Source organism: Synechococcus sp. LTW-G, assembly GCF_054459035.1.
Window position 1 is genome coordinate 1 of the sequence record NZ_JBTKYW010000003.1, and the last position, 104,190, is coordinate 104,190.

Below are 104,190 nucleotides of genomic sequence, written 5' to 3' on the forward strand. Positions count from 1 at the left end.
ATGCTGCTCTCTCTAGATGAGATGAGCCATGGGTTGAGACGAGAAAGCCACCCCAAAGGGTGGTTTTTTTGTGCCTGGAAATAATGGGCTTCCGCTGAACAAAGGCCGCCGTGGATCACTCCTCGGCGGCCTTGTTCTTGAAATGAACTCGCGATTAGACCTGATTTGATCAATCAGGAGCGGTGCACGTGCACTTGTTTCCAGCTGCCGCTGAGCTTTTGCCAGATCCGGGTTTCGCAGCAGCGGGCGGTGATCGGATCACCATTGACGAGTTTTTGCGTCAGGCGGGTGTAGCTCACTACCACTGATTCATCGCTCAGCCAGCGCAGATGTGGGCGCGTCAGCGTTTTTTCGCTCTCTTTCTTTGTTGACTCTCCAATAAAAAAGCCCGGTCAATGACCGGGCTAACTCTTCGAATCTGCGCCGCTTTAGACAGAAGCGAATTCAGGAATCGAGGGGGTAGCCGAGTCCTTGCGGATGACCACCTGCTTGTCGTCATCGACATCAACCAGGGCGGTGTCGCCTTCGCCGATCCGGCCAGAGAGGAACTCTTCGGCCAGGGAGTCTTCCAGCAGGCGCATGACCGCACGGCGCAGCGGGCGGGCGCCGTAGCTGGGGTTGTAGCCCTCGTCGACCAGGCGCTCCTTGAAGGCCTCGGTCACCGTCAAGGTGATGCCCTTCTCCTGCATCCGAGTGAAGACTTCCTTGAGCATGATCTCGGAAATCTCCTTCACCTCATCGCGGCTGAGCTGACGGAAGACAATGATCTCGTCCAGTCGGTTCAGGAACTCTGGACGGAAGTACTGCTTGAGTTCTTCGTTCACCAGAGAGCGAATTCGGTTGTAGTTGGTCTCTTCGGCATCGCCGCCAGAGAACTCGAAACCGAGGCCGCCGCCGCCCTTCTCGATCACCTTCGAGCCGATGTTCGAGGTCATGATGATCAGGGTGTTCTTGAAGTCGACCGTGCGTCCCTTGGAGTCGGTCAGGCGACCGTCTTCCAGAAGTTGCAGCAGCAGGTTGAACACATCGGGGTGTGCCTTTTCGATCTCGTCGAACAGCACCACGGTGTAGGGACGACGACGAACCGCTTCGGTGAGCTGGCCGCCTTCGTTGAAGCCCACATAGCCCGGAGGGGAGCCGATCAGCTTGCTGACCGTGTGGCGCTCCATGAACTCCGACATGTCGAGGCGGATCATTGCCTCTTCACTGCCGAAGAAGTAGGACGCCAGGGACTTGGTCAGCTCGGTCTTACCCACACCCGTTGGGCCGGAGAAGATGAAGCTGGCGATCGGCCGGTTGGGGTTCTTCAGGCCAACCCGAGCGCGGCGGATGGCGCGGGACACGGCCTTCACGGCTTCGTCCTGACCAATCAAGCGCTGGTGGAGGGTCTCCTCCATGTTCAGCAGTTTTGCGGATTCGCTCTCGGTGAGCTTCTGAACAGGAACGCCAGTCCAGGAGGCCACGATCTGGGCGATGTCCTCTTCGGTCACCATCGGACCGCTCTCGCTCACAGCCGCTAGGGGCGCCTCGGCCACGGCGACTGGGCTGTCCGCAGAGCCATCGCTGGATTCGGCAGCGGGCTTCTCCTCGTTGCGGTTCTGCAGGATCGAGCGGATCTGCTCGCGCAGTTCGACTTCTTTGTCGCGCAGCTCGCCGGCCTTGGTGAAGTCCTGCTCGCGCACGGCCTCATCCTTCTGCTTCTCGATCTCGCGCAGTTGCTTATCGACCTCCTTGGCCGCCGGGGGCAGCTTGGAGTTCATCAGGCGCACGCGGCTGCCGGCCTCATCGATCAAGTCGATGGCCTTGTCCGGCAGGAATCGATCGGAGATGTAGCGATCACCCAAGGTGGCGGCCGCCACCAGGGCCTCATCGGCAATGGTCAGGCGGTGGTGCGACTCGTAGCGCTCCTTCAGGCCGCGCAGAATCTCAATGGTGTCCTCGACGGAGGGCTCACCCACCTGCACCGGCTGGAAGCGACGCTCCAGGGCGGCATCACGCTCGATGTGTTTGCGGTACTCATCAAGGGTCGTCGCGCCGATGCACTGCAGCTCACCGCGAGCCAGGGCTGGCTTGAGAATGTTGGCGGCATCGATCGCGCCTTCAGCGGCACCGGCGCCAATCAGGGTGTGGACCTCGTCGATCACCAGGATCACGTTCCCGGCGCCACGGATCTCCTCCATGATTTTTTTGAGGCGCTCCTCGAATTCGCCCCGGTACTTGGTGCCGGCCACCAGCAAGCCGATGTCCAGGGTGAGGACCCGCTTGTCTTCCAGGATGTCGGGCACATCGCCGGAGTTGATGCGCTGGGCCAGGCCTTCGGCAATGGCTGTCTTGCCCACACCGGGTTCGCCGATGAGGACGGGGTTGTTCTTGGTGCGGCGACCCAGGATCTGGATCACGCGTTCGATTTCGTGCTGACGACCAACCACCGGGTCGAGCTTCCCGTCGGAGGCCTGCTGGGTCAGGTTGCTGCCGAACTCATCGAGGGTTGGTGTCTTGGTGGAACCCTTGCCACCACCGCCGCCACCGCCGGCGACCTCGGCGGTCTCGCCCAGCATGCGGATGACCTGGGTGCGCACCTTGGCCAGGTCCACCCCAAGGTTTTCCAGCACCCGTGCGGCAACACCTTCGCCCTCGCGAATCAGGCCCAGCAGCAGGTGCTCTGTACCGATGTAGTTGTGGCCGAGCTGACGCGCTTCCTCGAGGGACAGTTCCAGAACGCGCTTGGCTCTTGGCGTGAAGGGGATCTCGACGGCCACAAAGCCTGATCCGCGGCCGATGATCTTCTCGACCTCGACCCGAGCGTCCTTGAGGTTGACGCCCATGGACTTCAGGACCTTGGCGGCAACGCCGGTGCCTTCGCCGATCAGGCCCAGAAGGATCTGCTCGGTGCCCACGAAGTTGTGACCCAGGCGGCGGGCCTCTTCTTGGGCCAGCATGATCACCTTGATGGCCTTCTCGGTAAACCGCTCGAACATGGGGCGGGGCCTGGCTGCATGTTCCCCCAATTTATCAGGGTTGCTTGGGGGTGTGTGAGATCAATTTCAGAAGCGCCAAATCCCAATGCCCAAAAGGGATTGCCACGCGCGATCGTCACAGCGAAGCGGTTAAAAGTTTCCGGTTCTCGCTATCAGGAATGGGCGGCAATCCGTACCGCCTCTCAGTCGTGTAATTCAAACCATTGGATCAGGGCATCGCTTCCGTTGCGGTAGTAGCCGCGACGGATTCCAGCGGTGCTGAAGCCCAGGTCTGCGTAGAGCGCCCCTGCGGCGGTGTTGTCCGAGGCCACCTCCAAGGTCGCTCGCTGCGCTCCAGCCTCCCGGGCTCGCTCCAGGAACGCCTGAATTACGCGCCGTCCCAGGCCCTGCCTCCTGTGGCCTGGATCCACGGCCAGGGTTGTGATCTGCAGTTCATCCAGGACCAGCAGTCCGCAGGCGAAGGCCAGCAGCTTCTCCCCTTGCCAGAGCCCCAGCCCTGGCCTCTGTTCGTCGGCCAGTTCAGTGCTCCACTGGCTTTCGCTCCAGAGCCCGCCCAGGGCGGCTTTGTCCAGGGCAAGGCAAGCACTGAGGTGCTCGGGCCTGAGGGCCTCAAGGCGAATCGGGGGATCGGCGGTGTGCGTCGGCACAGGGGCCTGGAGGCGGCCTCTTTAGGATCACCCCATGACGACTTCGATGGCGACAGCCGATCTCCAAGTGAGCAACCGGCCCTTTGAGAGCAACCGCGATACCGCTAGTCCCAACCGCAATCTCACCCCCGTAACGACGGCCGTTGGCCCGAAGGGTGGATTGGAGGTGGGGGGCTGCGGCCTGAGTGATCTGGCTCGCCGCTACGGCACTCCCTTGTATGTGCTGGATGAGGCCACCCTTCGCGGCAATGCCCAGGCCTACCGCAAGGCGCTGGCGTCCCATTACCCCGGTTCGGCCCTGGCGCTTTACGCCTCGAAGGCCAACAGCAGCCTGGCTATCACCGCTGTGGTCGCCTCCGAGGGGCTCGGCCTCGATGCGGTTTCGGCGGGCGAGCTGCTGACGGCGGTTCAGGGGGGGATGCCTCCTGAGCGCATTGTCTTTCACGGCAACAACAAGAGCCTGGAAGAGCTGCAATTGGCGGCCGACTTGGGCGTCACCGTGGTGGCGGACAACTGGTCGGATCTCGAGCTACTGGCGTCCCTGGGCTTGAGCCAGCCGGTGCGCCTGATGCTGCGCTTTACCCCTGGGATCGAGTGCCACACCCACGAGTACATCCGCACCGGGCACCTCGACAGCAAATTCGGGTTTGATCCCGACCAGCTCGAGCCTGTACTGAGGCACCTTCAGGGCTGCAGCTGGGCGTTGGTCAGCGGCCTCCACGCCCATATCGGCTCTCAGATTTTTGAACTGCAGCCCCACCGCGATTTGGCAGCGGTGATGGCCGACGCCCTGAAGTTGGCGCGCGAACTTGGCCATCCCGTCTCGGACTTGAACGTCGGCGGTGGTCTTGGAATCCGTTATGTCGAATCCGATGATCCGCCGTCCATCGACGAATGGGTCCGCACCGTGGCCGAGGCCGTGGCTGGTGCTTGCCAGGAGCGGGGACTGGATCTGCCGCGGCTTCTCTGCGAGCCCGGTCGTTCCTTGGTGGCTACGGCTGGGGTGACCCTCTACAGCGTTGGCAGCCGCAAGGAGATCCCTGGGATTCGCACCTATCTCTCCGTTGATGGCGGGATGAGCGATAACCCTCGTCCGATCACCTATCAATCGCTCTACACCGCTGTTTTGGCTGACCGCCCTGAGGCGGAAGCCAGCGACACCGTCACCCTGGCGGGTAAGCACTGCGAATCCGGAGACGTGCTGCTGAAGGACTTGGCCCTTCCTCCGGCCCAGTCAGGTGATGTTTTGGCAGTCTTTGCCACCGGCGCTTACAACGCCTCGATGGCTTCGAACTACAACCGCATCCCTCGCCCTGCAGCGGTAATGGTGCATGACGGCATGGCGGAGCTGGTGCAACGCCGGGAGTTGCCAGAGGAACTGCTGCGCTACGACGTTCTGCCGGAACGCCTTCGGCCGGTAGTCTGATCCTCAGCGAATAGAGCAAGGGTGCTCGGGTTGATCGGGGGAATCCAGCTGGGCTTCGTGCTGGATCTCCTGTTGGCCACCGCCCTTGGCATGGTCATCCTGGCTCGGGTAAACGAGCCGCGGACCCTCTGGTTACTGCGGGGCTACCTCACCTTGGTGGCTCTGGCCTGGGTGGTTCAGCGCTACGCCAACCTGCCGCTCACCAGCAAGCTGGTGGATGCCCTGGTCATGGCCTGCAGTTTGGCCCTGGCGATCCTCTGGCAAGGGGAACTGCGGCGCCTGATGGAACTGCTGGGGACTGGTCGGCTGGATGTTCTCTTTGGCAGCCAACGGGCCGACAAGCTCGCCTCGAGTTCCGTTGGTGTGCTCAGTGAGGCCGCGGGTCGCCTCTCCCAGATCCGTCGTGGTGGATTGATCGTCCTTGATCTGGGCAGTGATCTGCGCCCAGAGGACTTCCTGAACCCCGGCATCGCCCTGGATGCTCAGCTCTCAGTCGATCTGCTCCTGAATCTCTTTGCGATCGACACCCCGCTCCATGACGGGGCGGTGCTGGTCAAAGGCAATCGGATCCTCTCGGCGGGGGTGATCCTGCCCCTCTCTCGCCAGGGAGTGAATCGCTATGGCACCCGCCATCTGGCGGCCCTAGGGATCACCGAGCGCTTCGATCGCTGCCTCTGCATCGTGGTGTCCGAGGAGACCGGCACGTTGTCGTTGGCGAAGCAGGGGCGCCTGGAGCGTCCGATTACCAGCTCGCGGCTTCAGGAATTGCTCAGCGAAGCGCTTGCGCAGGCCCCGAAATCCTCTGGGAAAGCTGCGGGTCGTAGCGTGTCCGTAGATTCGTCCGAGCCTCTCGCATGAGTCGTTCCCTGACGACTGCCTTAACTGTCGAAGGGAACAGGCCCTCGCGCTGCGCCCTCCCGCCCGGGCTGGAACCGGCCAGGCTGCCGGCCCATGTCGCGGTGATCATGGACGGCAATGGCCGTTGGGCCGGGCAGCGGAAACTTCCCCGGGTGATGGGGCACCGGGAAGGCGTGGAAGCCTTAAAGCGCACCCTGCGCCTCTGCAGTGATTGGGGCATTGGCTCGCTGACGGCCTACGCCTTCTCCACCGAGAACTGGAACCGCCCTGGTGAAGAGGTCAGCTTCTTGATGACCCTGTTTGAACGGGTCTTGGCTAATGAGCTCAAAGCGCTTGAACAGGAGCAGGTGCGCATTCGTTTTCTCGGCGACCTGGAGCAACTCCCGGAGGGTCTGCAGCAACTCATCCAGGACGCCACGCAGCGGACGGCCTCCAACACCGGTATTCGTTTCAATGTCTGCACCAACTACGGCGGTCGTCGCGAGTTGGTCAGGGCGGCGCGGCTGCTCGCGCAAGAGGTGGCCAGCGGTGAACGGGATCCTGAGTCGATTGATGAGCAGGCGTTTGCCTCCAAGCTCCTCACCGCTGGTGAGTCGGATCCAGACCTGTTGATCCGCACCAGCGGCGAGCAACGCATCAGCAATTTCCTGCTCTGGCAACTGGCCTATGCCGAGCTCCACATCACGGATGTCCTCTGGCCTGATTTCGATGAAACGGCCCTGGTGAGCGCCTTGATGGATTTCCAGAACCGCCAACGTCGCTTTGGTGGCGTGGCCTCCGTCTCCTCCTAATCGCGTGACCTCCTCCTCCGTTTCGGTGCGCCACGACTGGAGCACCTCTGAGATTCAGGCGCTCCTGGAGTTGCCCTTGATGGACCTGCTCTGGCAAGCCCAGGCTGTGCACCGCGAGGCCAATCCGGGGTATCGCGTCCAGCTGGCCTCCCTGTTGAGCGTCAAAACCGGCGGCTGCGAAGAGGACTGCGCCTACTGCCCGCAGTCGATGCACAACAGCAGCGATGTCACGGGGCAACCGGAGCTGGAGGTGGAGCCGGTCTTGGCCCGGGCTCGGGCGGCCAAGGAGGCCGGCGCCCATCGCTTCTGCATGGGTTGGGCCTGGAGAGATATCCGCGACGGCGCGCCCTTTGAGGCGATGTTGTCGATGGTGCGCGGCGTCCGCGAGTTGGGCATGGAGGCCTGCGTCACCGCCGGGATGCTGACGGACAGCCAGGCCGCCCGCCTGGCGGAGGCAGGCCTGACCTCCTACAACCACAACCTCGACACCAGCCCTGAGCACTACGACCGGATCATCACCACCCGCACCTACGAGGAGCGCCTTGAGACCTTGGCTCGGGTGCGCAAAGCGGGCATCTCGATGTGCTGCGGAGGCATCATCGGCATGGGCGAGAGCCTCACCGATCGTGCCTCGCTTCTGCAGGTGCTGGCTTCGATGAACCCCCATCCCGAAAGCGTGCCCATCAACGCCCTGGTGGCGGTGGAGGGAACTCCGCTGGAGGAGCAGCCCGCCGTCGATCCCCTTGATCTGGTTCGAATGGTGGCGGTGGCCCGGATCCTGATGCCCCACAGCCGTGTGCGCCTCAGTGCTGGCCGCGAAACCATGAGCCGCGAGGGGCAGGTGCTCTGCCTGCTGGCGGGTGCGGATTCGATCTTCTATGGCGAGACCCTGCTCACCACGGGGAATCCCGACGTGGAGGCCGACCAACAGTTGTTGGCCCTGGCCGGCGTGAATCCCTGGCAGGAGCAGGTGCCGGCGTGAGCGCCTTGGTGATGGCCTTCTATGGCTTCACCGCCATGGAGGACTTGCCTGGGTTGCAGCAGGAACTCAGGGCTTTGGCCCAGCAAGAGGGGGTCCTCGGCACGATCTTGCTGGCTGAAGAAGGGGTCAACGGCACCATCAGCGGTCCAGACGCAGGTGTTCAGGCCGTGCTGGAGCGGCTGCGCCAGTTGCCCGGGCTCGGGGGGCTGGAGGCCAAGTTCAGCCGCGCTGAGCAGCAAACCTTCCATCGGCTCAAGGTCCGTCTCAAGCGCGAGATCGTCACCATGGGCTGCCCCACGGTGAAGCCGGCGGAGCAGGTGGGGACCTATGTCCCGCCGGCGCAGTGGGATGCGCTGATTGCCGATCCAGAGACTTTGGTGGTGGACACCCGCAACCGCTACGAAGTGGAGGTGGGCAGCTTCACCGGAGCGATCGATCCCGGCACCGACAGCTTTCGCGAGTTCCCCGCCTGGGTGGAGGAGACCCTGCGGCCCCTGGTGGAGCAGAGGCAACCGAAGGCGATTGCCATGTTCTGCACCGGCGGGATTCGCTGCGAGAAGAGCACGGCCTATCTGCTGCAGCAGGGCTTTGAGAACGTGCATCACCTGCAGGGCGGGATCCTGCGTTACCTCGAGGAGATCCCCGAGGAGCGCAGCAGCTGGCAAGGGGAGTGCTACGTCTTTGACCAGCGGGTGAGCGTGAACCACCAGCTCGAGCCCGGCAGCTACAGCCTCTGCCACGCCTGCGGCCTACCGGTGTCCCCTGAGCAGCGCCTGCAGCCCAGCTACCGCGAGGGCATCAGCTGTCCCCACTGCATTGAGCGCTTTACGGAGACTGATCGCAAGCGCTTTGCTGAACGCCAGCGTCAGATGCAGCTGGCCCGCGACCGCGGACAGCGGCACCTCGGGTAGGGCGGATGGCTCCGGTTCTCTACAGCTTCCGCCGCTGCCCCTACGCAATGCGGGCTCGCCTGGCCCTGGCCGCGGCGGAGCTGGAGGTGGAGCTGCGGGAGGTGGCCTTAAAAGCCAAGGCCCCGGAGCTGCTGGAGGCTTCGCCGAAGGGGACCGTTCCGGTTTTGGTGCAAGCGGGCGGTCCGGTGCTCGATGAGAGCCTAGAGATCATGCGCTGGGCTCTGGAGCAGTGCGATCCCCTGGGTTGGTTGCAGGGGGATGGGGCCGAGACCGCGGCGTTGCTGGCGCAGAACGATGGGCCGTTCAAACGGCATCTGGATCGCTTCAAATACCCCGATCGCTACGGCGATGTCGACCTCCGTGAGCACCGCTCGGCATCCCTGGCGGTCCTGCGCGAGTGGCAGCAGCGCCTCCAGCCTGGGGGTTGGCTGCTTGGCGCGCAGGCGACGTTGGTGGACTGGGCCCTGCTGCCATTTGTGCGTCAATTCCGCTCCGCAGATCCAGAGGGCTTTGACGGGGAGCCAGGGCTAGATGCGGTCCGGGGCTGGCTGGCGCGCTTTGAGCAGTCCCCGCTCTTCCAGCAGGTCATGGAGTCCCCCTGGGCGGAGCGCCGCTGCTGGAGATCACCGCGCTGGCTCTATCACCTGACTTTGGCCTCGGACTGGCAGCAGGCCCGCCAGCAGGGGGAGTACAGGATCTCAACCCGGGGGCAGAGCCTCGATCAGGTGGGGTTCATCCACGCCAGCTATGCCCATCAGCTGGAGGCCACCCACCAACGTTTCTACGCCGATCTGGAGGACTTGCGGCTGTTGGTGATCGATCCGACGCGCCTGGCGGCCCATGGCCTCGAGGTTCGCCCCGAAGCAGCCCCCGGCAGCGAGGAGCTCTTCCCTCATGTCTACGGCGCCTTGCCTTTGGATGCGGTCTGTCTGGTGGAGCGTTGGTAGCGATGGCTGTCCCGTTGTCTTTGGCGGAGATCGAGCAGCGGGCCGCGGCGCGGGGGCTGTTGCTGCGGCTGCAGGTGAAGCAGGCCTTGGCGGTCAGGACCCTGAGGGTGGTGGTGGCCAGACCGCGGGAGGGGCAGGTGCCTGTGCTGCTCGGCGAACTCAAGGGCTGGGCGTTGCCCCTGCCGGATGGCCTGCAGCTCGACACGATGCGCGTTCAGGGCCAGGACACCCAGGGGGTTGGTGCCCTGATCTGGGCTGCCACCTTTGCTTGGGCCCTGGAGGCCACCCCCTGTCGTCGTGCCCGGTTGCTGGCGATCCGCGACAACGATCAGCAGCACCGCCGGCTGGTGCGTTATTTCCGCCAGCTGGGGTTTGAGCCCACTCGCGAGGTCGGGGCCGCGGCCTTGGATCTGCCCCTGCGCTTGGTCTGGGGTGGGGCGGGACTGCTGATGTCTGGGGATATCGCCCAGGGGCTGGAGCGGGTAAGCCGCCGGCTGTGATCGTCGCCGGCATTGATGTGGGCAGCGCCCGGAAGGGATTCCACGCGGTTTTGCTAGAGGGCAGCCGCGTGGTGGATCAGCTCAACACCTCTGATCCGGAGGCGTTGGCGCGCTGGTGTCTGAGGGCCGAGCGGATCGCGATTGACGCTCCCTGCGGTTGGGCCCTTCCTGGCGAGCGCTCGCGCCTGTGCGAACGGCAGCTCGCGGCCCAGGGGGTGCGTTGTTTTGCCACCCCGACCCGGGAGGCGGCTCTGGCGAGCCGCAGCAATTTCTATGGCTGGGTGCTGCGCGGGGAGGCGCTCTATCAAGCCCTGCAGCGGTACAGGGTTCCAATCGCCCGTGATGCCCAAGCCCTGCAGGGGCGCTGCTCTTTTGAGAGTTTTCCCCACGGCATCACCGTCGCCCTCTCGCCGCAGATCGAGGTGAAAGCGGCGTTCAAGCTGGAGCAACGTTCCGCGCTCCTGGAGCGCTTTGGCGTTTCGCTGAGTGGCTTGAGCAGCATCGACTGGATTGATGCGGCGGTCTGTGCCCTGGCTGCTCAGCACATCGCCAAGGGGGCCGAGGCAGAGATCTACGGCGAACCCGAGGGTGGGTTACTGGTGTTGCCCGGTCGCACGCGCCACACTGCCGGCAGCACCTAGGGATCTCAGGTGATGGATTTGCATGGGATGGAGCTCCTGCTGAATCATTCGGCCCAAGCGCTTCGCCAGTTGCTGGAGTTCCTCTCGCTGATTTCCGTCGCGATTGGTCTGGTGGCCGTTCTCAGTGGGGCGCGCAAGTTGCGGCTGCGGGAGATTCCGCCCCATCTGATCCAGCGGGGTCCCGTCACGATGGCCCGGGTGACCTTTGGCTCCTGGGTCGCCTTGGCGCTGGAGTTTCAGCTCGGGGCTGATGTGGTCTTGACCACGATTAGCCGTGAACCCAATGCCCTGATTCAGCTGGGGGCGGTGGCGTTGATCCGGACCTTCTTGAACTATTTCTTGGCCCTGGAATTGCGCCAGGAGGATCGCCATCAAGCCAGCTAGCCCTGGTCTCCAGCGTGATAGCTGCTGCGCACTAAGGGGCCGGAGCGCACGTCGCTGAAGCCCAGCGCCTTGGCGATGCTCCCGAGTTCCTCGAACTCCTCGAGCGTCCAGTAGCGATCCACCGGGAGATGGGCCAGGGAGGGCCTGAGGTATTGGCCGATGGTCAGCCGCTGGCAGTCCACCGCGCGGAGATCGCGCATCGCCTCGACCACCTCCTCGAACCCTTCACCCAGACCGAGCATCAGCCCGCTCTTGGTGGGGATCTGTGGCGCGAGTTCGCGGGCGGCTGCCAGAAGGCCCAGGGAGCGGCTGTAGGTGGCCCCGCGCCTGACCTCTCCCTGTAGACGCTCCACGGTTTCGAGGTTGTGGTTGAAGCAGACGGGTGCTGCCGAGAGGACCGTCTGCAGGCGTTGGCGTTGGGCCGTGATCGCCTCGGCTTCCTCGCGGTGGCCCCCCCAGAAGTCGGGGGTGAGCACCTCGATGGCGATCCGTTGATTGCGGGCCCGGATGGCGGCCATGGCCCGGGTGAAGAGCGCTGCGCCGTGGTCGCTCTGGTCATCCCTGGCCACCGAGGTCAGCACCACATAGCGGAGTCCCAGGGTTTCGACCGCTTCGGCCACCCGTTCGGCCTCCTGGTCATCGAGGGGCTCCGGCGCCTGTCCCTTGTCCACCTGGCAGAAGGCGCAGCTGCGGGTGCAGATCGATCCCCCCAGCAAGAACGTCGCGGTTCCGGAGGAGTAGCACTCGCCCCGATTGGGGCAACGGCCCTCCTCGCAGATGGTGTGGAGGCGTTGCTGCTTGACCACGGCCTGGACCGACTCCAGGGCGCTGGCCGCGCCGATGGGGGTGCGGATCCAGTCCGGTAGGCGTTCCTTGGGTGGGATCTGGCTGTAGCGGCTCATGCGCTCACTCCATCCGCCGCCGCCCCTCGAGGGCCCTCGCCAGGGTGACCTCATCGGCGTATTCCAGTTCGCTACCCACCGGCAGCCCGTAGGCGATGCGGCTGACCTGGGTGAACGGTTTGAGCAGGCGGGCCAGATAGAGGCTGGTGGTGTCCCCCTCCACGCTGGGGGTGAGGGCCAGGATCACTTCGCTGATGCCGTCCCGGTCCACCCGCTCCACCAGCGGCTGGATGTGCAGCAGCTCTGGGCCGATGCCATCCATGGGCGAGATCAGGCCGCCGAGCACGTGATAGCTCCCCTTGAACTCGCGGGTGCGCTCGAGGGCCAGCAGGTCACGGGAATCCGCGACCACGCAGAGCACCCCGGTGTTGCGTTCCTCATTGCGGCAGATCTCGCAGAGGGGGTCGGCCGAGAGGTGAAAGCAGCGCTGGCACTGGCCCACCTGGCTGCGGGCGGCCAGCAGCGCATCGGCGAAGGCCTGGATTTGCTCGCTGGGTTGGTTCAAGAGGTGCAGCGCCAGGCGCTGGGCCGTGCGCGGCCCGATGCCAGGAAGCCGCTCGAACTGATCAATCAGCCGTGCCAGGGGTCTGGTGAAGCCGCTCAGATCCCTTGAGGCAACTGGCGTAAATCTAAGAGGAACCGCAAGACCTGCGGCGGCGCGTGAGAATGGCTGCGCTGAAGCGCTGATCAATGGCCGTGCTGACCCGCTGGATCTCCCGAGGACTGCGTTCGTTCCTGGCCCTTGGCCTGGTGCTGGTACTGGTGAGCTGCAGTGCGGTCGCGGCCGGTCTCAATTCCTTCCAAAGCTCGGATGGGCGCTACGCCTTCCTCTATCCGACGGGCTGGACCCGGGTGCAGGTCACCGAGGGTCCCCAGGTGGTCTTCCACGACCTGATCAATGCCGATGAAACCCTCAGCCTGGTGGTCTCGGATGTGAATGAGACCAACAGCCTGGAGAACCTCGGTAGTGCCGTGGCGGTGGGCGAGAAGCTGCGCCGCGTGGTCATCGCTCCGGACGGCAGCGGCCGCGAGGCGGAACTGGTGGAGGCCTCTGAGCGTGAGGACGGCGGGCGCACCTTCTACGACCTGGAGTACGCCGTTCACCTTCCCGACCGTGATCGCCATGAGCTTGCGACGGTCGTTGTGGACCGCGGCCGGCTCTACACCTTTGCCGCCAGCACCAACGAGATGCGCTGGCCGAAGGTCAAGGGCCTGTTCCATCAGGTGATCACGTCCTTCACCCTGCGGATCTGATCGAGTGCTGATCGTTGGCGGTGGCCTGGCGGGTGGACTGCTGGCCCTCGCCCTGCGCGAGCGCGGCGTCGACGTCTGTTTGATCGCCGGCCAGCAGCCCTCCGCGACGGAGTGGAGCTATGGGGTGATCCCGGGTTGGCCGCTGGGCACCTCAGCCTTGGCGATCCGCTCTGCCAAGGCCGCTGGCCTCTGGCGTGATCTGCAACGGCGTTATGGCGATCTCGGCTGGTCCAGCGCGCGCATCCATCTCCACGGCGGCAAGCCCTGGGCGCGGCTTTTGCCGTTGCCGGGATCTCAGGTGGACACAGCGCGTTTTCATGCGCGCCTTCCTGAGCTGCTCAAGCAGGCCGGGGTTCATTACGTCGCCGCCGAGGCGCTGAGCCTTGAGCGTCAGCAGGGGGAGTGGCTGGTGCGTTGTAGCGATGGCTCGGCCCACTCCTGTCCTCAGCTGGTGCTGGCCGCCGGTGCGGGTTGCCGCCGCCTTTGGCCGGCCTGGCCTGAGGCGCTGCGCAGCAGCTGGGCGGGAGTGCTGGAGTTGCCCGAAGCGCCGACCCATGGTCTGCGGCTGCCAGCCCAGTTCCAGCGCCCGGCGCTGGAGCGATCCAGCGCGGAACTCCAGGCCCCTCGGACCGTTGTGGATGCCGGGCTCGTGCCCCGCGGCGCTGGGGCGCTCTTGGGGCAGGTCAGCAGCTTTGCTCCCGGCTTGTCCCTCCACGACCCCCCGCCTGCCATGGAGCAGGAGCTGAGGCAGGCCATCGCTGCATCCGGGTTGCACAAGGTCCTCGCTGAGGCGCCCGGCCGTTGGCATCAGGTCCCCGTGGCCTTCAGCCGCACGGGGATCCCCTTGGCTGGCCCACTGGCAGATGCGCCAGGACTGTTTGGCTTCAGCGGCTTCAGCGGCGGCTTCGCCCAGGTGCCGGTGCTTGCGCCGCTGCTGGCGGAGGTGCTGGCGGCGGGCAGCGCTACGGCGCAGGGGAAGTTGGAGCAGCTGCAGGTGTGGCAGCACTCCAGGTGAGCTCCGGTGTGAGTGGCGCGGCGGGATCGCGCGGCACGGGCAGCAGCTCGCGCAGCAACTGGGCGTAGGTGATGTTGACCCCGACGGTGGCGTTGAGCCGTTGCACGAGGGAACTGATCAGGCGCTCCTGGGTGATCGAGAGATCCACCTCGCTGGAGAGTCCCGTTTGGTAGCGCAGCCGTACGTCGCGGAAGGCTTCGAGGGCCGCGGCGACCCCGCGCCGAGCTGAGGCCAATTTGGCCAGGCTCGCCTCGTGGTTGAAGAAGGCCGCCTCCAGCCGCAACCGAATGGCATTGCGCCGGGCCGCATAGTCCTGTCCGGCGGCTTCGACGCGGCGCTGCAGGGCCCGGGTCTCGCCGCTGGTGGTGCCGGCATCAAACAGCAGCCAGCGGACGCTAAGGCCCAGGGACCAGTCGTAGCCACTGGTGTTCAGGGTGGGGATCACGGTGGAGCCGCAGCAGCCCCCATTGCTGGTGGTGATATTGAACTGATTGACGTTCTGGCCGTAGCTGCCGCCGCCGGCAAACAGGGCCAGTCGCGGCAGCAGTTGGGCGGCGGTCGCATCTTTTTGGCGTGCCAGGGCGGTGCGCGTCGCCAGGATTGCCTCGAGTTCGGGGTTGCCGCGGTAGGCCGCCAGCAGGCTCTGCTCAAGGTCCAGGGGCCAGTGGGGCATCACAGCGATCGGATCGCTGGCACTGGGGGTGACAGTGGCGGGAAGGTTCAGGACCAGGGCCAAGCGGCGCCGGGCGATGGCGCGATCGGCCAGGGCCTGGATCAGGGCCTCTTGGTCACTGGCCTCAATGGCGCGGCGGCGCAGGACATCGACCCGGGGCACCAGACCCGCCAATTTCAGATCGAGGGAGTCCTGCAGGATCAGCAGGTCATCGCGCACCGCGGCGTCCTGAATGCGGACGTTCTGATCGGCCTGCTGCAGCTGGTAGTAGGCCTCACTGATGTTCAGCTGCAGTTGCCTGAGCTGGTTGCCATAGAGCTGCCGCTCCCGCTCCAGCACGGCCCGTGCGGCCTGCACCCGGGGCGTGCGGGCGAAGTCCAAGAGGGCGTAGTCCAGTTGCAGCCCGGCGGCGCCGACGTTGCTGGATTGGTTGAGGTAAGCCCCCCCGTCCGTGGGGACATAGAAGGCTCCCCCCGGCTCAAACAGGGGCCCCAGGTTCAGGTTGCCGTTGCCGACGGAGGCGGTGTTGTTCGAACTGATTTGGCCGGTGCTGCCGCCGGCGACCGCACTGATCCGCGGCCAGTAGGTGCCAAGGGCCGCCTGCAGTTCATCGAGGGAGGCCGCGACCCTCTCCCGTTGGGCGAGGAGCTCCGGGTTGTTTTTGAAGCCCAGGGCAAGGGCCTCGAGCAGGCTCAGGCGCTCAACGACTCCTTTTTGGAGCTGTTGGGGCGTCGGAAGGCTCAGGGGTGCGGGGGCTGCGGCTTGCCCCGGCTGCAGCTGTTGGCTGGGTGCCCGATTGGGCTGCAGCAGGCTGCTTGGAATGGGGGCCGTGACGGCTTCCCGTGGCGGAATCCCCTGGGGGTCGGGAGGGATCAGGGCATCAAGGACGCGCAGCTGCTGATCCAGGGCCCGCCAGCTGCGCTCGAGCTTCTCCACCTCGGGGGAGCTGGCTTCGATGTTGGGTTGCCCGAGTGCCAGCGGGCTGCACAGGCTCGCCAACGCCAGGCCGCCGGCCAGGCTCAAGATTCGGCTTGCCGCAGCGAGGCGCAACGTCCGGGGGAAGTTGTGATGCAGTCTGCCGAATCTGGCCAGAATCGCCTTTGCCCAGCATCCTGTCGCTATGTGGCAGCAACGGCGGCAACAGCTCCAGCAGGGTTGGGTTGGTCTGAGCGACCACAACCAAGTCGGCGTCTGCCTGGCGGGGGTCGGCGGGGTCCTGGCGCTCTGGGCGTTGTTCTGGCCGGTGCCGACCGAGGTGAGCGGTCAGGGCGTGTTCCTCTATCCCGATAACGCTGGGGTGCTCAATGCCCGCTCCGGAGGGCAGGTCCTCGACGTCAAGGTCAAGGTTGGCGAACCGGTGCGCAAGGGACAGGTGTTGATGACCCTCTACCTGCCGGTTCTGGAGAAACAACTGGCGCAGCAGCGGGGCAACCTGGCGCAGCTGGAGCGGATCAACGCCGATCTGGACCAGCGCGATTTGCGGCGGCTCGAGACCGAAAAGCGTGCCGTGGAGGTCGCCCTGGCGAAGTTGACGGACGACAGTGCCCGCTACGCCTCACTCCAGTCCACCTACAGCACGAAGCTCAGCAACCTCGACTGGCTGGCTCGCCGGGAAGTGGTGGCACCGCTCTCCCGCGAGGTGGTAGCCGTTCAGCAGGGCTTCACCAACACCAGCGTGGACCTCGATGCGGTGAAGATCCAGCGTAAGAAGGTCCTGACCGACTACGAGCAGGTGAAGCTCACGATCGAGACCGAGGCGCTGAATCGCCGCTACCAGATTGACGACCTCAAGCGGCAGATTCGCGTCACCGAAGCGCAGATCGCCTACGACGGGGAGGTGTTGGCGGGCCGGGACGGCAGCCTGCTCGACATCCAGGTGATCTCCGGGCAAACCGTCTCCACCGGCCAGCGCCTGGGCACCATTGGACGCCCCCAGAAACCCGGTGCCAAGGCTCCGCCCCTGCGTGCCGTGGCCTATTTCTCCCCGGCTGATGCCCGCCGCCTTCCCTTGGGACTGCGGATGGAATTGGTGCCGCAGTGGAAACAACGGGGGCGCTTTGGCGGGATCGTGGGCCAGGTCAGCCAGGTCCTGACCCTGCCGGCCACCGAGGACGACGTCTCCACCACCACAGGCAACCCCCAGTTGGCAAAGGCCCTGACCAAGGAGGGGCCGGTGATGCGCGCCGAGATCGAACTGGGCCGCGATCGCTGGAGCAATGACGGCTACCGCTGGACCCTCTCGGGCGGTAGCGGTGTGTTCCCTGTGCGCGATGGCCTGACCCTCAACGCCTATGGCTATGTGGAATGGCGCTCCCCCTTGAGTTATGTGCTCCCGGGGCTGCGCTCCCTCACCGGTGGCTATCGCACCCTCAGAATTGACGCCCTATGGAACCGTCCTTTCCTCAGGCAGCCCGGAACCTTGGAGTGAAGCTCAAGGCCTGGCGCTTGCCTCCCCTCCGCAATCCCTTGCTGCGCAAGGAGTTGCCCTGGTTGGTGGCGGAGGTGGTTCTGCTGTTGATCCTGTTCAACGCCAACGCCCCCGAGCTCTGGTTCTGGCTCGTGGTTTTGCTCGTGGTCCTGGGCTATCGCGTGGAGCGCTGGTGGGCGTCGAGGCCTGAGTCCTAGCGGGGCAGCACGCTCGCCCAGGTCCGCTCGGCATCCTGCATGGCCTGTTCGGCCTGCCTGCAGAGCAGCAGCCGAGCGGCGATGCGCTCCAAGCGCTCAAGAGGGATGCGGTTGAGGTTGGGGTCCGCGAGTTCGCGGTTGAGATCAAGCCAGGCCTGGGGCAAGGCCAGCGCAGAGCTGGGTGGTTGCGGCAGGGTTCGCCGCCGGCCGCTGAACCGCTGCTCCCATTGTTCGAGCCGTTGGCCCAGAACTTGCAGCAAGGCCGCTTCGCCCTGATGCAGCCGCTCGATCATGGCGCTGTCGTTGAGGGTCGGGGCCCGGCGCACCATGCCGCCAACCATCATGACTAGACGGGAGCAGGCGTCATCGAGGCACTGCACCAGCTGAACGCTGGGATGGCGGCTCGCCCCTTCCCCAAGTTCCAGGCTGAGGGCCGGGCGCAGGGCCCGCAGGCTGATTAGGCGAGCGCGCAGGCGCTTGTAGTCCTCAATGCCTGGCCCTTGCGCTTCGCTGTTCAGCAGGCGCTGGGCCAGCTCCTGGTAGGTCTGCCTCAGGTCGCTGAACAGCTCGCCGTACTGCTGCAGGACGGTATCGAGGCTGCGGGTTGGCCAGAACAAGCGCAGGCTCAGGAGCCCCACCAGCACGCCAAAGGCCGTCCAGAAAAAGCGCAGGGGAATCCATGTGCCGAGGTTGGCGGAGTGGGAGAGCCAGCCCATCACCACAATCAGGCCGCCGACCTTGTAGCCGACCAACAGCTTGAGCCACCCTCCCAGGAGCCGTAGGGCCGCCAGGGTGATGGCGATGGCGATGGGCATTGGCACATCGCGCAGACCCCAGTAGCCCACCAGCAGCAGAACTGAGCCCAGCACGGTGCCGAGTAGCCGCTGACGGCCCAATTCGATCGCCCCGCCGTAACTGCCCGTTCCAACGGACACCACCGCCAGAGGGGAATAGAAGCCATAGGTCAAGCCGGTCATGGCGGCGAAGCCATTGCTCAGTCCGGCGGCAACCGCCAACCGCAATTCGGCGCGGCTGATCAGCATGGCCGCCGGGCCAAGCTGCCCAGGCTGGCGTGAAGGGGCCTGGTCTCTTCCTCGAGTGCCAGCAACTGCAACAGCGGGAGTCGTTGGCTCTGGGCGAGCTGTTGCCAGCGCTGCGGCTCACGCCGCGGTGTGGCCTGGGCGCCCCCTTGGAGTTGTCGATGCAGGCCGGCGATGCTCTGATGCAGCGGCGTCGCCTGGGCGATGTTGAGTGGGGGTAGGCCGTCGATCAGGCGCTCCCAGGCAATCCAGTGGAACTGGACGATCTGCCAGAGCCGTAGGCGTTGCTGCCAGCGGCTGGAGCGCAGCCGCTTCTGGCGGGGGCCCCGGCGTTCCCGCTCCACCAGATCCGTCATCCGCATCAGGTTTCCGGTCAGGGGTGCTGTGTTCAGTGGAGTCGGTCGCTCGTGTTGACCATCCAGCCAGGCCTGGTAGCGCTCGAGTTGCCCTTGCAGATCAGCTAGTAGGTGCTGGTCGAGGCTTTGCAACTCCCGGTAGCTGTTGCGCGGCCAGAACAGCAGTCCCACCCCCAAGGCCACTAGACAGCCGACCACGGTGTCGAGGCCGCGGTTGAACACGTAGTCCCAATCGAGGGCCTCGTAGCGGGGAATCATCAAGAACATCACGCTCAAGGTGGCGGCGGTGCTCAGGCCCGATTGCCAGCCGAACAGGCGCAGGACCGGGATCATCAAGAGGATCGAGACCAGCACCCCCATCCAGCCGCTGAGGATCGTGTGGACCACAAAGGTCACCAGTCCACCGATCACCGTGCCCATCACCCGGGCGGTTGCGGCCTTGACGGTGTGGTCATCGTTGTCATCAACAACAATCACCACCGCCATCAGCGGATACCAAACAAACTCAATGCGCTCAAACCACAGGGCAATCGCTGCCGTGAGGAACACCGCCGTGAACATCTTCAGGGTGTTGCGCACCAGCAGTGCGTCCACGGGCCGCGGCGTTCTGGGTCTGCGGGGAGCTTATGGAGGTCTGCGCTGATGGGCTCAATCTTGTTGGCGAACTCCTGGTCCTCGACCCTGGACGTCGACCTGACGGTGCTGTTGCGTCTGGGGTTATCGGTCTTGTGTGGTCTGGCGGTGGGCTACAACCGCGCCCAGCACTTCGCTCAGCCCCAGACGAACCGGCTGCGGGTGCACGTGCTGGTCGGTCTCAGTGCCTGCTTATTGGTTCTGGCGGCGGGGGACCAACCCGATGCGCGCAGCCGGGCGATTCAAGGGATCGCCACGGGAGTGGGTTTCCTGGGGGCCGGCGAGATCCTGGTGGATCGCGGCGGGGAGTCGTTTGCAGGGCAGCATCCGCGGGTGCACGGCCTCACCAGTGCCGCATCGATCTGGTTCACAGCCGCCCTCGGGGTGACGGTGGCCGCATCAACGCCGGTGCTGGCGATCACTGCTTTGCTCCTGGCCCTCGTGGTGCTCTCACAACACGCCAAGAGGCCCCATGTCTGAGACCAAGCCCGCGTTCTGGAGTCTCAAGCCCTGGTGGTGTCAGCCCTGGTCGATCCTCCTGACCGGTGTTCTGGTGATCGCCGGTAGCTGGCTGCTGTTGCACCGCTGGTGGATCAGCGCACCGGTGGCTGTGGCTGTGTTGGCCTGGTGGGGCCTGTTTCTGGTGCTCGTTCCCGCGGCCTACCGGGATGAGGAAGGCCAGCCTTAAAAGAGGCCCTAGAAGAGAAATTTGAAGCGCTCAGAGCTGCCGGCGGCGGCGGCCCCAGCGGCGGTGGCTTCGGGCCATTCGGCCTTCCAGTAGCTGATGCCCTCATGCATGAAGGGGCGGCCGCCGAGGCGCTCGGCGTTCAGCTCGGTGCTGCCCATGGCACTGATCAGGCCTCCAATCTCCATCGGCCCGAGGTCCGTGCGCAGGTCCTTGCCGGCGACAGCGAGCAGAGCGGGGAGCCGCACCAGGCTCTCTGGGCGGGTGATCTGTTTGAACAGGGCCTTGAGCACCAGGCGCTGGCGATCCAGGCGGCCGATGTCCCCCATCTCGTCGTGGCGGAACCGCAGGAAGCCCTCGAGGTCTCGGCCCTTGAGGACCTGGCGGCCTGGCTGCAGATCGATGTGCAGGCCTTGGGTGTTGTCGTGATACCACATGCGCTTGGGCACGTTGACCTCAAGGCCGCCCAGGGCATCCCCCAGGCGCCGGATCACCGCCAGGTTCACCAGGATGTGGTGACGCACCGGACGTCCCAGGTGCTTGGAGAGCTCCGCCTTGACCGCATCGGGGCCGCCATAGGCGTAGAGCGCGTTGGCCTTAACCGGGCCAAAGCTGCTGGAGTTGATGTAAGTGTCCCGGGGTACCTGCAGCAGCTTGGTGACGCCGTTTTGCACACGCATCGTGTACATCACGTCGGTATTCCCGCCGCCGACGTCGGTTCCCAGGATCACCACATCGGCGTCACTGAGGCTGTTCCAGCTGCTGAAGGGATTGACCAGCTGGTGGCGCTCGCTCACCTGGGGACTGCTGAGGTAGTCCGCGACGGGAGAGGCCAGCAGGAGTCCACCACCCAGCCCAAAGCCAATGGCCGTCAGCATCGCTGCGCGCTCATCGCGGCGGCGGGGCATCGGGCTGGCGGGGGCTGTTTTCAGGGTGGGACTCTTCATTCTCACAATTTATTTCTTTTTCTGCCGCCCATCTTGTGGTAACCCCTGCATTGGTGCCACTTCCTTGGCTGGTTAGAGAGCCAGGACCTCGTCCTGCCGTAGTCCCGCCTGGACCCGCCAGAGATTGACGTAGGCCCCACCGGCGGCGATCAGTTCCTCGTGGCTGCCGCTCTCGACGATTCGTCCCTGGTCCATCACCACGATCCGATCGGCATGGCGCACGGTGGACAGGCGGTGCGCAATCACCAGGGTGGTGCGCTCGGCGGTGATTCGATCGAGGGAGCGCTGAATCGCCGCCTCGGTCTCGTTGTCCACCGCCGCCGTTGCTTCATCGAGGATCAAGACGGGTGGATTTTTGAGGATGGCCCGGGCCAGGGCAATCCGTTGGCGCTGTCCACCGGAGAGGCGCTGGCCCCGCTCGCCCACCACCGTGTCGTAGCCCTGCGGCAGCTCCTCAATGAAGCGGGAGGCCTCCGCCAGCTGTGCGGCCTGCTCGATCTCGCCCCGCGTGGCCTCGAAGCTGCCATAGGCAATGTTCTCGGCCACGGTTCCGTGGAAAAGGAAGACCTCCTGGCTCACCAGGCCGATCGCCTTGCGTAGATCCCCCAGTTCCAGCGCTTCGATCGGTTGGCCATCCAGGCGGATCGTTCCGCCCTGCAGCCCATAGAGACGCAGCAGCAATTTGACGATGGTGCTTTTGCCTGAGCCCGTGGCCCCGACGATCCCCAAGGTGCTGCCGGCGGGAATCTCCAGGTCAAAGTTGCGGAGCAGCCGCTCCCTGCCGCTGTAGCCAAAGCTCACCTGCTCAAAATGGATCTGCCCGCGCACCCTCTGGCTGGGCAGGGGGCGATGGCCGCTGGGGATCGCGATCGGTGTGTCCACCAGATCCAGCACTCGCTGGGTGGAGGCCATGGCCCGCTGGTAGTCATCGAGGGTGCGGCCCAGGCTGGTCAAGGGCCAGAGCAGGCGCTGGGTGATGAAGACCAAGAAGGAATAGGTGCCGACATCGATCACCCCGCGCCAGGCCTGGAGGCCGCCAATGACCAGGATTGCCAGGAAGGCAAACAGGATCGCGAAGCGAATCAGGGGAATAAAGGCCGCCGAGAGTCGAATCGCCCGGCCGTTGCTGCTCTGGTAGGCACGGCTCTGGCTGCAGAGACGATCGGTCTCCCACTGCTCAGCGGCGTAGCTCTTGATGGTGAGCATGCCTCCGAGGTTGTTGGCCAGTCGGCTGGCCAGGTCTCCGGCCCGCTCGCGCACCTCGCGGTAGCGCGGTTGCAGGCGCTTCTGGAAATGCAGGGAGCCCCAGAGAATCAAGGGGATGGGCAGGAAGGAGACCCCAGCCACCGCAGGTGAGAGCCAGACCATGGCGCCCCCCACCGCCAACACGGTCGTGATCAGTTGCAGAACCTCGTTCGCGCCGTGGTCAAGAAAGCGCTCGAGCTGGTTGATGTCGTCGTTCAGGATCGCCAGCAGGCGGCCGCTGGAGCTCGATTCAAAAAAGCCCATCTCCAATCGTTGGAGATGGTCGTAGGCCTCCAGCCTGAGCTCGTGCTGCACCGTCTGGGCCAGGTTGCGCCAGAGCAGGGCGTAGAGGTACTCGAACAGCGACTCCGCGCTCCAGATCACAAAGGACAGTCCGGCCAGGACGCCCAGTTGCCCTGGGATAGTCGTCACCCCCCAGCTGGCCAGCCATGAGGTGTCCTGCTGCACCACCACATTGACCGCCAGGGCGATCAGCACTGGAGGAGCCAAGTCGAACAGCTTGTTCAGGACTGAGCAGAGTGCTGCGAGCCGGACCAAGCGGCGATGGGGCCTTAGGGCACGCAGGAGGCGGCGCAGTGGGGGTTGGGCTGGGGTCATGGCGCCATTCAAAGGCGCCGGGCTGAATTCAATATGAAGCTGCTCACTGGGAACTGATTTCTGGGTTTCACCAGCGTTAGAACCGTGGTGTCTCCAACAGGAGGGTGTCTATGACCCGTTCGAGATCGTTCCATCGCTTCCATCGCTGGACAGCCAAGCTGAGAAGGCGTTCCCTGCGCAGCGCCTTACCTGAGCCCAGGGAAGGCGAACTGCAGCCGATCCATCCCGTCTCCGAAGTCCGTTGCCGCGAGTGGCAACGAGATCAGCTGCTGGATCTGATCGAGAACGAGGACGTCGAAGTCGCCGTCTGACCAGCAAAAAATCCCTGGATGTGAGCCCATTCCGGGCTCCATCCAGGGATTTTTCTATGGGCTTGGGGAGGAGTGGCGCCCTGGCATGCAGGGCGCGGCTCAATCACCAGCGGTTGTCGCCACCGCCGCCGTAGCCGCCGCCGCCACCACCGCCGTAGCCACCGCCGCCACCGCCGCCGTAGCCACCACGGCCGCCGCCGCCGCCGCCGTAGCCGCCGCCACCGCCACGGTTACCGCCGCCGCCGTAGCCGCCGCGACCGCCGCCACCGCCGCCGCCTTCACGGGGGGTTGCTTTGTTGACGCGGATCATGCGACCCATCCACTCGACGTTCTGAAGATCGTCGATGGCTTTCTGTTCGTCAGCATCGTTCGCCATTTCGACGAAAGCGAAGCCGCGCTTGCGGCCAGTCTCACGATCGAGAGGCAGGCTGCACTTGCTGACCTCGCCGTACTGGCTGAACAGGTCAAGCAAATCCTCTTGTTCAGCTTGGAACGAGAGGTTTCCAACGTAAATGGTCATTCCTTAGACGGAACCTGAAAACTGATTCGTTGATGCTGTGGGGTTCCGTGTGGAGCCTGGAAGCTTTGGGAATCAGGGTTAGCCTACAGCTCCGAGGTCCCAGTGATTTCTTTGGGTCTGGGCGGTAACGAGGCTTAAAGCAAGACCGAAGGGAATCAAAAGAAACGGGTTGATCCCCGATTAATGTCCCATTGTCAGCAAATGAACACCCGCTATCGGGAGCGCCTGATGACGGCACCTGTGCCCTGGAGTTTGGCTTGGAGCAAGACCGGGGAGCTCGCCCCCCAGGATCGCTTTGATCTGTTTCAGACCCTTGTGGCGATCGAAACCGAAGAGGTGCAGCCGTCTTTGGTCGTTGCCGTGGAGAGCATGGGCCTGGCTGAACTGACCGCGCTCTCCACTGAATCGGTGACGGGCCTCTGTGCCTGAGGCCCGCCTGCGGGCTTGAACTAGCCCTGAACGCGAGAGATCTGAAGTTCGCGATTCAAGACTTTTAGACGCTTCAGGTTGTGGAAAACGTCCTCGGGCATGCCCTTGGGCAGGTCCACCAGGCTGTGGCTGTCAAAGATTTGAATCCGGCCAATGCTGCGGCCGTTTAGGCCGGACTCGTTGGCAATGGCGCCGACGATGTTTCCGGGCTTGATCCGGTCGCGCCAGCCCACCTCAATCCGGAAGCGATCCATGTGATCTTCCGGAGGACCCGATTGCTCGCGGGGGCCGCGGCGGGCTCCGGGGGCGTTGCGGGGACCGCGGTCACGATCGCCGAAGCGGTCGTTGCGGCGTCCATCACGGGACTGGGGCTGCTGGCGGATCCAGTTCTCATCGTCATGGACCAGCAGGGGCTGATCGCCGACTGCCATCTGCAGGGCTGCCAAGGCCAGTTGCTCTGGGGCGACCTCGCTTTCCTGGCCGACCCGCTTGATGATTTCTGAGAGCAGGGCCTGCTGTTCGCTGAGGTTGCTGGTCTCTTCGCTGTTGAGCCCCTTCACGGTTTCGCTCAGGCGCTCGCGCAGGCGATCCAGGCGGCTCTGGTTGATGCTCGCGTTGGTGGGGATTTCCATCGGTTCGATGGGGCGACCCACGGCGCGCTCAAGCCCGGTGATGAAGCGGCGCTCGCGCGGCGTCACGAACAGGATCGCGTTGCCGGTGCGGCCAGCACGGCCGGTGCGCCCGATGCGGTGGACGTAGGCCTCGGAGTCGAAGGGGATGTCGTAGTTAATGACCAGGCTGATCCGGTCCACATCCAGGCCGCGGGCCGCCACATCGGTTGCTACCAGCACATCCACGGTGCCGTTCTTCAGGCGCTCAATCGTGCGCTCCCGTTGGCTCTGGGCCACATCACCGTTGAGGACCGCGACGCCATAGCCCTTGGCTTCCAAGGCTTCGGCCACGGTGACCGTGATCGCCTTGGTGCGGGCAAAGATGATCACGCCTTCTTTGGTCTCGGCCTCGAGCACCCGGCTCAGGGCCTCGAGCTTCATCGGACCGTTGACGGTGATGAAGCGCTGCTGAATGCGGCTGGAATCCGACCCTTTGGTCTTGATCGTGATCTCAGCGGGGCTGTTGAGGTACTGATGGGAGATCCGGCGGATCTCGCTGGGCATCGTGGCCGAGAAGAGGACGACCTGACGCTTCTCAGGCAGTTGGCTCAGGACCCACTCGACGTCGTCGATGAAGCCCATGCGCAGCATCTCGTCGGCCTCGTCCAGCACCAGGCTGCGCAGCCCGGAGACATCGAGGGTGCCCTGGCGCATGTGATCCATCACCCGGCCAGGGGTGCCCACCACGACCTGAACCCCGCGCTTGAGCTTGTGGATTTGATCGCGGAAGTCCGATCCGCCATAAACCGGCAGTACCCGCAGATGGGGCAGCTTCGTGGCGTAGCTCTTAAAAGAGTCAGCCACCTGGATGGCCAGCTCGCGGGTGGGAGTCAGCACCAGCACCTGGGGGGTGCGTTGGGTCTCATCCAGGGCCGCCAGCATCGGCAGGGCGAAGGCGGCGGTTTTGCCCGTACCGGTCTGGGCTTGGCCCACCAGGTCGCGGCCGAGCATCAGCTCGGGGATGGCGGCCGCTTGGATCGGGGAGGGTTCGCTGTAGCCGATCTCCTCGAGGGCCTCGAGGATTTCGGGAGAGAAGCCAAATGCTGCAAATCCAGTCTTCTGACTGGGTTCTGCCGTGGTGATTTCGATGCTTTCGCTCGGGGCGCTGTCCTGGCTGCTAGCCAAATCGAGCGCACTGAGATCCACAGAGCTGGTAGCGCTCTCGAGAGAGGTATTGGTCAAAGTTGGTCTGGGCCTGAATCCTTCGTCGACAGGCCGGCAGACACCCGTTGAAGAAACTGCCTTGCCCTTCACAAAGGGTGAGGAATCAACCTAACACTTGACCCTTTGGTAATCGTCAGCGAGGCGCTCAATGTCCTCCTCGCTGAGGTGTTCGCCCCGCTGGACTTCAACGATCAGCAGGTTCTCATCCGTTGCGGCAGCCCGGTGCACCGCACCGCAGGGCACCAGCAGGGTGGTGCCGGCCTCCGCCTCAATTGAGGTTCCATCGCATTCCAGCTGACCGGAACCACTGACCACGATCCAGTGCTCCAGCCGGTGTTGGTGGCGCTGCAGGCTGAGGCGGTGGCCGGCCTGGATGCAGAGCCGTTTCACCAGGTATCCCTCACCGGAACCGATGGTTTCGAACCAGCCCCAAGGCCGCTGAACGATGCCTGGCTCCGCCATGGGCGCAGGCTAGGTCGGTTTCTTGGCTGCGCCCACCGGTGTGATCAAGGTGGCCTGCCGTTGCGCGCGGGTCAGGCCGGTGTAGATCAGGCGCGGATCCAGAGCTCGGTTCGCCGGCAGCAGGAACAGCACATTTCTGTATTGGCTGCCCTGGGACTTATGCACCGTCAGCGCAAAGGCCGGCTCCGCTCCACTGAGCTGCGCCGGGTGCAGGAGCCGCTGGCCCGGCATCAAGACCCGGCGCTCGCAGTGGTGTTGAACGACGACGCCGATGTCGCCATTGGCGAGGCCTTGGTCGGCGCGGTTGAGGCGATTGAGGACTGGGGTGCCGGGGGGCCAGTGCAGGGGACCGCTTTTGACGAGGTCGCCCAGCAGGGCGCGGTGCACCGCCTCCACCCCCCAGGGCCCGAGGCGGAGGGGACTGAGCACCACCAGTTCCTCCAGTTGGGCCAGCAGGGCGTCGCTTTGTTCGTTGCTGGGTCTTCCCCCTTGCCACTCCAGGGCTTGGCAGCGTTGACGTAGGGCGGCGGCGTGCTGTTGCAGCGCCTCCAGCAGGGGTGTTGGCAGGCTGCGGCTGGAGGCCTCGAGCCACCTCACGTTGTCGCTGGCGGTCAGGGCCTGGAGGCTGGGTTGCAGGGCGGCGAGCAGGTCCCCTTGAAATGCATTCGGCTGTTGCCGGAGTTGCTCGGCCAGCTCGGCGATCGCGCCATCGTTGCGGTAAGTGGTGCGCAATTCGACGGCGGCTGCCCCCAGCAGGCTGAGTCGCTCCGGCCGGCAGAGCTCTTCGAGCACGGCTCCGGTTCCAACGGGCGGCAGTTGGTTGGCGTCGCCGACGAGCAGCAGTCGCGCCTCCGCCGGCAGGGCCTCCAATAGAGCCGACATCAGCGGCAAATCCACCATCGACAGTTCATCGACCACCAGCAGATCCAGCTCCAGAGGATGGCGGCGATTGCGGCCAAAGCGCAGCTCCCCCTGGGCCTCCAGCAGCCGGTGCAGGGTGCTGCTGGGGAGGCTCTGAAGCGTTGGATCGAGACCCTGGCTGCCGTGACTGACGGAGCTCGCCAGGCGGGCTGCAGCTTTCCCCGTTGGTGCCGCCAGGTGAATCCGCAGCGATGGTGTCTGGTGCAGGCAGGCGGCCAACATCTGCACGACAGTCGAGGTCTTGCCGGTGCCCGGACCGCCGGTGAGCAGCACCAGGTCCTGGCCCAGGGCCGCTGAGACGGCTTGGCATTGGCGTGGGTCCAGGCCCGCTTGCGCCGCCGCGGCTAGGGCCGCTTTCCGCTCGCTTTCCTGCAGGGGTCGCCGGCGTTGGGCGCGTTGCTCCAGGGCGCTAAGGCAGTGCTGAAGTTGCTCATGCCAGCGTCTCCAGCGCAGCACCATGGCGTCTTGAACGATCGGTGCTTCCGGGCCCGCGAGCCAGCCGGCGTCCTCCAGGGCCGAGACCGCAGCGGCAGGCCAGTCCTCAGGGGGGACTCCATCGGGCTGCGGGCCCCGTAGATCAAGCCCCAGCTCGCCTTGTTCGAGCGCCTCGATTAAGGCCTGCACCATGGGCTGCAGCAGGGCACTGCCGCGCTGGGGCGGCAGCAGTCGCTGGAGGCTGTCGAGCACTGCGGCGCTCAGGGTGCTCATGGTTGGCCCTCCCGCAGCAGGGCATCAAGGGCGAGGACCCGATCGAGGTTGGGTTGATCTACCAGCACCCCTGGTGTCGGGGCCGTGGGATCGGGGGTGGGGCCGGGTACCCCCCGCAGAAAGACGTAGGCGTAGCCCCCCAGGTGTTGGGCGGGGTCGTAGTGCGGTAGCCGCCAGAGCAGGTAGCGGTGCAGGGCCACCAGGTACAGGTGGGCCTGCAGCGGGTAGTGGCTGCTCGCCATCAGGGTCTCCATCGCCGGCTCGAGGTAGTCGTTGGGGCCGCAATGGGTGACGCTGCCGAGACGATCGCGCTGACCGAGCCAATTGCTCTTCCAGTCCGTCACCCACCAGCGGCCCTCCCAGCAGAAGAGCAGGTCGATCGAGCCGGTCAGGAAGCCCCGGCTGGCCACCTCGAGGGTCTGCAGCGTTTTGGCATAGCTCCCTCCAAAGCGGCCGCCGGGGTGACTGGCGAAGGCCTGCGCCAGGCCGCTGCTGCGCACCAGACGGACCTCCCCTTCTCCGGTCGCCAAGGGGAGATCGAAGTTCATCTCATTGAGCCAAGAACCGGCCTTGAGGTCCCCCAGCCGGCAGGCGCCCAGGGGACCGCCCAGGGGAGTGAGCATCAGTTGCTGGAGACCCTCGAAAAGGCCTTCGCACGACGGGCCCCCCAGGCCGGCCCGCTGCAGTTCCTGCTCGATCACCGCATCGGCCTCCTGCCGTTCCCCGCGGGCCACGGCGCCGTAGTCGAGGCGCTCGAGGATGCGGTGCAGGGCATCGCCAGGACCCGAACCCCGGGGGAAATGGGCGAGGGGGCCCAGCTCGGGCCAGGACGTCGTCGGCTGGGCTGTGTTGCCCTCCTCCAGCAGGGCTTGCGCAAAGCCATCGCCCAAGGCATCGGTGTCACGGCCCTCCTCCTGCTGCTCCGGCGGCAGGCTCACCTGGGAGTGGGCCCAGGCGGAGTAGCTGGCCCTGCCCCAACTGCTGTCGAGGGAACGCTTGGGACGGGGGCCCAGGCTCAGTACTCCCTCGGCGGGCTCTGGCCGCCAGGGCTGGTGAATCTCTGCAGACGCCTGGATCCGCTCAAGTGGTAGCTCCGTCTCGCGCTCGTCTAACCAGCTGCCCAGGGGGTTGCCGGGGTCGGCCTGATCCGCTCCGGGCCAGCCCAGTACCAGCAGGTGTTGGGCGCGGGTGCAGGCGACGTAGGCCAGCCGTTCCGCCTCAGCGATTTGCGCCTGCTGGTCCTGTTGGGCGGCGAGCCGGCCCACGCCCCAGTGGGGATTGAGGTGCAGGTCCAGTTGGGGTTGCCCGCCAGAGCTCCAGCGCCGGCCCAGGCGCTTGCTGGCTTTGCTGCTGCCCTTCCAGAGGTAGGGGCAGATCACCAGGGGGTACTCCAATCCCTTGCTGCGGTGCACGGTCACCACGGCGATGGCGGCTTCGGCGGCATCGCTGCGGCAGAGATGGGCCTCGGGGGTGTCCCGGTTTTCCTCGAGGCGCAGCCGCCTGAGCCAGTCCGCGGCCGCCTGGGCGCCCAGGCCCTGACGGTGCATCTGCTCCTGCACCAGCTCGGCGGCCTGCTGCACATCCGCCAGGGCCCGGCCGCGCAGGGAGAGCCGTGCCAGACCCTCGGTCCCCTGCAGGTGAGCCAAGGCCGCGGTTAAGCCGAGTTTGGGTAGACGTTCTGCCAGGGTGCTCAATTCGGCCGCGAGCTGATCCCACTGGGTGGAGCTGCTGGCCTCGATCTCGGCGGCGGACCAGCCCAGCAGGGCCGAGGCCGCCAGTAATTTCAAGCGCCCCAGTTGGCCGGGTTGGGCCAGGGCATCCAGGAAACGCTGCAGGGCACTGGCCCCGAGGCTTTCAAAGACATCGCCGCGGCTGACCAGACGGCTTGGGATCTGCCGGCGTTCGAGGGCGGCCCGCAGGGCCTCAGCCTGCTCGTGGCGGCTGACCAGCAGACAGAGGTCGCCCGGGTCGATCGGCCGGCCGTTGAGCAGGAGCCCTTGGCTCAGCAGGTCCTGGCAGAGACCGGCCACCTGTGCCTCGACCCCCTGGCTTGGATCCAGCTCCAGCAGCTGCAGCGGTGCTGGGTTGCCGGGGCACTCCAGTTGTCCCTTGTTGGCCTTGGCCAGCACCTGGGGCACATCCAGTGCGCTCTGGATTAACCCGGGTTGCATCAGGGCGTTCAGGCCCGCCACCAGTGCTGCGCTCGAGCGGCGGTTCTCGAACAGGCCAAAGCGGCCATCGGCCTCGGCGGCCGCCTGGCGGTAGGTCTGCAGCTCCCCGCCCCGGAAGCGGTAGATCGCCTGCTTGGGATCGCCCACCATCACCAGCAGGTGCCGGCTGGGCTCCAGTGCAAAGGCCCGCTTGAGGATTCGCCACTGGATCGGGTCGGTGTCTTGAAACTCATCGATCAGGGCGGCCCGGTAGCGGCGGGAGACGGCCTGCAGCAGGGGCGAGGACTCGCGGGGCTCCGGGCCCGGATCAAGTTGCTCGAGCAGTTGACCGAAGCTGATCTCACCGCTGCGCTCCCGGCGGCGTTGCAGCTCGGCGCGCCCCCAGTGGCAGAAGTGCAGCAGGGCCAGCTCGGCGGGCCCCTCCACCACCGCGGCGATGGCCTGGAGCAGGGGGGCCTGGGGCAAGGAGACCTGATCGCCGTGGGCCGGGGCCGCCGCCTTGGTGAAGGGGCCGGGGTGGAAGTACTTCTTGAGCTCCTCCTGCTGAAGCAGGGCGTCGTAGCCGGCTGGTGCCTCCAGTTGGGAGAGCCAGGTCTGAACGCGGTTCAGGCGGTCGGGTTTGGCCTTGAGCCGGTAGGGGGCGTACTTGACCCCCAGGCTCTTGAGTTCCACGGCGGCCGCGGCGAACTCCTCCTCGAGGGCCTCGCTGCGGGCCTCCCACTCCGCCTGGAACTGCTGCCAAACGCGGCTCCAATGGGGCGCGAGTTGCTCCGCCAGGGTCAGGTCCGTGCTCCAGCCCTCGGGCAGGGGGGCGAGCTGGAGGGCCGGGTCGCCATCGAGGCTGCCCAGCAGGTTCACCAGCTGCTCGGGGTTGACCTGTTGGCTCTGCAGGCCCGCCAGCAGATGGGGCGGCAGGGGAAGCACCTGCTGCTGCCAGTAGTCATGGACCAGCTCTTGTCTCCGCTCGCGCCCCTGGCTCTCCAGGGCGACATCCGGGCCAAGGCCGGCCTCGAGGGCGTGGCGCTGCAGGGTGCGGCGGCAGAAGCCGTGGATGGTGGTGATGTCGGCGCGATCCAGCCGCTCCAGGGCCAAGAGCAAGCGGCCCTTGATCGCCATCACCTGATCGGCCTGTAGGGCTAAGCGCCACTGCTGCAGCGGTTCGTCGGCCTCGGGGTTGGCCCGATCGAGCAGGACCAGGGCCTCCTGCAGGCGGCGGGCAATGCGGTCCCGCAGTTCGGCGGCGGCGGCATCGGTGAAGGTCACCACCAGCAACTCCTCGACCTCGAGCGGGCGCCTGCCCTCGCTCAGCAGCCGCAGCACCAGGTGAGCCAGGGCGAAGGTCTTGCCGGTGCCGGCGCTGGCCTCCAGCAGCCGGATCCCCGGCGCCAGGCTGAAGCCGTTGGCGTCAAAGGCGGCCAGGGTCATGGCTTGACCTCCTGGCGGCGCTCCAGCAGCGGCCCATGCAGCGTCAGGGCCAGGGTCTGCAGCTCCGCTGTGAGCAGGTCCCCCAGGGGCAGGTCCGAGCCAAAACAGACCCGCTGCACCGGATCGTCCCGCTCGGCCCGCAGTTGATAGCCCCCTTCCCAGATCTCCTTGGCTTTGGCCCAACCGCGCCCCTGGCCGGGTTTGCTGCTCTCGGCGCTGGCGTAGGCCCAGCCGGTTTCCGGCGGCAGCGCCCAGCAGTTCTGACGGTGCGCCTCGCGCCAGCTCTGCAGTTGCTCCAGCAGGGCGCTGGCCTGCTCGGGGGCGGGGGCCTCAAAGCGCTCCAGCACCCGGAAACGATGGCGGTCGCGGCCCACCAGGGAGGCCCCCTGCAGGTTCAGGCCGGCGGCCGCCGCCAGCAGGCACTCCAGCCAGAGCTGCAGGCGTTGGGGGGTGCGGGGTTTGGCGGTGTGAACCAGCACCAGCTGGCCGCCGCGGCTGCTCAACTCCGCGGCATAGCCCTGCCATTGCACCGGCTGCTGCTCCGGCTCCCCCAGCAGCTCCAGGCAGCTGCTCAGGCTCTGCCAACGCTGCTCCAACTGCTCCACCTCCAGGGCTCCGGCTGCCAGGGGGGGCAGCAGGCCCCGCCCCCGCTCTCGTTCGCGCCAATCGGGGCTCGCAGCCCCGGGCTCCTCGTCCCATTCACGGCGCAGCAGGCTGGCGCGCTCCCGCTCCCCCAGTTGCAGGGCTTCGAGATCGAGCACCGGCTGATCGAATTCCTTCGGACGAATGCCCAGTTGCTCCAGCCAGAGGCCTTGGGGAGCCTGGATCCAGCGCTGTAGATCGCTCCAGGCCTCAGCCGGAGTGGTCTGGGGAAGCGGCGGCGCCGGCGGCGGGGTGCTGAAGGCCAGCCCCTGCTGGCAGTGGAGCTCGCCCTGCTCGAGCTGTTGACGCACCTGCAGGAGGCGTTGGTCGCAACTCGCCGCCGGCCAGGGAGCCATGGCGAGGAAGTTGCTGCGCTCCAGGGCATTGGCGGCGTGCTCCCGCAGGGGAACGGCGCTGCTGCCGAGCTGTTGGGCCAGCAACTCCAACCACTGCCGCACCGGTGTGGAGGCTTCCAGGGTTTCTCCGGTGCGCTCATCGCGGCAGCTCCAACTGAGCAGCAGGTGCTGGCGCGCTGAGAGCAGGGCCTCCAGCAGGACGTAGCGGTCCTGGTCGCCGCTGTTGGGATCGCCCAGCTCGCGGCGGTGCTCCATCAGATGGAAGCCGGGCCGTTGGCGCTGACGGGGGAAGGCCCCGGAATCCAACCCCATCAGCACCACCACCCGGTGCGGAATCGCGCGCATCGGCTCCAGGGCGCTGATGGTCAGGGCCCCCGAGCGGTGTCCAAAGCGGCCGCTGCCCTCGCTCAGGCGCTCCGCCAGGACATCGGCCACCACCGGAGCGGCGAGCTGCAGGGGGCTCTCGCCGGCCACCGCCTGCCAGTCCGCCAGGGCCGCATGGATGGTCTGCAGCTCCCAAGCCCAGCTCCCCCCATCGCCAAAGAGCAGGGGCAGCTGCTCCCGTAGGCCCTCCACCCACTCCGGCACCCGCCGCGCCTGGGCGAACCAGCGCAGGCTGCTGAGCAGTTGCCGCAATAGGCCAATCCAGCGGCCCTGCTGCTCGAGGCTGCCGCCCAGGGCCATCGGCGCGGTGTCCCCGAGGGCCAGGCCCGGGAGATCCGGGAGCACCAGGCCCAGCACGAGCCGATCGATCGCCCAACCCAGGCTGTGGCTGGGGTCCCCGCCCCGGTCTCGCCCATCCAGTCCCCAGCGGAACCCCGCCCGCTGCAGCAGGGCCGTGAGCTCGCCGGCGTCGCCGGCTTCGAGCTGTTGGGCCGCCAACAGGGGCCCGCAGCAGAGCACGTTTTCCAGGGCACTGGCCGTCAGGCGTTCGCCGCCGAGTTGCAGCAGGGTGAGCAGTCCCTGGGCAATCCCCGCCTCGCTCTGTTGGCTGCGGTCCGTCAGACGCCAGGGCAGGCGCACCCCGGTGGCCTCGGCATCACCGAAGACCGCGGGCACCAGCGGGGCGAAGGCCTCCACCTGGGGCGTCATCACCAGGATGTCCCGCGGCTCGAGGCTGGGGTCCGCCGCTAGCAGCTGCAGGATCTGATCGCGCACCACCTGGAGTTGGCGCAGCCGGCCCGGGCAGGCGTGGAATTCCAGGGAGCGATCCAGCGGGTCCCGATGCAGGGGTTGATCGGCCTCCGGTTCGCCGCAGACCAGCTGCTCCTGCAGTTGCTCCAGTAGGGACGGTTCCTGATGCTCGTTTCGGGCGACGGTGGCGGGGGCAAAGAACAGATCCCCCTCCTGCCATTGGCCCAGTTGGCTCTCGCCGGTTCCCTCGAGCAACTGCTGAAATTCCGCCCCTAGCCGGCCAAAGCGGGCCTCCAGGCTCGGCACACTCAGCAACCAGTCCGCCGCCAGGGGGTCACTCAGGGCCGCCGGGCCGCTGCGCTGCCAGAGATCGCGGCAGGGGGTGAGCATGTAGAGCTCCACCTGGCGCACCGCCGAGAGGGCCTGCAGCAGTTCCACCTGCACCGGGGCCAGGCTGCTTAAGCCGAAGAGCCGCAGCGGTTGCGCGCTGGTGAGCTCCGGTCTCCAGCCGGCCTCGAGCCGGCGAATCAGCTGCCGTGCCCGCACGCCAAAGGGCAGGCAGCCCAGGCGTTCGACCAAACGGCGCAGCAACTCCGGCTGCCACTGCAACCCCTCCGGCAGCGTCTGGGGTTGCTCGCTCAGCCAGGCCTCGAGCATCGCCGGGCGATAAAGGCCGTAGTCGTCGATGGCATCGGCAATCGCTCGGGCTAATTGCCAGAGGGCCTGATCGAGTCGGTCCAGTCCGGAGGAGCGAACGTCCAGCCATTGGCGCAGGGGCTGAGCCGTTGGGCTTTGCAATAGCTCCGGCAGTAACTCCAGTAATGGCCAGACCAAGTTCTGGGCGCGCCAGGGATCGGGGCCGCTCTGCGGTGGGGCGTCCTCCAGCCATTGGTTGACCAACTGCCGCAGCAGGCTGCTGGGGAAGGGAAAGCGCAGGTTCGCCGCGATGCCGGCGGGGTTGGCTAGGGCCAGTTGCTCCCCCAGCCAGCGGCTGGTGGGCCAGGTGTTCACCACCACCTGGGCCTCCTCGAGGAGCTCCGGCGGATGCAATTGCAGGTTGGTGGCCAGGACGCGAGCCAGCAGCTCAGCGCGATTGCTGCGGTAGACCGTGAGCAAGGCTCAGACGGGGCTCAGGCTGGGCGACTGCAGGCTATGGGCAAGACCCGGAACTGACACCACCTCGCGGCTCTCGGGGCAGTAGGCGCTGAGGTCGCCGCCGTAGCAGGCGCCGGTGTCGACCATGACGATGTTGGGCAGGCGGCGGACGTTCGGGCCGGGGGTGTGGCCGATCACCACATCGCCAAAGCGTCCGTCGTACTGCTCCCAAAACCCCATGCGCACCCGTAGGTCCGGTTGCCAGGTGCTGGGGTTGAAGCCGGCATGGGTGGCCACCCAACCTTCGCCCCAGTAGGCCAGGGGCAGCTGCTCCAGGCGTTTGAGCCAAAGGGCGCAACCGTCGCTGCCGAGTTGACGGCGGGTCTCGGCGCCGGCCTGTTTGTTGGCCCCTTCATCGCTGCGCAGGGCCTCGATCAGATCCTGCTCGTGGTTGCCCCGTAGCCAGATGGCGCGGCCGCTCTCCACCAGGCCCCAGATGCGCTCCATCGTCGCGGGGGTGTCCGGGCCGCGGTTGATGGCGTCGCCGCAAAAAATCAGACGGTCTCCCGTCGGGAGTTGCGCCAGCAGGCTCTCGAGGGACCCCGAGCAGCCATGCACATCACCGATGACCCAGTGGCGGGCTTTGCGACTGACGGTCGTCATATCTCCCACTTTGGCTGGAGCCTTGACGATCTGTCAGCCCCTTTTGCGCATCCCCTCGCAGAGGTTGAAAACGGGATAACGTCCCCTTAACCACGCCCCTCTGGATGGACAGCCAGATCCCGGAGAGCTCCAAGCCGGTTGATCCGCGCAGCCTCTCGGTGGGTCGGCGGGTGGAGATTCTGGTGAAAGCGCTTGATGGGGCGAAGCGCACCAATGAAGCCCTAGCCAAGTGCGCTAACGGCGACGAGATGGTGGAGGTGCTCCTCAACGCCTCCTCCAAGTTGGGTCTGGGGCTGACCCAGGCGGAACTCACCCGCACCCCGCCGATCCGCGACTGGATCTGGTGGAAGAACAAAGAAGCGGTGCTCACCATTGGTGATGCCAAGCCCCGCTACCAGCAGGACGGAGCGCAGGGCCGATCCGATGGGGATGAGCCCCGCAAGAAGTTCCTCGGTCTCTTCTGAGCTCAGGCGGCGCTGGCCAGGGCGTCGGGGATGGAGCTGGAGGGCGCCTCAAAGCTGCCCTTGGCCACGAACTCCAGACGCAGCTTCATGAAGTCGATGAACTTCGGATCGGTGGAGACCACCGCGGCGGCGGGCTGGGGCACCTGCTCGGCAATGGCCTTGAGCTCGGGGGCTTGGAGGAAGGCGGGGCGCTTCACCAGCCAGAAGTCGATGGCTTTGCCCTGCTCGCCGTAATTACGGACACGCTCCCGCAGCACCTCATCGAGGGGCTCCTCCACGGTGAGGAAGGCCTCACTGGCGGCCACGAAGTGGTACTGGGTCATGAACTGGTGCTGCCGAAGAGGGGTTCCCGGCGGGGATTCTGGACCAAAGCCCTCATCTGCCGCACGGCCTCCTCCAGGCCCACCGCGAGGGCCCGGGCGACGATGGTGTGACCGATGTTGAGCTCCTCCATCCCCTCGATGGCAGCGATCGGCTCCACGTTTTGGTAGGTCAAGCCATGGCCAGCGTTGACCCGCAGACCCAGGCTGCGGGCAATGAAGGTGCCCTCGGTGATGCGCGCCAGTTCCTTCGCCTGCTGCTGCCAGTTCGCCTCGGCATAGGTGCCGGTGTGCAGTTCCACCCAGCGGGCGCCGCTGGCCTGGCAGGCCTCCAGCTGGGCGGCCTCGGCGTCGACAAACAGGCTGACTCCGATTCCGGCGTCCTGGAGACGGCCCGACATTCCTTTGATCGTGCTGAGCTGCGAGGCCACATCCAGCCCCCCTTCTGTAGTGACCTCCTCGCGCTTCTCCGGCACGAGGGTGACCATGTCGGGCTTGATCCGCAGGGCGATGGCCTCCATCTCGGCGGTCGCGGCCATCTCCAGGTTCAGGCGGCTGCGCACCACCTGACGCAACAACTCCACATCGCGGTCCTGGATGTGGCGCCGGTCCTCCCGCAGGTGCACGGTGATGCCATCGGCGCCGCCGAGCTCAGCCAGCAGGGCGTAGCTCACCGGGTCGGGCTCAACCGTGCGGCGGGCCTGGCGCACATTGGCGATGTGATCGATGTTGACGCCAAGGCTCGCCATGGCAATCGCTGCTTCTAGGCGGATCCTATGGATGGCGCCGCCAGGCCCGCTCGATCAACTGCCTGCTTGAGGGGCTTTCGGCAGGGGATCGCCCTTAGGTTGCCGGGACTTCAGGTCAGGGTGTTCAGTCCGATGGCGGCGGCAGGCACGGCATCGGTGGCCCTGACGGAACGGGAAAAGAGTCTCTGCAACGGCATCAACCCCTGGCTGGCGCCGGTGGCCATGGTGCTCACCCAGGACGTTGCCCTGAAGGGATTTTTTGGTGGTGGCCTGAGGGTCCTTGGCCGCGAGAACTTGCCCCATGAGGGGCCGGTGCTGCTGGCGCCGACCCACCGCTCCCGCTGGGATGCGCTGATGCTCCCCTATGCGGCCGGGCGCCGGGTGAGCGGACGGGACTGCCGCTTCATGGTCACCAGCGATGAGATGACCGGTCTGCAGGGCTGGTTCCTGCATCGCCTGGGCTGCTTCCCGGTGAATCCGCGCAAGCCGGCCGCCGCCTCCCTGCGCTTTGCCGTCGATCTGCTGGAGAGCGGCAATCAACTGGTGATGTTCCCGGAGGGGAAGATCAACCAGGACGATCCAGCTATGCGGCTGATGCCTGGGCTGGCGCGGCTGACGGCCCTGGCGGAAGGCCAGGGGGTGGCGGTTCAGGTGGTGCCCGTCGGGATTGCCTATGGCCATGCCAAGCCCCGCTTTGGCGATCAGGCCGCCCTCTGCTTCGGTCAACCCCTGCGTCTGGCCGGCGGGGAACGGGAGCAGATCAAGGCCCTGACGCTGGATCTGACGGAGAAGCTTCAGGCTGCTGAGGCGCTGGCTCGCCAGGCGGTTGGGCGCCCTTTGCAACGCCCGTAGAGTTGCCCCAATTCGCAAGTGCTCCTGTGCGCCGGCAACTCGCCGCCTTCAGCCTCTCCGCCCTGGCGGCGGTTGTCCCTGGTCTGGTCTCGCAATCCGCCCTGGCTCAGGACGCCCAAAAGGTCCTGGCTTCCCCCAGCTCGGGTCTGAACCTCAGCGCCATTGAGGCCAAGGTGGCGGCCGGTGATGCCGCTGCGGCCGCCGGCAATCTGGAGCAGGCCAAAGCCGACTACGACTCGGCCCGTGAAGGCGCCCAGAACCTGACCCGCTTCTATCGCAGCCTCAGCGGTTCCTTCCGCGGCCTCGATGCCCGGATCCCCCGGGAGATGGATGCCAAGGGCCGGGAGGCCCTGGAGCTGCAGGCCAAGATCGACCTGCGGCTGGCGGCGCTGCTGCGCCGGATGAATCAGCCCGCCGCTGCCGTTCCTCTGCTGGTGGAAGTGGTTCAGATCACCACCCCGGCCAACCCGATGGGTCAGAAGGCTTATCAGAGCCTGCTGGAGCTGGGCTTTGTCACCACCCCCTTCGCCGGTGGTTCGGCCGCGGGCAACTGATTCCGCAGTCCGTCTTCTTACAGTCCCAAGCTCACTGATCTGAGGTCATGGTTCATCCCGACCAGGTGAAGGCCGCCATTGGCGTCGCCCTTCCCGATGCCTGCGTTGAGGTGGAAGATCTCACCGGCGGTGGAGACCACCTGCAGGTGAAGGTGGTCTCCACGGCGTTTGAGGGACTCAGCCGGATCAAGCAGCACCAGCTGGTCTACGGCGCCCTGCGCTCCGAGCTAGCTAGCGAGGCGATCCACGCCCTCGCCCTGCAGACCTCAACCCCCTCCTGATTTCACGATTCGTCCCATGGATTCCGCCCTCAAGCAGCGCCTCGATCAGTTGGTGGGCAGCAGCCCGATCTTCGTCTTCATGAAGGGCAGCAAGTTGATGCCCCAGTGCGGCTTCAGCAACAACGTGGTGCAGATCCTCAACGCCATGGCCGTTCCCTTCGAGACCTTTGACGTGCTCTCCGACATGGAGATCCGTCAGGGCATCAAGGAGTACTCCGAGTGGCCGACCATTCCCCAGGTCTATGTCAATGGGGAGTTCATTGGCGGCTCCGACATCCTGATCGAGATGTACAACTCCGGGGAACTCAAGGAAAAGCTCGCGATTGCCCTCGCCAGCTGAGATCTCCAAGGGGCCTGAGGGCCCCTTTTTTGCCTAGTTGCGGCCGGTCTCGTAGAGGGTGCTCATGTCGCCGTTGGGGCCGATGAAGCTGGAGGGATCCATGATCCAGCGGTCCACAACCTCCTCCAGGCGGCGCTGGGCCAGGGGGTCCAGCAGGGCCGAGCGCCGCAGGGCATGCAGGTAGCCATCGGCGTATAGCCGCAGTTCCGAGGGCCCGTGGTAGCGATCCGCCAGGGACTGGCAGGCATCGCAGAGGGACTGGAAATGGCGAATGGCTTCTGGGTGCTGCAGTCCGTTCATGGTTCGGGAAGAGGGCCTCGACCCGGTGGCCAGATATCAAGCAGTGCTTGATACCGATGTGCCTCTGAAATTACCGATAGCGTAGAGAGAATCAAGGAGAAGGGCGTGTCCTCCACACCTCCAAGTCCTGAATCGAATCTGAAACGGGTTCTGGTGGTGGATCCTCACCCCACCCTGCGCACCGTTCTGGCCCAGCGTCTGCGGCAGGACGGTCACCTCACCGCCGCTGTCTCCACCGCCTCAGAGGCCGTTGCCCTCTGTGAGGACCTCACCCCCGACCTGCTTGTTGCCGCCGAACTGCTGGAGGAAACCTCAGCCCTGAAGCTGGCCGGTCAGCTGCGCTGTCCGGTGATGGTGCTCACAGCCCGCTCCGGCTCAGAACCGGTGGTCTCCCTGCTCGATGCCGGCGCCGATGACGTCCTGCGCAAGCCCTTTGGCCTGGAGGAACTGGCCGCCCGCTGCCGGCTGCTGCTGCGCCGCAGTGGCACGGGTCTGCAGGAGCGGGTCTGCGTCGGTCCCCTCGAGGTGCATGTCCTGCTGCGCCAGGTGACCCTGCGGGATCAGCCCGTGGAGCTCAGCCCCCGGGAATTCGCCCTGCTCTGCGCCCTGCTGATGCCCCCCGGCATCATCCGCAGCCGCAGCGAACTGCTGCGCATGGCCTGGCCCCCCTTCAGTGGTGGCCCCCGTTCGGTCGACACCCAGGTGCTCACCCTGCGGCGCAAGTTGGAGCAGGCCGGTCTGGGCGAGGGCGGCGGCATCGAGACCGTGCGTCAGCAGGGCTACCGCTTCAGCCTGGACACCATTCCCTCCGATGGCCTCAGCTCAGCGCCGCTGACGGGAGCACCCATCGCCCGCTGAGCAGGGCCCAGCCCACCATCGCCTCAAACACCAGCATCGCCAGGCAGAGCCCCGCCAGGAGCTGATAGGTCCAAGGGGGGCTGATCCGGCCGATGGAGCTGGTGTCCAGGCCCGTCCGGTCGCTGAAGCGGCCCAGGAACTCCTCGAAGGCTTGCACCCGTTGGGGGAGCAGATAGGCCGAGCCGTCCTCCGTTCTGACGTAGAAGACGCGGCCCCCCTGACTGGTGGCCACAGGCGTCAGGCCCTTGACCTGCTCCCAGGTCAGTGACCAACCGCGGCGCAGCAGCCAGGAGCACCAGCGCGGGTAGCCCACCTGCAGGCCGCCCTCGCCCAGACTGACCTCCTCGCTCACCAGGGCCCAGACCAGCAGCAGCCCCAGGGGCAGGGCCGCGATCAGCCAGGGCTGGAGGTTGGCCGGCGCCATCCAGGGCAGGGGGAAGACCAGGGCCAGATAGAGGCTGACCAGCGTGAAGCGAATCAGCGGCGCCATCGGGTAGCGCTGGTCGCTCATCGGTCCTCGGGGGAGCCGGGGAGCGGCTCGATCACGGTCGAGGGTTGGTAGCGCCTGCCGAAGACCTCCTGCTCGCGTCCCTTCCAGAACTCACCCAGGCGCATCAGATCGGCGTGGGCCTCGTGGAGTTTCTGCTCGTACTCCTCGGGGTTCATCGTGTCCTTGGCCTCCTTCAGCTTCGTCAGCCGCAGCAGCTGCAGCATCCAGGGTTTGGAGAGTTCGCCCCGCTGCTCGAGGTAGCGGGCCAGCTCCTCGGAAGTCGGCATCTCGGCAGCTTGCGTCAAGAGGGGCCACCCTATGGAGATGGTCTCTGCATCTGCGAGTTCGGGTTTCTGCCTGCCGCCGGCCTGGGCCGCGGAGGCCGTCGTTTACCAGATCTTTCCGGATCGTTTCTGCCGCAGTGGGCGCTCGCCCCAGCAGAGCGGCCTGCTGCTGGCGCCCTGGGGCTCCGCGCCCGATCCCCATGCCTTTCAAGGGGGTGACCTCTGGGGTGTGCTCGATCGCCTGGACCATCTCCAGGGTCTGGGGATCAGCTGCCTCTATCTCAACCCGATCTTCAGCTCGGCGGCCAATCACCGCTATCACGCCTACGACTATTTCCAGGTCGATCCGCTGCTGGGCGGTGAGCCGGCCTTTGCGGCCCTGCTGGCCGAACTCAAGCGCCGGGGCATGCGCCTGCTGCTCGATGGGGTCTTCAACCACTGCGGCCGGGGTTTCTGGGCCTTCCATCACCTGCTGGAGAACGGGCCGGCCTCGCCCTACTGCGACTGGTTCATCAGCGAGCACTGGCCCCTGAGGCCCTATCCCGCCGCGGGGGAGTCCTGCGGTTACCACGCCTGGTGGTCTGATCCGGCCCTGCCCAAGTTCAACCACGCCAATCCCCAGGTGCGTGAGCACCTGCTGGCGGTTGGTCGCCACTGGATCGAGCGCGGGATCGACGGCTGGCGCCTGGACGTTCCCGATGAGGTGGAGCCGAGCTTCTGGCTGGAGTTTCGGCGGGAGGTGCGCGCGGCCAACCCCGAGGCCTGGATCGTTGGCGAGATCTGGGGTGAGGCGCGTCAGTGGCTCGGCGGCCAGCACTTCGATGGGGTGATGAACTACCGCCTGGCCTGGGGCACCCTCGGTTGGGTCGCTGCCGGGGCCCTGGCCGATGGGCATCACCGCGAGGCGATTCCCTACCAATGCCTCAGCGGCGAGCGCTATCGCGCGCTGCTGCTCGAGACCCTGGGTTGGTACCGGCCCGAGGTGAACTGCGCTCAGCTCAACCTGCTCGACAGCCATGACGTGCCGCGGGCGCTGCACATGCTCCAGGGGGACCTGGCAGCCCTGCAGTTGGCCCTGGTGCTGCTCTTTGCCCTGCCTGGGGTGCCCTCGCTCTATTACGGCACCGAGGCTGGCCTCGCGGGCGGTGAGGAGCCGGCCTGCCGTGAGGCCTTCCCCTGGGGGGCGCCCCTGGTCTTGGGCGATTTCATCGCTGCTCTGGCCCAGATGCGCCGGGAGCACTCCGCCCTGCGCTCGGCGGAACTGGAGCTGGAGCTCCTTGGTGAGGATGGGCTGCTGCTGATCCGAGGCAGCGGGGCCGAGCGGCGGCGGCTGGTGCTCAACCGCAGCCGGGATTCAGCGCTGGCGCTGCCCGATGGCGGCCAGCTAGCCCCCCAGGACTGGCGGCTCTTGGCCTAGTCCGGCAGGGCCCAGGGGTTCAGGCCCAGGTCCGCGCCGATGCGGTGGGCGCAGGCGAAGCCGCTGAAGGCCACGGCGTTCAGGCCCTGGCCGGGGAAGCAGGAGTCGCCGACGCAATAGAGGTTCTGCAGCCCCGTGCGGTTGAAGGGCATCGGCAGCAGGCCCGGCAGGCGCAGGGCCGGGATCGGGCCATAGCTGCCGCCCATGCGCCCGAGGAAGCGGCGGTGGGTGCGGGGCGTGCCGATCTCCTGGTGGCGGATCGCGCCGGCCAGACCCGGCAGGATCGCCTCGAGCCGCTGCACCAGCCGGGCTGCATCGGCGGCCTTCTTGGCCTTGTAGGCGCTCGGGCTCAGGTCCTTCCAGGCTTGGATGTCGCTTGGGGTGAAGGTGTGGACGATGTGCCGGCCCTCGGGGGCCAGGGAGGGATCCAGCAGGGTCGGGATCGAAACGAAGATCACCCCCTGCTCGTCCTCCATCGCCGCCCAGTCCTCCAACAGCAGGTGGTGGCAGTGGAAGCCCTCGGGAATGAGCGAGGCGTCGACCCCCAGATGCAGGGAGAGGAAGGAGGGGGAGGGTTTGTAGCGGCGGCGCCAGGTGCGCTCGGCCTTGGGGGTGTGGGCGGCATCCACCAGGGGTTGGCGCACCGAGCCCTCGCCGGCAAAGGTGTCCCAGCGGGTGGCGTTGCTCACCACGCGGCGGGCGTGGATGGTTTCGCCATCGGCGAGCTTCACGCCCACGGCCTGGCCGTTCTCGATCAGCACCTCGGTGACGCGGGCCTTGTAGCGAATCGCGCCGCCATGGCTCTCAAGGCCGGCCACCAGTTTCTCGGCGATCACCCCAACGCCTCCCTTGGGGTAGTTGATGCCGCCGGCATGGCGATCGGAGAAGACCATGCCGGCGTTGATCATCGGCGTGAGGTCGGCCGGCATCACACTCCAGCAGAAGCACTCCATGTCGATCAGCTTCAGCAGCTGCTCGTCCTTGATGTGCTGGCGGGCCACATCGCCGACGTTGAAGGGCAGCCAGCGGGCCAGCCCCAGGCAGGCCAGGGGCGCCTTGAAGAAGACCTTGGCCAGGTAGGCCGGGTCCTCGAGCGAGAGCAGCGGCATCGCATCGAGGCAGTTGAACACCTGCCAGCAGGTGTCATAGAAGGCGCGGATGCCCTTGGCCTCGTGGGGGAACAGCCCCGAGAGGCGGGCGATGAAGGCCTCGTAGTCCCGGTCCACCGCCACGTTCAGGCCGCCCGGCAGGTGGTATTCGAGCTGGGCTGGATCGGGCACCGTCTCGCAGTGCTGGCCCACATCGCCTAGGGCCCGGGTCAGCAGATTCGTGTGGCCCTTCTCGCCGAAGCCAAAGATCATTGAGGCGCCCACATCAAAGGTGTAGCCCTCGCGGCGGAAGCTGCCTCCCGATCCCCCGGGGATCAGGTAACGCTCCAGCACCAGGGTCTTGGCGCCCTTGGCCGCCAGCTGGGAGGCGGTCACCAGGCCGCCGATGCCCGAGCCGATCACGATCACGTCCCAGGCGGGCTTGGTCACGGCGGGACTGGCGGAAGCAGCTTGGAACCCTATCGCCAGGCCTTTGGCCGCTGTCCCTCACTCTTGCTAGAGGACCGGGAAGAGCCTGATCGGTGTTTTGCGCGATCGCATCCTTTGGATCCTGAGCCTGGTCTTCATCGCCTGGATGGTCTGGGCTGAAACCAGTTTTCAATTCTTCGAGCACGACCTGGCGCAGGGTTCGGCCCTCCAGCCCGGTGCCATGGCGCTCCTGGGCTGTGCCTTTCTTCTTCCCTACGGGCTGGTTCAGATTCCAGTGGGCTGGCTGCTCGATCGCAGGCAGGTCGAGCGTCTGCTGCTGCTCGGTGGAGTCGCGGCCGCCAGCTTCACCTTGGTCTTCTCACGTGGTGAGTCGTTCCAGGCCTTGCTGCTGAGCCGCGCCGGCATGGGCCTGGCCTGTGCCGTGGCGTTTCCCGCCTCTGGACTGCTGGCACGCCGCAGCTTGCCCCAGGAGCGATTCGCCTTGGCGATGGGATTCACCGACAGCCTGCTCGGTCTTGGCGCCACCTTTGCCGCACTCATGCCCCTGCTGATCGGCAGCCAGAACTGGCGGCTGCTGGTGCAGGTCCAAAGCCTCTCGTTGGCGGTGTTGGTGGTGTTGCCCTTGGCGCTGCTGGCCTGGTCTCGGCCCTCGCTGAAGCGCTCCAGTTCTGCTCCGACGTCTGAGCCGGAGGGATCGCCCAACCCCCGCCAACTGCTGCAGGGCGCACTGATGTACGCCTGGGGCGGGGGGCTGCTGTTTGGCCTTGGGCAGTACGCCCTGATCTCCCGCCTACGCGGTTGGAACACTGACCTTCAGGTGCAGGCGACCCTGCTGCTCTCGCTTGGCATCAGCGTCAGCATGGTGCTCAGCGGCGCCCTGGCGAAACGCCCCCAGAGGCGTTCTGGTCTGCTGCTTGTGGGGAGCCTGCTGGCGACGATCTCGCTGTTTGCCTTGGGCAGCCCTGCCGGTGGCGGCGAGCTGCAACGGCTGGCGGGTGCCGGCCTGGGTCTTGGGATCGGGACCAGCGTGATGGCCTTCCCCATGGCTGAGGAGGCTGCGGCCCCAGGAAAAACGGCCTTCGTCGTGGCCCTGGTCAACACCTGCGGTACCGTCAGCGGTGGCCTGATGATGCTGATCTCGGGTCTGTTGCTGCAGCTGAGCAGTGCCGAGGGACTGCCCTTGGCGATGGGCCTCTACGGCGTCTTCACGGCCGCTGGCATTCCGCTGGCCCTTTGGATCAAGCGCAGCGGGCCCCAGTTGTCAGGCCGCCACTAGGCCTTGTTCGCAGAAGGGCGCCAGATCCTCCAGGGCCCGGTCGCGGTAGGCGCCGTAGCGGCGGCGCTTGTCGCGGATGCGTTCGGGGAGTTCGGGCAGTAGGCCGAAGTTGGGGGGCATGGGCTGGAACTTCTCGCTGGGGGCCTCGGCGATGAAGTGGGTCAGGGCGCCGCTCATGGTGGTGGCCGGCAGGTTGATCGGCTCCAGACCTTGGGCCAGGCGGGCGGCGTTGGTGCCGGCCAGCCAGCCGCCGGCGACGGCCGCGGCGTAGCCCTCGGTGCCGGTGATCTGGCCGGCGGCCAGCAGGGTCGGGCGGCTGCGGAACTGCAGGGTGGGATCCAGCAGCTGGGGCGCCTCCAGGAAGGTGTTGCGGTGCATCACCCCGAAGCGCACGAACTCGGCGTTCTCCAGGCCCGGGATCATCCGCAGCACCCGCTTCTGCTCGCCCCACTTGAGGTTGGTCTGGAAGCCCACCAGGTTCCAGAGGCGGCCGTCCTTGTCCTCCTGGCGCAGTTGCACCACGGCGTAGGCGCGCTTGGCCCGGCGCACGTCCCGGTCGTTGACATCGCCCCAGCGGGGATCCCAGAGACCGATGGGCTTGAGGGGGCCGTAGCGCATGGTGTCCTCGCCGCGGCGGGCGAGCTCCTCAATCGGGAGGCAACCCTCGAAGAAGGTGGCGTTCTCTTTTTCGAAGTCCTTGAGCTCGGCCTGCTCGGCCGCCAGCAGGGCCTCGCGGAAGGCGAGGAACTGCTCTTTGTCCATCGGACAGTTGATGTAGTCGGCGTCGCCCTTGTCGTAGCGGGAGGCGCGGAAGGCAATCGAGAGGTCGATGCTCTCGCCCTCAACGATTGGACTGGCGGCGTCAAAGAAGTGACAGTCCCCCCGGCCGGTGAAGGCGCGCAGGTCCTCGGCCAGGGGTTCGCTGGTCAGGGGGCCGGTGGCCAGCACCGTGATCTGCTCAGGGCCAGGCAGGGCCAGTTGCTCATCGCGCACCACCGTCACCAGGGGGTGCTGCTCGAGGGTTTCCGTCAGGGCGGCGCTGTAGCGGCCGCGGTCCACCGCCAGGGCACCACCGGCGGGGACGGAATGCTGGTCCGCGGTGCCGATCACCAGGGAGCCGAGGCGACGTAGCTCCTCCTGGAGCAAGCCCGCGGCCCGATCACTGCTGAGGGCACCAAAGCTGTTGCTGCAGACCAGCTCGGCGAACTCGCTGCTGTGGTGGGCGGGGGAGCGGCGCACCGGCCGCATCTCCACGAGCCGCACCGGGATCCCAGCTCGGGCGATCTGCCAGGCGGCCTCGGTTCCGGCCAGGCCTGCTCCGATCACCAGGACGGATTGGGAGCTGGATTGAGACACGCGAAACCGGCTCCGCCTGAATTGATCAGGCTAGGAGCCGGTTGGTGGGCGCTTGGCCTCAGCCTTGGGCGCGCTTGAGCATCATCTGCAGTTGGCCCACGGCGGCGCGGCCGATGTTGAACACAGCCCAGCCGGCGGCCAGAAGGATCGGGGTCACAACAAGCAGGAGCCGTGCGTCCATGACTGGGGGAAAAGGAGTGCCGAGATCTTACGAACTTCTGTTCCTTGAACTCCGGGAGCTGATCGAATTCGCAGCAATTGGCCTCCTCAGTGGAAGCCCAGGTCCGTGGATCGCCCCGCGTGGGCCATGGCCAGCTGGCGGTAGCGCCGGGCGTGCTCGCGCTGCTCGGCAGCCTTCTCCTCAGAGAGCTCCCGTTTGATCTGGGCTGGGGCGCCCATGACCAGGGCCCGGGGTGGCACGTCCTTGGTCACCACGGATCCGGCGGCCACCAAGGCCCCCGCACCGACGGTGACCCCATTGAGGACGATCGCGCCGATGCCGATCAGGCAGCCGTCTTCGAGGGTGGCGCCGTGGACCACAGCGCGGTGGCCGATGGTGACGTCCGCACCGATCAGCACCGGCTGGCCCGGATCGCCGTGGAGCACGGCGCCGTCCTGGACGTTGCTGCCCTCGCCGATGACGATCGGGCAGACATCAGCCCGGGCGACGGCGGTGGGCCAGAGGCTGGCGCCCGCGGCCAGCTGGACGTCGCCAATCAGCACGGCGCTGTCCGCCACCCAGGCGTCGGGATGGACCGATGGCGTGGGCCACGGAGCGCTGGCCATGGGCGTGCTGCAAATGAGGGGTAGGCCCGCATTCTCGGGGGGTTTGAAGGCGGGCACCTCTGGGTGATACGTTCACTCGGTGCCCAGTTTTGGGCGCCCCCCAACAACGGTGTCTAACCTGCGTTCGGGCGGGTCGTTAGCTCAGCGGTAGAGCACTCGGCTTTTAACCGATTGGTCCTCAGTTCGAATCTGAGACGACCCATTTTTTGAAGGCTCGGTTGCTTCGGCAATCGAGCCTTCGTTTTGTCTGCGCTCAGCTCATCCAACGGAAGACCAGTTGGAGCAGGGCAAAGCCCAGCAGGCAAAAGCCAGCCAGCAGGGACAGGGTTGGTGCCAATGGCAAGGCCCCAAACCAACCAAGCTGATCGATCTCTGGGGCTAGAGCAATGCGTGTAATGGCGGATTGCCTGGCCCCGCCGGCGCGGCGATGCTGTGTCCATCGAACCCAGGAGGCGTCCTCAATGGACGACACGCCACCTCGCTAGCAGCAGAAGCACGCTGACTTCTGGCCCCTGCTCCAACAGTCTTCACCCATTCGTGAGGCAGGTCGTCGGATCGGACACTGATTAGGGACGTCTGAGCCGTCGACACTCCATCTGCACCGCCTGAGGTGCCCCAGGAGCACAAAGCCCCACACCTGGAATGTTCGGCCCCAGGCGCCAAACCAGCCGCTTCAACCAACTGCGCATTCCATCACCCCCGGCCGCTTGGCACGGGGGTTTTTGGTTTAGGGCTTGAGCAGTTGATCGACGCTCAACTCCGGCCGCCGCAGCAGGGCAAAGAGGGTGCCGGCATTGCCGCGGCAGATCCTGAGCTCGCGATCGACAACGGTGATGTCCAGCCAGGCCGGGAAGGACTGCTGAACGTCCTGGAGCCACTGGAGACGCTTCCCCCCAAGGTTGGGTCCAACCCAGCCACCGCGGCGAAAGCGCACCTGGACCCGCTGGGCGCGATCGGGGTCCAGGGTCAACTGAGCTTCCACGGTGATGGCGCCCAGGGGCCCGGGTAGGCGCAGCTGGTTGACGCCGCGTCCTTGGGAGGGGGCCAGGCCCTGGAGGTTCTCCAGCCAGGGGGCGACCGTCAAATAGGGCTGCTGGCTGCTGCTCCAGCGCAACTCCCAGACTCCCTCCAACAGCGGCTGGGTACTCGGGTCCGAGAGGTCCGCCGGCTGGGCGCCCTCGAGGACGCCAATGAGCTGCTCGATCCGCTGGCGCTGCCGGTTGGCGCTGCCCCTGGGGTTCTGGCGCAGGAGCTCCAGCAGTTCCCTTCGCTCCGGGGGGCTGGTTTTGCCCATCAGGGCTCCAGCACCTGGGCGCGCGCATTCACGGTCAGGCTCACCTCGGCCTCGGTGTCCACGGTGAAGACGCTCCAGGTGGTCTGGCAAGCGGGCGTTCCTTGGCTGATGCCCCACTCGATCCGTTGGCCGCCGTAGGTCAGGCCGACGCAGGTCAGGCTCTCGTCATCGGCCAGCAGGCTCCAGAGCAGGGCGAGGTGGCTGCGCTCATAGCTCTCGGGGACCTGGCTGGTCCCCTCGGCGGCCACCACACCGGGCTCGAGGCGGAGGGCCAGATCCCGCTGCCAGCTCAGAAAACGACCGTCATGGGTGGGATAGAACCAGCAGGTCTCATTGACGGCGTCCTGAAGCGCAAAGCAATCGATGCAGCGCAGGACGTCTGGATCGCTGCTGCGCTCGTAGACGCCGATGGCGTTCTCCTGGGGAGCAAAGCCGGGGACCACCGCATCACAGATCAGCCTGCGCAGGGATCCACTGCCGCCTGGATCCAACTGGCCGTCCCAGGGCAATTGGGCGAGGCCATCGCTTGGCGTTTCGCCAGCCACAAACAGGCGAAGGGCGAAGCCCCTGCTGGGGCCCTGGTGCTGGAGCGCAACGAGTTCTGCCCAGCTGGTCTCTCCCTGCGGAAGCCCCGTCTGCGGAGCGATCACAAACACCAGGGGATGGTCCATGGCGGGCATTCTGGCCAGGGCGAACCGTCGGTCCATAGATTCTTAAGCAAATCCGAAGGCCGTTGTGTTCCTTTTGACCAGGTGGTCCGTTTGACCGCGGCCGTTTCTTCCCCTTCCCGGCGTTCGATCAGCCCCGCCGATCAGGACTTCCCCAGCAAGGCCGAACTGCTCGGCGCGCTGCCGGAGGAGTTGCTGCGCCATGACCCGCTGAAGTCCTGGGGGAGCCTGGCCCTCTCCTTGGGCCTGTCCCTGTTGGCCTACGGGCTGGGCACCTTGATTCCTTTGAGCTGGGCGGCCCTGCCGCTCTGGCTCTTCTACGGGCTGGGGACCGGCACCGTGGCCATGGGCTGTTGGGTCCTGGCCCACGAATGCGGCCACAACGCCTTCCACCCCAATCGACGGGTCGAGGGTGTGGTGGGCTTTGTGCTGCACAGCCTGCTGCTGGTCCCCTACTACTGCTGGGCCCGCAGTCATGCGGTGCACCACGCCTATTGCAACGAGCTCGAGCGGGGCCAGACCCATGTGCCGCCGCGGGCGAGCTCGCCCATGGGGCTATTCACCGAAGGACTGGCCCGCAAGCTCGGTCGCCCCATGGCGGGCTTGGTGGCCTTGTTCAACCACGTCGTCATCGGCTGGCCGCTCTATCTGCTGTTTGGTGTCACCGGCGGTGAGGCCTACGGCAGTTCGGTCTCCCATTTCCGGATGCCTGAGCAGGGCGTTCCCCTGAAGCGGCCCCTCTTCCCTGCGGCCTTCCGCCGCTGGATGCTGCGCTCCAACATTGGCCTAGTGGTGGTGCTGGGGGCCCTTGTCGTGGCCGCGATTCAGTTCTCGCCGCTGCGGGTGCTGGCGGTCTACGGCCTTCCTTATCTGGTGGTGAATGGCTGGCTCGTGGTTTACACCTGGCTGCAGCACACCGATGTGGAGATTCCCCACTACGACTCCCAGCACTGGACCTGGGTGAAGGGGGCGCTGCAGACCGTTGATCGGCCCTACGGCCCGCTGATCAACCTGCTGCACCACGGCATTGGCTCAACCCACGTCTGCCACCACGTGAACTCGGCCATCCCCCACTACAACGCCTGGCGCGGGACGGCGCTGCTGCGCCAGCGCTACCCCCTGCTGGTGCGCTTTGACCCCACGCCCATCCACAAAGCCCTCTGGCGTGTGGCGACCCGCTGCAAGGCGGTGCGGCAGTCCCCGGTGGATGGGGCCTTCTACTTCTGAGTCTGCAGCACTGCGAGGGGCTTTAGGCCTCGTCGGAGAGGTCCTCCTCCCACAGGCCCATGCGCACGAGCCATTGGTTGGATTGACTGCGCTGCCAACCATGGTCGAGCTCGAGCACATCGGCGATGGAAACCATCAGATCGAAGAGCTCGGCTTCAAATCCGCCGCGTTGATCGGCCAGGGCTTTGAGTTCCTGGGCCAGTTGCAGCAGCTCGAGCTCCGCCAGCCAGTCCCCCTGCTCAAAGGAGCGGCGGCGGGGGCTGGGGGCTGGGCGCCGCTGGCTGAAGAGGGGCAGCAGTCCTGTGAGCAGGTGGGTGAGGTCTTGGAGTCGCAAGGGTCCATGTCAAAGGCCCTCAAGGGTTCCGGGGCGCAGTCCGCAGGCCTGGCGGCAGTCCAGCCAGAGGGCCAGGGGCACCCCTAGGCGGATGGCGATCTCGGCGTCGCTGAGGTCCAGCTCGAGCCAGCGGCGGGCCTTGACCCAGAGCTCGCGGTAGCGATGGCTGATGCGCACGGCGAAGCCGGTGTCGCGCAGGTGATGCAGCAGCTCCCCTTTGACCTTGCTGACCAGGTAGCTGGAGGGGCGATAGCCCTTGGCGGCATCGAACTGGGCTGCTCCTTTGCAGAGCCCTTCGTAGGCCGGGCTGAGTAGCTCCTCGATCGGCATGCCCCAGCGCCGCGCATAGCGGTGGGCTTGTTGGTGGGCGAGACCGAGGTGCTGGCAGGCAAAACGGCGTTGCTCGGAGCTGAGGCGAGTGGGCATGGCGTTCAAACAGGTGCGGGAGGCTACCCGCGCCTGCCAAGTCCGAAAGAAGGCGAAAGACCAGAGCCGTCTGAGCCCGAAAGACTCCAGTGACGTCTGGGCGCTCCCCACAGCTGTGCAACAACGCGCCACGGCTGTGGGCGGCGCCGGGGGCCGGGCAGCAGCCAGAACCGGCCCAGAGAGACCGAAACCCATGGCCACCCAATTGCTGTTGACGGCCCACCACCACCAGGCGATGGCAATCGCCTGTGAACGGGGGATGTGGCTGCCTTTACCCCTGCCGGTGGAGAAGCTGCCAACGCTCTTCTATTTGGCGGCGCTCGCTCCAGCGGCCGAGGCGATCAGCGCCCTCGCTGAGATCAGCTGCTTTGAGCCCTGGTCTGAGGGGCGCTGGCTACCGATGCTGGGGCGGCTGTTGCCGTTGCCCCGGCCGGTGCCGCTGGGGGATCGCCAAGTGCTGGCGGAATGGCTCCCAAGCCGGAGCGATCAGTTCAAGCTGCTGGACCTGCTGCCGGTGCTGGAGGCCGGGCGGCTCAGTGATCTGGTGTGCGGCAGGCCAGGTCGCGGGGGCGCACCAGGCCCTGTCCGAGCCCCCAGGCGAGCAAGGCGCGCTGGTCTCGCACACCGACTTTGCGGTACAGCGCACTGAGCTGACGGCGGATGGTGTCGCTGCGGCGTTGCTCCAGCGCCGCGATCTCACGGCTGTTGAAACCGCGGGCGAGCAGCTCCAGCAGGTGCTGCTCGTTCCCTTGTAGGGGAATCAGCCGCGGTGGTTGCTCGCGCAGTCGCTCCCCCAACAGCGGATCGAGGGATTGCAGCCCCCGCATCAGCATCAGCACCGCCTGGAGCAGACGACCGCCGCCGCAGTGCTGGCGGCAGCAGAGTCCCGCAGCGCCGCTGCGCCAGAGCAGGGCCAGGCGTTCCTGCGGAATGGCGGCATCGAGGCAGACCAGGACCGTTGCCTGCGGCAGGCGCTGGATCAACTCCAGGGCGCCGCCATCGGCGAGCTCGTCATCACAAATCAGCAGCAACTTCTGCTGCTTGGGCAGCGGCAGGGCCAGCAGTTCTGCGATGGACCCCGCAGCAAAGTCGCAGCGATCGAGCAGTAGGCAGACGATCCCAATCAGCCGTTCATCCGCTGCGCAGACGGCAATGCTCCAGTCCTGCTGCAGAGTGCTGATGGCCCGCTGCAGCGCCTGAATCTGTTGGCGGAGTACAGCCGGATTCACGGCCCCTTGTTCACCCTCTTTGCTCTAGGGGCGATGGCTGATGAGGGGCTGATCCTTTGGATTTGACTTAGAAAGCGAAGGCCTCAATTGAGCAGGTCTGGGTGTGATTCCAGCTGCGGATCAAGGCTTCTAATTGCGCTGGGGCGATGGGCTGTTTTCTCGTGCTCAGCTGGGCGGCGAGCCAGCTCAGGCTGGGGCCAATCCCATTGCAGCGCATGCGCTCTTCACTGAGTTGCTCGGCCTTGAGCACCAGTGCGGCCTGCTCGCGGGGGAAGGCAATGCAGCGCCGGTCGCGCTGGCAGAACCGCAGCAATCCGCGGCGGATCCAGAAGCTGGCGTAGGTGGAGAAGCGATAGCCCCGGGTTGGGTCAAATTTCTCTGCGGCCCGCAGCAGATTCAGGGCCGCCTCCTGCAGGGCATCGGCCGTTGCTGCATCCTCAGGGCTGAGGCCGCTGTGTTGCTTTCTCCAGGTGAATCCCACCAGGGCGAGGTTGTGGCGCACCAGGCGATCGCGTGCCCGCAGGCCCCGCTTTTGAATCGCTCTAGGGGCCTGGGCGGGACCGGCTGGATGTTGCTGCCAGCGTTGAATCGTGCGGGCCAGCTCCAGCACCGTGCGCTCTGGCAGGGGTGCATGGCGACGGCTGCGTTCAAGCCACTGGCGAACGGATGGATGCATGGGAGCGCTCCGGCTGAGTCGAGTGTTCCCCGTGCTTCTGCCGATGTGCCGTGGCTAGAGATCAGCTATGGACAATCCGTTTCGCCAACTGCTTCGGGCCGATGAGCACTCCTACTTCTGGATCAAGAACAAGCTGGGTCTAAAGACCGAATACCAAGGGGCCTGGCTGGCCTGGGGCGTTGGTCTCTTGATGGGTCTGCTGATCGGGGCGCTCTGGCTCTAGGGGCTCAGCAGCGCCTGGCCGCGGCTGTGAATCTCGCGGGCGTAATCGGTCCAGGTGCCCTGGCCCCAGTAGCGGAAGCAGCTGGTCTCCAGCAGCAACAGGTGCAGCAGGGCCTGCTGGTAGCTGGGATCACTGGGGAGGGCCGTCGGGTAGCGCTGGTGGAAGGCGGCGCTGAGTTGCTGCATCGGCTCCAGCACGCTCTCGTAGCCCTTGACCCAACTGAGGTCGTTGGTCCAGGAGGCCCCCTCGACGTTGCAGCCGGCCTCGATGCGCTCCTGCAGCTGCTGTGCTGACCAGCGCTCTTCGAGTCCTTGCAGGAGTTCCCCCTGGCCTGCGGCCTGGATCGAGGGGAAGGCGGCGGGGTCGCAATCCAGCAGTTCGAGGTATTCGCTGCCGTTAATGGCGGCGGTGCCCGGCTCAGCGGCGCTGCGCTGGTGGGCCTGCAGGAAGGCCTGGGGGAATTCGTTCATCATCACGCCGCCGTTTTCGCCATCGGCGATCTGGGAGACCAGGGACGGCACGCTGATGTCTCCCAGGGGGAGGCGATCCCGGCTGAGGGCCTCGTAGTAGGGCTGCATCTGGCCCACCAGCTTGGTGTCGGAGCCCTGGGTTTTGATCAAGGCGGTGATCTCGCGGCGCTCGCCCTGGCCATTGCGGGCGATGAGGCGATTGGGCAGATACTTCTGGGCCTCACTGAGGGGGCCGCCAGCGAGGGTCTCGACGCTGTGCTCCTGCAGCAGAACCCAGCGGTAGCCGGCTTGTTGCAGGGCATCGACCAGGGCGAAGAGGGTGTCGGGGTGATTGGGCAGGGCCATCTCCGGTAGGGAGAAGCCGCGCACCCGCTGCAGGGCCTCCAGGCCAAAGGCTGAGGCGAACTGGTGCTGCCAGGCCTCGATCTGCAGCCGTAGATCCGGGATCGGAGTCGAGGGGGCGACGGCATGGCCCCAGAAGGTGCCGAGCCACTCGACGTGCCGTTGCATCAGGGGATCACAGGCCAGGTGGCGCCAGGCATCTGTGATGTCGCTGCGGCCCATCTGCTCGGCTCCCCAAAGCAGATTCCCGGAGATGTCGAGCATGATCCGCGGGTTGCAGCCCTGCTCGATCAGCTGGGGGATCAGATCGGCCAGGCGGCGGTAGCACTGGGCGAAGGGCTCGGCGTTGTGGTTATCGCCCTCCCCCGGGTGCTCAAACATGTACTGGAGGTGGGAGATCAACTCCCCGCCAGAGCCCGCCGGGATGGTCGGTTGGTGCATGTGCAGCGCGCAGGCAAAGCCCGAGCGCAGCTGATCGAGTTGCAGGGGCGAGTGCTGGCGCCAGTAGGTCCCGGGCTCGGCCATGGCGGCGCGGATCGCGGCGTTTTGGCCGGTGATGCAGGGGTTCATTGGCAGAGCAGGACAGTGCCGAACCAATCGATCCGGGTGGTGCCCTGATGCTCCCAGAGTTCAACGCCTGGTGCCGTGTAACGGGCGCCGCTGCCGGAGCGAGCGCTCTGGAGTGCGATGTGTTGATCGCCGATGGCCAGATCTGCCCCTGTTGGTGTGTAGGCCACCGAGACTGGTTCGCTCCTGCCGGCGCACTGCAGGGAGTGCCGCCAGAAGACGCTCAAGGTGTAGTCCCCCTCGCGGGTAAAGCGCAGGCCCTGCTCGCTGTTGCTGCGCTGATAGCTCTGTCCTTGTTGATCGGCCGGGAAGTGAAAGGCCCAGCGCTTGCCCATCTGAACGTTGACGTTCCCCTGGCGTTGGGAGAACGCGCAGGGACCGGACTCCAGGGCAATGGTGTGGTCGTGGCGGCTGAGCTGGCAGTAGGCGACCGTGTTGTCGGCGCGGGCCGGAGGCTGCTGGCTCAGGGCGGCGATCCCGATCAGGGTCAAGAGCGGCAGGACTGAGCGGCGCATGGCTCCTGGGCCGGTTGTCCCTGCTATAGCCCAGCAAAAACCCCTGGACCCAAACGAGCCCAGGGGTTGCGGTTTCCTCTGGAGCGTCAGTCGCTCACTTCTTGGTCAGGGCAGCTGCTCCGCCGAAGGCTGCACCGACGATGGCGATGACGGCAAGGATTTCCATGGCAGGGGGGAAGTGGTGGTTGTGAGTTAACTGTCTCCCCCGATGGACCTTTGGGTTTGTTCAATCTGAACCCCGTTCACAGAATCCGGTTGTCGTTGCTACGGATGGGGAAAGTCGTCAGCAGTTGCGCTCTTTCTTGGTGCGCACTTCTACCTGTTTTTCAAGAGGTGTTCAGAGCGGACAGTTCGCTGCTGTTGCGCTGCCAACGCTGAAGAGACCATCACCAACAACCACATGCCTGCCGCCCCACGTCCTGCGTCCCAACACACTCGCCCTGCGGTGCAGCAGGCCGTCTGGAGCTGGCGTGAGGAGGTGATGCGCCATCCCCATTGCCATCCGGCTGCGCTGCAGCGCGCGCTAAAGCCAAGCGAAGGCATGCCCCTGCGCTAGGTCCTTCTGCACCTTGCTTTTGGCCCCGGCGCTGTGCCTGGATGGAGGCATGACGCCTGAACTGGCTGCTGACGTTCTCGAGGCTCTGCTGCTGCTCCATGAGGAGCTCTCAGCGGATCCGGAGGCCCCTTGGTACGTGGGAATGCCGGATCAGACCCAGGTGTTGCATGACGAGCTCTGGCTGCTGGCTGGAGCCAATCCCGGAATCAAGAGCGCGGCCTTGGTGGAGCTTTGGTACGGCAAGGGACGCTCCAAGCTTCTGCCGGTGGAGTGCACCGGGGAACTGGTGAGCAGCCGGCATCAGTTGGTCTGAGCTTCGTGGATTCAAGAAATCCCCTCGACCTATCACGCCAAGATCACAACCTTGAGCGAGAAAGCCTCGGAGGTTGATCAGCTCAAGGCCCGGATTCAGGCTTTGGAGGATGAAAACGAAGACCTCAAGCGCAAGCTCGCGATTGCCTCACCGCAATAGCGTCCTAAGAACTGCTAAGGCCGATGGACGTGTTGTTCCTGGTCTCTAGCGTGCGTCCGTAGCCAGAACTTGTGGAACGCAGGTCATGGGTACGGGATGTAGCGCCGCCGGTAGGAGTACCGGCGGTTTTTTATTGCCGAAAGCATTGATTACTCGTCAGCTGTGCCTGAGCCACCCCAGTTCGGGCTGTGCTTGATCACAGCAGTGCAGAACTGAAGCAGCTCCTGCGCCGTCATGTCGTGCTTGGCGTCATTGGTGCGCCAGGCGCAGATCACGAAGTTGGGTTCCGGTTGCTTGGAGGGTTGATCAAGGGTGGGGAGCATCGCGTAGCGCTTCTTGCTCTCACCTTTGCCCGTGGCCGCATCGCGGTTGTCGTAGGTGCCGATCAGCTCCCAGGCGAGCCATTCGCCGGTCCAGTGGTCGCGGCCTTCTGAGGCCAGCACCGCCTCGTGGATCGCCAGGCGGTACTGCTGCACGTTGCCCACGCCACCGCGTTTCTGATCGCGCTTCGCCAGTGTCACCGCCTTGCGCTGCACCCAGCCCGGGTAGGTGCCTTTCGCGGCATCCGGCATCCAGTCGGGGGCGGGGGTGTTCATCGTGAAGCCTCCTGTCCTAGGCCCGCTGGGCACTCATGGCCTTGTAGCCGGGGTACTGATGTTCAGCGATGGTCCGCGCTTCGGCTTGGGTGTGGGCCTGCACTTGAACCTGCAGGGTGCGGCCCTTGTCGATCAGCTTCACCGCCCAGGTCGCCTGTGCCATCGCCCTAGTCCCCGCTGCTGAAGTTCAGCACCAGATCACCGGCGTCATCGCGCTCGATCGTGAACTTGAAGGAATCGACCGTGCCGCTCCAGACCCCTTCCTCGGGATCGGCTGATTCCCCGCGCTGTTGGGAGACGTCGTGGTCAAAGAGCTGCTCAAACACATGGGCCGCGACGATTGCCGCCTGGTCCTCATCCATCTCATCGAGCTCATGGGGCTCGACCGTGCAGCCCTCGAGGGTCTCGGCATCAAGCACGTTCCCCGATCCCAGATCTTCCACGAGGGCCAGCAGTGCGTCGTCCATCGGTTCAGGGTGCCTGCCCTCATGGTGAATCCAGCGGCCCCGGCCGTCCAGGGTTGCTGCATGCAAATCCAGGCGTCCTCGCCAACATGGAGTGAGTGCGGTTGGTCTTGGATGCGACGTCTCCCCTCGCTGGCCGGGATCAGCCTGGCTCTGGCCCTGAGCGGTTGCGGCGGCAGCTCTCCCAAGACCACGGCCAGTGGCGCGCCGGCCATCACGGCTCCGATCACGATTGAGCTGGATCAGAACATCCCCGCCAAGAGCCAAGGGGTGATGGTGCGCGGTGATGAGCGCACCACCTTTCAGGTGGGCTTTGGCCGGCTTGGGGTGACCTGTGCCAAGACCCGTTTCGAGGAGGGCTACACCCCCCTGGGTTCCTTCAAGGTCAACGCGATCCTCAGCAAGGACCGCTTTGAGATGGATCCCAAGCTGATCGCCCAGTCCGGTAAGAGCAAGGCGGAGCTCAAGGAGACGCTCTTCAAGAACATGAACGCCATCGACTTCAAGGGCGATGGTGAGGTCGGTGAATACGGAATCGGCTACATCAGCCTGGAGCCGATCGACAGCGTCAAGCAGCCCTTTGCCTTCAACACCTACGACGGCAAATTCCGCTGGTACAGCTTCGCGATCCACGGCAGCAACAACGAACAGCGCATCGGCGAGCAGGTCACCGGCGGCTGCCTGAACGTCTCTGAACCCACCCTCAAGGCGATGCTTGCCTCGGTGCAACTCGGCGATCAGGTGGAGGTGAAGACCGATGGCCCCTGCACTCCTTAGGACCCTGGCCCTCTCGCTGCTGCTCCCGGCGGCGGTTTGGGCGCAGCAACCCGTGCGGCCGATGCCGAAGCTCGGCAGTTGCCCCTCGGGTTATTACAGCTCCGGTGGCTACTGCCAGCCGAGCGCCTCAGCCCGCGGGGCGATTGAGAAAAACGGCAGTTGCCCATCCGGCTTCTACAGCTCTGGGAACTACTGCCTGAGCAGCGCCAGCAATCAGCGCCAGGCAATCCACAAACGCGGCAGCTCCTGTCCCTCAGGTTGGTTCAGCTCCGGCAAGTACTGCCTTCAAAACCGTTAGTCATGGCACATTTGAGTTCAGTGCCCTGAGCTGCGATGCCCCTGATCAACGTGCGCACGTCCCTGCCTGAGCTGGCCGATGCCGCCGGGTTGCTCAAGGACCTTTCGGCGGCCCTGGCCAAGCAGACGGGCAAGCCGGAGTCCTACGTGATGACCCTGCTGGAGACGGCGGTGCCGATGACCTTCGCCGGCAGTAGTGATCCCTGCGCCTACGTCGAGATCAAGTCGATTGGTGCCCTCAAGCCCCCGGCGATGACTGCGGCCTTCTGCGATCTGATCGAAGCGCGAACGGGCATCCCGGCCAATCGGATCTATGTGGCCTTCGAGGATGTCAAAGCCAGCAGCTGGGGCTGGAACGGCAGCACCTTCGGCTAGGGCTGATGGAACGTCTGAGCGGCCTACTTCCCCTGGCCTTGCTTCTGGTCTGGGGGTGCACGCCCTCTCCCTCCTTGAAGCGCCTGGTCTGCAGTGGACCCGGCCGCCAGGAGGTCGTCTTTGATGCGCGCAGCGGCCGCCTCTATGCATTCATTGAGCCCCTGAACGCCTACCGGCCGACCCCGGAGCTGCGCTTCTCGGTGCAGACCACCTCTTCCCTGCGGGGTGATGAGCTGCGGATTGAGACGCGGGTGGGTGAGTTCAGCCGTGAGGGTGACGCCTCCAGCTGGCGGGCCGTGGATCCCCCGGTGGGCAGCGATGAGACCTTCAACCTCAAGAGCCTGACGTCCCAGCTGCGGATGGTCTCGGATCGGCCCGTGCGGCCCGTCGACAAGGAGGGCCGTTGCGAGCTCGCCCCCCTGCAGACCTGAGGACCTACTCCAGCCCGGCGCGCACCTTCTTGACCGCCAGACCGGCTTCGGTGGCAGTGCCGCCGGCCAGCAGCAGCAGGCCGATCAGGCCCACCAGTTGGTTCTGGGCTTCGGCTGCGGGTTCAGCGTCCTGGCCCAGCATCGCTCCGGCGACAAACCAAGCGGTGGCCAGGGCCGAGGTGATCCAGTAGGCCTTCCAGCGCCGTTGGTAGAGGTAGCCCGCTCCCAGGCCCGGCACCACGTTCAAGAGCACCGCCACCCAGCCGGCGGAGGCGGCCAGGATCTGTTCGCGGCTGGGCATGGCTGGATGTCGTTGGGCGCAGACCCTAGGCAATCCACTGCAGGGCGACCGTTCGCTGACGCGGCCCGTCCAGCTCCACCAGGATCACGTCTTGATACGTCCCCAGCACCGGTGTCCCGTCCTGGACGGCCACCATCACCTGGTTGCCGAGCAGCAGCGCCTGCAGGTGGGCGTGGGCATTGCGGGGTTCATCGGCAGGGATGTTGGGCCGAAGCTCGAGGTCGTTGTGTTTCCAGGGGCGCTGGGCAGGGGCGATCTCAGCAAGCCAGGCCTCGAGGTCCCAGATCAGACGCTCCTCTATCTCGTTGATGATCACGGCCGTTGTGGTGTGCTGCCCGCTGATCAGCACCGTTCCGTCCTTCTCCCCTTGCTTGGCGATGAAGCGCTCCAGGGCTTCGGTGAGAGCGATGCACTGAAAGGGGCGTTGTGTCGGGATCTGCAGGCGTTCAACGGTCATCGCGGCACCCTCTGGCTACGGTCAGCATGAGCGGTGGCAGGGGCGATGGAGCGTTGGCGGTCCTGCCCAGCCCTGGCTGACAAAGACGAGGCTTTTCTGGCGGCCGTCGCGGACTCTCTCGTTCAACTCGAGGCCCTCTCTCCAAAGCAACGCCACTGTCTGGCGCTCTTCAAAGCTGCCGAGTTGGTCAATGCCTTGATCCAGATCAAGGAGCGCCGTGAAGCGGAGGATCGAGTCGGCCCGGAATTGGCCCAGCGCTCCTTTGCTCTGGTTCGTTCTGTCATCCGCAACCGCAGCCTTCCCTATGCCGGCAGCGAGAGCCAGTGCCTCAGGGATCCGCAACTGACGGCGGTCATCGATGAGGGTTGTCGTTTGTTCCATCTCGGCAAGACGAACAAAGAGCTCTATCAACAAGCCTTAGCCCTCTCGGCGGCCCAGTGCCTGGCCTTGCAGGATCAGCTCGGGCCAGCACTGGATCAGTACCTCCAGGGGGCGGGACTGGAGCTGCCTGAGACGTTGATCGCATCCGTGCGTGCGAGCTTCATCGACGCCTACCGCAGCTAGCGCCGTTTGCGTTTATCCCGCTCGCGTCGGTTGGCCTTGCGGGTGCCGCCGTATTGATAGCCGGGCTCTTGGCTCTGGCGTTGCCAACAGGCCGGACAGGCGAAGCGCCAGCTGCCGCTGGCCTGCGTGCGGATTCGGTAGTGCAGCTCCCCGCTCTGCAGGCAGAAGTCGCAGTTCATCAGCTCTCGCTACACCACTCCTCGATCGAATCGATCTCGCTGTTCTCCGTGAGCTGCGCCTCAAGAAACGCCTGCAGGCTGCGCCGTTCCTCTTGATTCAGGGGGCTGGGCTCGAAACCAGGATCGGTTGCGAACACAATCCCCTGCTGCGCCTTGCGCAGCAGGCTGACCTGGTCGTCGTTGAGCGTGTAGAGCAGGTTGGTTTGATTGATCCGGCTTGACTCGACCTTGATCTCAGCACCGTCGACGCTGATCTGGTGGAAGGGCTTGACCGTTGGGAAATAGCTCTTGGCCGCCTTCGGCGGTGCGATGGCGCTCAAGAAGGTGTTGTTGCCAAGAAACAGCAAGCTGATCTCCAAGCCCCAAAACCGGTCGCGTTTGACCCAGACCTTCAGTGGGGCTTGTCCGGGGCGTTGGATCCAACCCCACCCCGGGGGAATGCAGTCCAGCTGCTCAAGGCTGAAGCCGCTCTCGGCGACCTGCTCTGGTTTCGCCTCAGCCTGACCAGCCATGGCGATGGCGATGGCCAGGGCCATGGCGGTGTTTCGAGCGAACTGCCTCAGCATGGATCCGGTCTCAATGCTCCAGGGTGCCAGGGCGGTCTGGGGAGCTGAATTCCATCCACCAGCCGCTGCCGGGACCCTCGACCAGCCAACGCCGGCCCCAGTTGTGCTCGGAGTAGCGCTGCGCCCGGCCGCTGCCGAGGGCAGTGCTGACGTAGCCGCCGCCCACGAGATCCGCCTCGCCGTTGGGGTCGTGCATCAAGAAGGTGCGGCTGCTGGGCTCCCAGCCCACGACCACACTCCAGTGCCCCACGCCCGTGGGTTGCTCCACTGGCCCGAGGTGCAGCCAACCCACCGGTGCCGGGATGCCGCGTTCCAGCTGGTCAATGAGGTCCTGAATGGTTCCGTCTTGGCGGAAGTGGGCCGTCAGCCCGCAGGCCTCGATCGCCAGCAGTTGGGCAGAGGCCTCCGTGCTTTCGCCATAGCGCTGGACGATCGCGAGGTACTGGTCGTCGATCTGGCCGCTACCGCTGAAGCAGCCCGGCCGCAGAAACTCCACCGCCATGGCGCAGCTGGAGCTGAAGCACATCCGCGGGCCGTGCGCCGTGGCGCTGTTGTTCTGGCAGCAGTAGGGCACCGCCAGGGCAGTGGCGCTGTGGCGTTCAGCGTGTCGGATCTCGGCGGCGCGGCGCTGGATCAAGCCTGGCAGGGGATGAATCCAGCGGGGCAGTTCCTTGCGGATCACCAGTCCTGCGGGCTCCCCGGCCAGCAGTCGTCTGCGCAGGGTCGAGCGCCCCAGGGCTCCGGCACCGACGTTGAAGCAGAAGCTCAGCAGCGCATCAAATTGCCCCTGGTTCAGGGGCACGCCCGCCAGCAGCGTCTTCACGGCCCGACTGCTGTCCTGTAGATCGTCCAGCAGCCAGCGCTCGGCCTGCTCCTGACTGATGACCAGCCCAGGCCGGACCTCGGCGCCGGTGTGGCCGTAGCCAATGGTCCAGGGCTCTGCGCCGCTGCCGGGATCGGGGTAGGCCACGAGCCGGCAGCCCTCGAGGCGTTTGAGCAGGTTCAATCCGGCGGCGCTGATCTCCATGGGAGGGGGTTTAAAGACCCCAAAGGGTTCCGGCTCCCCTGGCTATCGATGTTGCAGACGGGGCCCATCCCGGCCCTGCAGCATGCTCCGAGCGAGCGCAGCGCCATGAGTCCGATCTTTCCCTGCCGCGGTTGCGGGACCTTCATTGAGCGCTCCACCCAGCACTACCGCAGCGTCAAAGGTCAGGTGCTCTGCTCGAGCTGTCTGGATGCCCAGACGGTGGCTGGAGCGACAGTCCTGCAGCGTCTCAAGGCGAAGTTGGTTCGCTCGTTTCAGCTGAAGTGAGAGCGGATGTCGCCTGGGCGGTTATCTCGTCCTGGCCGCCTCGCGCCAGCAGATTTCGGATCCATAGGGTTGCGCCAGTCACACCCGAGCGATGAGCGAAGCGAACGACAGCCAGCAGAACTGCGGCGGCAAAAAGAAGGCGATGCTCGTCTACGGCGTGGCTCAGATCTCGGCCACGGTCGTCTCCGCTATCGCCCTGGCCTCGATCGCCGTTGGCGTCTGCGCGCTGAAGCAAGAGAGCAAGCTCTTCAACGGATGTGTGGAAGAGGTGGTGGCCGAGGGCAAGACCAACGCCCAGGCCGTCCGCTACTGCAACGGCGGCAACTGATCGTTTGTTTTTCATAAGGTCCGCCGCAAACGCGGTGGTGGCCCCAGCGCTGACCGGCTCCGCTGGCCAGCGCCCTTGGTTTGCCCTTGTTCTGTCGCCCAGGGGGAGTTAGGGCGGGGGTAGCTGCCAGCTCCAGATGCCGGAATCACGCATCGCGCACACGGCGAAGGGTTCAACCCTGGATGCGTTGGGGGGGAACTTCTTCAGGGTCTGCGACCCGCAGGGGCACTGCCAATCCGTCGAAGGCCTGTGGAACGCCGAGGAGGTGCTCCGGCGCAATGAGAGACCCAGCACCACGAAGCGCAATTGCCTGATGCCCAAGCCGATCAGGCGACCTGTGGGCGAGTGGTGAGCCGCTGATCCCTGCGCCTGGCCCCTTGCAAAACCCATCCCGCTGTAGTACACCTGTACTCTGCTTGTGGTGGATTGATGGAGGAGGCTTGGCTGCAGGATCCCAGGGCCGGTTGGCAGGTTCGCTTTCACAAGGACCAGCGCACCTGGGGCCGTGAGACCTGGGTGTTTGTGGACACGGGTAAGGCCATGCCGGACCACCTGCCCCTGCTGAAGGAGCGCTATCACCTGCGTCGCGCCGATGCCCGGGTCCTCTGGGAAGGCTTGATGGCCAAGGGTTGGCTCAAGACGCGCCCCGCCTGGGGCGTCTATGCCGAGCCGTAGGCAAGAAAAAAGCCCCGCCGAAGGCAGGGCTAGGGGTCAGGAACGATCCGGGCGTCTGTCCTCGTTTCGACTCCGGATTGGAGTTCCTCACTCCTCACACGACAGAACTATCCCGCCCGAGCAGCCGGAGGCAAGTCGCCTGTGTGCGGAGCTCTGACTGCCACTCTCCGGGGAGGCGCCATGAAAAAAGCCGGTCACCAGTCCGGCTTTGTTCTCCCTGTGCTTGCCAAGGCACACAACAGTCATGGCTCAACTCGGTGGCCAGGCGCGATGAGCCGAAGTACCTGAATCAGCAGGGTCCCGGAACCCTCCGGTGTTCAGTCACGGAACACCGATGGACTCACGCCGTTTAGTCGTCTGGATCTCCGCTGGGATCTTGAGCTTCCAGGGCTTCGCTCTGGCCTTTGATCTGCTCAATTGCACCGCCCTGACCTGGGTGCAACTGCATCGCTCGGTTCCCCTGGAGCCCTGCAGACGTCCCAATGGCCGGATTGATGCCGCGGTCAACCATGGTCTGAGCGTGCTGGCTGGTTTAGCCCTGGGCAGTCAGTCCAAGCCGGCTCCTTAGATCACCTGCAGCGCGATCCAGAACACGAAGACCACCAGAAGCATCAGGCCATCCAGTTGGGTGAACTTGCCAAGGGTTGGCCTGATCAAGAGCAGCGTCAGTCCCAGCAGGACCATCTCGAGGGGATCAAGTCCAAGGATCACCTTGGTTCCGGTGAGTTCCCCAATCAGTAGGACCGCAGGCACGGTCAGGCAGAGCGTGGAGAGCACCGAGCCATAGAGGGTGTTGAGGGAGCGCTGCACTTGTCCCCTTGAGGCGGCTCTGAGGGCGTTGAGTGCTTCAGGGGCCAACACCAAGAGGCCAACCAGCGTGCCGCCAATGGCGCTGCGCAACCCGAGTCCATTCAGGCTGGCCTCAATCAGCTCGCCCATGGACTCCGCGTTGATCACGAGAATCAACAGCCCAGCAGCGAGCCAAGCCACCGCCGGGGCAACCTCTGGGATGCCCTCATGGCCGCCATCCGCTGCCCCGAGCCATTGGCGTTGCTCGCGGCTTTCGGTGAATAGCCCGCGGTAGCTACCGGTTTGAAAGGCGATAAAGACGCTGAAGAGCCCAAGAGCCGCACCAATCAGGACCACATTTCCGGGGCCGTTGAAGTTGGCTTCTGTGGTTTGGGTGGTGAAGTTCGGAACGATGAGCGCCAGAACACTGATGGTCGTAATCAGGTTCACGTAGGTGATGCTCCCGCCGATGTTCATGGCCGCCAGATCACTGTCTTGCAGGGGCTCCCGCAGCGTTTTCTCCTGTTCTCGAGCGGCCTCAAAGACGCTGATGCCCTTGATTCCGGTGAGGGCGATCATCAGCACCGCGAACATCGAATCGCGGGCCAGGGTTGGGTTGGCCTCTCCGCTGCCCATGGTGCTGGCAATCAGGGCGAGCTCCACCACCACGGCTGAACCGGTCAGGATCAGCGTTCCAAACGGTTCCCCCAGCCGAATCGCCAGGGCATCGGCGTAATGGACCACCCGCAGGGCGAGCAGCAGGATGACCCCTCCAAGCCCAGCTAGACCCAGCAGCAGGGAGAGGACACGTCCCTCCAGCAGCCAGGGCAGGAGGTTCGTGGCGTGCAAGCCGATCAGCGTGCCCGCACCGAGCAGCAACACGACGAAGGACGTTCGCCGTTCCCTAGTTGGTGACTGTTCCACATCCACCAACTAGCCAGAGACCGGCTCTTTAAACAGTTGCGAGGCTGCGGTTGGCGATCTCGCGGCCTCTGCGCATCCTGCAGGCAGGGCAGGACTTGGGTGTGTGGTGAGGATCGATCGAGGGGGCGCCTGGCTCGCTCCGGTGCGGCTGTTTCTGCGCCAGAACCTGGCCATTCAGATCCTGGAGGGCCTGGTGGCCGGGATCCTGGTGGGCCGGCTGCTGCCCGCCTCGGCCCTAGCGCCGTTGAGTGGCCTTGGGGATGGCTTCATTCGGCTGTTTCAGATGCCGGTCCTGCCCTTTTTGAGCGTGTCCTTGATCGCCGGGGTGGGGCGCCTGCAGTTCGCTCAGGCCAGCCGGCTGCTAGGCCGCTCGGCCCTGGTGCTGATCGGCTTTTGGCTGGTGGTGCTGCTGGCGGTGTTGCTGGTGCCCTTGGGCTTCCCCAGCTGGCATGACGCCTCGTTCTTCAAGCCGAGTCTGCTGCAGGCCCCCAAGCCCCTGGACCTCACCGAGCTCTTCATTCCGGTGAACCCCTTTGCGGCCTTCGCGGAGACGCAGATCCCGGCGGTGGTGCTGTTCTCCCTGGCGCTTGGCATTGCCCTGATCGCCGTTCCAAAACGGCAACCGCTGATCGACGTCTTTGACCGGATCGCCGAGGCCCTACTCGGCATCTCCGCCTTTGTGGCCCGTTTCACCCCGCTTGGGGTGTTCGCGATCCTGGCGACAGCCAGCGCCTCGATCGAGAGCTCTCAGCTGCCGCGACTGGCGGTCTATGTCGTGCTGCAGGGCGGGATCGCGCTGCTGCTGGCCGGCTTGTTTTTGCCCCTGGTGATTGCCGGGGTGACGCCGATTCCGGTGCGCCAGCTGCTGCGCAGCTTCCGCACCCCACTGACCATCGCCTTTGCCACCGCGAACATGCTCGTGGTGCTGCCGATCTTGGTGGAGCTCTCCAAAACGCTCCTCTACGAGGCCCGTGCGGCGCACCTGGCTCCAGGGGTGAGCGAGCAGGAGCTCAAGGATCAGGTGGACCTTCCCGTTGAGGTGCTGGCGCCGCTGGCCCTGGTCTTTCCGGACATGGGGCGCCTGCTCTCCCTCGCCTTTGTGCCCTTTGCCGGTTGGCTCACGGGCAACTCCATCAGCCTGCAGGAGATGCCGGGCTTCCTGCTGACGGGTCTGGCCAGTGCCTTCCTTGAGGGGATTTTGGCGATGACCTTTCTGCTGGATCGGATGGGCCTGCCGAGCGATCTGGTGCAGCTCTACATCGCCATTGATCAACTGGCAGTGGCGCGTCTGGGCACCCTGCTGGCCTGCATGAGCGTCATCGCCCTGGTGATCATTGGCACCTGGGTGTCGCTGGAGGGGTTCCCCAAGCGCTTCAGGCGTCTGGTGCCAGCGGCCACTGCCCTGGCGGTCTTCCCGGGATTTGTTCTCTTGAGCCGTGTGGGCTTCCAGCTGCTGCCCAAGCCGGTCAATAGCGCCCGCGACCAGTTGATGCACCAGGACTTTGCCCTGGCCAAGGGCCGCGCCCCTGTGGTGCAGGGCTGGTCGCCCGTGGATCAGCCAGGGGATTGGCAGGCGATTCGCCGGGCCCGAGCGATTCGCTACTGCGTCCATGAGCAGGACTATCCGATGGCCTATCGCAATGCGGATGGCGAGCTGGTGGGAGCCGATGTGGAGATGGGGATGCTCTTTGCCAAGCAGATGGGCCTCAATCCCAGTTATGTCCTGATCGACCGGATTGGCAACGCGAACGACCCGCGCCCTGATGGGCTGCAGGCCCTGGAGCGGGGCTACTGCGACCTCAAGCTCTCCAGTGACGTCATGGCGCCGATGCAGGCGGCCCGCACCCGTTTCACCGATGCGCACCTGACCTACGGCGTTGCCCTGCTGATCAAGGGCTCAGCCCTGAGCAGCAAGCGCCAGTGGAGTGATCTGGTGGAGGTCCAAGGCCTGCGGGTGGGCCTGGGGTTTGAAGCCCCGTTCCTACTGCGCCTCGTTGCCGGCTGGTTGCCCCAGGCCAAATTCATCAGCTCCCAGGGGACCGATGCATTGCTGAAGGCGCTGCAGGAGGGCCGGCTGGATGCGGTTTTGGTGACTGCGCAGCAGGGGGCGTCCTGGAACGTGCTCCAGCCCAACCTCACCTTGTTGGTGCCCCAGCCGCTGAAAAGTCTTCCGGCGGCCCGGCAGTTGCCGTGGAAGAGCGCCGCCTTGGCGGGTGTCTGGAATGCCTGGCTGCGCTTCCAGGAGATGGATGGCACACGTCAGACGGTCTACCGCCACTGGGTCGAGGGCATTGAGCTCCGCAAGGACAAGTCCTGAGGCCAGGGAGTGCCGCTTGAAAAGCACGGGAAACCGTCGCCCCCAATACCCCCAGGTCGCTTCACAAGGCTTTACAGTTCCTACACGTTTCGTAACGACGCCTTCCAATGGCTGACTCCAACACCCGTTTCGGCTTCGTCGCTTTCGCTGAGACCTGGAATGGCCGCCTGGCCATGATGGGCTTCGTGATCGGCCTGGGCACCGAACTGCTGACCGGCCAGGGCATCCTGACCCAGATCGGCCTCGGCTGATCCCGTCGTCATCGACAAATGAAAGCCCCCGGTGCACTGCACCGGGGGCTTTTTGCTGTCTGGAGCGTGGAGCGCCCGCTCAGGGCTGCCAGTCGGCAGCCGGGGGTTCCTTGTCGCTGTCCTTCAGGGAGGGGAAGAGCTCGCGAATCGCTGCGGTCAAGGTGGAGCGGGCCTCCTGGCGGAAAGCCTCAGCGGCATCGGCCGGCAGGACGGGATAGCTGGTCTCGCTGTTGCCATCCCCGCGCAGGGGTTTCCAGCTGGTCTTCTCGTTGCGCTTGAGCTCCTCGAGCACATCGACGAAACTGAACTGGGCCATGCGTCCGGCGGCGGCCGCCTTGCTGGCGAGCTGCTCGCGCACAGCGATCAGTTCCTTGGCCTTGAGGGTGTCGGGCAGACCCAACACGGGCTGGTAGTAGTCGATCGCCCGCAGTTCCTCCTGCAGCAGGATCGGCCAGGCGGCCACTTCGCTCTCACCCAGGCCAGCGGCGCTGTCGCTGCTGGCCATGGCATCGCGGTAGAAGGCGAGCCAGCGGTAATAGGACTTGTCCTGGAGCTTTTTCTTCTCGGCCTTGCCGGTGACGATCTTGGGCAGGGCTGCCTCAGCCTTGCGCAGGAAGATCCGGTCCTCGCGCTCCAGGTTGATGGCGCCCCAGCGGTGGCGGTATTCCCAGAGCTCTTCGTATTTACGGCAGTCTTCGGGGCTCCAGCCCAGTTCCTTCAGCTCGCCGGACCGGTGGTTCTCGCTCGTCTGCACGCTTTGACGCTTGGCTTTGGGTCACCCTAGGCCGATAGGGTCAAGGCAGGCAGGCCTTCCCATGACAGACCCCTCGCAGCAACTGGATCTTCAGGCGGTCGACGGCGGTCCGATCGGGGTCATGATCTGCGGCCACGGCAGTCGCAACAAACAGGCCGTCACCGAATTCGCCCAGTTGGCAGAGGGCCTGCGCCGCCAGCTGCCGGATGTACCGGTCGAATACGGCTATCTGGAATTTGCCCGCCCGATCCTGCGGGACGGCCTCGACAGCCTGCGCTCCCAGGGGGTCAAGCGGGTTCTGGCGGTGCCCGGGATGCTCTTTGCCGCAGGCCACGCCAAAAACGACATCCCCTCGGTTCTCAATAGTTACGCCGCTGAGACCGGCCTGCGCATTGATTACGGCCGCGAGTTGGGGGTCGACCTCAAGATGATCCAGGCCGCCGGCGCCCGGATCCGCGAAGCCCTCGATCGGGCGAACGCCCAGGCCGAGGTGCCCCTGGCCGAGACCCTGCTGGTGGTGGTGGGCCGGGGCTCCTCCGACCCCGATGCCAACTCCAACGTCTCCAAGGTGACGCGGATGCTCGTCGAGGGGTTTGGCTTCGGCTGGGGCGAGACCGTCTATTCCGGTGTGACCTTCCCCCTGGTGGAGCCCGGCCTGCGCCATGTGGTGCGCCTGGGCTTCAAGCGGGTGATCGTCTTCCCCTATTTCCTCTTCTCTGGGGTTCTGGTCAGTCGCATTCGCCAGCACACCCAGCTGGTGGCGGTCGACCATCCCGAGGTGGAGTTCGTCGATGCCTCCTACTTAGGGGATCACCCGCTGGTGATCGACACCTTTAAGGAGCGGGTCGAGGAGGTCGTGCGCGGCGAGACCCAGATGAACTGCTCGCTCTGCAAGTACCGGGCTCAGGTCCTGGGCTTTGAGACCGAGGTCGGGGCTCCCCAGCAGAGCCACCACCACCACGTCGAGGGCCTGATCGAGGGCTGCACCCTCTGTGAGCTCGAGTGCACCGGTGCCTGTCAGCCCGATGGCATTCCGATTCCCCTGGGCCACCACCACCATCACGACCACGACCATTCCCACGAGCACGGTCACAGCCACGACCACAGCCACGATCACGGGCATACCCACACCCCCTATCCCCACGCCGAGCACCCCCTCGGCCCGAAGACCCTTTACAAACCGCGTCCCAAATCGGAAGAAAACCCCTCGGAATAACCCCGCTCATCCGTCTCGAATCCAGGCGCGTCCCACGAGACTGGTCCGCATAAGCCCTGCTTATCTTTTCCGGCTTTCCCCAGGGGTCTGAGCTTTTCCCCAGGGGGGATTGATCTTTTCCACAACTTGCGCGACCTGCTTGCGCGCGGTAAGGGCATTCCTGGGGAATGCGCGCTTTCGTCCGCAGGTCGCTTGACAGGGGGATGCCCATGGCTAGGCGACGCCCTGAGCGGTCTGGGAATCAGTCCAAGACCCCAGTCAGCGACTGCTGTCTCAGCCTGTCTCTCCCGCGGTGTCGTGGATGCAACACGCTTTGACGGCGGCTGTCGCTTTGTGGCTTGCTGGTTGGCGTCGCAGGAGTGAATTGTTGGAGCCCAGCCGCTTGAACCACCAGGGTGTTGAAGGCCTGCAAGAGCGAGAGGTTTCCGATCACCCCTTGTTTGGTGAGGACCCGGAGCGGGCGCATCTGAACCGCTGCCTGGAGCAGTCGGAGCCGGCGAGCGATCAGCCCCAGGGGGCGCCTCGAATCAGCCTTGAGGCCGAGGTGCCGGAGGCCCTCTTTGATGGGATGAAGTCCTTCTTGAGCAATCGCCCCGATTGGGATCAGTACCGGGTGATCACCTCAGCCCTGGCTGGTTTCCTGTTCCAGAACGGCTGCAGCGATCAGTCCGTCACCCAGCACTACCTCAACGGTCTGTTCGTCAGCGCAGCTGACTCCTGAGTCCCGCCTCAGAGTTCCCCGCGCTTCAGCGCGGCCGCAGCGTGGTCACAGGCCCTCCAGGTGAGGGCCATTTCTGTGAGGGTGGGGCTCTGCCAGCCGGCGCTGGGCCAGCAGCTGCCGTCGGTCACCAGCAGGTTGGGGGTACGCCAGAGCTGGTTCCAGCGGTTGAGAACGCCCAGCTCTTCCCGTTTCGCCATGGGCGCTCCCCCGAGTTCATGGATGTAGTAGCCCGGTGGGGCCGCCCCCGGTGAGAGGGCCAGGCTGCCCTGAACAAGCGGCTCGATCAGGGGCATCACAAAGAGGTCGGCGAGCGGTTTGATCTGGCCGCCGGCCGACCGCACGACCGCCGCCATCCGCTGGCCCATGTGGTTGACCATGGCCTGCTCGTTCTCGCCCCAGCGGCAGTCGATATGGGCGATGGGAATCCCCCAGGCATCCCTGCGCTCGGGGTGCAGGCTGACCTGGTTGTGGCTTTGGCTGAGGACCTCGCCATGGCCGATCAGGAAGCCCACGGCACTGCCGCGCTCGCGCTGCAGCAGTTGGGGCGGATCAAAGCGTTGGATGCCGCACCAGAGGCCATAGCCCCGTTTGAAGTCCCGTGATTCCAGGGTGTTCGGAATGAAGCAACTGCCCGCACCGGAGAGTTCGCTGATCCCCGCGGCCGGTTGATCGGGGATCGAGAAGAAGCAGCTGCGGGAGATGTGGTCCATCAGCCCCTGCCCGAGCCTGCCGCTGACGTCCTCCAGGCCGCTCTGCTGCTGGGAGTGCAGCAGCAGCCTGAGGCTCTCAATCGTGCTGGCGCAGAGCACCACCAGGGGGGCCTTGGCGCAGAAGTGCTCGCCGCTCTGGCGATCAATCGCCTCGACGCCCTCGGCGCGGCCGCTGGCGCGGTCGATCAGCACGTGGCTGACCACGCTGTTGCTGCGCAGCTCCACCCGGCCGCTGGCCAGGGCAATGGCCAGGGCGCCGCCCTGGGAGCAGGAACGGGGCCAGGGGGTCTGGGCGCTCTTGCTGAGCTCGAAGCCACGGGAGTGGATCAAGGGCAGCTCCAGGTCCCGGCGAATCGAGCGGCCCAGGTGCTCCTCGGCGGGGGTCAGGGGCATTGGCTCCTGGAACTCCCCATCGGGCAGCTGCGGTAGGCCATCCCGCTGGCCCTTCACGGCCAGCAGCGTCTCGAGCTGGCTGTACCAGGGGGCCAGGTCGTCATGGGCGATCGGCCAGTCCTGGCCATGGCCATCCCGGCTTGCTCCCTTGAGCTCGTAGTCGGAGAGCCGAAGGGTGATGCCTCCCCAGGTGAGGCTTTTGCCCCCCACTTGTCTCCCCCTGGTCCAGAGGAAGGGGCGATCGCCTGGGGTGGAGTAGGGGTTGCGCTGCTCATCGACGAACAGCTCCGGGTTGGCCTTCCAGTAGCCCGGGTGATTCGCGGCGATCCGCTGCCGGCCGCTGCTGATGTTGGCCAGGCGTTTGAGGCTGTTGAGGGGCTCGCTGCCAAAGGCCCGCTTGGCACTGAGCTCCGGGCCGGCCTCCAGCACCAGAACCCGCAGGCCCGCCTGGGCGAGGGCCATGGCTGCCACCCCACCGGTGGCCCCGGAGCCGACGACGATTGCGTCAGGGTTGCTAGCAGCCATTAGGGTTTCAGCCATCAAAAAAGCCCCGGCACTTCAGAGAAGGCCGGGGCTTTTGGAGTTGGTGGCGGGGGGCGGATTTGAACCACCGACCTTCGGGTTATGAGCCCGACGAGCTACCAGACTGCTCTACCCCGCGGCGACCCAGAAACCTTACAGCACAGGGGATCCCTCCGGCAATGGAGCCAGGATGGACTCAGCCCCTGACTGCCATGGCACTGCATCTGCTGCTGGACTCGGCCGACCCCAGCGCCTGGGAGCAGTGGCTGCCCACGGGGCTCTTTGGCGGGGTGACGACCAACCCGACGCTGCTGAAGCGCGCGGGCCAGCCCTGCACCCTGGAGAACCTCCGGGTCTTGAGCGAGCGGGCCCTGGCGATGGGTGTGCAGGAGTTGCATCTGCAGGCCTGGGGGGCGGACCTGGTGGGCTGCGGAGCTGCCCTGGCGGCGATCGCGCCCGATCGCATCTGGGTGAAGCTGCCCATCACCCGCCCTGGCCTGGAGGCCGCCCGGGAGCTGCAGCAGCAGGGCTGCCGGATCACCTTCACCGCCTGCTACGAACCCCAGCAGGTGCTGCTGGCGGCGGCCCTGGGGGTGGACTACATCGCCCCCTACCTCGGGCGCATCAGTGACCTGGGCCGCGATGGCCATGGGGAGCTGATCGCGATGCAGCGCTGCATCGATGCCTTGGGTTCGACCCTGCGTCTGCTGGTGGCCAGCCTGCGCAGCGCCTCAGATCTGCCGCGCCTGGCGGCCGAGGGCCTGAACACCTTCACCATCAGCCCAGCGATCGCCCAGGCGCTCTTCAGCGTTGAGGCCACCGATGCCGCGGCGGCCCAGTTTGAGCGCGATGCGCTCTAGTTGCCGTTGTCGAAGCGCAGTTCGCCGCTGACCTCGAGCTTGACCGCGGTGTTGGGCACCAGGAACTGAGTGCTGAGTTCTTCGAGGGTCATGGGCGTGAGCCACTCGAGCTGCTCCATCAGGTGCAGGGCGACGGCCTGCTTGGCGCGGCGGGCTCCGTCCTCCACCTTGATCGCCAATCCCAACCCTTCGCCGACTCGGCTGAGGCATTGGATCCCCTCGGCGCCCCCCTTGCTCAGCACCTGGCCGTGGCTGCTGCGCATCACGGCGGTGTCAAAGCGACCTTCGCCGGCGACCAGGTCGGGGTGGGCCAGCATCGAGCGGCAGAGGCGCTCGAGTTCGGGGTTCTGTCCGGCTCCGAGATGGGCAAAGAGCAGTGCCATCTGAGCCAGCTGCAGTTGCAGTGTCGGTGCCCCGCAGTCATCGCGGGCTGTGATCAGTTCTGCAGCGGGTATCCCCAGCAGCTCGGCGACGCGCTTGAGGACCTGCTGCTGCAGCGGGTGCTCGATCTGGAGGTAGGTCTCCAGCGGCCAGTGCATCTTGCGGCAGGTGGCGAGAAAGGCGGCGTGCTTACCCGAGCAGTTGTGCTCCAGCGGGCTCTGCTTGCCGGCGGGGGTGGGGCACTGCAGCTGCTCGCTTTCGAGGTCGGCCTTCCAGAGGATCTTGAAGGCCTCGCGGGCCTGGCCCGCCTCCCCGGCGTGGGAGGCGCAGGCAATGGCGAGGGCGCGGTCGTCGTGTTGCCCCAGATCGGCCGCTCCACTGCTGACGAAGATCTGGGCCTGGAAGGGCTTGAGCGCGGAGCGGATGAAGCTCAGCTGCTGCGGATCACCAGCGCGCATCAGGATCCGGCCGCGTTGGTCACAGACCACGGCATGGACGCGGTGCAGCGATTCGCCGATCCCGTTGCGGGTGAGGCGCACCTCGAGGGGGGGCACCCCAGGACGGCTACCGAAGCTGCTGGAGAAGGTCATGTCAGAGAGCCTGACAGAGTCCCGTCGAGAGCAAGAGCAGTCCGCCGGTCGCGGCCAGGGCGAGTTGGATCTTGCGCAGGACTGGCTTGACTTCGTGGGTGGCCACCAGCAGATCCTGCTGTCTCCAGGCGAGTGGCTTTTCCCAGACCTGCCCGTCGTACCAACCGGATTCTTCGTACTCCACCTGGGTGGAGGTCAGGCGCCGCAGCACGGTTCTCCAGCCCAGCCACTGGCGCGTCAGCATCAGCAGTGGCACGACGCAGGCGCCGGCGGCTCCGGCGGCGGTGAGGGCTGCGGGGTCGTGGCGTAGGGCGAAGCTGCCGGTCGCCAGGTAGAGCGTCAGCGGCATCGCAATTAACCAGCTCTGGATCAAGGGCTGGGCGATGTTCTGCTGGGCCCAGGCAAAAAACAGGGAGTCCTGCAGTTCCTTGTATTGCTCCAGCGGGCGCTGCTCTGGCGGGACCGGACAGGGCGTGCTGTTGCTGAGCCCCGGCGAAGGATCGCTAGCAGCCATTGCGTGTCCGGCTCAGGCCGGTGGAGCCTCGGCCGAGCCTACGAAGCTCTCCACCTCACCGTGGCCCCAGAAGGACTCCAGGTCGTAGTAGCTGCGCTCCTCCGGGGTGAGGCAGTGCACGATCACCTCGCCGTAATCCAGCAGCACCCAGCGCCCCTCGTTCTGCCCTTCCTTGCGCAGGGGCAGGCGGCCGGTGTGCTCCTCGAGCTTGTCCTCAACGGAGCGGCCCATGGCGCGCACCTGGACATCGGTGAAGCCACTGGCAATCACGAACCAGTCGGCGATCGAGGAGATCTCCTCCACCCGAATCAGAACGATGTCGGTGGCTTTGCGGTCGTCACAGGCATCGGCGGCCAGCAGCGCCAGGGCTTTGCTGTCGTCGAGGTCGAGCCGGGGTCGGTTGGGGTCGGGACTGGGCTTGGCGGCTTGGGCCTCAGCCATAAACGTTCTCGCTGCTCACGGAGTGTCGGGAGCCCTGTTGCTGGGCCATCTCAGCCCGGGCTTTCCCTGCACTCTTGCGCAGCGCCTCCAGGCGGTCCTCGTAGAAGCTGCGCTTTTTCTTCTTGCGGGTCTGCTCCACCAGCTCCTTGAGGGCCCCGCCGAGGCTCTTGTAGGCGTTGGGCAGGGTGTAGCCGAAGCGGCAGGCCAAATCGATCGCCCGCTCATCGGCGGCGATGGCGTCCTGCAGACGCTTCTCGGAGTTGTTCTTGAGATAGAGGCGGTAGCCGGCAAAGCCGGATAGGCCCATGGCCATCAGCAGCAGCAGGCCGTCCTGAACCCAGAGTTCACCGATGGCGCCACCCAGGCCGATGGCCAGGGCCGCCATCTCCCAGCCGTCCCGGGGGACGGAGTCGTTCTGGATGCGGCCGACCTCATGCCAGAAGAGGAGGTTGCGGTGGTCGATGGCCAGGGCATCCCACTTCTGGAGATCCAACTGAACCTCCACCTCATCGCGGCCGATCTCCTCGATGGTGATCAGCGGCGGGTCTGCTGAGGCCGCGGCTTCCACAAACACCCAGCTCTGCATCTCGGGAGGCAGCAGCCCCTTCAGGCGCTGGAGTTCGCTCATGAGGACGCTTCGGCCGTGTTGAAGACAACACTAGCCACGACGGGATCGTTGGCTGGGTCTGGCTTAACAGCAAGGGGTTTCAGCCACGTGAGAGGCTGGATGGGTTTGGCTGCCGGCCCCCTGCTATGCCCCGTCGCACGGATCTGCGTCGCATCCTGCTGCTGGGGTCAGGCCCGATTGTGATCGGACAAGCCTGCGAATTTGATTACTCGGGAACCCAGGCGTGTAAAGCCTTGCGGGCCGAGGGTTTCGAGGTGGTGCTGGTGAACAGCAACCCCGCCTCGATCATGACCGATCCGGACATGGCGGATCGCACTTATATCGAACCTCTCACCCCTGATGTGGTGCGCCGGGTGATCGAGCAGGAGCGTCCGGACGCCCTGCTGCCGACCATGGGCGGACAGACCGCCCTGAACCTGGCGGTGGCCCTCTCCAAGGACGGCACCCTGGAGAAGTACGGGGTGGAGCTGATCGGCGCCAACCTCGAGGCGATTGAAAAGGCGGAAGACCGGGACCTGTTCAAACAGGCCATGGGTCGCATTGGGGTGGGTGTCTGCCCCTCCGGCATCGCGACGACCCTGGAGGAGGCCGAGGCTGTCGGGGATCAGATCGGCAGCTATCCGCGGATCATTCGCCCGGCCTTCACCCTGGGGGGCAGCGGCGGCGGCATCGCTTACAACCCCGAGGAGTTCCGGGCGATCTGCCTGAGCGGCCTGGACGCCAGCCCGGTGAATCAGATCCTGATTGAGCAGTCCCTGCTCGGTTGGAAGGAATTCGAGCTGGAGGTGATGCGCGACACCGCCGACAACGTGGTGATCGTCTGCTCGATCGAGAACCTCGATCCGATGGGGGTGCACACCGGTGACTCGATCACCGTGGCCCCGGCCCAGACCCTGACGGACCGCGAGTACCAGCGCCTGCGGGATCAGTCGATCGCGATCATCCGCGAGATCGGTGTGGACACCGGCGGCAGCAACATTCAGTTCGCGATCAATCCCGCCAATGGCGACGTGATCGTGATCGAGATGAATCCCCGCGTCTCGCGGAGTTCGGCCCTGGCCTCGAAAGCCACGGGGTTCCCGATCGCCAAGATCGCTGCGCGTCTGGCCGTCGGATACACCCTCGACGAGATCATCAACGACATCACCGGCAAGACCCCGGCCTGCTTCGAGCCCACGATTGATTACGTGGTGACGAAGGTCCCCCGCTTCGCCTTCGAGAAGTTCCGCGGCAGCCCCGCCGTGCTTACCACCGCAATGAAGTCGGTGGGCGAGGCCATGGCCATCGGCCGCAATTTTGAGGAGTCCTTCCAAAAGGCCCTGCGCTCCCTGGAGACCGGACACGCCGGCTGGGGTTGCGATCGCCAGGACCCCAGCCCCGAGCGCTCGGACCTCGACCGGGAACTGCGCACCCCTGCACCCGATCGGATCTTTGCGGTTCGCACGGCGATGGTGAACGGCTACAGCGATGCCGACATCCATCGGATCTCCGCCATCGATCCTTGGTTCCTGGCGAAGCTGCGCCGGATCATCGAGAGCGAGCAGCGTCTGCTCAAGGACCAGAACCTGACTGCCCTGGATGCCGCCGCCCTGCTGGAGCTCAAGCAGCTGGGCTTCTCCGATCGTCAGATCGCCTGGGCCACCGGCAGCAAGGAACTGGAGGTGCGCGCCCATCGCCAGAACCTGGGAGTCAATGCGGTGTTCAAAACCGTGGACACCTGTGCCGCGGAGTTCGCCTCCAGCACGCCCTATCACTACGCCACCTACGAGCGGCCGATGGAGCGTCTGCTCGCCGACGGCAGCCTGGAGTTGATCGCTCCGGAGTCCGAGGTTCAGCCGGAGTCCAGGCGCAAGGTGATGATCCTGGGCGGCGGTCCCAACCGGATCGGCCAGGGAATCGAGTTCGATTACTGCTGCGTCCACGCCTCCTTCGCGCTGCAGGAGGAGGGGTTCGCAACGGTGATGGTGAACTCCAACCCCGAGACGGTCTCCACCGACTACGACACCTCCGATCGCCTCTACTTCGAGCCCCTCACCTTTGAGGACGTGCTCAACGTGATCGAGGCCGAGAAGCCGGAGGGGGTGATCGTTCAGTTCGGCGGCCAGACCCCGCTCAAGCTGGCGATTCCCCTGCTGAACTGGCTGCAGTCCCCCGCCGGTCAGGCCACGGGTACCCGCATTTGGGGCACCTCGCCCGAATCGATCGACACGGCGGAAGACCGCGAGCAGTTCGAAGCGATCCTGCGTCGCCTGGACATCCGTCAGCCCCGCAATGGCCTGGCCCGCAGCGAAGCGGAGGCCCGCGTGGTGGCCGAGCGCGTTGGTTATCCCGTGGTGGTGCGCCCCAGTTACGTCCTGGGCGGCCGGGCGATGGAGGTGGTCTACGGCGAGGACGAGCTGAACCGCTATATGAACGAGGCGGTGAATGTCGAGCCGGATCACCCGGTGCTGATTGACCAGTACCTCGAGAACGCCACCGAGGTCGATGTCGATGCCCTCTGTGATGCCACCGGCAAGGTCGTCATCGGCGGCCTGATGGAGCACATCGAACCGGCCGGCGTGCACTCCGGTGACTCGGCCTGCGCGCTGCCCTCGGTCAGCCTGGAGCAGGAGGCCCTGGCCACGATTCGCCAGTGGTCTGAGGCCCTGGCCCTGGCCCTTCAGGTCAACGGCCTGATCAACCTGCAGTTCGCCATCAAGGACGGACTCGTCTACATCATCGAGGCCAACCCCCGGGCTTCCCGCACCGTGCCCTTCGTGGCCAAGGCCACCGGTGCGCCCCTGGCGAAGATCGCCAGCCGGATCATGTCGGGCAAGACCCTCGATCAGATCGGTCTGACCAGCGAGCCCAAGCCGCCCCTGCAGGCGGTCAAGGAGGCGGTTCTGCCCTTCAAGCGCTTCCCCGGCGCCGACTCGATCCTGGGTCCGGAGATGCGCAGCACCGGTGAGGTGATGGGTACTGCCACGAGCTTCGGCCTGGCCTACGCCAAGGCGGAGTTGGGCGCCAGTGAGGCCCTGCCCACCAGCGGCACGGTCTTCCTCTCCACCCATGACCGCGACAAGTCAGCCCTGCTACCCGTCGCCCAGCGCCTTGATCAGATGGGCTTTCGTTTGGTGGCCACCGAAGGCACCGCCCGCGCGCTGGCGGAGGCCGGCCTCAAGGTTGAGCCCGTGCTGAAGGTGCACGAGGGCCGTCCGAATATCGAGGATGCGATCCGCTCCGGTGAGATCCAGTTGGTGATCAACACCCCGGTCGGTCGTCAGGCCGCCCACGACGACAAGTACCTGCGCCGCGCGGCCATCGACTACGCCGTCACGACCGTGACCACCCTGGCCGGTGCCCGTGCCGCAGTTGAGGGCATCGCCGCCCTTCAGGCCCAGGAGATGCAGGTGCGCGCCCTGCAGGACATCCACGGGTAGGGACTAAGCCCTTTTCACAAGGGCATGGGGGATGTTGGGGCTACGGGGATCGGGCTCCACTTGTTGGCGGCTGGGGTTGATGGTGAGGTCCATGTCCTCCATGGGCACGGCCCCTAAGAGCACGTCTTCCCCCAGCACCAGAGCCCCGACAAAGCAGAGGCGATCCCCAAACGCCACCTTGACTGGGCCCACATAGGGAACGGTCATGGACCGCCCGTCGGCCACGGTCACCTCGCGCAGGGACTCGGTCTCGAGCTTGAGCTCAAGGGCCAAAGGCTCCGGAATACAGAGCATCAGGGCTCCGCTATCAACAAGGGCCTGGGTCTGAATGGGTCGCAACCCCGGCTCCCTTGGGTTGCTGAGCTCAATGCTGGCGTGGACGTATCCCATGGTTTCCACGCTATGGGCTGCGTGGAGCTAAGCCGTCCGTGAAATCACCGATCTCTTCATCCCCCTACGCTGGTTCCTTGCTGCATGCGTATCCGTGACTGTCGCCCCTAGCTCTGCCCCGGTTAGCTCAGGCTCTGACTGCACGGCTGCCTTCCGGGCGGCCTATGAGAACCGCTACACCTGGGCTCCTGGCTTTGGTGGCTACAGCGGCCGCTGCATCTGGGAGCAGGAGGACCAGCGCGTCGAAGGCAGCTTCAAGGTGGGCGCTGATCTGAAGGCCCAGGTGGAGGGCATCGAGAACGAGGAGATCCATAAGGCGATCGCCTCCCAGCTCTGGGAGGTCTGCATCCACCGCGTGCGCCGCAGCTTCGAGCAGACCCACGGAGAGAACACCTTCACCGCCGGTGAGACCGATGCGATTGGGACCGAGGTGATCGTCGGCGGTAAGAACACCGGCGACCGCTACCGGATTAAGGACGACGTGGTGACGATGGTGCACCGCCACATCCACGGCACCGTGGTGACGATTTTCACCGAGAGCACCACCGACACCGGCAGCGGCTACCTCAGCCACAGCTACACCAGCCAGTACGCCGATCCCGCCAGCGGCGAGGCCCGCGGCGGCAAGAGCCGTTTCACCGACACCTTTGTTGCCCTGGCCGGTGAGGGTCCCTGGGTGCTGAGCGAGCGGGTGGTGGAAACCGAGGCCTTTGGTGACACCCCGGCCGGTCGTCAGGTCTTCCGTTTCGAAGCCCTTAGCCCCGCCTGAATCGTGCCACCATCGCCAGATCTTCTGGCGATGAATGGAACAGCTCATCAAGGCCATCAACGACCCGATTAATGGGGTCGTTTGGGGCTGGCCGATGGTCACCTTGATCGCAGTCACCGGCATCGTGCTGATGCTGGGGCTGCGTTTGATGCCCCTGCAGCGCATCGGTTATGGCGTGCGCATGCTCGCTAAACCCGCCGAGGCTGGAGAAGACGGAGACATCAGCGCCTTCGGGGCCTTGATGACGTCTCTCTCCGCCACGATCGGTACGGGCAACATCGCCGGGGTCGCTGGAGCGATCGCCATCGGCGGTCCCGGTGCTGTCTTTTGGATGTGGGTGATCGCCGTCTTCGGCATTGCCACCAAATACGCCGAGGCGGTCCTTGCTGTTCGCTACCGGGAAGTCGACGGCCTGGGGAACCACGTCGGCGGCCCGATGTACTACATCCGCAATGGCCTGGGCCCCAACTGGCAGTGGTTGGCCGTGCTCTTCGCCCTCTTCGGCATGTTGGCGGGCTTCGGCATCGGCAATGGCGTCCAGTGTTTTGAGGTCTCCAGCGCTTTGGCCGCGGCGGGAATCCCCCGGGTGGCAACGGGCCTAGTCCTGGGTGGTCTGGTCTTTGCCGTGATCATTGGCGGCATCAATCGGATTTCCCAGGCGGCCTCTGCCCTGGTGCCGGCGATGTCCATCCTCTATGTCCTGGCCTGCCTGCTGGTGCTGGGCCTCAACATCAGCGATGTGCCCGGTGCATTCGGCACGATCTTTGCCAATGCCTTCAACGGCCAGGCGGCAGCCGGTGGCGCCTTCGGTCAGGTGGTGCTGATGGGTTTCAAGCGCGGCATCTTCTCCAATGAAGCCGGCCTGGGCAGCGCTCCGATCGCCCATGCGGCGGCCCGCACCAATGACCCGGTCCGTCAAGGCACGGTGGCGATGCTCGGCACGGTGATCGACACCCTCATCATCTGCACGATGACGGCCCTGGTGATCATCACCACGGGCGTCTATGGCAGTGGCGAGTCGGGTTCCAACCTCTCGATCCTGGCCTTCAACACCGGTCTGAGCGGCTCCGGTTGGGTCGTCACAGCCGGCTTGGTGATCTTTGCCTTCACCACGGTTCTGGGCTGGAGCTTCTACGGCGAGCGCTGCACCGAATTCCTGTTTGGTGAGCGGGCGATCAAACCCTTCCGATTTGTTTGGGTGGCGGTCGTGGTGATTGGTTCCGTCGCCGGAGACCGCGGTGTGGTCTGGGGTTTGGCCGACACCCTCAATGGCCTGATGGCTCTGCCCAACCTGATCGCCTTGCTGCTGCTGAGCGGCACGGTGTTCCAGCTGACCCGCGAGTACACCTTCGAGCGCTAAGCCTCGAGGTTGCAGTTCACCGCCAGCTCAAAGGGCACGCAGCTGTTGGGTTGCTCCAGCAGCTGGCTGGTGAGGGCGGCCAGGTCTTCGCTCTGGGTCATCTGCTCAGGGGGCAGGGCCTTCACCGCCGCTGCCATGTCGGTGTTGACCCAACTCGGGCAGACCGTCGTCACCCGGATCCCGCTCTCCCAGCCCTCATTGCGCATGGTCTGGCAGAGCCCCATCAAGGCGAACTTGCTGGTGCTGTAGGCCGCCAGGCGGCCTTTGGTGCGTTTGCCGCTCATCGAGACCAGCACGACGACGCGCCCGGAGCCATGGGCTTGCAGCTGCGGCCAGGCGGCCCGGGTTAGCCACCAGGGCCCCATCACATTGACGTCGAACAGCCGCTGGATCTCCTGCTCCTGGCCGTCCTCAAACACCAGCGGCACCCGCGAGAAGATCCCAGCGCAGTGGATCACGCTGTCGACCGCTCCGAAGTGCTCCAGCGTCGCCTGCACCCAGGCCTCGGCGCTCGTGGGTTCGGCCGCGTCATAGGGGTGCAGCAGCACGCGCTCGGCGCCGGCCTGCTCGGGGTCGAGGGGGCTGCCCTTGAGGTCGCCTGGGTTGCGCAGGCCCAGGCTCAGGCGATGGCCATCGCTCAGGAGCCGCTCGGCCATGGCCCGGCCGATGCCGCGGCTAGCGCCGCTGATCAAGAGTGTGCGCATGGCCTTAGTTGGGCAGCGTGACGAACTCCTCTGAGATCGTCGGATGCAGCGCCATGGTGCGATCGAAATCCGCCTTGGTCGCTCCCATGCCGATGGCGATGGCCGCCATCTGAATGATCTCGGCCGCGTGCTCGCCCACCATGTGGCAGCCCAGTACCTTGCCGCTGCCGGCCTCGAGCACCAGCTTGAGCAGCACCTTGGGATCACGGGCCGGTAGGGCCTGGCTCATGGGACGGAAGCGGGCCCGATGCACCTTGATCCTGTCCTTGCCGTAGCGCTCGACCGCGGCCTCTTCGCTGAGGCCAACGCTGGAGAGCTCCGGCTGGGAGAAGACCGCAGCCGCCACCAGGTCGTGGTCCACCTGGCGCGGCTTGTTCCCCCAGATGCTGTCGGCGAGGGCCCGGCCCTCATCAATGGCGACCGGGGTGAGGTTGACCCGGTCGGTGACGTCTCCCACGGCGTAGATGTGGGGCACGTTGGTGCGCTGATCCGCGTCGACTGGAATGCGATGGCCTTCCATCGCCACCCCAGCGGCTTCGAGGTTGAGGCCCGCCAGGAAGGGGCGGCGGCCCGTGGCCAGCAGCACGCCGTTGCAGGCGATGCGCTCGCCGCTTTGGGTGACCACCGTCAGCGCCCCCGGTTCGCCTTCGATGGCAGCGGGGCTGTGGGCGAGGCGCACCGTGATGCCCTCGGCCTCCATCGCCTCCAGCACGGCCTGGCCGCACTCCCGATCGAAGCCCCGCAGCAGGTGATCGCCGCGCACCAGTTGGGTCACCTGGACCCCCAGGCCATTGAGGATGCAGGCGAACTCACAGGCGATGAAGCCGGCGCCGACCACCACCACCTGCTTGGGGAACTGCTCGAGTTCAAACAGGTCGTCCGAGATCCAGCCCAGTTCGGAGCCCGGGATCTGCGGGCGATGGGGGCGTCCCCCCACGGCGATCAGGATTCGCTCGGCGCTCAGCCGCCGGGTCTCCTTCCCGCTGCTGTCCTGGACGCTGACGCTGCGATCGTCGGCGAGACGGCCCCAACCGCGCACCAGCTCAACGCCAGCCTTCTCCAGGAAACCAATGTGCAGTTGGTTGAGGCGATCCACCTCGGCGCGCACCTTGCTGAGCAGGACGCTGCTGTCATGGCTCACCGCCCCCACGCTCCAGCCGTAGCTGGCGGCATCGCTGAGTTGGTGGCGGACGGCGGAGCCGTAGACCATCAGTTTCTTGGGGACGCAGCCGCGGATCACGCAGGTGCCGCCCACGCGATCCCCTTCAACGATGACCACGCGGGCGCCGTAGGAGGCGGCGCGCTTGGCGGCGGCCAGTCCGCCGGATCCGGCCCCGATCACGATCAGATCGAAGTGGTCGCTCATGCCCTCGCCCTTGCTTGCTCCAAGTGTTGCCTAGAGGCACCCGCGCTGCCGCTTTGATTCCCTAAAACAGAAGGCCGCCCCGCCCTCCCGTTGATGTTCAGCTCCCCGGGCCCGCAAGCATTGAGCTGGGATGACCTTGCCGAGCTGCTGCCCCTGCAGAGCGAAGAGCAACTGCTGCAGCTGCGTCAGGAGGGTCCCACCAACGCCCAGGCGCGGCTGCGGCTGTTTGGTCGGCCGGAATCGGAGGTGCGCGTCACCCTCTATCGCGATCACCACGCCTGGTGTCCCTATTGCCAGAAGGTCTGGCTCTGGCTGGAGGAGAAGCGGATCCCCTACCGGATCCGCAAGGTGACGATGTTCTGCTACGGCGAGAAGGAGCGCTGGTACAAGCAGGTTGTCCCCTCGGGAATGCTGCCGGCCCTGGAGCTCGACGGGCGTCTCTACACCGAGAGCGATGTGATCCTTCAGGCCCTTGAGGATGCCTTTGGGCCGCTGGAGGCTGGCCTGAGTGATCCCGATGTCTTCCCCTTGCGGCAGCTGGAGCGCCGCCTGTTTCGTGCCTGGTGCCAATGGCTCTGCTACTGCGAGGGTCAAGGGGCGCACAGCGCTCCGGCTGAACAGCACTTCGCCCGGATCGCGACCCTGGTGGAGGAGGCCCTGGAGGCCACCCCTGGTCCGTTTTTCCTCGAGCGCTTCAGCAGTGCCGATGTGATCTTCATCCCCTACCTCGAGCGGATGAATGCCTCCCTCGCCTACTACAAGGGCTATGGGATTCGCCAGCAGCACCCGGCCATCGACCGCTGGTTCACGGCGCTGGAGCAGCGCCGCACCTACCTGGGTACCCAGAGCGATTTCCACACCCATGCCCATGACCTGCCGCCGCAGATGGGTTGCTGCTTGGCCAGCGCCACGCCCGAGCAACGCCGCGTCGCTGCGCTGATCGACCAGGGTCCCTGGCCCGTGGAGGATCCGGCCGTGATCGAGACCCGCCAGCCGGCGCCCGAGGGGGCAGCCCTTGAGGCCGTGGCTCGGGTGCTGCGGCACCGCGAGCGCTTGCTGGCGATCAATCCCGCCCCCTCAGCGGCTTTTGATCAGGCACTGCGCGCGGCCCTGACCCTGCTGTTGAAGCCGGCCAACGGTGCGATCACCCCACCTGCCGGCACGGCCGCGGGTCTGCGTTACCTGCGCGATCGGATCTCGGTGCCGCGGGACATGTCCCTGCATGCCGGCCGTCTGCTGCGCGCCGCCCTGGAGACCACCGCCGCCCTCGATGGCAACGCACAAGCGGAACCGCTGCCAGTGCAACACCGCCGAGATCAGAACCCGGTTCCTTTTCTCGTTGAGGCCTAGGCGGAATTAACGGCCGCTGATCTGGGCCTTCTTGGCCATCAGGTACTGCACCAGTTCCTGCTGCAGGGTGACCAGTTCGCGGGTGCAACCGCGGAAGGCCGCCCGGTGGCGGATCTCTTCGTGGCGGGTGTTGAGGTCCCGCAGCATCAGTTCGATGGCATCGAGTTCAGCCCGGTTCATCGAGGTGCGCTGCAGTGCTTTGAAGATATCAACTGCTCTCAAAAACGCTGGCTAGCGTTCAACCATCCACACCAATGCAGCTATGGCCGCCTGGAGAGCGTCATCGGCCGCCGCCTGCACGGCGCTTGGTTTGTTGCTTGGTGCAGCGGCCGACGGCATCCGGCCTGAGCCCGCGGCGGCCCTGGAGCTGCGGGGCCAGACCTATTTCACTAATCCACCCTGGAAGGTGGATTTCACCAACTACTACTGGTACGTCAACCAGGCCCAGGGGGAGTACTACTTCACCGTCACCCTGGCGGAAAACGCCGGGGCCGGACTGGGGGGCTTGGTGATCACCCAGATCCGCGGGGTGGATCGCAACTTCTCCTTGGCGCCCCAGCGCGCCCATGCCTTCATCGGTCGCCCCCGGCGGGAGGGTGCTTCCGTGCCAGTGGAGGCCACCTTTGATCAGGCCACGAGAACCCTGCGGGCGGTCTTCCCGGAGCCGCCGCAACCCGGTCAGGAGGTGACCCTGGCCCTGCGCCCGCCGCTGAATCCCACCTGGGCTGACACCTATGTCTTTGCGGTGCAGGCCCTGCCCGCGGGCCCCGACCCGGTGCCGGCACCGCTGGGGGTCGCGCGGCTGGAGATCATGAGCCGGTTCTGGTGAGGCGGCCCTTGAGGCTGGCGGCGGCAAAGACCGCGGCCATCGCCAGATAACCCTGGGCCCAGGCTGCGCCCACTCCCCAGCCCAATTGCAGGGTGGTGTCGCTGGCGCTGAATTGCCAGGCGTGGATCACGCCAAACCAGGAGCAGGCGGCGGCCACCAGGGCCGCCAGGCAGGCGGCCTTGAAGCGCTGCTCGATCGCGTAGACGACTATCGCCGCTAGGAGCATGGCCGTGATGATCTGGCCCTGCTCCAGGGCGAAGGCACCCGCAGCCCAGACATCGGCCTGTTGCAGTCCCTCCAGCAAGCCAGGGCCAAAGGGGGTCTCGGCACCGCCGGCTCCACCGGCCCGCAGTCCCGCCTTGATCAGCAGGGCCCCCCATCCCGCCAGGCCCGGCATCAGTCCCAGGGCGACCGCTGGCGCATGGGCGCGGGGTGTGGCCTCAAAGGCCTGGGCCGTGATCACCAGGCCGATGTAGAGCACGATCGCCATCCCGGCTTCGATCGGCACGAGCTGACCCACCACGCCAAACAGCCCCAACAGGCAGGCCGCGCCCATCAGCAGGCCGTTCAGCCAGGAGTAGCCAATGCGGGCCCCCATCCCCTTCCAGCCGGGATGGCCGATGTAGATCGTGGTGGGAAAGCAGGAGCCCAGGCCAGCGGCGACCACCGTCCCCAGGCCATTGATCAACAGTGAGCTGCGCACGGGGTAGCGATCGCCGGCGGCCTCCGCGCTCTCGATGTTCTGCAGCGAACCGAGCACGTTGAACAGCCCCATCGGAACGATCACCCCGAGCCAGGGCAGCAGTTGCCCGCGGGCATCCCAGAGGCTCCCGAGCTGCAGCTGGGGCGAGCGCCAACCGATTTGGGCGGCCTCCTGGGCCCAGCGCTCCGGGTTGGCGTCAATCAGTCCACTGCTCCAGGCCAGGGCGCTGCCGACCAGCACCGCCAGTAGGCCGCCCGGAATCGGGAAGCGGACCTTGCCGTAGTAGGTCGCCAGGATCACCGCCAGCACCGCCAGCCCCACCAGCGGTTGGGCATAGGTGCGCAGCAAAAAGCCCAGGGCGATGTAGCCCAAGGCAATCCCCGCCAGGGTGGAGAGCAGGGCGGCCCGGGGCAGCCAACGCCGCAGCCAACCTGCGCAGAAGGCGCCGCAGGCCTCGATCAAGCCCGAGCCCAGGCAGGCCACCAGACCCGCCTGCCAGGAGAGGCGGATGGCGCTGGCCTCATCCAGCCCCTGGCCCAGGGCGGTGAGTTTCACCGGCAGCATCACCAGAAAGATGTAGGCAAAAAGGCTGACGGTGTTGATGCCGTAGGGCAGGGCCGTGCGGTCGCTGCGTCCCTCCCGTTGCGCCAGCCGGTAGGCCTGCAGGGCGTAGGCACCATTGCCGATCAACAGGCTGATGCCGGTGGCGGGAAGGATGGTTCCAAAGACCAGGGCATCGGGGTAGCCCAGCACCCCGCGGCAGAGCCCCAGGATCAGCAGGATCTGGATCAGGTTGTCCAGGCTCAGGCCGAGAAACCCATCGAGATCTCCGCTATCGAACCAGCGGGGCCCCGACTTGCTTGGCTCAGGCGAGATCATGGCGGCAGTGGCATCCCCTCAAGCATGCAAGCCAGCTGGAACGGAACCGTCATCGCCGAGAGCGACGACATCGTCGTGGTGGAGGGCAATCCTTATTTCCCCCGGGCGGCTTTGAAGCAGGAGTTCTTCCGCGACAGCAGCCACACCAGTAGCTGCGGTTGGAAGGGCACCTGCCGCTACTGGGATGTGGTGGTCAACGGTGAGGTCAATGCCAACTGCGCCTGGAGCTACGAGACCCCCAAGCCCGCCGCCGCAGAAATCACCGAACGGGTGGCGTTCTGGAAGGGGGTGAAGGTCGCCTGAAGCTCGGCACAAATGCCGATTGACGGGTGATCAGGCGCCGCTTGGATGACGGGGTTGCGCATTGACCCTGGTCATGGCGAGCTCCAAAGATGCCGCGAGCTTGGTGTTGCTTGGCCTCTACGGCTTTATTGCCCTGAGATTGCTATTGACCTGGTTGCAGCGGCGCCGCCAGCGGCGCTGGCGCGGCGCTCCCCATTGCTTGTTGGCCCCGACAACCGTCGCCGCTCGGGGCCGTTCACGTTGAGCGTTATGCAGGTTTTGCATGGTGCGCAGGATTCCGTGACATTCACCCTCGCGGGATCGCAAGTTCTCGTAATTTCTCACCGCAGTTTTTACTCCGCCTCGGTTGGTGCGCTCTGTTCAACAGCGAGCGATGGATCCAGCCGACGTGGCAGTGATGCACGCATTGGCCTTGTATGTCGCTGAGCATTACGCCAGCGATCTGCGGATGCCGGACCTGGCGTCCCATGTTCACGTCAGTGTTCGCACCCTGCAGAACCTCTTCCATAGCCATTGCGGTGAACCACCGCTCAAGGCCCTGAGACGTTTTCGTCTGCATCAGCTGAACAGCATCGTCCTGGACCGGCCCTGGACTCCTCTGCGTGAGCTCTACCGCCTTTGTGGCTTGACGGGCTCGGTGGCTGATCGCGATTTCTTCCTCGAGATTTATGGCCTCACCATCCGTGAGCACCAAGAGGGAGCACGGCTGAAGTCCACCCCGGTGCCCTCGCCCTCCGCCCTGACGGAATTCCCAAAGGGCGAACTGCGGCACATGCTCAAGGCCGCGGCCTAGGGAAGCAACGAGGAGTGGTGGTGCTCGATGCTCCAGGCTCCATCCTGGTAGGCATAGACAAAGGTGTAACGGGCCCGAACCCAGCCCTGACCGTCCAGTTCAAAGCTGTAGTTGCCGGCGTCGATGGCCACGTTGCAGTCGCTTTGGATCACCCGCTCATCAATGCGGCCGGTGGGGTGTTTGCTCAGGAAGCCCTTGAAATAGTCCTCGATTCCCGCCGTCGTGGTGCGTGCCTGGTTCGAGAGGGTGGGCAGCAGCAGCGCATCCGGGCGGTAGAGGGCGCTGACCTGGGCGGGATCCCCAGTGGCCAGGGCCGCATTCCAGCGGTCAAATAGAGCGGCTACTTGGGGATCCGTGAGGGTGTGGCAGCTGGTTGAATCGGCAGCCCAGACACTGTTCACGCCGACACAAAAAACGGCCAAGAGTGCCAGCAGCAGTTGAAAAACCCGGTTTAGGTTCGGTCCATGGCCCTGCGTCTGCCTCCGTTTTATCCCTTGCCACCGCCGAAGGGCGGGAAGAACGCGCTGCTCGAGGTTCCGATTCAGGATCTGCATCCGACTCAGCTCTGCGTGGGCATGGCGGAGATCGTCAGCCGCCAAAGGGATTTTGCTGAGGATGACCCCAAAGAGCAGCGTCAGTACTTAAAGCGCAAACCCACGCCGCTGGTGCGCTCAGCTGCCGGTGAGCTCTGGATGGTGGATCGTCACCATCGCCTGCGCGCCCTGCTTGAGCTGGATCCCCAGGCCACGGCCTTCGGCTATGTGGCGCTGGAGGTGGACAGCGCCGATCCCGCGGTGGTGCTGGCTGAATTGCAGCGCCGGGGATGGCTCTACCTCTATGACGGTCGCGGCCTGGGGCCCCAGCATCCGTCGGTCTTACCCCCCACGCTGCTGGGAACCCAGGACGATCCCTACCGCAGCCTGGTCTGGAAGTTGAAGCGCGAGAAGGTGATCACCTCGGCGCCTTTGATTCCCTTTCATGAGTTCCGCTGGGGGGCTTGGTTGCGCAGTCGCCAACTGCCGCCCTTCAGCTCAGCAAAGCTGGAGCCGGCCCTGCCCGCGGCTCGGGCTTTGGCTCGCTCCCAGGCGGCCTCACGGCTGGCCGGTTGGATTGGGCCGTCCTGACTAGCTTTCGGCTAGAGCAAAGGACTGCAGCCGATGTTTCGTCATCTTCTGGTGCCAACCGATGGCTCGGAGCTGTCTCAGTTGGCGGTGGATCAGGCGGTGCAGATGGCCAGTGAGATCGACGCCAAGATCACCTTTTTCCATGTGCAACCGAGCTACTACGGTCGCCCCGATGTAGCCCTCTATGGGGAGGGTTTGGTCCTGGATCCGCTGATGACCGAGCAGTTCAGCAAGGCCAATGCGGACTACGCCGAATCGGTACTGGGGGCGGCCAAGGCCAAGGCCAGTGCCAAGGGGGTGGAGGCGGATGGGGCGACCTCGGTGAATGCCGTGATTTATGAGGCGATCCTTGAGGCCGCCAGCGATAACAAGTGCGATCTGATCTTCATGGCCTCCCATGGCCGCCGCGGCTTGGCGGGCCTGGTGCTCGGCAGTGAAACCCAACGGGTGCTGACCCACGCGGAGTTGCCGGTCTTGGTCTATCCCGGCCGCGGGCAGGACTAGTTCCCGCCCTGGACGCTGGTGGCCTGTTGGATCAGTTGCCCCGCCGTGGCCCCGTAGACCTGCTCCGCCTCCTCAGCGCTGCGACCCACGCAGGTCATCCCCAGCTTTCCGTACTCCGAGAGACAGCCCAGCAGGTGAAAGACGCTGCCCCGTAGACGTGCCGGGTCGTAGTGCAGATCGGCTTCGGCGACGATGTCGATCAGGTCTGCCGGCAGCAGCCCCCGCAGGTTGGGGTGGGTCAGGTTGTCGGTGGCCATGTAGTGCAGGGCCTGACCGGTGGGGGAGAGAAACTCACCCGTTCCCGGATCGAGCTTGCCGGTGGTGATGGCCCGTAGGGCCATGTAGGGGTGGGTGGTGCCGCCTTGCCTGAGGTTCACCTCGATCGCCTGTAGATCCCATTGCCCATCGATCAGGCGGGCAATGAAGTCAACGGCGTAGCGCTCCAGGGCCCCTTCGGCTCCGAGGGCCTCGCCAATGGCCTGGCCATGGCGCATCAGTGTGAGGCGATAGGCCTGATCCGCTGGGAAGCGGCAGCCGTGATAGGTCTGGCCATTGCTGCCCCCCAGGATCTGTTCGTGGGTGGAGAGCACCTCAACGCGCCCCCCGGGGTGAATGGTTCCTTGCACGCTGGGGGAGCTGAGTTGATCGCCCCCCTCCAGCCAAGCCTCCACCAGGGCACCCTGCTCAGCCAGCAGGGTGAGCCAGCCTTGGGCGGGCATCGGCAGTCGCTCCAGTTCTTGCTGCAGCCGCTGGCGCCGGGCAGCGGCAGAGCGCTCCTGCAGTTGCAACGGGGCGAGATCCAGGGCGGCATTGCCCTCACCGCTGATCCCCTCGTTCAGCTTGACCACGCAGCGCTTGAGCTCGGGATGCGCCTCCCAGAGTGTGGCGGTGACTTCGGCCAGGTCCTCGAGGTTGTGGACCAGATCACTCCCAGGTGGGTGCGGCACCCCGCAACGGGCAAAGAGCTCACGGCTGCCGGCTTTGCTGCCCCAGTGGCCCAGGGCGGGGTCGGTGCCGAGTAGCGGGATCTGCAGCGCTTCGGAGAGCCGTTTCTCGAGCTCGGTCACGACAAAGCAACTGATGAAGCTGCGGCCCGGGCGCAGTTGCTCTTTGATGCGGGCCAGCAGGGCGGGGCGCTCCAGCAACTTTTCGGTCAGGGGCCGGTTGGAGGCGTCGTCGGTGTCGAAGAGCTGGAGACGCCGCCGGGCATGGGAGGTGGGGACACCGGGCAGAAGCTCGAGGACCGCATCGACCACCAGCTCCGGCAGCAACTTGCTGGTGACATAGATCGCCCTGACCCCGGGATCCCGAAGCCGAATCAGCGAAAACAGCTGCCGCTCCTCGTAATGGTGCGCACCGGTGACCAGGGCCATCAGCGCCCGGTCCATGCTCAGGGAGGGCACCACCAGCACGTCGAACTGGCCGCCCTTGCCGCTGTGCTCGCAGCCCCAGCCCGGCTGCAGTTGGGCCTGGAGTTCCCGAAAGGAGAGGGCCATAGGGCGAGGCACTTGTCTCCATGTTTGCCAGATTCTTCCGTTTTGCCCGGCGGCTCGCTAAGTCAGTAGGAGGTGCACCTCCTAGGACCGTTGCGTGCGAGCGACCCCAACGCGGCTGGATGGGAGGACCTCTCGCTCTGGCAACCGCTGCTTGATCGGCGGGATCCGATCAGCCGAATCGAGGAGCAGAACAGCACTCGCTTGCCCTGGTTGATCGCCGAGCGGCATCGGCGCATGGCCGAGAGTCCCTTCGCCTGGTTCCGAGGGACGGCGGCCCAGATGGCGGCCGATCTGGCGCCCTTGCCCCGTAGTCCCCATTGGGTGCAGCTGTGTGGTGATGCCCACCTGCTGAACTTCGGTTTTTATGCCTCGCCGGAGCGCAGCCTGGTCTTCGACATCAATGACTTTGATGAGACCGCACCCGGACCGTTTGAGTGGGATGTCAAACGCCTCCTTGTCAGCGCCGTCTTGGTGGCACGCCAGTGGCAACTGGATCGCGAGGAGCAGTTCCGCCTCGCCCGCAAGGTGGCCGCGGCCTATCGCAAGGCGATGGCGGAGTACGCCAACCTCCCCACCCTGAAGCTCTGGAACTGTCTGCTCCATGTTGAGCGGTTCGTGGAGGAGCTGCCGGCCACGGCCTTCCGCTCCCACCTTGAGGTGGCGGTGGCCCAAGCCCTGCGGCGCTCGGGACGCCAGGCCATCCAGAAGCACTGTGAGTTCCTGCCGGATGGAACCGCTCAGATTCGTCATCAGCCGCCCTTGGTCTGGCGCCATGCCCTGTTGGATCCCACCGCCCTGTGGGCCTCAGAGCCGGATCTGGATCCTGCGTCCATCCCCAGCCACAGCGAAGCGATCGCCTTCCTGCTGGCGGGCTACCGCGAGAGCTTGCCACCCCACCGCCGCCATCAGCTGCAGGACTTTGCCTTGGTCGACACCGCCCTCAAAGCCGTTGGTGTGGGTTCGGTTGGCACCCGCTGCGCCATTGGCCTGATGAAGGGTCCCCATCCGGAGGACTGGTTGTTGCTGCAAAGCAAGCAGGCCCTGCCGTCCTGCATCGACCAGCAACTGGGAAATGAGGCGGGGCATCAGGGACAGCGGGTTGTCGAAGGCCAGCGTTTGATTCAGTGCGTCTGCGATCCCTTCTTGGGCTGGACCTCAACGCCCAAAGGCATTCCGATGTACTGGCGGCAGCTGCGGGACTGGAAGGCCTCGGTTTCCCTCGCCTCGATGAAGCCCCCCTCCCTGAAGGCCTACGCCAAGCTCTGCGCCATGGTCTTGGCCCGGGCCCACGCCCGCAGTGGTCAGCGTCAAACCCTCCATGGCGCCCTCGGGGATGACAAGGGCTTTGATCGGGCCATGGCCAACTTTGCCCTGGGCTACGCCGATCAGGTGGAAGAGGACCATCGGGCGCTGCTGCAGGCCATGGCCTCCGGCCGGCTTACAAGTTCAGACTGATCTGGATGCTGGTGGTCAGGATTCCCGGTGTGGGGATGTCTCGGCCACTGGGGTTGAAGATCCACTGCAGGGTGGGCTGCAGATTCAGATTGGGGTTGAGCTGCAGGCGATAGCCCAGCTCCAGAACGCCCTCGTAGGGCTGGTTTGGGTAGCCCGGTGGGGCCGCGGCGCTCAGACCAGCGTGCCCGCCACCGAGGATCAGCAGGTCCTGGGGGCGCTTGGGGAAGACCCCTTGGATCACCAGGCCGCCGCCGAGGAAGCTTGGTGCCTGGTTGAGATCAAACTCCGGCGAGTAGGACCCGCCGATCCAGACCCGGTCATCGAGGCCGAGGGGTAGACCGCTTTTCCAGGTCGCACTGCCGAACAGTCCTTCGCCTTGGTAGTCCGTGGTGAAGCCGCCGATGGAGAACAGCTCACCGGGTAGGACGCTGCCTGCGGCCTGGCTGCGCTTGGGGCTGTAGTTCAGCTGCAGGATGTGGGCGTCTCCGACCTTGGTGGGTGTGATGTCGACCGGCGCGCCGAAGGCTTGGATGATCGGGATGGCCGTCGTGAGATCAAACCAGCCGTAGTAGACGTCAACATCCTTGTGGGGATGGATGTCGAGCCTTGCGGCCAGGCTTGAAAAGGGTGAGATCGGTAGGTTCCCCGCAAAGATGTTGTAGGTGTTGTTCAACGCCGAGTGCACGTAGTTGTTGAGGATCGGCGCACTCAGCAGCGTTCCATCGAAATCACCATTGATCGGAATCACACCAGCGCGGACACCGATCAAACCTTCTCCGGCGCTGCGCTCCAAGGACAGTTCCGTCGGATAGAAACCAGCGGGGTAGGACAGGGTTTGCGGGGCTAGGAACGCGCCAATGCGAGTGCCATAGCTCACATCGCCCGCGACGTGATTGATGTTGGCGTTGATGTGCCAGTGATCTTGCTCATTCCAGTCCTGGATCTCACGGCTCAGACCTGTCCCCAGTTGGAGATCAAGGGATGTGTCCTGGATCCAGGCCGAGCTTTGAGCAGCCCCTCCCAGGGGGTTCGCCATGGGCTCGGCGGTGTAGCTGATCGAGAACAACAACCAGTCGGGCAGCTTCAGCGCCTCTTGCAGGCTTAAGGCCTGTTGGGGTTGTTCGCCCGCCCAGCCGTTGCTGCCAAGCAGCAGGCTGGTCAGGAGCGTTAGCGATCCAGTGGCAAGGCCCCGCAGGATCACTGTGGCTCACGCAGAGGTCGTCCCATCTTGGCGGGGACTGGCAACAAAAAGCCCCCGGCCGTTTGGCCAGGGGCAGAGGTCATGGGGAGGGGTCTAATCAGCCCTTGGAGCGCCCACGCCCCTTGGCTTTGGGTTTGTCTTCACTTGGGGCTTCGGCAGCAGGAGTCGGCGCGGGGGCGGGTGCCGAGGAGATGTCGCTGTCGCCACTGACGACGACGCTGACGACGCGGCCGCCCTGGCGCAGGACCCGTTGCAGGGCCTCGTTCATCCGGCTGTAGGGCACGCGGGTGGTGTAGGCGCCGTGGCGGATGAAGCGGTTGTTGGCGATGCCCGTCGCGGTGATCGTGACCACCCGGCTGCCTTCTGCCGCACCGCTGTTCGGTGCTGAGACCAGCAACTCGGTGCTGCGGAAGCCGTAGGCGGGGCTGCCGTCGATGCGGCGGGTGCTGGGCAGATCACCGCTGGGCAGATCGCTGCCGCTGGACATCGAGGCCTTGAAGGGACCATCGGTGCTGATGTGGGCGTAGCGGGCCACGCTGACCGAAGCACCGGCACCGGGCACCGGAATGGCGCGGTTTTGGTGCAGGGCTTGGCCCAGCTTGAACTGACTGCCGTTGCGGTCGCCCTTGACCGAGGCGGCGGCGCCCCGGGCCAGTTGCATCAGATAGGAAAACTGACGTCCCTCGTGGCCCACCGAATAGCCCCAACCATGCATGTGGGGAACGCGGTCGTTGCCGAAGTTGCGGCTGTATTCGTCGCTATCGATGTAGGAGTCGATCTCCGCGTCGTAGCCCTGCTCCTGCAGGATCGTGAAGTGGTGCAGCATCTCCTCTTTGTTGTGGGGAGCGCGACCCAGCAGATGTTTGTGGTTGAGCTCGATGAAGCGGTAGGGGTTGCAGCTCTCAAAGAAGCGAGCGCGGTATTGGGCACTCTTGGCCACCAGGCGCACGAACTCGCGCACGTTCAGGTAGCCGTTGCGGAAGAGCGACTCGGTCCCTTCGAGTCGATCGCTCTTCATCACATGCTGACCGCCCAGAACCTGCTGGTAGACGGCACGAATGATGGTGCTCTTATCGCTATCGGAGGCCTGCTGCCTGTGTTCTTTGTTCTGACCGTTTGCAAACCTCTCGATACCCAGAGCGGGCGCCATGACAAGAGACATGTGGATCGGGCGGACTATGGAAGAAGCGCGTGATTCACGCAGCCGCATGGAAATTAGGCGGATTCTTTTGAGCCGTCGTTGAAAGATTGCGAGCTCTTTACGCTGCTGACGCGTGCCATTGCGACTGCTTCAGGCGCCAATTCAGGGTTTCCCCGGCGTGAAAGGGCACCAGGGTTGTCGGCGAGCTGCTGCCGTTCTCCAGTTCCATTAACCCTGGGATGCAGTCGCTGTCGCTGCTGCGCTCCAGTTGGATCGTTCCGTTGTTGAGAGGCAGCCCGTAGAAGTTGGGCCCATGCACGCTGGCGAAGTTCTCCAGGCGATCGAGAACGCCCTCCTCTTCAAAAACCTGCGCGTAGCTCTCAATGGCGAAGGGGGCGTTGTAGATCCCGGCGCAGCCGCAGGCCGATTCCTTGGAGCCCCTGGGGTGGGGAGCGGAGTCGGTCCCCAGGAAAAATTTGCTGCTGCCGCTGGTGGCCGCGGCCCGTAGGGCCAGGCGATGGCGCTCCCGCTTGGCGATGGGCAAGCAATAGAAGTCCGGCCGCAGACCCCCCTGGAAGAGAGCGTTGCGGTTGATGTGGAGGTGGTGGGGGGTGATCGTCGCCGCCAGGTTGGCTGGACCCTCTGCCACGAACTGGGCGGCGTCGGCCGTCGTGATGTGCTCCAGCACCACCTTCAGGGCCGGATGACGCTGGAGCAGAGGGATCAACTGCCGTTCGATGAAGACCGCCTCACGATCAAAGATGTCGACGGCGGGATCGGTGACCTCGCCATGGATCAGCAGCGGCATGCCAATCCGCTCCATGCAGGCGAGCACCGCGCTGATGTGGGCGAGATCGCGCACGCCGGCGTCGGAGTTGGTGGTCGCTCCGGCGGGATAGAGCTTGGCGGCGCTGAAGACGCCCTCGCTGAAGCCCCTTTCGAGCTCGGCTGGCTCGATCGTTTCGGTCAGGTAGGCCGTCATCAGCGGCGTGAAGGCCGCGGCGGCATCCGGACCTTGGCTAGCCGTTAGGGCGGCCGTGATCCGTTCTCGATAGGCCTGTGCCTGCTCAACCGTCGTCACCGGCGGTTTGAGGTTGGGCATCACGATTGCCCGGGCAAACTGCCGCGCCGTGTGGCCGACCACGGCCTGCAGCATCTCCCCATCGCGCAGGTGGAGATGCCAGTCATCCGGGGTGCGGATCGTGAGGGTGCTGCTCATCCCTTCGTTTTACACAATGCGCGAGTCCTACTCAAAGGGGGTTTCCCGGGGCTGATTCCAGGTGGAGCGGTTGGGACCGCCGGAGACCAGATAGGCCGAGAGGGCCAAGAGCAGCACCGAGCCCGAGAACACCAGCAGGTTGGTGGTGTTGTCGATCGGGAAGATCAACATCGACTTGAAGGCCGCCACGATCAAGGCCACCAGGATCACCTTCACCAACTTTTCCTTGAGCACATCCAAGCTGCGGATGTCCAGTAGTCCGTTTCCACCGGCTCCGGGGCTGCGCGCCGCCTCGATGTCGGAGATCAGCAGCTCATAGACGCCGTAGCCAAAGATCATCAGGGCGATCCCGATCAAGTAGAGATCGACGCCGCCGACCAGTTCACCCAGCAGTAGGGCCACCGTGCGGCTGTCATCGGGCGAGGCATCCAGAAGCAGCCCCATCGAGTGCCAGATCTCGGAGGTGCCGCTGATGAAGGTCGCCCCGCTGCCGAGCAGGCTCATCACCACGGGCACGATCGCGATCAAACGGAATTTCCAGAGCCAGCGCTCAAAGACGTTCTCAATGGCCCAGCTCAAGCGCTTGATGGAGCTCATCGACGCGTTGCGTTCAGCGATAGGTGGGGTGACCCTAGGCAGAGCGCGTCGGCGTTTTGATGCTCTGATCGGGGGCTTCATGGCCTCATTGGCGATGGCCCAGCCTTAAAAACCGATGGCACAATTCGCGAAATGAGCCCTGGTTGATGCCCTTTTCCCCCCGCAAGGTCCTTCGAACGCTTCCTCTGCTTGCTGGCCTCGTCCTCACCGGCTGCGCTGTGGAGGGCTCGGGGCCCCAAAGCCAAAAACTGGCCGCGGTGAAAGCCCGCGGGCAATTGGTCTGCGGCGTTGATGGCAAGTTGCCGGGCTTCAGTTTTGTCGCTCCCGATGGCCGCTACCAGGGCTTTGAGGTGGACCTCTGCCGTGCGGTCGCCGCTGGGGTGCTTTCCGATCCCGCCAAGGTGGAGTTCCGCGACCTGAGCGCCAGCGAGCGCTTTGCGGCGGTCAATAGCGGTGAAGTGGATCTGCTCTCCCGCAGCACCACCATGACCCTCAGCCGCGATGCGGCAGGGGGCAATGCCCTCAGCTTTGCGCCGATTCACTTCTATGGCGGTCAGGCCGTGATGGTGAACGCGGGCAGCGGCATCACCTCCTTGAAGCAGTTAGCCGGTAAGCCGATCTGTGTGACCACCGGGACCACGACCGAGCTGAACCTGGCGGATCGGATGCGGGAGCTCAACGCCGCCTACATGCCGCTGAAGTTCCAAAACGATGGTCAGACCTATGGGGCCTACCTCCAGGGCCGTTGCGTGGCGGTCACCAGTGACCGGGCGCTGCTGGCCGCCAAGCGCAGCAGCTTTCCCGATCCCAAGGCCCATGTCCTGCTCGCCGGTGACCTGAGCAAAGAACCCTTGGCCATGGGCACGGTCAACGGTGATCCGGCCTGGGCCGATGCGGTGCGTTGGATCGCCTATGCCCTGATGCAGGCGGAAGAATCCGGCATCACCCAGGCCAACGTCGAGGCCAAGCTCGCTGAGGCCCAGGCCGATAGCAACCAGGCGGATCTGCGGCGCTTCCTGGGGGTCGATGGCCAGCTGGGGCAGCAGCTCGGATTGCCGGCTGACTTTGTCGTTCAGGTGATCAAGGCCGTCGGCAACTACGGCGAGATCTTTGAGCGCAACCTGGGCGTGAACACCCGCATCAACCTGGAGCGGGGCACCAATCGCCAGTGGACCGATGGCGGCCTGATCTATTCGCCGCCCTTCCGCTGATGGCTCCGCCTGTCACCCCTTGGTGGCGCAACCGCCGCCTGATCCCCTGGTTGCTGCAGGCCGCGGTCGGTCTGCTGGTGCTGGTTCTGGTGGCTTTCCTGCTGGGGAACCTGGTGCAGAACCTGGCGGCGGCCGGGTTGCTGCTGACCTGGCGCTGGATCGGCAACCCCGCCGGTTTTGACATCGCCGGCAGTTGGTTGCCCTTCAGCGCCGATCAGCCCTACTGGTGGGCGCTGCTGGCGGGACTGGTTAACACCCTGCGGGTTGTCGTCATCGGTCTGATTGGCGCCTCGATCGTCGGCACCGCCGTCGGCGTGGCCTCCTTTAGTGGCAACGCTCTGCTGCGCGGCCTGGCGCGGGTCTACGTCGAGCTGATCCGCAACATCCCTCTGCTCTTGCAGTTGGTGTTTTGGTATTTCGTCGTCTTCCTCTCCTTGCCGGGTGGTGCCCAGGCAATCCAGTGGCCGGGCGTCGTCCTCGCCCAATCGGGCCTCTACCTGGGGATGCCTGAGTTGGTGAATGGGGTCTGGCAGGCACCGATTCGCCTGAGTGTTGAGTTCGCGGCCCTGCTGACCGGTCTGATCGTCTACATCTCGGCCTTCATCTCGGAGGTGGTGCGCGGCGGGATTGCTTCGGTGCCCAAGGGGCAGTGGGAGGCTGCCCGTGCCCTGGGCTTCAGCCCCCTGCAAACCCTGCGCCGGGTGGTCCTGCCCCAGGCCCTGCCGGTGATCGTGCCTGGTTTGAACAACCAGTACATCTCCCTGGCGAAGAGTTCCTCGCTCGCCATCGCCTGCGGCTACGCCGATCTCTATTCGGTGGCGGAGACAACCCTCAACCAAACCGGACGGGCGGTGGAGGTGATGGTGATCCTGCTGGGGGCCTACCTGGCTATGGACCTGGTGATCTCTGCCCTGATGAATGCGCTGAACCGCGCGGTGCAGCTGAGGAGCCGTTGATGGAGCGCTCCTCTTCTCTGCAACGGCTGAGGGCCGCCCTGTTTGCCTCTCGCCTCGATGGGCTGATCACCGTGGTGCTGCTGGCGGCCTTGCTGGCTGGCGGCCAGGCCCTGCTGCACTGGTTGGTCTTTAAGGCCCAGTGGGCGGTCATTCAGGCCAACAGCACCCTGTTCGCCATCGGCCGCTATCCCCTGGATCAGCAGTGGCGTCTTTGGCTGCTGAGCGTTCTTCTGGCGGCAGCCACGGGGGTGAGTTGGGGATGGCTGCGGGCCTTCCCTCGCCCCGATCGCCGGGCACGGCTTTGGCCGGCGAACGACCGTCTGGCCGCTGCCCTGCTCGCCGGCTTGGCGTTGCTCCTGCCCCTGTTTCTTCAGCTCAGTGCTGTCATCAGCCAGCGTTGGTGGGGGATCACGGCGCTGCTGTTGGCCTGCCGCTGGCTGGCCGGGCGCCTTGGCCCGGCCCTTCCCGCTGCCTTCCGCCGCGGCTGGCCCGTGATCTGGCCGCTGCTGTACCTGCTGGGGATGACCCTGATTGCAGGGGGATTGGGTCTCCCGGTGGTCTCCCCCTCCCGCTGGGGGGGGCTGCTCTTGACCTTGATCGAGGCCAGTTTCGCGATCCTGCTCTGCTTCCCCCTGGGGGTGTTGCTGGCCCTGGGGCGGCGCAGCCGTTTGCCGCTCTTGCGTTGGCTCTCGGTGCTCTACATCGAGTTCATCCGCGGGGCACCGCTGATCACCCTGCTCTTCCTCGGGCAGAACATCCTGGGCTTGCTCTTGCCCGGTGGCTTCTCGCCGGATCGGGTCTGGCGGGCGGCCTGGGTGTTGACCTTCTTTGCGGCGGCCTATGTGGCCGAGGCCGTCCGCTCTGGTCTGGTGGCGTTGCCGCCGGGGCAGATGGAGGCAGCCCGCGCCCTGGGCTTGCCGGTCCATCAGGCCATGCTCAAGGTGGTGCTGCCCCAGGCCCTGCGGGTCGCCCTTCCGGCGATGGTCGGGCAATTCATCAACCTGCTGCAGGACACCACCTTGCTCTCGTTGATTGGTCTGTTTGAGCTGCTGGGCACGGCCCGGGCGGTGATGGCCAATCCCGCGTTCCTCGGCAAGGACGCCGAGGTTTATCTCGTGTTGGCGGTGCTGTTTTGGTGCTGCTGCGCTGCCTTGGGTTTGGGGAGCCGCGCCCTGGAAACCCGCCTGAACTCCAACCCTCAACCCGCCTGAGTCCCCCATGACGGATCGCGACCTGATGATCGAGGCCCGCGGGGTCGAGAAGTGGTACCCCAATGGCTACCACGCTCTGCGGGGTGTGGATCTGAACGTCTACCGCGGTGAGGTGGTGGTGATCATGGGGCCCTCCGGCTCCGGCAAGAGCACCTTCATTCGCACCTTCAATGCCCTGGAGGACATCCAGGGGGGATCGATCGTCGTCGATGGGATGACCCTCTCCGATGACGTGCGCAACATCGATGCGATCCGCCGGGAGGTGGGGATGGTCTTCCAACAGTTCAACCTCTTCCCCCACCTCACGGTGCTGGAGAACCTCTGTCTCGCTCCGGTGCTGGTGCGCAAGCGGAAGAAGGTGGAGGTGGAGCAGGAGGCCTTGGCGCTCCTCGAGCGGGTCAACATCCGCGAGCAGGCCCACAAGTACCCCGGGCAGCTCTCCGGCGGTCAGCAGCAACGGGTGGCGATTGCCCGCTCCCTCTGCATGGAACCGCGGGTGCTGCTCTTCGATGAACCCACCAGTGCCCTTGACCCCGAGATGGTGCAGGAGGTGCTCGAGGTGATGCAGGAGTTAGCCCGTGAGGGGATGACGATGGTGGTCGTCACCCATGAGGTGCGCTTTGCCCGGCAGGTGGCCAGTCGGGTGGTCTTGATGGCCGAGGGGGAGGTGGTGGAGATGGCACCGCCCGAGCAATTCTTCACTGCGCCGCAACACGAGCGCACCCGGCAATTCCTGAGCCAGATTGCCTAAATGGAGAGCCCTCAACCGCGCCAGGTTCAGGCCTACATCGAAGAGGTCCCCCGCTGGTTCAGTGGCGAGTGCCTGGCGGGGCCGCCCCTCTCCTCGATGCAGTGGCTGGTCTGGGTTCTGGCCTCGGCGGGCAAGTTTTTTGAGGGATTCGTCGTCTTCATCGGCGGCATTGCCCTGCCCCTGCTCCATGAGGAATTTGCCCTCAACGCCAGTGAACGCGGCCTGCTGACGGCAGCACCGTTGTTCGGGATCTTGCTGGGCGCTTTGGTGCTCGGCGGGCTGGCGGATCGCTGGGGTCGTAAGCCGGTCTTCATCGCCGAGATGCTCTTGCTGCTCGTCGGCTTGATCGGAGCGGCCTTAAGCCCCAGTTTTGCTGTGCTGCTGAGTTGCCTTCTGCTGGTGGGGGTAGCCCTGGGGGCGGACTATCCGACGGCCCATCTGGTGATCTCGGAATCGATCCCTTCAGCGATCCGTGGGCGTTTGGTTCTGGGGGCCTTCAGCTTTCAGGCCCTGGGGGCCCTGGCAGCCACGGCTCTGGGCATTGGGGTGCTGCTGCTGCGTCCGGAGCTACAGGCCTGGCGCAGTTTCTATCTCTATCCCGTGATCCCGGTGGCATTGGTGGCGTGGGGTCGTCTGCTGCTGCCGGAGAGCAGTCACTGGCTGGCCTGCCGCGGTGATCTCCAGGGAGCCGAGCAACAACTGGGGTTGCTGTTGAACCGCTCCGATGTGGAGCTCAAGCCGCCTGAAGGCCCCTCCAGGAGCCATGGCTCCTGGAGGGAGCTGTTCCAAGGGCGACTGCTCCGGGCCACGCTGCTCTCCTCGGTCCCCTGGTTCCTTCAGGACGTCTCGACCTATGGCATCGGCATCTTCACGCCGGTGATCATCGGCTCCTTCTTTGGCTCTGAGATGGGTGGTCACACCGTCAGCGGGGTGATCCACGACGACCTGCTGGGGGCCAAGGGTGCGGCGCTTGTGGATTTGGCCTTCGTGGCCGGGATCGCGGTGGCGATCGCCCTGGCGGATCGCTGGGGACGGATTCCCCTGCAGGTGCTGGGCTTCATCGGCTGTGCCCTGGGGTTGGTCATGGCGGCCCTGGGCTCAGGTGATGGGCCCTGGGGGCAGAGCCTTCCCCTGATCCTCTGTGGTTTTGTCCTCTTCCAGTTCATGACCAACGTCGGTCCGAACGCCCAGACCTATTTGTTGGCCGGGGAGCTCTTCCCGACTCACCTGCGGGGCCTCGGGGCCGGCTTGGCCGCTGCGGCTGGGAAGGTGGGAGCGGTGTTAACGGCCTTCCTTTTCCCTGTTCTCCTGGCCCAGTGGGGGACGCAGCGTCTGCTGCCGTTGCTGGTGTTCACCTCCCTAGTGGGGGCTGCGGTGACCTGGATCTATCGCATCGAAACCAAGGGCCTGGATCTGGGCGCCTCGGCCCAGCGGCGACCTTGAGCGATCCCGATCAGCTGCTGCTGCTGGCGGGGGGTGGCCACAGCCATGCCCTGCTGCTGCGGCGCTGGTTGATGCGGCCGCAGCTCAAGCCCAAACGCACCGCCGTGGTGCTGGTCAATCGGGGTAGCACCGCCCTGTATTCCGGCATGGTGCCGGGGCTGGTGGCGGGTCTCTACAGCCACGAGGACTGCGCCATTGATCTGCGCGATCTCTGCCAGCGGGCGGGCGTGGCCTTTGTGCGCGCTGAGATCACGGGACTCGATCTGCCGCGCTCCCAGTTGCTGCTGGCCGGGCGGCCGCCGTTGCAGTTCGATCGCCTCAGCCTGGATCTGGGCTGTCAGACCCAACACGCCGAGGGGCAACTCGGGGTGAAGCCGCTGGAGCCCTTCCTGCAGTGGCTCAAGCAGGCACCGCCGTCGCTAACCATCCGCGGGGGCGGTGCCGCTGCGGTGGAGGTGGCCCTGGCCCTGCGGGCCCAGGGGCATCAGCCCGAGCTGCTGTTGCGCGGTGAGCAGCTGCACTTGGGATCGCTAGCGGCGAACCGCGCCGGAGAGCGCCTGTTGGCGGAGGCCGGCATCCCCCTGGGCCGCGGCGTCGGTCCCGAGCGGCCTGCAGATTTGGCCTGCACCGGCAGTGAGGCGCCGCCCTGGCTGGCGGCCAGTGGCCTGCCCTGCGATCCCCAGACCGGGCGGATCTGGACGGAGCCCAGTCTGGCGGTGGAGGGCCATCCCCGGATCTTTGCCAGCGGCGACTGCGGGCTGATTCGCCGGGATCCTCGGCCGGCGTCCGGGGTCTGGGCTGTGCGTGCGGCGCCGCTGCTGGCGATCAACCTCAAACGCAGCCTCGAGCAACCCAAGCGAGCGCTGAGGCCTTGGCGTCCCCAGGCCAGGGCCCTGCAGTTGCTGGGCGATGGCCGTACGCGGGCGGTGGCCTTCTACGGGCCCTGGTCCCTGGGCCCCTCCCGCTGGCTCTGGCGCTGGAAAGAGGCGATTGATCGACGCTTCATGGCCGGATTCGCCCGCACCGGAGCCATGGCCGCTGGGGCCCCGATGGCCTGCCGGGGCTGCGCCGCCAAGCTGGCGGCTGACC

At 65.6% G+C, this 104,190-nt stretch carries 121 protein-coding genes and 2 tRNA genes (1 of these 123 only partly in view); 61 read left to right on the forward strand and 62 right to left on the reverse strand.

Going from position 1 to position 104,190, the window contains the following annotated elements:
• Nucleotides 1-173: 173 nt before the first annotated feature.
• From ACXIQ9_RS06250 to rimI, 3 genes are all read right to left on the reverse strand, one after another.
• On the reverse strand, nt 174-380 hold the full coding sequence (locus tag ACXIQ9_RS06250) for a nuclear transport factor 2 family protein (protein WP_459016285.1): 207 nt from the start codon (nt 378-380) through the stop codon (nt 174-176).
• A gap of 48 nt (nt 381-428) precedes the next feature.
• Nucleotides 429-2,978 (reverse strand): ATP-dependent Clp protease ATP-binding subunit, encoded by a 2,550-nt coding sequence (locus ACXIQ9_RS06255; RefSeq protein ID WP_459016099.1) that lies wholly within the window; start codon nt 2,976-2,978, stop codon nt 429-431.
• Between the two features lie 182 nt (nt 2,979-3,160).
• Complete coding sequence (gene rimI, locus ACXIQ9_RS06260; RefSeq protein WP_459016100.1) at nt 3,161-3,625, reverse strand: ribosomal protein S18-alanine N-acetyltransferase; 465 nt, start codon at nt 3,623-3,625, stop codon at nt 3,161-3,163.
• 34 nt (nt 3,626-3,659) lie between these two features.
• On the opposite strand from rimI, the gene lysA reads away from it, so the two are divergent.
• The 9 genes from lysA to ACXIQ9_RS06305 are packed head-to-tail and all read left to right on the forward strand — an operon-like array spanning nt 3,660 to nt 11,065.
• The gene (gene lysA, locus ACXIQ9_RS06265) at nt 3,660-5,051 is read left to right on the forward strand and encodes a diaminopimelate decarboxylase (protein ID WP_459016101.1); all 1,392 of its coding nucleotides are present in this window, start codon (nt 3,660-3,662) and stop codon (nt 5,049-5,051) included.
• A gap of 21 nt (nt 5,052-5,072) precedes the next feature.
• A complete protein-coding gene (gene cdaA / locus ACXIQ9_RS06270) occupies nt 5,073-5,909 on the forward strand; it encodes a diadenylate cyclase CdaA (protein ID WP_010317858.1) in 837 nt (278 codons plus the stop codon).
• The gene (locus tag ACXIQ9_RS06275; RefSeq protein WP_459016102.1) at nt 5,906-6,700 is read left to right on the forward strand and encodes an isoprenyl transferase; all 795 of its coding nucleotides are present in this window, start codon (nt 5,906-5,908) and stop codon (nt 6,698-6,700) included. Before cdaA ends, ACXIQ9_RS06275 begins: the two co-directional genes overlap by 4 nt.
• Nucleotides 6,701-6,704: 4 nt before the next feature.
• Nucleotides 6,705-7,682, forward strand: a complete 978-nt coding sequence (gene bioB, locus ACXIQ9_RS06280; RefSeq protein WP_296416762.1) for a biotin synthase BioB — start codon at nt 6,705-6,707, stop codon at nt 7,680-7,682.
• On the forward strand, nt 7,679-8,593 hold the full coding sequence (trhO, locus tag ACXIQ9_RS06285) for an oxygen-dependent tRNA uridine(34) hydroxylase TrhO (RefSeq protein ID WP_459016103.1): 915 nt from the start codon (nt 7,679-7,681) through the stop codon (nt 8,591-8,593). Before bioB ends, trhO begins: the two co-directional genes overlap by 4 nt.
• Before the next feature lie 5 nt (nt 8,594-8,598).
• Nucleotides 8,599-9,540: a DUF952 domain-containing protein gene (locus ACXIQ9_RS06290; RefSeq protein WP_459016104.1), complete on the forward strand. Its 942-nt coding sequence runs from the start codon at nt 8,599-8,601 to the stop codon at nt 9,538-9,540.
• Nucleotides 9,541-9,542: 2 nt separating this feature from the next.
• The gene (locus tag ACXIQ9_RS06295) at nt 9,543-10,040 is read left to right on the forward strand and encodes a hypothetical protein (RefSeq protein WP_459016105.1); all 498 of its coding nucleotides are present in this window, start codon (nt 9,543-9,545) and stop codon (nt 10,038-10,040) included.
• On the forward strand, nt 10,037-10,681 hold the full coding sequence (locus tag ACXIQ9_RS06300) for a DUF429 domain-containing protein (protein ID WP_459016106.1): 645 nt from the start codon (nt 10,037-10,039) through the stop codon (nt 10,679-10,681). Before ACXIQ9_RS06295 ends, ACXIQ9_RS06300 begins: the two co-directional genes overlap by 4 nt.
• Before the next feature lie 12 nt (nt 10,682-10,693).
• Nucleotides 10,694-11,065: a DUF1622 domain-containing protein gene (locus ACXIQ9_RS06305; RefSeq protein ID WP_459016107.1), complete on the forward strand. Its 372-nt coding sequence runs from the start codon at nt 10,694-10,696 to the stop codon at nt 11,063-11,065.
• Here ACXIQ9_RS06305 and lipA read toward each other — a convergent pair.
• Nucleotides 11,062-11,967: a lipoyl synthase gene (lipA, locus tag ACXIQ9_RS06310; RefSeq protein WP_459016108.1), complete on the reverse strand. Its 906-nt coding sequence runs from the start codon at nt 11,965-11,967 to the stop codon at nt 11,062-11,064. The genes ACXIQ9_RS06305 and lipA overlap by 4 nt on opposite strands.
• Nucleotides 11,968-11,971: 4 nt before the next feature.
• Nucleotides 11,972-12,550 (reverse strand): recombination mediator RecR, encoded by a 579-nt coding sequence (recR, locus tag ACXIQ9_RS06315; RefSeq protein WP_459016286.1) that lies wholly within the window; start codon nt 12,548-12,550, stop codon nt 11,972-11,974.
• Between the two features lie 107 nt (nt 12,551-12,657).
• Here recR and psbP point away from each other — a divergent pair, with 107 nt between their 5' ends.
• Together psbP and ACXIQ9_RS06325 are read left to right on the forward strand one after the other, a co-directional pair.
• Nucleotides 12,658-13,221 (forward strand): photosystem II reaction center PsbP, encoded by a 564-nt coding sequence (gene psbP, locus ACXIQ9_RS06320; RefSeq protein WP_010317848.1) that lies wholly within the window; start codon nt 12,658-12,660, stop codon nt 13,219-13,221.
• A gap of 4 nt (nt 13,222-13,225) precedes the next feature.
• On the forward strand, nt 13,226-14,236 hold the full coding sequence (locus ACXIQ9_RS06325) for an FAD-dependent oxidoreductase (protein ID WP_459016109.1): 1,011 nt from the start codon (nt 13,226-13,228) through the stop codon (nt 14,234-14,236).
• Here ACXIQ9_RS06325 and ACXIQ9_RS06330 read toward each other — a convergent pair.
• The gene (locus tag ACXIQ9_RS06330; RefSeq protein ID WP_459016110.1) at nt 14,184-15,959 is read right to left on the reverse strand and encodes a TolC family protein; all 1,776 of its coding nucleotides are present in this window, start codon (nt 15,957-15,959) and stop codon (nt 14,184-14,186) included. The two genes, ACXIQ9_RS06325 and ACXIQ9_RS06330, sit on opposite strands and share 53 nt — an antisense overlap.
• Before the next feature lie 70 nt (nt 15,960-16,029).
• Here ACXIQ9_RS06330 and ACXIQ9_RS06335 point away from each other — a divergent pair, with 70 nt between their 5' ends.
• Both ACXIQ9_RS06335 and ACXIQ9_RS06340 read left to right on the forward strand, forming a co-directional pair.
• The gene (locus ACXIQ9_RS06335; protein WP_010317845.1) at nt 16,030-17,337 is read left to right on the forward strand and encodes an NHLP bacteriocin system secretion protein; all 1,308 of its coding nucleotides are present in this window, start codon (nt 16,030-16,032) and stop codon (nt 17,335-17,337) included.
• Nucleotides 17,338-17,354: 17 nt separating this feature from the next.
• Nucleotides 17,355-17,534 carry a hypothetical protein gene (locus ACXIQ9_RS06340; RefSeq protein ID WP_459016111.1) on the forward strand — a complete coding sequence of 60 codons (180 nt, stop codon included), beginning with the start codon at nt 17,355-17,357 and terminating at the stop codon, nt 17,532-17,534.
• On the opposite strand, the gene ACXIQ9_RS06345 is transcribed toward ACXIQ9_RS06340, so the two are convergent.
• Nucleotides 17,531-18,577, reverse strand: coding sequence for an FUSC family protein (locus tag ACXIQ9_RS06345; protein ID WP_459016112.1), 1,047 nt, complete (start codon nt 18,575-18,577; stop codon nt 17,531-17,533). The two genes, ACXIQ9_RS06340 and ACXIQ9_RS06345, sit on opposite strands and share 4 nt — an antisense overlap.
• The gene (locus ACXIQ9_RS06350; protein ID WP_459016113.1) at nt 18,571-19,524 is read right to left on the reverse strand and encodes an FUSC family protein; all 954 of its coding nucleotides are present in this window, start codon (nt 19,522-19,524) and stop codon (nt 18,571-18,573) included. Before ACXIQ9_RS06350 ends, ACXIQ9_RS06345 begins: the two co-directional genes overlap by 7 nt.
• A 48-nt stretch (nt 19,525-19,572) precedes the next feature.
• Between ACXIQ9_RS06350 and ACXIQ9_RS06355 the strand changes: the two genes are divergently transcribed.
• Nucleotides 19,573-20,043: an MgtC/SapB family protein gene (locus tag ACXIQ9_RS06355; protein ID WP_459016114.1), complete on the forward strand. Its 471-nt coding sequence runs from the start codon at nt 19,573-19,575 to the stop codon at nt 20,041-20,043.
• A complete protein-coding gene (locus ACXIQ9_RS06360; RefSeq protein ID WP_247479039.1) occupies nt 20,036-20,251 on the forward strand; it encodes a DUF6737 family protein in 216 nt (71 codons plus the stop codon). The genes ACXIQ9_RS06355 and ACXIQ9_RS06360 overlap by 8 nt, the downstream gene beginning before the upstream one ends.
• 8 nt (nt 20,252-20,259) lie before the next feature.
• On the opposite strand, the gene ACXIQ9_RS06365 is transcribed toward ACXIQ9_RS06360, so the two are convergent.
• Together ACXIQ9_RS06365 and ACXIQ9_RS06370 are read right to left on the reverse strand one after the other, a co-directional pair.
• On the reverse strand, nt 20,260-21,195 hold the full coding sequence (locus tag ACXIQ9_RS06365) for an LCP family protein (RefSeq protein ID WP_459016115.1): 936 nt from the start codon (nt 21,193-21,195) through the stop codon (nt 20,260-20,262).
• 72 nt (nt 21,196-21,267) lie between these two features.
• Complete coding sequence (locus ACXIQ9_RS06370) at nt 21,268-23,058, reverse strand: ABC transporter ATP-binding protein (protein ID WP_459016116.1); 1,791 nt, start codon at nt 23,056-23,058, stop codon at nt 21,268-21,270.
• 110 nt (nt 23,059-23,168) lie between these two features.
• On the opposite strand from ACXIQ9_RS06370, the gene ACXIQ9_RS06375 reads away from it, so the two are divergent.
• Nucleotides 23,169-23,369: a hypothetical protein gene (locus ACXIQ9_RS06375; RefSeq protein WP_156797985.1), complete on the forward strand. Its 201-nt coding sequence runs from the start codon at nt 23,169-23,171 to the stop codon at nt 23,367-23,369.
• A gap of 103 nt (nt 23,370-23,472) precedes the next feature.
• Here ACXIQ9_RS06375 and ACXIQ9_RS06380 read toward each other — a convergent pair whose 3' ends face one another.
• Nucleotides 23,473-23,889 carry an RNA recognition motif domain-containing protein gene (locus tag ACXIQ9_RS06380; RefSeq protein ID WP_459016117.1) on the reverse strand — a complete coding sequence of 139 codons (417 nt, stop codon included), beginning with the start codon at nt 23,887-23,889 and terminating at the stop codon, nt 23,473-23,475.
• Between the two features lie 201 nt (nt 23,890-24,090).
• Here ACXIQ9_RS06380 and ACXIQ9_RS06385 point away from each other — a divergent pair, with 201 nt between their 5' ends.
• Nucleotides 24,091-24,318 carry a hypothetical protein gene (locus ACXIQ9_RS06385; protein ID WP_296415373.1) on the forward strand — a complete coding sequence of 76 codons (228 nt, stop codon included), beginning with the start codon at nt 24,091-24,093 and terminating at the stop codon, nt 24,316-24,318.
• Nucleotides 24,319-24,338: 20 nt separating this feature from the next.
• Here the strand turns inward: ACXIQ9_RS06385 and ACXIQ9_RS06390 are convergent, their stop codons facing one another.
• From ACXIQ9_RS06390 to ACXIQ9_RS06415, 6 genes are all read right to left on the reverse strand, one after another.
• The gene (locus tag ACXIQ9_RS06390; RefSeq protein WP_029626387.1) at nt 24,339-26,171 is read right to left on the reverse strand and encodes a DEAD/DEAH box helicase; all 1,833 of its coding nucleotides are present in this window, start codon (nt 26,169-26,171) and stop codon (nt 24,339-24,341) included.
• A 90-nt stretch (nt 26,172-26,261) separates the two neighbouring features.
• The gene (locus ACXIQ9_RS06395; protein ID WP_296415370.1) at nt 26,262-26,615 is read right to left on the reverse strand and encodes a phosphomannose isomerase type II C-terminal cupin domain; all 354 of its coding nucleotides are present in this window, start codon (nt 26,613-26,615) and stop codon (nt 26,262-26,264) included.
• A gap of 9 nt (nt 26,616-26,624) precedes the next feature.
• Nucleotides 26,625-28,244: an ATP-dependent DNA helicase gene (locus ACXIQ9_RS06400; protein WP_459016118.1), complete on the reverse strand. Its 1,620-nt coding sequence runs from the start codon at nt 28,242-28,244 to the stop codon at nt 26,625-26,627.
• Nucleotides 28,241-31,840, reverse strand: coding sequence for a UvrD-helicase domain-containing protein (locus ACXIQ9_RS06405; protein WP_459016119.1), 3,600 nt, complete (start codon nt 31,838-31,840; stop codon nt 28,241-28,243). Before ACXIQ9_RS06405 ends, ACXIQ9_RS06400 begins: the two co-directional genes overlap by 4 nt.
• Entirely contained in the window at nt 31,837-35,088 is a 3,252-nt protein-coding gene (locus tag ACXIQ9_RS06410) for an exodeoxyribonuclease V subunit gamma (protein ID WP_459016120.1), read from the reverse strand. The genes ACXIQ9_RS06405 and ACXIQ9_RS06410 overlap by 4 nt, the downstream gene beginning before the upstream one ends.
• Nucleotides 35,089-35,091: 3 nt before the next feature.
• On the reverse strand, nt 35,092-35,730 hold the full coding sequence (locus ACXIQ9_RS06415; RefSeq protein WP_424174298.1) for a metallophosphoesterase: 639 nt from the start codon (nt 35,728-35,730) through the stop codon (nt 35,092-35,094).
• Between the two features lie 104 nt (nt 35,731-35,834).
• On the opposite strand from ACXIQ9_RS06415, the gene ACXIQ9_RS06420 reads away from it, so the two are divergent.
• Nucleotides 35,835-36,194: a hypothetical protein gene (locus ACXIQ9_RS06420; RefSeq protein WP_459016121.1), complete on the forward strand. Its 360-nt coding sequence runs from the start codon at nt 35,835-35,837 to the stop codon at nt 36,192-36,194.
• Nucleotides 36,195-36,196: 2 nt separating this feature from the next.
• Here the strand turns inward: ACXIQ9_RS06420 and ACXIQ9_RS06425 are convergent, their stop codons facing one another.
• Nucleotides 36,197-36,517, reverse strand: a complete 321-nt coding sequence (locus ACXIQ9_RS06425; protein ID WP_010317828.1) for an MgPME-cyclase complex family protein — start codon at nt 36,515-36,517, stop codon at nt 36,197-36,199.
• Nucleotides 36,514-37,263, reverse strand: coding sequence for a pyridoxine 5'-phosphate synthase (locus ACXIQ9_RS06430; protein WP_459016122.1), 750 nt, complete (start codon nt 37,261-37,263; stop codon nt 36,514-36,516). Before ACXIQ9_RS06430 ends, ACXIQ9_RS06425 begins: the two co-directional genes overlap by 4 nt.
• Before the next feature lie 132 nt (nt 37,264-37,395).
• Between ACXIQ9_RS06430 and ACXIQ9_RS06435 the strand changes: the two genes are divergently transcribed.
• From ACXIQ9_RS06435 to grxD, 4 genes are read left to right on the forward strand one after another with little or no spacing between them, the layout of a single operon-like run.
• The gene (locus tag ACXIQ9_RS06435) at nt 37,396-38,115 is read left to right on the forward strand and encodes a lysophospholipid acyltransferase family protein (protein ID WP_247479021.1); all 720 of its coding nucleotides are present in this window, start codon (nt 37,396-37,398) and stop codon (nt 38,113-38,115) included.
• Between the two features lie 26 nt (nt 38,116-38,141).
• Nucleotides 38,142-38,669, forward strand: a complete 528-nt coding sequence (locus ACXIQ9_RS06440; protein ID WP_043706155.1) for a hypothetical protein — start codon at nt 38,142-38,144, stop codon at nt 38,667-38,669.
• Between the two features lie 47 nt (nt 38,670-38,716).
• Nucleotides 38,717-38,950 carry a BolA family protein gene (locus ACXIQ9_RS06445; protein WP_459016123.1) on the forward strand — a complete coding sequence of 78 codons (234 nt, stop codon included), beginning with the start codon at nt 38,717-38,719 and terminating at the stop codon, nt 38,948-38,950.
• A gap of 16 nt (nt 38,951-38,966) precedes the next feature.
• A complete protein-coding gene (gene grxD, locus ACXIQ9_RS06450; RefSeq protein ID WP_010317823.1) occupies nt 38,967-39,290 on the forward strand; it encodes a Grx4 family monothiol glutaredoxin in 324 nt (107 codons plus the stop codon).
• 33 nt (nt 39,291-39,323) lie between these two features.
• Here grxD and ACXIQ9_RS06455 read toward each other — a convergent pair whose 3' ends face one another.
• Nucleotides 39,324-39,590: a DUF6761 family protein gene (locus ACXIQ9_RS06455; RefSeq protein ID WP_010317822.1), complete on the reverse strand. Its 267-nt coding sequence runs from the start codon at nt 39,588-39,590 to the stop codon at nt 39,324-39,326.
• A 90-nt stretch (nt 39,591-39,680) separates the two neighbouring features.
• Between ACXIQ9_RS06455 and ACXIQ9_RS06460 the strand changes: the two genes are divergently transcribed.
• A complete protein-coding gene (locus ACXIQ9_RS06460; protein WP_459016287.1) occupies nt 39,681-40,448 on the forward strand; it encodes a response regulator transcription factor in 768 nt (255 codons plus the stop codon).
• Here ACXIQ9_RS06460 and ACXIQ9_RS06465 read toward each other — a convergent pair.
• Both ACXIQ9_RS06465 and ACXIQ9_RS06470 read right to left on the reverse strand, forming a co-directional pair.
• On the reverse strand, nt 40,408-40,959 hold the full coding sequence (locus tag ACXIQ9_RS06465) for a hypothetical protein (RefSeq protein ID WP_459016124.1): 552 nt from the start codon (nt 40,957-40,959) through the stop codon (nt 40,408-40,410). The genes ACXIQ9_RS06460 and ACXIQ9_RS06465 overlap by 41 nt on opposite strands.
• Nucleotides 40,956-41,225 carry a hypothetical protein gene (locus ACXIQ9_RS06470; RefSeq protein WP_459016125.1) on the reverse strand — a complete coding sequence of 90 codons (270 nt, stop codon included), beginning with the start codon at nt 41,223-41,225 and terminating at the stop codon, nt 40,956-40,958. Before ACXIQ9_RS06470 ends, ACXIQ9_RS06465 begins: the two co-directional genes overlap by 4 nt.
• Nucleotides 41,226-41,256: 31 nt before the next feature.
• On the opposite strand from ACXIQ9_RS06470, the gene ACXIQ9_RS06475 reads away from it, so the two are divergent.
• On the forward strand, nt 41,257-42,639 hold the full coding sequence (locus ACXIQ9_RS06475) for a glycoside hydrolase family 13 protein (protein WP_459016126.1): 1,383 nt from the start codon (nt 41,257-41,259) through the stop codon (nt 42,637-42,639).
• Here the strand turns inward: ACXIQ9_RS06475 and crtH are convergent.
• Nucleotides 42,636-44,177, reverse strand: a complete 1,542-nt coding sequence (gene crtH / locus ACXIQ9_RS06480) for a carotenoid isomerase (protein ID WP_459016127.1) — start codon at nt 44,175-44,177, stop codon at nt 42,636-42,638. The genes ACXIQ9_RS06475 and crtH overlap by 4 nt on opposite strands.
• Before the next feature lie 97 nt (nt 44,178-44,274).
• Between crtH and ACXIQ9_RS06485 the strand changes: the two genes are divergently transcribed.
• Nucleotides 44,275-45,453: an MFS transporter gene (locus ACXIQ9_RS06485; RefSeq protein ID WP_459016128.1), complete on the forward strand. Its 1,179-nt coding sequence runs from the start codon at nt 44,275-44,277 to the stop codon at nt 45,451-45,453.
• Here the strand turns inward: ACXIQ9_RS06485 and trmFO are convergent.
• The 3 genes from trmFO to ACXIQ9_RS06500 all read right to left on the reverse strand — a co-directional run bounded on the left by trmFO (nt 45,439) and on the right by ACXIQ9_RS06500 (nt 47,595).
• Nucleotides 45,439-46,809 carry an FADH(2)-oxidizing methylenetetrahydrofolate--tRNA-(uracil(54)-C(5))-methyltransferase TrmFO gene (gene trmFO, locus ACXIQ9_RS06490; protein WP_247479008.1) on the reverse strand — a complete coding sequence of 457 codons (1,371 nt, stop codon included), beginning with the start codon at nt 46,807-46,809 and terminating at the stop codon, nt 45,439-45,441. The genes ACXIQ9_RS06485 and trmFO overlap by 15 nt on opposite strands.
• Nucleotides 46,810-46,867: 58 nt before the next feature.
• Complete coding sequence (locus tag ACXIQ9_RS06495; protein ID WP_010317814.1) at nt 46,868-46,990, reverse strand: photosystem II protein Y; 123 nt, start codon at nt 46,988-46,990, stop codon at nt 46,868-46,870.
• 86 nt (nt 46,991-47,076) lie between these two features.
• Nucleotides 47,077-47,595 carry a gamma carbonic anhydrase family protein gene (locus tag ACXIQ9_RS06500; protein WP_459016129.1) on the reverse strand — a complete coding sequence of 173 codons (519 nt, stop codon included), beginning with the start codon at nt 47,593-47,595 and terminating at the stop codon, nt 47,077-47,079.
• Between the two features lie 130 nt (nt 47,596-47,725).
• Between ACXIQ9_RS06500 and ACXIQ9_RS06505 the strand changes: the two genes are divergently transcribed.
• A tRNA-Lys gene (locus tag ACXIQ9_RS06505) sits at nt 47,726-47,797 on the forward strand.
• Between the two features lie 51 nt (nt 47,798-47,848).
• Here the strand turns inward: ACXIQ9_RS06505 and ACXIQ9_RS06510 are convergent.
• From ACXIQ9_RS06510 to ACXIQ9_RS06520, 3 genes are all read right to left on the reverse strand, one after another.
• Nucleotides 47,849-48,067, reverse strand: coding sequence for a hypothetical protein (locus ACXIQ9_RS06510; RefSeq protein ID WP_010317812.1), 219 nt, complete (start codon nt 48,065-48,067; stop codon nt 47,849-47,851).
• Between the two features lie 255 nt (nt 48,068-48,322).
• Nucleotides 48,323-48,889: a PAP/fibrillin family protein gene (locus ACXIQ9_RS06515; protein WP_424163863.1), complete on the reverse strand. Its 567-nt coding sequence runs from the start codon at nt 48,887-48,889 to the stop codon at nt 48,323-48,325.
• On the reverse strand, nt 48,889-49,560 hold the full coding sequence (locus ACXIQ9_RS06520; protein ID WP_459016130.1) for a hypothetical protein: 672 nt from the start codon (nt 49,558-49,560) through the stop codon (nt 48,889-48,891). The genes ACXIQ9_RS06515 and ACXIQ9_RS06520 overlap by 1 nt, the downstream gene beginning before the upstream one ends.
• Nucleotides 49,561-49,641: 81 nt before the next feature.
• Here ACXIQ9_RS06520 and ACXIQ9_RS06525 point away from each other — a divergent pair, with 81 nt between their 5' ends.
• On the forward strand, nt 49,642-50,784 hold the full coding sequence (locus ACXIQ9_RS06525) for a fatty acid desaturase (protein WP_459016131.1): 1,143 nt from the start codon (nt 49,642-49,644) through the stop codon (nt 50,782-50,784).
• Between the two features lie 22 nt (nt 50,785-50,806).
• On the opposite strand, the gene ACXIQ9_RS06530 is transcribed toward ACXIQ9_RS06525, so the two are convergent.
• The 4 genes from ACXIQ9_RS06530 to ACXIQ9_RS06545 form a co-directional block, all read right to left on the reverse strand.
• Nucleotides 50,807-51,118, reverse strand: coding sequence for a hypothetical protein (locus ACXIQ9_RS06530; RefSeq protein ID WP_459016132.1), 312 nt, complete (start codon nt 51,116-51,118; stop codon nt 50,807-50,809).
• A 9-nt stretch (nt 51,119-51,127) separates the two neighbouring features.
• Nucleotides 51,128-51,544, reverse strand: coding sequence for a sigma factor (locus tag ACXIQ9_RS06535; protein ID WP_247478998.1), 417 nt, complete (start codon nt 51,542-51,544; stop codon nt 51,128-51,130).
• Nucleotides 51,545-52,077: 533 nt separating this feature from the next.
• The gene (locus tag ACXIQ9_RS06540) at nt 52,078-52,773 is read right to left on the reverse strand and encodes a DNA-binding response regulator (protein WP_459016133.1); all 696 of its coding nucleotides are present in this window, start codon (nt 52,771-52,773) and stop codon (nt 52,078-52,080) included.
• A 67-nt stretch (nt 52,774-52,840) separates the two neighbouring features.
• Nucleotides 52,841-53,449, reverse strand: a complete 609-nt coding sequence (locus ACXIQ9_RS06545) for a sigma factor (RefSeq protein ID WP_459016134.1) — start codon at nt 53,447-53,449, stop codon at nt 52,841-52,843.
• 67 nt (nt 53,450-53,516) lie between these two features.
• Between ACXIQ9_RS06545 and ACXIQ9_RS06550 the strand changes: the two genes are divergently transcribed.
• A complete protein-coding gene (locus ACXIQ9_RS06550; protein WP_459016135.1) occupies nt 53,517-53,672 on the forward strand; it encodes a hypothetical protein in 156 nt (51 codons plus the stop codon).
• Here the strand turns inward: ACXIQ9_RS06550 and ACXIQ9_RS06555 are convergent.
• Both ACXIQ9_RS06555 and ACXIQ9_RS06560 read right to left on the reverse strand, forming a co-directional pair.
• Nucleotides 53,669-55,054: a glycosyl hydrolase family 57 gene (locus ACXIQ9_RS06555; RefSeq protein ID WP_459016136.1), complete on the reverse strand. Its 1,386-nt coding sequence runs from the start codon at nt 55,052-55,054 to the stop codon at nt 53,669-53,671. The two genes, ACXIQ9_RS06550 and ACXIQ9_RS06555, sit on opposite strands and share 4 nt — an antisense overlap.
• Nucleotides 55,051-55,566 carry an MliC family protein gene (locus ACXIQ9_RS06560; RefSeq protein ID WP_459016137.1) on the reverse strand — a complete coding sequence of 172 codons (516 nt, stop codon included), beginning with the start codon at nt 55,564-55,566 and terminating at the stop codon, nt 55,051-55,053. The genes ACXIQ9_RS06555 and ACXIQ9_RS06560 overlap by 4 nt, the downstream gene beginning before the upstream one ends.
• Nucleotides 55,567-55,966: 400 nt before the next feature.
• Here ACXIQ9_RS06560 and ACXIQ9_RS06565 point away from each other — a divergent pair, with 400 nt between their 5' ends.
• Both ACXIQ9_RS06565 and ACXIQ9_RS06570 read left to right on the forward strand, forming a co-directional pair.
• Complete coding sequence (locus ACXIQ9_RS06565; protein WP_459016138.1) at nt 55,967-56,122, forward strand: hypothetical protein; 156 nt, start codon at nt 55,967-55,969, stop codon at nt 56,120-56,122.
• Between the two features lie 49 nt (nt 56,123-56,171).
• Nucleotides 56,172-56,435, forward strand: a complete 264-nt coding sequence (locus tag ACXIQ9_RS06570) for a hypothetical protein (protein WP_010317684.1) — start codon at nt 56,172-56,174, stop codon at nt 56,433-56,435.
• Nucleotides 56,436-56,743: 308 nt separating this feature from the next.
• On the opposite strand, the gene ACXIQ9_RS06575 is transcribed toward ACXIQ9_RS06570, so the two are convergent.
• Genes ACXIQ9_RS06575 through ACXIQ9_RS06585 form a run of 3 tightly spaced genes read right to left on the reverse strand, consistent with a single transcriptional unit; the run spans nt 56,744 to nt 57,657 of the window.
• Nucleotides 56,744-57,190, reverse strand: coding sequence for a hypothetical protein (locus tag ACXIQ9_RS06575; RefSeq protein ID WP_459016139.1), 447 nt, complete (start codon nt 57,188-57,190; stop codon nt 56,744-56,746).
• A gap of 16 nt (nt 57,191-57,206) precedes the next feature.
• Nucleotides 57,207-57,353: a hypothetical protein gene (locus ACXIQ9_RS06580; protein WP_010317690.1), complete on the reverse strand. Its 147-nt coding sequence runs from the start codon at nt 57,351-57,353 to the stop codon at nt 57,207-57,209.
• Between the two features lie 4 nt (nt 57,354-57,357).
• Nucleotides 57,358-57,657 (reverse strand): hypothetical protein, encoded by a 300-nt coding sequence (locus ACXIQ9_RS06585; protein ID WP_029626373.1) that lies wholly within the window; start codon nt 57,655-57,657, stop codon nt 57,358-57,360.
• Nucleotides 57,658-57,768: 111 nt separating this feature from the next.
• Between ACXIQ9_RS06585 and ACXIQ9_RS06590 the strand changes: the two genes are divergently transcribed.
• From ACXIQ9_RS06590 to ACXIQ9_RS06605, 4 genes are read left to right on the forward strand one after another with little or no spacing between them, the layout of a single operon-like run.
• Nucleotides 57,769-58,431, forward strand: a complete 663-nt coding sequence (locus ACXIQ9_RS06590; protein WP_010317694.1) for a L,D-transpeptidase — start codon at nt 57,769-57,771, stop codon at nt 58,429-58,431.
• Nucleotides 58,412-58,729 (forward strand): hypothetical protein, encoded by a 318-nt coding sequence (locus ACXIQ9_RS06595; RefSeq protein ID WP_459016140.1) that lies wholly within the window; start codon nt 58,412-58,414, stop codon nt 58,727-58,729. Before ACXIQ9_RS06590 ends, ACXIQ9_RS06595 begins: the two co-directional genes overlap by 20 nt.
• A 35-nt stretch (nt 58,730-58,764) precedes the next feature.
• A complete protein-coding gene (locus ACXIQ9_RS06600) occupies nt 58,765-59,103 on the forward strand; it encodes a phenylpyruvate tautomerase MIF-related protein (protein WP_459016141.1) in 339 nt (112 codons plus the stop codon).
• A gap of 5 nt (nt 59,104-59,108) precedes the next feature.
• Nucleotides 59,109-59,534 (forward strand): hypothetical protein, encoded by a 426-nt coding sequence (locus ACXIQ9_RS06605; protein WP_459016142.1) that lies wholly within the window; start codon nt 59,109-59,111, stop codon nt 59,532-59,534.
• A 4-nt stretch (nt 59,535-59,538) separates the two neighbouring features.
• Here the strand turns inward: ACXIQ9_RS06605 and ACXIQ9_RS06610 are convergent, their stop codons facing one another.
• Complete coding sequence (locus ACXIQ9_RS06610; RefSeq protein ID WP_459016143.1) at nt 59,539-59,835, reverse strand: hypothetical protein; 297 nt, start codon at nt 59,833-59,835, stop codon at nt 59,539-59,541.
• A gap of 25 nt (nt 59,836-59,860) precedes the next feature.
• Nucleotides 59,861-60,292, reverse strand: coding sequence for a secondary thiamine-phosphate synthase enzyme YjbQ (locus tag ACXIQ9_RS06615; protein ID WP_459016144.1), 432 nt, complete (start codon nt 60,290-60,292; stop codon nt 59,861-59,863).
• Nucleotides 60,293-60,337: 45 nt separating this feature from the next.
• Here ACXIQ9_RS06615 and ACXIQ9_RS06620 point away from each other — a divergent pair, with 45 nt between their 5' ends.
• Nucleotides 60,338-60,856, forward strand: coding sequence for a hypothetical protein (locus ACXIQ9_RS06620; RefSeq protein WP_459016145.1), 519 nt, complete (start codon nt 60,338-60,340; stop codon nt 60,854-60,856).
• Here the strand turns inward: ACXIQ9_RS06620 and ACXIQ9_RS06625 are convergent.
• Genes ACXIQ9_RS06625 through ACXIQ9_RS06635 form a run of 3 tightly spaced genes read right to left on the reverse strand, consistent with a single transcriptional unit; the run spans nt 60,853 to nt 62,628 of the window.
• Nucleotides 60,853-61,035 carry a hypothetical protein gene (locus ACXIQ9_RS06625; protein ID WP_010317708.1) on the reverse strand — a complete coding sequence of 61 codons (183 nt, stop codon included), beginning with the start codon at nt 61,033-61,035 and terminating at the stop codon, nt 60,853-60,855. The two genes, ACXIQ9_RS06620 and ACXIQ9_RS06625, sit on opposite strands and share 4 nt — an antisense overlap.
• Nucleotides 61,035-61,601, reverse strand: coding sequence for a hypothetical protein (locus tag ACXIQ9_RS06630; RefSeq protein WP_459016146.1), 567 nt, complete (start codon nt 61,599-61,601; stop codon nt 61,035-61,037). The genes ACXIQ9_RS06625 and ACXIQ9_RS06630 overlap by 1 nt, the downstream gene beginning before the upstream one ends.
• A gap of 10 nt (nt 61,602-61,611) precedes the next feature.
• The gene (locus ACXIQ9_RS06635) at nt 61,612-62,628 is read right to left on the reverse strand and encodes a lysozyme (protein ID WP_459016147.1); all 1,017 of its coding nucleotides are present in this window, start codon (nt 62,626-62,628) and stop codon (nt 61,612-61,614) included.
• Nucleotides 62,629-62,733: 105 nt separating this feature from the next.
• Between ACXIQ9_RS06635 and ACXIQ9_RS06640 the strand changes: the two genes are divergently transcribed.
• The 4 genes from ACXIQ9_RS06640 (at nt 62,734) to ACXIQ9_RS06655 (ending at nt 64,484) form a co-directional block, all read left to right on the forward strand.
• Nucleotides 62,734-62,913, forward strand: a complete 180-nt coding sequence (locus ACXIQ9_RS06640) for a hypothetical protein (RefSeq protein ID WP_459016148.1) — start codon at nt 62,734-62,736, stop codon at nt 62,911-62,913.
• Between the two features lie 91 nt (nt 62,914-63,004).
• A complete protein-coding gene (locus tag ACXIQ9_RS06645; RefSeq protein ID WP_459016149.1) occupies nt 63,005-63,241 on the forward strand; it encodes a hypothetical protein in 237 nt (78 codons plus the stop codon).
• Nucleotides 63,242-63,670: 429 nt separating this feature from the next.
• Nucleotides 63,671-63,916, forward strand: coding sequence for a DUF1651 domain-containing protein (locus ACXIQ9_RS06650; RefSeq protein WP_459016150.1), 246 nt, complete (start codon nt 63,671-63,673; stop codon nt 63,914-63,916).
• Nucleotides 63,917-64,250: 334 nt separating this feature from the next.
• Nucleotides 64,251-64,484 carry a hypothetical protein gene (locus ACXIQ9_RS06655; RefSeq protein ID WP_247478936.1) on the forward strand — a complete coding sequence of 78 codons (234 nt, stop codon included), beginning with the start codon at nt 64,251-64,253 and terminating at the stop codon, nt 64,482-64,484.
• Here ACXIQ9_RS06655 and ACXIQ9_RS06660 read toward each other — a convergent pair.
• Nucleotides 64,481-65,554, reverse strand: coding sequence for a calcium:cation antiporter (locus tag ACXIQ9_RS06660; protein ID WP_459016151.1), 1,074 nt, complete (start codon nt 65,552-65,554; stop codon nt 64,481-64,483). The genes ACXIQ9_RS06655 and ACXIQ9_RS06660 overlap by 4 nt on opposite strands.
• A 181-nt stretch (nt 65,555-65,735) precedes the next feature.
• Between ACXIQ9_RS06660 and ACXIQ9_RS06665 the strand changes: the two genes are divergently transcribed.
• Together ACXIQ9_RS06665 and ACXIQ9_RS06670 are read left to right on the forward strand one after the other, a co-directional pair.
• On the forward strand, nt 65,736-67,946 hold the full coding sequence (locus ACXIQ9_RS06665) for a cation:dicarboxylate symporter family transporter (RefSeq protein ID WP_459016152.1): 2,211 nt from the start codon (nt 65,736-65,738) through the stop codon (nt 67,944-67,946).
• Nucleotides 67,947-68,053: 107 nt separating this feature from the next.
• Complete coding sequence (locus ACXIQ9_RS06670; protein ID WP_010317717.1) at nt 68,054-68,197, forward strand: chlorophyll a/b-binding protein; 144 nt, start codon at nt 68,054-68,056, stop codon at nt 68,195-68,197.
• Between the two features lie 79 nt (nt 68,198-68,276).
• Here ACXIQ9_RS06670 and ACXIQ9_RS06675 read toward each other — a convergent pair whose 3' ends face one another.
• Entirely contained in the window at nt 68,277-68,951 is a 675-nt protein-coding gene (locus tag ACXIQ9_RS06675; protein ID WP_459016153.1) for a hypothetical protein, read from the reverse strand.
• Between the two features lie 61 nt (nt 68,952-69,012).
• On the opposite strand from ACXIQ9_RS06675, the gene ACXIQ9_RS06680 reads away from it, so the two are divergent.
• Together ACXIQ9_RS06680 and ACXIQ9_RS06685 are read left to right on the forward strand one after the other, a co-directional pair.
• The gene (locus tag ACXIQ9_RS06680; protein WP_459016154.1) at nt 69,013-70,167 is read left to right on the forward strand and encodes a sirohydrochlorin chelatase; all 1,155 of its coding nucleotides are present in this window, start codon (nt 69,013-69,015) and stop codon (nt 70,165-70,167) included.
• A gap of 367 nt (nt 70,168-70,534) precedes the next feature.
• Nucleotides 70,535-70,888, forward strand: a complete 354-nt coding sequence (locus ACXIQ9_RS06685; protein WP_363159436.1) for a DUF2811 domain-containing protein — start codon at nt 70,535-70,537, stop codon at nt 70,886-70,888.
• Nucleotides 70,889-70,896: 8 nt separating this feature from the next.
• Here ACXIQ9_RS06685 and ACXIQ9_RS06690 read toward each other — a convergent pair whose 3' ends face one another.
• Together ACXIQ9_RS06690 and ACXIQ9_RS06695 are read right to left on the reverse strand one after the other, a co-directional pair.
• Nucleotides 70,897-72,516: a GMC oxidoreductase gene (locus ACXIQ9_RS06690; RefSeq protein ID WP_459016155.1), complete on the reverse strand. Its 1,620-nt coding sequence runs from the start codon at nt 72,514-72,516 to the stop codon at nt 70,897-70,899.
• A gap of 59 nt (nt 72,517-72,575) precedes the next feature.
• A tRNA-Met gene (locus ACXIQ9_RS06695) sits at nt 72,576-72,652 on the reverse strand.
• 73 nt (nt 72,653-72,725) lie between these two features.
• Between ACXIQ9_RS06695 and ACXIQ9_RS06700 the strand changes: the two genes are divergently transcribed.
• Complete coding sequence (locus ACXIQ9_RS06700) at nt 72,726-73,373, forward strand: transaldolase family protein (protein ID WP_459016156.1); 648 nt, start codon at nt 72,726-72,728, stop codon at nt 73,371-73,373.
• Here the strand turns inward: ACXIQ9_RS06700 and ACXIQ9_RS06705 are convergent.
• The 4 genes from ACXIQ9_RS06705 to ACXIQ9_RS06720 are packed head-to-tail and all read right to left on the reverse strand — an operon-like array spanning nt 73,370 to nt 75,927.
• Nucleotides 73,370-74,344 carry an asparaginase gene (locus ACXIQ9_RS06705; RefSeq protein WP_424163900.1) on the reverse strand — a complete coding sequence of 325 codons (975 nt, stop codon included), beginning with the start codon at nt 74,342-74,344 and terminating at the stop codon, nt 73,370-73,372. The genes ACXIQ9_RS06700 and ACXIQ9_RS06705 overlap by 4 nt on opposite strands.
• 1 nt (nt 74,345) lies before the next feature.
• Nucleotides 74,346-74,858 (reverse strand): CGLD27 family protein, encoded by a 513-nt coding sequence (locus tag ACXIQ9_RS06710; protein ID WP_247478925.1) that lies wholly within the window; start codon nt 74,856-74,858, stop codon nt 74,346-74,348.
• Nucleotides 74,859-74,870: 12 nt separating this feature from the next.
• Nucleotides 74,871-75,299, reverse strand: coding sequence for a ribosome silencing factor (gene rsfS / locus ACXIQ9_RS06715; RefSeq protein WP_459016157.1), 429 nt, complete (start codon nt 75,297-75,299; stop codon nt 74,871-74,873).
• On the reverse strand, nt 75,292-75,927 hold the full coding sequence (locus tag ACXIQ9_RS06720; RefSeq protein ID WP_010317727.1) for a DUF3318 domain-containing protein: 636 nt from the start codon (nt 75,925-75,927) through the stop codon (nt 75,292-75,294). Before ACXIQ9_RS06720 ends, rsfS begins: the two co-directional genes overlap by 8 nt.
• A gap of 125 nt (nt 75,928-76,052) precedes the next feature.
• Here ACXIQ9_RS06720 and carB point away from each other — a divergent pair, with 125 nt between their 5' ends.
• The gene (carB, locus tag ACXIQ9_RS06725) at nt 76,053-79,346 is read left to right on the forward strand and encodes a carbamoyl-phosphate synthase large subunit (protein ID WP_459016158.1); all 3,294 of its coding nucleotides are present in this window, start codon (nt 76,053-76,055) and stop codon (nt 79,344-79,346) included.
• 3 nt (nt 79,347-79,349) lie between these two features.
• On the opposite strand, the gene ACXIQ9_RS06730 is transcribed toward carB, so the two are convergent.
• On the reverse strand, nt 79,350-79,736 hold the full coding sequence (locus tag ACXIQ9_RS06730) for a clan AA aspartic protease (RefSeq protein ID WP_459016159.1): 387 nt from the start codon (nt 79,734-79,736) through the stop codon (nt 79,350-79,352).
• A 94-nt stretch (nt 79,737-79,830) separates the two neighbouring features.
• Here ACXIQ9_RS06730 and ACXIQ9_RS06735 point away from each other — a divergent pair, with 94 nt between their 5' ends.
• Both ACXIQ9_RS06735 and ACXIQ9_RS06740 read left to right on the forward strand, forming a co-directional pair.
• Nucleotides 79,831-80,505, forward strand: coding sequence for a DUF3386 domain-containing protein (locus ACXIQ9_RS06735; protein ID WP_459016160.1), 675 nt, complete (start codon nt 79,831-79,833; stop codon nt 80,503-80,505).
• Nucleotides 80,506-80,539: 34 nt separating this feature from the next.
• On the forward strand, nt 80,540-81,865 hold the full coding sequence (locus ACXIQ9_RS06740) for an alanine/glycine:cation symporter family protein (RefSeq protein WP_459016161.1): 1,326 nt from the start codon (nt 80,540-80,542) through the stop codon (nt 81,863-81,865).
• On the opposite strand, the gene ACXIQ9_RS06745 is transcribed toward ACXIQ9_RS06740, so the two are convergent.
• Together ACXIQ9_RS06745 and gorA are read right to left on the reverse strand one after the other, a co-directional pair.
• Nucleotides 81,862-82,569, reverse strand: a complete 708-nt coding sequence (locus tag ACXIQ9_RS06745; protein ID WP_459016162.1) for an SDR family NAD(P)-dependent oxidoreductase — start codon at nt 82,567-82,569, stop codon at nt 81,862-81,864. The two genes, ACXIQ9_RS06740 and ACXIQ9_RS06745, sit on opposite strands and share 4 nt — an antisense overlap.
• A 4-nt stretch (nt 82,570-82,573) precedes the next feature.
• Nucleotides 82,574-83,935, reverse strand: coding sequence for a glutathione-disulfide reductase (gene gorA / locus ACXIQ9_RS06750; RefSeq protein WP_459016163.1), 1,362 nt, complete (start codon nt 83,933-83,935; stop codon nt 82,574-82,576).
• 93 nt (nt 83,936-84,028) lie between these two features.
• On the opposite strand from gorA, the gene ACXIQ9_RS06755 reads away from it, so the two are divergent.
• Nucleotides 84,029-85,285 carry a glutathione S-transferase family protein gene (locus ACXIQ9_RS06755; RefSeq protein ID WP_459016164.1) on the forward strand — a complete coding sequence of 419 codons (1,257 nt, stop codon included), beginning with the start codon at nt 84,029-84,031 and terminating at the stop codon, nt 85,283-85,285.
• Between the two features lie 6 nt (nt 85,286-85,291).
• Here the strand turns inward: ACXIQ9_RS06755 and ACXIQ9_RS06760 are convergent, their stop codons facing one another.
• On the reverse strand, nt 85,292-85,465 hold the full coding sequence (locus ACXIQ9_RS06760; protein WP_010317739.1) for a hypothetical protein: 174 nt from the start codon (nt 85,463-85,465) through the stop codon (nt 85,292-85,294).
• A gap of 82 nt (nt 85,466-85,547) precedes the next feature.
• Between ACXIQ9_RS06760 and ACXIQ9_RS06765 the strand changes: the two genes are divergently transcribed.
• Nucleotides 85,548-86,114, forward strand: a complete 567-nt coding sequence (locus ACXIQ9_RS06765; RefSeq protein ID WP_459016165.1) for a DUF2808 domain-containing protein — start codon at nt 85,548-85,550, stop codon at nt 86,112-86,114.
• On the opposite strand, the gene ACXIQ9_RS06770 is transcribed toward ACXIQ9_RS06765, so the two are convergent.
• Complete coding sequence (locus tag ACXIQ9_RS06770) at nt 86,095-87,696, reverse strand: NCS2 family permease (RefSeq protein WP_459016166.1); 1,602 nt, start codon at nt 87,694-87,696, stop codon at nt 86,095-86,097. The genes ACXIQ9_RS06765 and ACXIQ9_RS06770 overlap by 20 nt on opposite strands.
• Nucleotides 87,697-87,720: 24 nt before the next feature.
• On the opposite strand from ACXIQ9_RS06770, the gene ACXIQ9_RS06775 reads away from it, so the two are divergent.
• The 3 genes from ACXIQ9_RS06775 (at nt 87,721) to ACXIQ9_RS06785 (ending at nt 88,792) form a co-directional block, all read left to right on the forward strand.
• A complete protein-coding gene (locus ACXIQ9_RS06775) occupies nt 87,721-87,999 on the forward strand; it encodes a DUF427 domain-containing protein (protein ID WP_010317742.1) in 279 nt (92 codons plus the stop codon).
• 73 nt (nt 88,000-88,072) lie between these two features.
• Nucleotides 88,073-88,243 carry a hypothetical protein gene (locus ACXIQ9_RS06780; protein ID WP_156797969.1) on the forward strand — a complete coding sequence of 57 codons (171 nt, stop codon included), beginning with the start codon at nt 88,073-88,075 and terminating at the stop codon, nt 88,241-88,243.
• Between the two features lie 129 nt (nt 88,244-88,372).
• Nucleotides 88,373-88,792, forward strand: a complete 420-nt coding sequence (locus tag ACXIQ9_RS06785; RefSeq protein WP_459016167.1) for a helix-turn-helix domain-containing protein — start codon at nt 88,373-88,375, stop codon at nt 88,790-88,792.
• Here the strand turns inward: ACXIQ9_RS06785 and ACXIQ9_RS06790 are convergent.
• Nucleotides 88,789-89,214 (reverse strand): SgcJ/EcaC family oxidoreductase, encoded by a 426-nt coding sequence (locus ACXIQ9_RS06790; RefSeq protein WP_459016168.1) that lies wholly within the window; start codon nt 89,212-89,214, stop codon nt 88,789-88,791. The two genes, ACXIQ9_RS06785 and ACXIQ9_RS06790, sit on opposite strands and share 4 nt — an antisense overlap.
• A 42-nt stretch (nt 89,215-89,256) precedes the next feature.
• On the opposite strand from ACXIQ9_RS06790, the gene ACXIQ9_RS06795 reads away from it, so the two are divergent.
• Both ACXIQ9_RS06795 and ACXIQ9_RS06800 read left to right on the forward strand, forming a co-directional pair.
• Nucleotides 89,257-89,916, forward strand: coding sequence for a ParB-like protein (locus tag ACXIQ9_RS06795; protein WP_459016169.1), 660 nt, complete (start codon nt 89,257-89,259; stop codon nt 89,914-89,916).
• A gap of 33 nt (nt 89,917-89,949) precedes the next feature.
• Nucleotides 89,950-90,420, forward strand: a complete 471-nt coding sequence (locus ACXIQ9_RS06800) for a universal stress protein (protein ID WP_459016170.1) — start codon at nt 89,950-89,952, stop codon at nt 90,418-90,420.
• Here the strand turns inward: ACXIQ9_RS06800 and ACXIQ9_RS06805 are convergent.
• On the reverse strand, nt 90,417-91,916 hold the full coding sequence (locus ACXIQ9_RS06805) for a peptide ligase PGM1-related protein (protein ID WP_459016171.1): 1,500 nt from the start codon (nt 91,914-91,916) through the stop codon (nt 90,417-90,419). The genes ACXIQ9_RS06800 and ACXIQ9_RS06805 overlap by 4 nt on opposite strands.
• A 90-nt stretch (nt 91,917-92,006) precedes the next feature.
• On the opposite strand from ACXIQ9_RS06805, the gene ACXIQ9_RS06810 reads away from it, so the two are divergent.
• Complete coding sequence (locus tag ACXIQ9_RS06810) at nt 92,007-93,371, forward strand: DUF2252 domain-containing protein (protein WP_459016172.1); 1,365 nt, start codon at nt 92,007-92,009, stop codon at nt 93,369-93,371.
• Here the strand turns inward: ACXIQ9_RS06810 and ACXIQ9_RS06815 are convergent.
• From ACXIQ9_RS06815 to ACXIQ9_RS06830, 4 genes are all read right to left on the reverse strand, one after another.
• Nucleotides 93,355-94,572, reverse strand: coding sequence for a carbohydrate porin (locus ACXIQ9_RS06815; RefSeq protein WP_459016173.1), 1,218 nt, complete (start codon nt 94,570-94,572; stop codon nt 93,355-93,357). The two genes, ACXIQ9_RS06810 and ACXIQ9_RS06815, sit on opposite strands and share 17 nt — an antisense overlap.
• A gap of 97 nt (nt 94,573-94,669) precedes the next feature.
• Nucleotides 94,670-95,722, reverse strand: a complete 1,053-nt coding sequence (locus ACXIQ9_RS06820) for a phycobilisome rod-core linker polypeptide (RefSeq protein ID WP_459016174.1) — start codon at nt 95,720-95,722, stop codon at nt 94,670-94,672.
• A 109-nt stretch (nt 95,723-95,831) separates the two neighbouring features.
• Nucleotides 95,832-96,932, reverse strand: coding sequence for a dihydroorotase (gene pyrC, locus ACXIQ9_RS06825; protein ID WP_459016175.1), 1,101 nt, complete (start codon nt 96,930-96,932; stop codon nt 95,832-95,834).
• 27 nt (nt 96,933-96,959) lie between these two features.
• A complete protein-coding gene (locus tag ACXIQ9_RS06830) occupies nt 96,960-97,529 on the reverse strand; it encodes a YqhA family protein (RefSeq protein WP_010317753.1) in 570 nt (189 codons plus the stop codon).
• A gap of 146 nt (nt 97,530-97,675) precedes the next feature.
• Between ACXIQ9_RS06830 and ACXIQ9_RS06835 the strand changes: the two genes are divergently transcribed.
• The 6 genes in view from ACXIQ9_RS06835 to selD are tightly spaced (at most 7 nt apart) and all read left to right on the forward strand, a layout consistent with a single transcriptional unit that may run on beyond the window.
• Entirely contained in the window at nt 97,676-98,740 is a 1,065-nt protein-coding gene (locus ACXIQ9_RS06835) for an amino acid ABC transporter substrate-binding protein (RefSeq protein ID WP_459016176.1), read from the forward strand.
• Nucleotides 98,740-99,696, forward strand: a complete 957-nt coding sequence (locus ACXIQ9_RS06840; RefSeq protein WP_010317755.1) for an ABC transporter permease subunit — start codon at nt 98,740-98,742, stop codon at nt 99,694-99,696. Before ACXIQ9_RS06835 ends, ACXIQ9_RS06840 begins: the two co-directional genes overlap by 1 nt.
• Nucleotides 99,696-100,907 (forward strand): amino acid ABC transporter permease, encoded by a 1,212-nt coding sequence (locus tag ACXIQ9_RS06845; RefSeq protein WP_459016177.1) that lies wholly within the window; start codon nt 99,696-99,698, stop codon nt 100,905-100,907. The genes ACXIQ9_RS06840 and ACXIQ9_RS06845 overlap by 1 nt, the downstream gene beginning before the upstream one ends.
• Before the next feature lie 7 nt (nt 100,908-100,914).
• The gene (locus ACXIQ9_RS06850; RefSeq protein ID WP_296415223.1) at nt 100,915-101,658 is read left to right on the forward strand and encodes an amino acid ABC transporter ATP-binding protein; all 744 of its coding nucleotides are present in this window, start codon (nt 100,915-100,917) and stop codon (nt 101,656-101,658) included.
• Nucleotides 101,659-103,101, forward strand: a complete 1,443-nt coding sequence (locus ACXIQ9_RS06855) for an MFS transporter (protein WP_459016178.1) — start codon at nt 101,659-101,661, stop codon at nt 103,099-103,101.
• Nucleotides 103,098-104,190 carry the 5' portion of a selenide, water dikinase SelD gene (gene selD, locus ACXIQ9_RS06860; protein WP_459016179.1) on the forward strand. It continues 962 nt past the right edge of the window, so 1,093 of the gene's 2,055 nt are visible here — the first part of the coding sequence; the start codon lies at nt 103,098-103,100; its stop codon lies off the right edge, out of view. The genes ACXIQ9_RS06855 and selD overlap by 4 nt, the downstream gene beginning before the upstream one ends.

What these genes read in the sequence shown, in the direction of transcription:
- ACXIQ9_RS06500 (WP_459016129.1), bottom strand. Translation starts at nt 47,595, where the DNA reads ATGGCCAGCGCTCCGTGGCCCACGCCATCGGTCCATCCCGACGCCTGG.
- ACXIQ9_RS06550 (WP_459016135.1), top strand. Translation starts at nt 53,517, where the DNA reads ATGGACAATCCGTTTCGCCAACTGCTTCGGGCCGATGAGCACTCCTAC.
- ACXIQ9_RS06760 (WP_010317739.1), bottom strand. Translation starts at nt 85,465, where the DNA reads ATGAACCGGGCTGAACTCGATGCCATCGAACTGATGCTGCGGGACCTC.
- ACXIQ9_RS06755 (WP_459016164.1), top strand. Translation starts at nt 84,029, where the DNA reads ATGTTCAGCTCCCCGGGCCCGCAAGCATTGAGCTGGGATGACCTTGCC.
- ACXIQ9_RS06710 (WP_247478925.1), bottom strand. Translation starts at nt 74,858, where the DNA reads ATGGCTGCTAGCGATCCTTCGCCGGGGCTCAGCAACAGCACGCCCTGT.
- ACXIQ9_RS06465 (WP_459016124.1), bottom strand. Translation starts at nt 40,959, where the DNA reads ATGAGCGACCAGCGCTACCCGATGGCGCCGCTGATTCGCTTCACGCTG.
- ACXIQ9_RS06345 (WP_459016112.1), bottom strand. Translation starts at nt 18,577, where the DNA reads ATGCTGATCAGCCGCGCCGAATTGCGGTTGGCGGTTGCCGCCGGACTG.
- ACXIQ9_RS06770 (WP_459016166.1), bottom strand. Translation starts at nt 87,696, where the DNA reads ATGATCTCGCCTGAGCCAAGCAAGTCGGGGCCCCGCTGGTTCGATAGC.
- ACXIQ9_RS06555 (WP_459016136.1), bottom strand. Translation starts at nt 55,054, where the DNA reads ATGAACCCCTGCATCACCGGCCAAAACGCCGCGATCCGCGCCGCCATG.
- ACXIQ9_RS06470 (WP_459016125.1), bottom strand. Translation starts at nt 41,225, where the DNA reads ATGCCGACTTCCGAGGAGCTGGCCCGCTACCTCGAGCAGCGGGGCGAA.
- ACXIQ9_RS06700 (WP_459016156.1), top strand. Translation starts at nt 72,726, where the DNA reads ATGGCACTGCATCTGCTGCTGGACTCGGCCGACCCCAGCGCCTGGGAG.
- grxD (WP_010317823.1), top strand. Translation starts at nt 38,967, where the DNA reads ATGGATTCCGCCCTCAAGCAGCGCCTCGATCAGTTGGTGGGCAGCAGC.
- ACXIQ9_RS06670 (WP_010317717.1), top strand. Translation starts at nt 68,054, where the DNA reads ATGGCTGACTCCAACACCCGTTTCGGCTTCGTCGCTTTCGCTGAGACC.
- ACXIQ9_RS06805 (WP_459016171.1), bottom strand. Translation starts at nt 91,916, where the DNA reads ATGGCCCTCTCCTTTCGGGAACTCCAGGCCCAACTGCAGCCGGGCTGG.
- ACXIQ9_RS06635 (WP_459016147.1), bottom strand. Translation starts at nt 62,628, where the DNA reads ATGGAGATCAGCGCCGCCGGATTGAACCTGCTCAAACGCCTCGAGGGC.
- ACXIQ9_RS06495 (WP_010317814.1), bottom strand. Translation starts at nt 46,990, where the DNA reads ATGGACGCACGGCTCCTGCTTGTTGTGACCCCGATCCTTCTGGCCGCC.
- ACXIQ9_RS06615 (WP_459016144.1), bottom strand. Translation starts at nt 60,292, where the DNA reads ATGACCGTTGAACGCCTGCAGATCCCGACACAACGCCCCTTTCAGTGC.
- ACXIQ9_RS06680 (WP_459016154.1), top strand. Translation starts at nt 69,013, where the DNA reads ATGACAGACCCCTCGCAGCAACTGGATCTTCAGGCGGTCGACGGCGGT.
- ACXIQ9_RS06395 (WP_296415370.1), bottom strand. Translation starts at nt 26,615, where the DNA reads ATGGCGGAGCCAGGCATCGTTCAGCGGCCTTGGGGCTGGTTCGAAACC.
- ACXIQ9_RS06585 (WP_029626373.1), bottom strand. Translation starts at nt 57,657, where the DNA reads ATGGACGACGCACTGCTGGCCCTCGTGGAAGATCTGGGATCGGGGAAC.
- ACXIQ9_RS06600 (WP_459016141.1), top strand. Translation starts at nt 58,765, where the DNA reads ATGCCCCTGATCAACGTGCGCACGTCCCTGCCTGAGCTGGCCGATGCC.
- ACXIQ9_RS06255 (WP_459016099.1), bottom strand. Translation starts at nt 2,978, where the DNA reads ATGTTCGAGCGGTTTACCGAGAAGGCCATCAAGGTGATCATGCTGGCC.
- ACXIQ9_RS06405 (WP_459016119.1), bottom strand. Translation starts at nt 31,840, where the DNA reads ATGACCCTGGCCGCCTTTGACGCCAACGGCTTCAGCCTGGCGCCGGGG.
- ACXIQ9_RS06610 (WP_459016143.1), bottom strand. Translation starts at nt 59,835, where the DNA reads ATGCCCAGCCGCGAACAGATCCTGGCCGCCTCCGCCGGCTGGGTGGCG.
- ACXIQ9_RS06355 (WP_459016114.1), top strand. Translation starts at nt 19,573, where the DNA reads ATGGGCTCAATCTTGTTGGCGAACTCCTGGTCCTCGACCCTGGACGTC.
- ACXIQ9_RS06800 (WP_459016170.1), top strand. Translation starts at nt 89,950, where the DNA reads ATGTTTCGTCATCTTCTGGTGCCAACCGATGGCTCGGAGCTGTCTCAG.
- ACXIQ9_RS06535 (WP_247478998.1), bottom strand. Translation starts at nt 51,544, where the DNA reads ATGCCCACTCGCCTCAGCTCCGAGCAACGCCGTTTTGCCTGCCAGCAC.
- ACXIQ9_RS06830 (WP_010317753.1), bottom strand. Translation starts at nt 97,529, where the DNA reads ATGAGCTCCATCAAGCGCTTGAGCTGGGCCATTGAGAACGTCTTTGAG.
- ACXIQ9_RS06605 (WP_459016142.1), top strand. Translation starts at nt 59,109, where the DNA reads ATGGAACGTCTGAGCGGCCTACTTCCCCTGGCCTTGCTTCTGGTCTGG.
- ACXIQ9_RS06620 (WP_459016145.1), top strand. Translation starts at nt 60,338, where the DNA reads ATGGAGCGTTGGCGGTCCTGCCCAGCCCTGGCTGACAAAGACGAGGCT.
- ACXIQ9_RS06290 (WP_459016104.1), top strand. Translation starts at nt 8,599, where the DNA reads ATGGCTCCGGTTCTCTACAGCTTCCGCCGCTGCCCCTACGCAATGCGG.
- ACXIQ9_RS06520 (WP_459016130.1), bottom strand. Translation starts at nt 49,560, where the DNA reads ATGGACCATCCCCTGGTGTTTGTGATCGCTCCGCAGACGGGGCTTCCG.
- ACXIQ9_RS06850 (WP_296415223.1), top strand. Translation starts at nt 100,915, where the DNA reads ATGACGGATCGCGACCTGATGATCGAGGCCCGCGGGGTCGAGAAGTGG.
- ACXIQ9_RS06575 (WP_459016139.1), bottom strand. Translation starts at nt 57,190, where the DNA reads ATGAACACCCCCGCCCCCGACTGGATGCCGGATGCCGCGAAAGGCACC.
- lipA (WP_459016108.1), bottom strand. Translation starts at nt 11,967, where the DNA reads ATGAGCCGCTACAGCCAGATCCCACCCAAGGAACGCCTACCGGACTGG.
- ACXIQ9_RS06775 (WP_010317742.1), top strand. Translation starts at nt 87,721, where the DNA reads ATGCAAGCCAGCTGGAACGGAACCGTCATCGCCGAGAGCGACGACATC.
- ACXIQ9_RS06425 (WP_010317828.1), bottom strand. Translation starts at nt 36,517, where the DNA reads ATGACCCAGTACCACTTCGTGGCCGCCAGTGAGGCCTTCCTCACCGTG.
- ACXIQ9_RS06455 (WP_010317822.1), bottom strand. Translation starts at nt 39,590, where the DNA reads ATGAACGGACTGCAGCACCCAGAAGCCATTCGCCATTTCCAGTCCCTC.
- ACXIQ9_RS06785 (WP_459016167.1), top strand. Translation starts at nt 88,373, where the DNA reads ATGGATCCAGCCGACGTGGCAGTGATGCACGCATTGGCCTTGTATGTC.
- ACXIQ9_RS06580 (WP_010317690.1), bottom strand. Translation starts at nt 57,353, where the DNA reads ATGGCACAGGCGACCTGGGCGGTGAAGCTGATCGACAAGGGCCGCACC.
- ACXIQ9_RS06690 (WP_459016155.1), bottom strand. Translation starts at nt 72,516, where the DNA reads ATGGCTGCTAGCAACCCTGACGCAATCGTCGTCGGCTCCGGGGCCACC.
- ACXIQ9_RS06445 (WP_459016123.1), top strand. Translation starts at nt 38,717, where the DNA reads ATGGTTCATCCCGACCAGGTGAAGGCCGCCATTGGCGTCGCCCTTCCC.
- psbP (WP_010317848.1), top strand. Translation starts at nt 12,658, where the DNA reads ATGGCCGTGCTGACCCGCTGGATCTCCCGAGGACTGCGTTCGTTCCTG.
- ACXIQ9_RS06835 (WP_459016176.1), top strand. Translation starts at nt 97,676, where the DNA reads ATGCCCTTTTCCCCCCGCAAGGTCCTTCGAACGCTTCCTCTGCTTGCT.
- ACXIQ9_RS06795 (WP_459016169.1), top strand. Translation starts at nt 89,257, where the DNA reads ATGGCCCTGCGTCTGCCTCCGTTTTATCCCTTGCCACCGCCGAAGGGC.
- carB (WP_459016158.1), top strand. Translation starts at nt 76,053, where the DNA reads ATGCCCCGTCGCACGGATCTGCGTCGCATCCTGCTGCTGGGGTCAGGC.
- ACXIQ9_RS06630 (WP_459016146.1), bottom strand. Translation starts at nt 61,601, where the DNA reads ATGCTGAGGCAGTTCGCTCGAAACACCGCCATGGCCCTGGCCATCGCC.
- ACXIQ9_RS06415 (WP_424174298.1), bottom strand. Translation starts at nt 35,730, where the DNA reads ATGACGACCGTCAGTCGCAAAGCCCGCCACTGGGTCATCGGTGATGTG.
- ACXIQ9_RS06400 (WP_459016118.1), bottom strand. Translation starts at nt 28,244, where the DNA reads ATGAGCACCCTGAGCGCCGCAGTGCTCGACAGCCTCCAGCGACTGCTG.
- ACXIQ9_RS06645 (WP_459016149.1), top strand. Translation starts at nt 63,005, where the DNA reads ATGAGCGAAGCGAACGACAGCCAGCAGAACTGCGGCGGCAAAAAGAAG.
- ACXIQ9_RS06840 (WP_010317755.1), top strand. Translation starts at nt 98,740, where the DNA reads ATGGCTCCGCCTGTCACCCCTTGGTGGCGCAACCGCCGCCTGATCCCC.
- ACXIQ9_RS06570 (WP_010317684.1), top strand. Translation starts at nt 56,172, where the DNA reads ATGACGCCTGAACTGGCTGCTGACGTTCTCGAGGCTCTGCTGCTGCTC.
- ACXIQ9_RS06475 (WP_459016126.1), top strand. Translation starts at nt 41,257, where the DNA reads ATGGAGATGGTCTCTGCATCTGCGAGTTCGGGTTTCTGCCTGCCGCCG.
- ACXIQ9_RS06705 (WP_424163900.1), bottom strand. Translation starts at nt 74,344, where the DNA reads ATGACCTTCTCCAGCAGCTTCGGTAGCCGTCCTGGGGTGCCCCCCCTC.
- ACXIQ9_RS06435 (WP_247479021.1), top strand. Translation starts at nt 37,396, where the DNA reads ATGGCGGCGGCAGGCACGGCATCGGTGGCCCTGACGGAACGGGAAAAG.
- ACXIQ9_RS06640 (WP_459016148.1), top strand. Translation starts at nt 62,734, where the DNA reads ATGAGTCCGATCTTTCCCTGCCGCGGTTGCGGGACCTTCATTGAGCGC.
- ACXIQ9_RS06855 (WP_459016178.1), top strand. Translation starts at nt 101,659, where the DNA reads ATGGAGAGCCCTCAACCGCGCCAGGTTCAGGCCTACATCGAAGAGGTC.
- ACXIQ9_RS06275 (WP_459016102.1), top strand. Translation starts at nt 5,906, where the DNA reads ATGAGTCGTTCCCTGACGACTGCCTTAACTGTCGAAGGGAACAGGCCC.
- ACXIQ9_RS06380 (WP_459016117.1), bottom strand. Translation starts at nt 23,889, where the DNA reads ATGACCATTTACGTTGGAAACCTCTCGTTCCAAGCTGAACAAGAGGAT.
- ACXIQ9_RS06765 (WP_459016165.1), top strand. Translation starts at nt 85,548, where the DNA reads ATGGCCGCCTGGAGAGCGTCATCGGCCGCCGCCTGCACGGCGCTTGGT.
- ACXIQ9_RS06730 (WP_459016159.1), bottom strand. Translation starts at nt 79,736, where the DNA reads ATGGGATACGTCCACGCCAGCATTGAGCTCAGCAACCCAAGGGAGCCG.
- ACXIQ9_RS06590 (WP_010317694.1), top strand. Translation starts at nt 57,769, where the DNA reads ATGCGACGTCTCCCCTCGCTGGCCGGGATCAGCCTGGCTCTGGCCCTG.
- ACXIQ9_RS06365 (WP_459016115.1), bottom strand. Translation starts at nt 21,195, where the DNA reads ATGAAGAGTCCCACCCTGAAAACAGCCCCCGCCAGCCCGATGCCCCGC.
- ACXIQ9_RS06515 (WP_424163863.1), bottom strand. Translation starts at nt 48,889, where the DNA reads ATGGGCAAAACCAGCCCCCCGGAGCGAAGGGAACTGCTGGAGCTCCTG.
- ACXIQ9_RS06820 (WP_459016174.1), bottom strand. Translation starts at nt 95,722, where the DNA reads ATGGCGCCCGCTCTGGGTATCGAGAGGTTTGCAAACGGTCAGAACAAA.
- ACXIQ9_RS06650 (WP_459016150.1), top strand. Translation starts at nt 63,671, where the DNA reads ATGGAGGAGGCTTGGCTGCAGGATCCCAGGGCCGGTTGGCAGGTTCGC.
- ACXIQ9_RS06845 (WP_459016177.1), top strand. Translation starts at nt 99,696, where the DNA reads ATGGAGCGCTCCTCTTCTCTGCAACGGCTGAGGGCCGCCCTGTTTGCC.
- ACXIQ9_RS06385 (WP_296415373.1), top strand. Translation starts at nt 24,091, where the DNA reads ATGAACACCCGCTATCGGGAGCGCCTGATGACGGCACCTGTGCCCTGG.
- lysA (WP_459016101.1), top strand. Translation starts at nt 3,660, where the DNA reads ATGACGACTTCGATGGCGACAGCCGATCTCCAAGTGAGCAACCGGCCC.
- pyrC (WP_459016175.1), bottom strand. Translation starts at nt 96,932, where the DNA reads ATGAGCAGCACCCTCACGATCCGCACCCCGGATGACTGGCATCTCCAC.
- ACXIQ9_RS06655 (WP_247478936.1), top strand. Translation starts at nt 64,251, where the DNA reads ATGGACTCACGCCGTTTAGTCGTCTGGATCTCCGCTGGGATCTTGAGC.
- rsfS (WP_459016157.1), bottom strand. Translation starts at nt 75,299, where the DNA reads ATGGCTGAGGCCCAAGCCGCCAAGCCCAGTCCCGACCCCAACCGACCC.
- ACXIQ9_RS06430 (WP_459016122.1), bottom strand. Translation starts at nt 37,263, where the DNA reads ATGGCGAGCCTTGGCGTCAACATCGATCACATCGCCAATGTGCGCCAG.
- ACXIQ9_RS06305 (WP_459016107.1), top strand. Translation starts at nt 10,694, where the DNA reads ATGGATTTGCATGGGATGGAGCTCCTGCTGAATCATTCGGCCCAAGCG.
- ACXIQ9_RS06295 (WP_459016105.1), top strand. Translation starts at nt 9,543, where the DNA reads ATGGCTGTCCCGTTGTCTTTGGCGGAGATCGAGCAGCGGGCCGCGGCG.
- ACXIQ9_RS06595 (WP_459016140.1), top strand. Translation starts at nt 58,412, where the DNA reads ATGGCCCCTGCACTCCTTAGGACCCTGGCCCTCTCGCTGCTGCTCCCG.
- ACXIQ9_RS06625 (WP_010317708.1), bottom strand. Translation starts at nt 61,035, where the DNA reads ATGAACTGCGACTTCTGCCTGCAGAGCGGGGAGCTGCACTACCGAATC.
- ACXIQ9_RS06780 (WP_156797969.1), top strand. Translation starts at nt 88,073, where the DNA reads ATGGCGAGCTCCAAAGATGCCGCGAGCTTGGTGTTGCTTGGCCTCTAC.
- ACXIQ9_RS06370 (WP_459016116.1), bottom strand. Translation starts at nt 23,058, where the DNA reads ATGACCCCAGCCCAACCCCCACTGCGCCGCCTCCTGCGTGCCCTAAGG.
- gorA (WP_459016163.1), bottom strand. Translation starts at nt 83,935, where the DNA reads ATGAGCGACCACTTCGATCTGATCGTGATCGGGGCCGGATCCGGCGGA.
- ACXIQ9_RS06720 (WP_010317727.1), bottom strand. Translation starts at nt 75,927, where the DNA reads ATGAGCGAACTCCAGCGCCTGAAGGGGCTGCTGCCTCCCGAGATGCAG.
- ACXIQ9_RS06360 (WP_247479039.1), top strand. Translation starts at nt 20,036, where the DNA reads ATGTCTGAGACCAAGCCCGCGTTCTGGAGTCTCAAGCCCTGGTGGTGT.
- ACXIQ9_RS06560 (WP_459016137.1), bottom strand. Translation starts at nt 55,566, where the DNA reads ATGCGCCGCTCAGTCCTGCCGCTCTTGACCCTGATCGGGATCGCCGCC.
- ACXIQ9_RS06545 (WP_459016134.1), bottom strand. Translation starts at nt 53,449, where the DNA reads ATGCATCCATCCGTTCGCCAGTGGCTTGAACGCAGCCGTCGCCATGCA.
- ACXIQ9_RS06565 (WP_459016138.1), top strand. Translation starts at nt 55,967, where the DNA reads ATGCCTGCCGCCCCACGTCCTGCGTCCCAACACACTCGCCCTGCGGTG.
- ACXIQ9_RS06335 (WP_010317845.1), top strand. Translation starts at nt 16,030, where the DNA reads ATGTGGCAGCAACGGCGGCAACAGCTCCAGCAGGGTTGGGTTGGTCTG.
- ACXIQ9_RS06745 (WP_459016162.1), bottom strand. Translation starts at nt 82,569, where the DNA reads ATGCGCACACTCTTGATCAGCGGCGCTAGCCGCGGCATCGGCCGGGCC.
- ACXIQ9_RS06420 (WP_459016121.1), top strand. Translation starts at nt 35,835, where the DNA reads ATGGACAGCCAGATCCCGGAGAGCTCCAAGCCGGTTGATCCGCGCAGC.
- ACXIQ9_RS06740 (WP_459016161.1), top strand. Translation starts at nt 80,540, where the DNA reads ATGGAACAGCTCATCAAGGCCATCAACGACCCGATTAATGGGGTCGTT.
- ACXIQ9_RS06375 (WP_156797985.1), top strand. Translation starts at nt 23,169, where the DNA reads ATGACCCGTTCGAGATCGTTCCATCGCTTCCATCGCTGGACAGCCAAG.